Below are 115,343 nucleotides of genomic sequence, written 5' to 3'. Positions count from 1 at the left end.
TTGCGCTCGATCAATCAATCACCCATGCGGCTTATGTGTATATTGATGATCTTTGGCAGAAGAAAGAGCAGCTGCGAGTTATTCACCCATGGTTAAGAGAGGCGCATGAACAATTAAAGGCTCAATTGAATAGGTAGGATGAGAACCCACATGGCTCGGGTGTAATCGAGCGCAGGCTTTTAATTTTTCACATCTTTCATTTACATAGAGAATGGAATGGCGCAGAAGACTTTCTTTTGAAAGTCTTCTTTTTTCATAATCGAGTTTATAAATGCTGTCATAACCGGAACAAGCTTGCTATGCGGCGATACAACCTATCTTAAGATACAGTTGCTCATCTTAGAAGGGACTCGGTAGAGTTTTTTATGAGAAGCACATGACAAAGATCACAAACAAATGAGGTAACTTATGGTTGACAACTCCGTTGAAAATGATTATCATTCTAAATGCAATCAACAATGAGAACCATTATCAATAAAAGGTTGATGAGCGATATGACATTCATGTGAGAGGGAGAATCATGATGATGCACAAGTTTCACCGGTCAAAAATAGTCGTAATGCTGGTCCTGCTTCTTGTACTGGCAGCTTGCAGTCAGCAAGGAGCAAGCAGCAACGGAGAAGCCAAATCCAACGATGCACCTGCAGCTTCACAAACGGATTCTGCTTCTCAAGAAGTGCGCAAAATCAAGCACGTGCTAGGCGAGACAGAACTTAAAGGGACTCCGCAGAGAGTCGTTGTCTTAGAATGGACGTATGCAGAAGATGTACTTGCTCTTGGTGTTCAGCCAGTGGGCATTGCCGATATTAAAGGAATGAACCAATGGGTTCGCCTTCCTGTAGACATTAGCAAGGACGTTGTAGACGTAGGGGATCGCAGCACTCCGAATATGGAGACGATCGCAGCCCTGAAGCCCGATCTCATTATTGGGCTCAAATACAATCTGGAGAAGAACTATGAGGCATTCAGCAAGATCGCGCCTACCTTGGTTTTTGACCCGTATCCTGTCGATGAGTCCTTCGATCAGTATCAAGAGATGACCGCAACCTTCAATACGATCGCGGATGCACTAGGCAAGCAAAAAGAAGCTGAAGCTGTGCTGCAGGATCTTGATCAAGCCTACGCAAAGGCGAAAGAAAAGATCCAGGCTGCTGGCTTGGATAAAACGCCAATCGTGCTGGCGATGGGCTACAGCAACCAGAATGCGGCCGTGTTCCGTGTATCCACAGACAATGCCTTGGCGATCAAGATTCTTGAGCATATTGGCCTAACGAATAAATACAAACCGAGCAAATTCGAGCAGTATGGCTTCACGACTACTGATGTGGAGGCTTTCCCTGCACTGCAGGATGCGAACTTCCTTCACATTATTCAAGATGATGATAATGTCATCGAGAATCAGTTGAAAAATAATCCGGTTTGGAACGGCCTTAGCTTTGTAAAAGAAAATCGTGTTTATGCCCTTGGCGGCGACATGTGGCCTTACGGCGGGCCGCTATCCGCGAAGATAATGGCAGAGACAACTGCTGAGCTGTTGACGAAAAAATGAAGCTAGCCCCTGAAGGCGCTGCTTCCACCAGCATCCATCCAGCCCATACCTTGAAGAAGGGTAAGGGCTGGAGGCCGTTATGGATGCTTGTGGCCGGTCTTGTCGCCTTGGCTCTTCTTGCCTTTTTAAGCTTAACGCAAGGCCTTGCAGATATTACGGTACATACCGTCATTCAATCGCTCATCCATCCGCAGGATTTGCCGGATCATCAGATGATCCGTGCGGTGAGGCTGCCGCGAACGGTCATGGGGCTGCTCTCTGGCGCCGCACTGGCCATCTCTGGCGCACTGATGCAGACCGTCACCCGCAATCCGCTCGCATCTGAGACGACGCTTGGCGTCAACGCAGGCGCTTATCTTGCCGTCGTTGCCGGAACGATATTCTGGCCCGCGCTGTTGCATCAATTTGCGTTTCCTTTTGCGGTATTCGGCGGCACGCTGGCCGCGATTATGGTATTCGTCCTTGGAGGAGGGCGCAAGTCTTCGCCGATTCGAATTGCGTTGTCAGGAATGATTGTGACGTTGGTGCTGTCCTCGATAACCAGTGCATTCATGCTGCTGAATCAACAAGCTACAAAGGGGCTGTTCTTATGGGGCTCCGGCTCTCTGATTCAGAATGATTGGGATGGTGTCCAATTCACATGGCCGTGGATACTGGGCGGCACGCTTGTCATCATTCTGATGGCAAGACAGCTGGATCTGCTTACGTTAAGTGAAGAGACGGCCAAATCCTTGGGGCAGCGGGTCATAAGAACCCAAGCTCTGGCGATGATCGGCGCTATAATCCTTGCTTGTGTTAGTGTTAGTGTTGTGGGGCCGATTGGGTTTGTTGGCTTGATTGCACCACATCTTGTCCGTTTGTCAGGCGTGAAAAAGCATGCATGGCTGATTCCCATTTGTGCGATATGGGGCGCGGCAGTACTAGTTGGAGCAGATACGATATCACGCACCATCGTCGATGCCTATGGCGAGCTGCCAGCTGGAGCCATAACGGCTGCAATCGGGGCACCGTGGCTGATCTGGCTTGCAGTGCGTACTTCTGGCAAAGGGGGAAGCGTGCAGCGTTCTAGCGATGCCATGACGATTGGAGGGCTGTCGAAGCGGATCCCATTCAGCGTCTATGTATGGGGACTTAGCCTATTGCTCATCGTCGTATGGGGGCTCAGCTTGACAAGCGGCGCGATGCGGATTCCGCTGGCGGATGTGCTGGCTGTCATTACGGGGGGCGGCAACGAACTGAATCAGCAGATTCTGCTTGACTTCCGACTGCCGAGGCTGCTGACAGCAGGATTTGCCGGCATAGCCATCGCAGCAAGCGGCAGCCTGCTGCAAAGCGCTATTCGCAATCCGCTCGGTGATCCTCAGATCGTAGGGGTGACGAGTGGGGCTGGAGCAGGCGCCTTGCTGATCATGATCGCATTTCCAGCACTGCCGATCACTTGGATGCCTGTAGGGGCGATGGCTGGCGGATTGGCAGCTGCCGCCATCGTCTATGCCGTGTCCTGGCGGAGCGGGCTTCAGCCGACAACGCTTACGCTAGTGGGCATCGCTGTATCAGCGGCAGGCTCCGCCATGATCAATATCCTCATAGTCAAAGCAGACCTTAAAGCTGCCCCTGCCCTTGCATGGATGGCTGGAAGCATCTACGGCAGAGAATGGGGAGAAGTGCTCCAGCTGCTGGTGACGATCCTTCTCTTGCTTCCGCTTGCCTGGTGGCTTGGCCGCAAGGCCGATCTGCTTTCCTTCAGCGATGAGGTGGCAAGCGGTGTTGGCCTATCGGTGCGCCGCACCAGATTGTTCGTTGCCGTGCTGGCCGTCATCTTGTCCTCGGTGGCTGCAGCAAGCGTAGGCGTGATTGGCTTTATTGGCTTATTAGCCCCGCATGCAGCACGAATGCTTACAGGTCATGAGCATCGCAAGTCCTTTGTGATCTCCTGTCTGCTTGGAGGGCTGCTGCTGGCTATTGCGGATTGGATCGGAAGAATCGTTATCATTCCAAATGAGCTCCCAGCAGGCATCGTTGCAGCCTTAATCGGGACGCCTTATCTTGTGTTCTTAATGTATCGGACATCAAGATCCAAGGTCTCATAACAACAAAAGCCTTCTGTCTTGCCATGATGAGGTCAAGTCATCTCATCGCAAGACGGAAGGCTTTTTGCGTGCTTCGATTCACGGAAGGGAGTTATACACGCGCATACTGACGCAGGTTCATTAGCTAAGATCTCGCGCAAGCCGCTTCGCAAAAGTGGAGCGCCAGCTCTCCGACAAGGCAGGGTGCTGGATGAACGCCTCCAGTCCCTCGCGCCCGTGAAGCTTCTGATGCATCACTTCATTGGCTCGTGTGATGCTTAGCGCTGCTGGATCGGCAGTGATTCGCTTCATCAGCTGCGCAGGCTGCACCTTCCCCGGTGTGAGCACTCTCAAGTAGTAACCGGTATATCCTGTCTCCTGCATCCACAGCGGCAGCTCAGGCAGCTGATAGCGAGCAGACAGCTTGAAGCAGGGCTGCCTAGGCTGTGTCACCTGAACGATTGCTCCGCCAAGCTCGAAGATATCTCCGATGTGAATGTCCTCCTCTAGGAGGCCCTGAGTCGTAAGATTCTCTCCAAAGCCCGCTTGAGGAAGCTCACGGTTGAAGCGCTTGCTCCAATAGTCGTAATGTTCGATGCAATAGACACAGACGGCTTTGTCCGGTCCACCGTGGTGCTTCGTATCGGCTTGTCCGTCTCCTTCAAATCCTAGCGTGTCAAGCCATAATTCATGGGACACCGCTTGCTTCAGCATGCCGGAGAGGATGGGCTTGCCGTTATGAATCAGGGATTCCGCCGGTGTGCCGACGCTTAATGCAACGAGTTGAGCTTGCATGTAAGACCTCCTTTTGTTGTTCAGCGCGGGTTGCACTTTTCCCATTCGCAAAAGAATGATATAAATGAGTTAAGTATAGTGCATCATGATGCAAAAGGACAGTGAGGAGGATCAACTTGTCAGCTCCAAAAATGCCATCAAGACAACAGAAGCCATCGGAGGATGTGATCTTCTATCGTGCTGAGGACGAGATTGGCTCATCGCTGCCCTTTAAGGTGTATCGCTGGGATACCGCAGGGGGAAGCACACGCGATCATAAGCATGATTATATTCAGCTCTGGTATGTGGTAAAGGGGGAGCTGATTCATCGCATCAACGGCCAGACGTATCGGATGTTGAAGGGCAATGTGTTCGTCGCTCCTCCGCATATGGTTCATCGGGTGGATATGATGCCTGGTCAGGATATCGATATCATCGGCTGTGAGTTTCTTCCTCAGTTTGTAGACGAACAATTTGGGACGAGAAGCGAGTCGCAGAGCAGTGTAGATGACGGCTACTTGGCGCCGTTTCTTCAAGAGCAAGAGGAGTTGGGTTCGACTAAGGTTGCATTATCGGGAGAGACGGAGCTCGAAGTGCTGAAGCTCTTAGAAGAACTACTGGATGAATTTCAGCTGGGCAAGCGGCACTGTGAGCTGATTCTGAAGGCGAATCTGTTGAAGATCATGGCGGTTCTCGTTCGAGAGAAGCAAAAGCAGTCTGGGCAAACGAACGAAGAAGATGAAAGACTAGAGAAGTTCCGTGATCTGATGATGAGCGCGATCGCATTCATCAATGAGCATTATCACGAGGAGCTTCGTCTGGAGCGTCTGTGCAGGAAGTTCAGTATATCCAAAACGTACTTTTGCGCACTGTTCAAACGCTTCACAGGCAAGACCTACAATGACTATCTAATCGACCTTCGTGTTCATAAGGCGGCTACGCTTCTAATGGGAACGGACATGTCCATTACGGATATATGCTTTGCTGTCGGCTTCAACGACGTTCCTTACTTTTCGAGAGTGTTTAAGCGGCAGACCGGTGTGACCCCTTCTCATTTTAAAAAGAATGCAACAAGCATGTAACGCTGTTTCCTATGACATCCATCATAGGGAGTTGTGGGCAGGATAGGATAAGATGACCAAGTGCGCTTTTAATGATTAGAAGTCCACTTGTCTATTTGTAAAATGAAGACTCTACTCGTTCAAAGTGCTGGGTAACAGCAGGCTGAGCGACAGGGTCTTTTTTTGTGGAAAACGGTGGGAATCTTTTGAAAAAACAGAGAAAGGTATAGGAACGACATGGTCCTACACTTATAATAGGTATATGTGCATATGAACATTATTGAATCAAAATAGGAGATCAGACGTATTGAATCGATATAGATCTCGTGCATAGCAGTCATTCGAGGGGAGAGGAGAATGCGGAATGGCTATTATTGAAGTTATCAAATATGATGGGTCGCCAGACGTATTTGCTTGGAGATATCCGAATCAAGAGCTGGCCACGTGGACCCAGCTTATCGTCAATGAGTCCCAGGAGGCGATCCTGTTCAAGGGGGGACAGGCATTAGACCGCTTTGGGGCGGGAAGGCATACGCTAAGCACACAGAATATACCGCTGCTGCAATCGGTTATCAATATCCCGTTCGGGAATAAGTCGCCGTTCTCAGCTGAGGTGTGGTATATCAACAAAGTGAGCTCGCTCAATATCAAATGGGGGACGCCTTCGCCAATTACGCTGCAGGACCCCAAATACAATATTATGATTCCGGTGCGCTCTTATGGACAATTCGGCATTCAAATCGAGGATACGAGAAAATTTTTGATTAAGCTGAACGGGACGCTGCCTGTCTTTGATAAAAATACGCTTACGACGTATTTCCGCGGCGTGCTGATGATGAATATTCATGAGTTGATTACGACTTATATTACGCAGAAAAAGGTAAGCATTCTGGAGATCAACGCCTATATCGGCGAGATCTCGAAGCATATTACAGAACGGCTTGCTCCGATCTTTGCCGAGTACGGCATTCAACTGCTCAACTTTTATGTGGAGTCCGTCAATACGCCGAATGAAGATGCAGCGACCAAGCGATTGAGAGAGGCCTTGTCGAAGCGAGCTGAGATGGATATTCTCGGCTATAACTATCAGCAGGAACGCTCCTTCGACACCTTGGACAGCGCTGCCAAGAATAGGGGCGGAGGCGGCAGCGATATGATGAATGCGGGCATGGGACTTGGCATGGGTACAAGCCTTGGCGTCGGATTCGGCCAATCGATGTCGAATATGTTCCAGCATGCCTTCCCTAATACAAATACAAGGGGAGTGAGTAACGGCCACAACTATTCCCACACGAGCTCAGAGTCCTATACGAACTGTCCCAAGTGCGGTTCGATGAATAATGTGAACGTGCCCTTCTGCGCTGGCTGCGGCTTGCAACTGAAGCAGGCCCCTGTGGCGGGTGCCACGCCCGGACCGATGTCAACATGCAGCAAATGCCGCAATGCGATTCCTGCAGGAGCCAAGTTCTGCCCGCATTGTGGAGACGAATATATCCCTTGTCCGACATGTGGGGCAGATAATCCTAAGGATGCGCTGCAATGTGTAAGCTGCAGCGCTCAGCTTGCCTCCGAGGCTTCAGTCTGCCGGACCTGTCAGGCCTCGCTTGCACCTGGTGCCAAGTTCTGCATGAATTGCGGCACAAGCACACAGCTTACTTGTCCAAAGTGCTCCACAACCGTACAGCCAGGGCAGAAGTTCTGCTTTGAATGCGGCCAGTCTTTGACGACCTAAGGAGGAAGCTATGGGAAACGTCCGATTGAATCTTAAAATATCTACAATGTTGTATGGCCTGTCCTTGGTGCTTACGCTGCTTATGATGCTGTGGACAAGAGGGATATTCCCTGAGGGACATTGGCTTGTCAGTCTGCTGTTCTTAGTGGTAGGCGAGACGGGAATCTACTTGGCGACCTTATATTACAGCATGAATAAGAAGAAGGTGCTTAAGCAGCTACCAAGCCAGAGCGTATTTGCTACAGTTAGTATCCTTTACTTTATGGCCGTGGTTGGATTGATCCTCGTGGTCAGCCTGGTGTTTCGCGCATCAACAAGCAATTATCTATACAGCCATCTGGCTGTGCTGCTCCTTGCCGCCATCGTATGGACAATCGGCTATTGGTTCTCCAAATATGCGGGCCAGCAGGAAGAAGAGGCTTCCTCGCAGAGAAGAGTGCTGCAGCGCATGGACATTAAGCTGGCCGTGCTTCAGCAGCAGATGGCTAGAGCAGCAGATGAGGAAGCGGATTTGCTGGCGAGAGAGATAAGCCGCCTGCAGGAGAAGGTCAAATATAGTGATCCGATTGTAGCTGAGGATTTGTATAACACGGATTATTTGATCATGGAGCAGCTGCAAGAGCTGGAGCAATGCATAGCCAAGTTCCTTCAAGCACCTCGAGCTAGCGATGCCTCTCAGATACGGCATGTCATCGGAGCGATCGAAGATGAGCTTGAGCTGCGGAACCGCAGCAACATCCAGATCCATTAAGAGATAAGAAAGGGTTGAATCATGAATACAAGCGGACAACAGGCCGTGCTTCGCCAAGATCAGCGGCAGGCGCTGGAGGACGCAGGAATTAAGCCCGCAATCAAAGGCTGGGTGATCCTGCTTGGCATGGCTGTTTTTTTTCCTATTGGTTTTTTACTTTTGTTTATTCGATCGTTTAAGCATTGGAGCAAGCGATTCTGGCATGCGTACGACCTGCGGCTTGCAGGACATAGCTTCGTAATTATTGCCTTAGTATTAATACAGATCGCAACGATCGGATCATCTAATCATCAAGGAGATCCAGATGTTACGACGAGTTTTATTACAACGATTTCTATTGTCTTTGCCATCCCAGCACTGATTTGCTATTTTGTCGCGAGCGGGAAGAAGAAGCTTGTTCAGAAGGACTACCTTGCTTATGGCCATCTTGCTAGCGATAAGCGTGTCGTCACCTTAGCTGAGCTTGCGCTCTTCAGCCAGCGAAGAGAGAAGGAAGTCATAGAAGATATGAAGTATTTGTCGGCTATCGGCTATTTCCCTCATCACACATGGGATGCTGCAACCGGGAGGCTTGTAGGGAAGGACAGCTTCCGATCTTCATCGGACATGCGGTCCTCTTATGAGGCATCACAAGAAAGCGCAGCAGCCAAGGCTCAGAGCAGCAGTCAAGGAGCTGCCAAGTCAATGGAATGCCCAGGATGCGGGGCATCTGTCCTGCTTGCGGTTGGCGAGAAGCAGGAGTGTGAGTTCTGCGGCAGTCTTGTGACGTATTCATAGACTTGTGTCAGCAGCATGTAGTCATCGTGAATGAAGAGGAGAGAGCTTTGACTATGGATTACCAATCTAACGTTGCGTTGGATCGTTCTAATCAATGGCGAAAGGGCCAGAGCGAGTTTACAACTCCCGTGATATCGAGTGCGGCTCTGATTATATTTGCTGTTTTGTTTTTTCCAATCAGCTACATATTGTGGGTAGTTCGATTGGTGAAGCATCGGGACAGAAGCTACATGCGAGTCCGTGATGTGCGTTTGGGAGGACATATCCTGCTTATAAGCGGACTGATTTTAATTTTCGCTTATATGGGTACTACGATGGACCCCGAAAGTAATACTTCATATGGAGTGATGGGGATAATCGCGATTATTGCATCCGTAGGCATGCGCTTGCTCTCCAAGAAGATGCAGCACAAGCTTGATGCTAGCTATCAGATCATAGATGAGCAGGTCAGTCGTCAAGGAATGCGTCAGGTGGCACAATTGGCCCAGGCGACAGGAAGACCCGTTCATCAGGTCAAAGAAGACGTAAAGTATTTAACCTCACTGGGGCTCTTTTCGGGGCTTGTTCTCGATACGTCCACGTGGACGCTTACGGAGTTTTCTAGACAGAGAAGCACGGGACCTTCTGTACAATCCTCTCCTGCTGCGGCCAGCACTGCTGCTGCAAATGGAGGGAACCGTTACACGACGAGCTATACGACGACTACCTATTCGGGTCCTTTGGAATTCTCCCAAGAGGAATTGGAAGAGATCGGAGAACGAACAAAAGAGCTCGTGGACTCCATTTTCAATTCAGGAAATCAAGCAGGAGCCAAGCACGGGGCCTCTAGCAGCGGATCACAGGCCAAGGCTAAGGCTGCATCCGAACCGCCGAAGCCTGCGGTCAAATACTGCCCGGGCTGTGGGGCTGCCATTAAGATTGCCCCTGGCGAAACCAAGTCCTGTGATTTTTGCGGCAATGTCGTGAGCTACCAGTAGTATAGGCAGCACATACGCAGCTTCAAGTTAAGTACAAAAAAAGCATTCTGCAAGCTAGAGACCTAGATCTTAAGGTCCTCAAACTTGCTGAATGCTTTTTTTATTTTTTATTTTGAAAAAATACAAAGTGTGCACGGGGTTCAAAATGAACAAAAGAAACGCTTTTAATAGGAAATAATAGTAGTTCAACTCCATGATTATCCAACCGCTGGTAAATTACACTTTAGTTAATTTCATAGTGGAACTAAGTATTTAAGTTAAGAATCGCCTGTGAAAAATAATGGTTTACAAATATTTGACAGGGGCATATAATCAGAGTCATTAAATTCCAACTTATTTAATTGGAATAGTAGCAATTAAAATAGGAGGGTCATTCATGAATAAAAAATTAATCTTTTCGTTCCTAGCTTTCTCCATCACAAGCAGCCTTTTTTTAGCGGCATGCACAAACCAGAATGACGCAGTGACAACGTCCGGTGAAGCAGCATCTGCAGGCAATGGTGCTGGTGTGGCCCAAGAGACTCCATTGTCAGAGCAAGGACTGACAAAGCTTCAGCTTGCCCGTGATATTACGAAACTGCCAGAGCAAGCCAAGAAGCGCACGGATACGATCATAGTTGGGTTGACGGACCCGAGCGGAGCATTCACTCCCTATTTCCATCAAAGCGGATATGATGGCAACGTATCCTCGATTCTATATGCTTCGCTTGTTACGGTTGACGATAAAGGGATGCCGATCCCGGACCTCGCAGAGAAATGGGAAGTATCCGATGATCAACTGACGTATACCTATCATTTGCGCAAGGATCTTACATTCAGTGATGGTTCTCCATTAACAGCAGATGATGTTGCCTTTACTTGGACGCTGCTTCACGACAAGGTATACGACGGAGGCTCTTTGATTCCTGAGCTCCATATCAAGGGCGGCCAAGCTTATAAAGAAGGAAAAGCCGAAAGCATCGAAGGGATAAAGGTCATCGATCCGCAAACGGTATCTGTAACGCTTGAGAAGCCGAATGCTACCGCTTTGACAACACTCGGAGGAGAGATTTTATCCAAAGCGTACTATGGCAAGGATTATGCATTTGGCGAGCTGGACTACATAAAGAAGCTGCATGAGAATCCTGTCGGCACAGGTCCGTATAAGCTGGAGAAATTCCTGCCAGGCCAAGAGGTACGCTTTGTGGCAAACGAGTACTATTATCAAGGCAAGCCGAAGGTGGAGCATTTTATTTATAAGACGACAGAAGGCGATACGCTGCAATTCATCGAGACAGGCGAGCAAGATTTCGGAGGCTTCTCAGCTACGAAGGAGAACATTGATAAGCTAACAGGGCTCGGATTCCTAGATTTGCTTCCTTATACTGCGAATAACTACGGCTACATTCAATTCAACCTTGAGTATGCTCCTCTTAAAGATAAAGCTGTTCGACAAGCGTTAACCTATGGTCTGGATCGCAAAACAATCTATGTGGATACGAGCCAAGGGGCCGCACAGATTGCCAACATCCCAGCATCTCCTGTGTCTTGGTCATACACCGAGGAAGGAATCAACACTTATGATTATGATCCGGAAAAAGCGAACCAATTGCTTGAAGATGCAGGCTGGATAAAGGGAGCAGATGGGATCCGTGAGAAGGATGGTCAGAAGCTTACCCTACACTTTATTGGCTCAAAGAGCAAAGCGACAGACGTATTTATCGCTGTGGCAAAGGAAAACTACGCTGCCATCGGCGTGAAGCTTGAGGCCGAACAATTTGCCGATTTCAATGCGCAGATTGCGAAGTTTGAAAGTGGAGACTTTGATCTTGTGTCGTTCTCTACGCCCATCCTTACGGATCCTTCTGATGGGGTCGTGGCATTCGTGAATGGAGAGGTCAAAGGCTATGACAATCCGAAAGTAAAAGAGCTGTATGAGAAGGGGCTTGCGACGAGCGAAATCGAAGAGCGAAAAGCTATTTATAAAGAGCTGTATCAAGTCATTAATGATGATCTGCCGTATATTTTTACAAGCTATAAAAAATCGCTGTATGCCTTTAACGGCCGCATCGAGAATCTGACAGTGAGTCCATTCCGCGGCATCTCCGCGAATATTCACAATTGGGAATTAAAATAATGGAATCCCGCCCTTGGTCTGCTGCATCGTTCCTTGACGCAGGCTAGGGGCCTTATTCCTTGCAAAGGAGCCTATTATGAGTAGCTATTTACTTCGAAGATTGTTGTATATGGTTCTGATTCTTGCAGCGGCCTCCTTATTCATCTTTGCGCTGTATGCGCTGATGCCAGGCGACTTCGTGTCGGGGAATCTGCGTCTGTCTGCTGAGAGAAAGGCGGAGCTTCGCGAGATCTTTGGGCTGAATAAGCCGCTGCTTGAGCGATATGGGACGTGGATGAATCAGGCGCTGCACGGCAATTTCGGGTTCTCGCTAGCACAGCAGAAGCCGGTTGTCACGCTTTTCAATGAATATGTGTGGAACTCGTTTTTGCTTGCAATCGTATCTACCTTCTTTACCTGGCTGATTGCGGTCATTATTGGGGTGATTTCCGCGTATAAGCAGTATTCGATCTTTGACACACTGGTCATGATCTTCATCTTTGCTGCGATGTCGATCCCTTCCTTCTTTATCGGCTTATTTTTGATTAAAGTGCTGGCCGTTGATCTGAAGTGGCTGCCTCCAGGCGGAATGACCACAACAGGCAGCAATGCTACGGGGATAGCTTATATCCGTGAAGTGCTGGATCATATGATACTTCCTGTCGTCGTCATGACACTGCTTGGCGTAGACTCATTAACCCGCTACTTCCGCAGCAATATGCTTGATGTGATTCGTCAGGAATACATCCGAACAGCACGTGCCAAGGGCTTGAAGGAACGAGTTATCTTGTACCGGCACGCCCTGCGCAATGCACTCCTGCCAGCCATTACTCTTGTCGGGTTTGAGCTCCCTGGATTATTCGGCGGTTCGCTGATCATTGAGAAGATCTTCAACTGGCCGGGAATCGGCCAATTATATATGCAGTCCTTTACGGTAAGAGATTATCCGCTCTTGATGGGCTTTACGATGTTTATCGCTATCCTTACCGTCATTGGGACACTGATCTCGGATATGTTGTACCGCGTAGCGGATCCACGGATTAAGCTCTAGTTGATCCACGACATGAAGCTCTTAGTGCTGCTTCTAACGAGGAACTTATCGACTTACGATTCAAGCATTTACAATCATTGAACGGGAAAATGTGAAGGGGGATTCACCATGGCATCCATCTCTGGAGGAGCAGTAGAGCTAAAGCGCAGTCAAGCTGTCCCAGTCCGCTCCTCCTTGTGGCGGCAAGCGATGCTTCGTCTTCGTAAAAACAAGCTCGCCATGTCTGGCTTAGGATTTATTATATTTATGTTTTTGATTTGCTTTATCGGCCCGCTCTTCTCCCCATATGCAGATGGGAAGATCGATACAGCTAATATGTATAGTGCGCCTTCCTGGGAGCATTGGCTTGGCACAGATCTGTTAGGACGAGATATGATGACGAGGCTCTTGCAGGCCGGGAGAATCTCACTGACGGTTGGCTTTGCCTCCATGTGCATCTCGGTGCTGATCGGCTCAATCCTAGGAGCCATTGCAGGCTATTACCGAGGGATCGTCGACCAAGTGATCATGCGTGTTGCGGATTTGCTGCTTACGATTCCAAGCCTGCCGATCCTCTTTATTCTAGGAGCCTTGCTCTCCGAGTGGAAGGTGCCAACGGAATACCGCATGTATATCGTCATGCTGATGCTGAGCTTTGTCGGCTGGCCGGGGCTTGCGCGGCTTGTGCGAAGCCAGATGCTTAGCGTTCGTGAGCGGGAGTTCATGCAGGCTGCCACCGTGCTTGGACTTGATGATCGCCGCAAACTGTTCCATCATATGCTGCCGAATATCATTCCACTATTGATTGTAGTAGCAACCTTGAATATTGGCGGCTCCATTCTTTACGAGTCGGTGCTTAGCTTCTTTGGGCTTGGCGTCATGCCGCCAACGCCGACGTGGGGCAATATGATTGATTCTGCGAACAATCTGATCGATTTTGAGCAGCATCCGTGGCTTTGGATTCCGCCTGGTGCAGCTATCTTTACGACCGTTATAGCGATCAACATTTTTGGCGATGGATTACGAGATGTGCTCGACCCAAAACAGAAGAAGTAGGGGAATGACATCACATGAGAAATGTAATGGAAATTGAACATCTGAGCACGTATTTCTATACCCGTGAAGGAGCGGTTAAAGCCGTAAATGATATTAGCTTCCGCATCCGTGAAGGCGAGACGGTATGCATCGTTGGCGAATCGGGCAGCGGGAAGAGCGTAACGGCTCTCTCGGTTATGGGACTTATTGAAGAGCCTGCAGGCAAGATCGTGGAGGGCCAGATTCACTTTGATGGCAAGCAGCTGCTGAATCTGTCGAAGCAGGAGCTGCGAACGATTCGAGGCAACGATATTGCGATGATTTTTCAGGAGCCGATGAGCTCCTTGAATCCGGTTATCCCGATCGGCAAGCAGATCATGGAACCGCTGAAGACGCACCAGGGACTAAACAAAAAAGAGGCGAAAAGGCGCGCCATTGAGCTGATCGAGCTGGTCGGAATCTCGCGTCCAGAACAGATCGCAGAGAGCTATCCGCATCAATTAAGCGGAGGGATGCTTCAGCGCGTAATGATTGCTATGGCAATCTCCTGCGAGCCTAAGCTATTGATTGCCGATGAGCCGACAACCGCGCTTGATGTCACGATTCAAGCGCAGATTCTGGACATGCTCGACCGCATCAAGCAGAAAGCCAACATGTCGATGCTGCTGATTACTCATGATCTCGGAGTGGTGGCCGAGATTGCGGATTACGTCATCGTGATGTACTCAGGCAAGATTGTGGAGGAAGGCGAGGTTGTGGAGTTGTTCGACAATCCGAAGCATCCGTACACGCAAGGCTTGCTTCGCTCGAAGCCAATCATTGGCGATCGGCAGGATGAGCTGTATTCGATTCCAGGACAAGTGCCGAATCCGCTGGATTTGAAGGAGTCCTGTTATTTTCACGATCGCTGCGAGCATTGCCTGCCAATCTGCAAAACAAAGCTGCCTCAGCTTAAAGGAATGGAAGGCAGACAGCGGGTAGCCTGCTGGCTGTATGAGGAGGGAACCCATCATGACTGAGGCCTTGCTGGAAGTCAATCATTTGAAGACGTATTTCCCAATTACGTCGGGGTTATTCAACCGCACGGTTGGTCACGTAAAGGCTGTGGATGACATCAGCATTACACTGAAGGAAGGGGAAGCGTTCGGCTTAGTAGGTGAATCCGGCAGCGGCAAGAGCACGGTTGGGAAGACGATCGTTCGGCTAGCTGATAAGACGTCCGGAGAAGTTAAGTTCAAGGGCATCGATCTTCATCAATTGTCGGAAAAGGAACTTCGCAAGCTGCGACCGAAGCTTCAATTAATCTTCCAAGATCCATACAGCTCTTTGAATCCCAGAGTACGGGTTGGCGATGCGATTGGTGAAGCCTTGATCAACCATGGGCTTGCGACCAAGGCTGAAGCAAGGGAGCTTGTGCTGGAAGTGATGGATGCGTGTGGACTATCTACCTATCATTATGACCGTTTTCCGCATGAGTTCTCAGGAGGACAGCGTCAGCGAATCGGGATCGCGAGAGCGCTTGTGCTGAATCCGGATCTGATCATTGCGGATGAGCCCGTGTCTGCGCTCGATGTATCCATCCAAGCTCAAATTATTAATTTGTTTCGAAAATTGCAGGTCAGCCGCGGCTTGACGTATCTGTTCATATCTCATGATCTAAGCGTTGTCGAGCACTTGTGCACGCGTATTGGGGTGATGTATCTCGGGACGATGATGGAGACAGCCAGTCGAGACGAGCTGTTCCGCAATCCCCTGCATCCATATACGAAGGCGCTGCTTTCTGCGGTTCCTGTTCCGATCCCGAAGAAGAAGCGGAAGGATCAGAAGGAACGGATCGTCCTGAGCGGAGATATCCCGAATCCAGCGAATCCCCCATCTGGCTGCAAGTTCCATACGCGCTGCCCGTTCGCCACGGACATCTGCCGTGAGCAGCTGCCTGTATTCCGCCACGCAGGCGGAGATCATTATATTGCCTGCCATTTGGCGTAGACAAGGGTTTCCGTCCTAAGCCATGAACATGACTTTGAACGCCTTTTTCTTTAAATAAGGCTATTTTATAGATGGGCCAATCATAACCTTAACCTATCAAAGCAGCGAAAACATTAATTTCTAAGTTGTCTAATATGAATCTTAGATTGTTTAGCCTAACTTGGTTGCTAAGGTTGCAACGATAGAAGAAGGTCAAGTGAGGGACTCATAGCCCCCTTGCTTGACCTTCTTTGATTCAAATCGTCAACCTATTGGAAGGATGACCTTTATTAGCCATATGCTAATAAATAGCTTATGAATTCGTATCCTCGTATTCCGCCATTAAGTACGCTTGAATTTCTAAGGTACTCGCTTTTATTTCAATACCTTCTTCTTGAATCATCTTTTCGTATAGCTGTCTTGCTTCCGCCAGTGAACATCCAGTCTTCACCTGTATATATTTACAGGCTTGGAGAATATCGTTTTTTCTCAAATATTCCAATATCTCAGCAGAATCAACAACAAAGCGATTTCGTTCATCATGCATGTCAAGAACTCCTTAAATGAATGTGGTTGGAAGAGAGCATCGAGTTGTTCCTTCATTTGTTTTGATTATCGATTAGAATTCGGTTCAATTGTGCTAGGCACTCGTTCCGGATACGGTCGGTTGCCGTCTTTTTGACCGCAAGAATAAATCCATCGATACTGTGGCACAGCCGAAGGCGATGAGAAGGAACAGGATCGACCATATCAGGGCAGGCACACCTGTGACATGTGCGAGATTTGCTGCGTCGCCAGCAGCTGACGGCTGTTGAATCGACAGCGTGACGAGAATAATGGTGCTTACAAAGGAATCGACAAGGCAGATAAAGGCGAGCAGCAGGTAGTAGAATTCCTTTACTCTCTCCCAAGGAAGCAGGTAGACACAGATGTTAATAGCGATGAAGCCGAGCGTCCAAAGCACTCCATATGTATTTCGAATAAAGAAGAACAGGCTGATGATGGCTACTACCGTTAGCAGGATCAGGCCGAATTTCTGTAGAATTCGGGAATATAGTAGAAATAACAGCATCGCAACCGCAGACGAGATGATGTATCCGGCCAAGGAGATCAGGATGAATTGCCATTTGTAATGAGCGATAGACTGTGTAACGCCGCTATGATCGGCAAACAAGTAAATGAACTGGACTTTTCCAGACAAGAGAAGCGTCATCAGCGCATGGCCGAACTCGTGAATCAGCGTATCTACATTTCGAAAGAAAAATGAAAAGGGAATGAGACGGGTAAGAATCCAAGCGCCTAGAAGGAACAGGACAGTCTTTAATCCTCGATTCATGATCCACCTCCAATTTATGAACTCTGCGAACTGCAGGATCAAACGAACACAAGCAAGTGTGCATAATCGTCGATACAACTACCTGTTCACGATCATATTGTGCTTATTAACATGTAATAGACGGTTTGATTTCAATAATGCCATCATAATAGCTTTATTGTAGCGTATGTATAGAAATTGTGGAGCATCCCTTTTCAAAAAGCAAGCAGCAGCATCCTTATACCATCAATGTGATTCAGCATGCTTTCGAATGAGACAGGCATCCAATAGACAAACGCTTAACGGATTTGTGTATGAAAGTACAATTTCTTTGAACCATTTTACAAAGGATGTAACCGTTTACCTTATATAATAGGAAGGTGAATAGGATACACATACCCTTGAGCATCATGCTCTTCACAGCAAATCAAGCATGATAGACTTCAAGATTGGAGTGGATAAGATGAAGCTTGGAATAAGTACGTACTGTTTATATGGTGCAATGGCGAATGGGAAGATGGATGTGCTTCAAGCGATGGATTGGATCAAAGAGCAAGGTGCGGACCATGTTGAGATTGTTCCGATTGGATATGATTTGATCGAGACTCCTGCGCTTGTTGGAAGCATTGTGGATAAAGCGAAAGCATTGAATCTTGAAATTTCCAACTACTGCATCGGAGCTAACTTTGCCGGACTCGATGATGAGGCGTTTGAACAAGAAATCAAGCGTGTTCAAGCTCATGTGGATGTGGCGAACCAATTAGGCGTTAAGCTGATGCGCCATGATGTGGCTTCACGCCCTCATGCTGAGACAGGTACAGCTTACTTTGAAAAGGATCTTCCGAAGCTTGTGGAGGCGTGCCAGCGCATTGCTGATTATGCGCTGCCTCACGGCATTACGACAAGTGTAGAGAACCATGGCTTCTATTTGCAAAATAGCGAGCGCGTGCGCAGACTTGTCCTGCAAGTAGATCGTCCAAACTTCAAAACGACGCTTGACGTAGGGAACTTCATCTGCGTGGATGAGCCTTCACTCTATGCTGTGCAGCAGAATCTGCCGCTAGCTTCCATCGTGCATCTGAAGGACTTCTATATTCGTCCAGCAGACAGCAATATGGGCGAGGGCTGGTTCCAGACGCTTCATGGCCAATATGTGCGTGGTGCGATTGTAGGTCATGGGGATCTCCCGCTTCAAGCGATTGTGAAGCATGTGAAGCAGTCTGGCTATGACGGCTATATTTCCATCGAATTCGAAGGCATGGAAGAGTGCCTGACAGGTACTCGCGTTGCACTCGCAACATCCCGCCGTCTGTGGGAAGAAGCTTAATTTTTACGATTCTATAGATGATCTTCTATATAATGATAGTTAGTTGCTAACTGAACCTTGAGGAGGAACGAATGATGAGCAAATTAAGAGTAGGGATTATTGGGGCAGGGTCTATCTCTGAGATGCACTTTGAAGGTTATGCTAAAAATGAACAGGCAGAAATCGTGGCTGTGTGTGACTTGAATGAGGAGCGAGCTCGCGAGAAAGCAGACAAGTACGGTGCGAAGCTTGTCTATACGGACTATAACGAGCTGCTTGCCAACCCTGACATCGATGCAGTCAGCATCTGTACGTGGAACAACTCTCATGCTCCTATCAGCATTGCTGCAATCAATGCCGGCAAGCATGTATTAGTTGAGAAGCCGCTGTGCAAGACCGTTGAAGAAGCACTGGCTGTGCAAGAAGCAGTACGCAATTCGGATAAGGTGCTACAAGTTGGCTATGTGCGCCGCTTTGCGATGAATACATCGGTATTGAAAAAATTCATCGATGCAGGAGATCTTGGAGAGATCTATTATGCGAAAGCAACCTGCCTTCGCGTCTTGGGCAACCCAGGCGGATGGTTTAGTGACGTAGAGCGCTCTGGCGGCGGGCCGGTTATCGACCTTGGCGTTCACGTGATCGACGTGCTCTGGTACCTCATGGGCAAGCCAAAGGTGAAGTCTGTCTCCGGCAATGCATACAACCGTCTTGGCAACCGTAAAAATATCGAAAACTACAGCTTCTACAAAGCTGCCGATTACGATGCGGAAGTGAACACGGTGGAAGACTTGGCGAATGCCCTTATCCGCTTCGAGAATGGAGCATCCATCGCGCTTGATGTCAGCTTCTCCGTGCATGCGAAGCAAGATGAGATGAGCGTGAAGCTGTATGGGGACAAAGGCGGCGCTGAGCTTGAGCCGAAGCTTGAGATCATTGGTGAGAAGCACAATACCATTTTGAACATGACGCCAAAAATTGATTTCCCGTCCTTCGACTTTGGAGCGGCATTCCGCAATGAAGTATTCGGCTTCGTTGATGCGAGCTTAGGCAAGTCGGAGACACGCTGCCCAGTGGAAGATGGGGTAGAGATGATGAAGATTCTGTGCGGCATCTATGAGTCCAGCCGTACAGGCCGCGAAGTGGTATTTGAATAGGATTGCTGCGGGAATCCATGCGGGAATATAAGCTTGTATAGTTGAAAGGAGAATGGAAGAGGATGGTAAAACTAACGAATTCGATTGGTGTCATTACGGACAGCTTCCGGGTTCCTGTGCGTGAAGCATTGGTCAAGGCGAAGGAAGTAGGAGCAGACGGTGTACAGATCTATGCCGTAAAAGGCGAGATGGCGCCTGAGAACCTTAGCGCCGAGGCTCGTAAAGAGCTGAAAAAATACATTGACGACCTCGGTCTTCAAATCTCCGCATTGGTTGGAGATTTCGGCGGCCACGGCTTCCAGGACAGCAAGGCGAATCCTGAGATTATTGAGAAGTCCAAGCGTGTGATGGATCTTGCTTTTGATCTTGGCACGAATATCGTAACGACGCATATCGGCATTGTGCCGCATGAGGAGAATGCAATCTTTGCCGCGATGCAGACTGCTTGCGAAGAATTGAGCCAATACGCGAACGGCATGGGCGGGCATTTTGCGATCGAGACAGGCCCTGAGCCTTCTGCTCACTTGAAATCCTTCCTGGATACACTGACAGGTCATGGCGTAGCGGTGAACTTTGACCCAGCGAACATGGTAATGGTAACAGGAGATGATCCGGTTCAAGGCGTCTACACTCTGAAGGATTATATTGTTCATACTCATGTGAAGGATGGCAGACGTCTTCGTGAGGTTGATCCTCGCGATGTATACGGCATGCTTGGCTATGAGCCGATGACGCATGAGAAGATTGCAGAAATGGCGACCTCTGGTCCATTCGTTGAGCTGCCGCTTGGCGAAGGAGATGTGGACTTTGATAAGTATTTCCAAGCGCTAATTGATATTGGCTATACAGGTTACTTGACGATTGAGCGCGAGGTAGGTCAATCTCCAGAGGTTGATATTCGCAAAGCGGTTGAATTCATCAAGCGATATAAATAAGTGTGGTTAAGCCTCCATACCATCTATGAAGCTTCTTGGAAGTTGATAGAGTGGGTGGGGGCTTTTTTGTTCGATTGCAGCCTCCATGCAATAGCAGACAGACGGAAATCATTTACAAAATAAACCAATAATGATATGTTGAACGTGAACCATTCTACTGAAAAAGGAGGAGTGGCAGCAATGTCGATAAGCCCGGTAGAGCCTCATGTTTCCAGTGTGTTTATCCCGGTCAGCCAGATTGAAGCGGCAAGAGATTGGTATTGCAATCTGATGGGCATCACGACGCCATGTGAAATCATGAACGGCCATTTGTGCATCCTGCCAACGAAGGGAGTTCAGATCATCCTAGATACGATGCCGATGTGGAAAGGTTCTCAGGATATGGCTCAAGTAAGACATCGTGCTCCTGCCGTAATGCTGCGCACAGATGATATTGAAGCCTCCTATTCTTATGTGAAGGAGTGCGGAATCGAGGTTATGACAGAGATTGAGCAAGGACATTGGTTTGTCATCAAGGACGGAGATGAGAATCTCTTGATGATCTGTTCCTAAATAGAGCAAGCGATCGCTTTGTTGTTGAGAGGGCCCTGTCTTATAAGGGAGAAGTGGTTCTAGTTCGCAAAATCCAGTATAATATCTTGTGTCAATAGATTTACCATATATTTAAGATAAAAGGGGAATCAGCATGATTGTTCTGGACGCCAAGCCGCTTCAGCACCTCCTGCAGCCGTTGCTGACATCTGTTACCTATGTACCATCCTTTGCGTACGCCGTGTTGAGCTCGACTGTCGAGGGCTCAATCTGGGTGAATGATGATAAGCACCCAACGACTGCAGTGATTGGAACAGGCAGTGGTTTATATGCCGTTTTTGGCGATGCCTCCGACAAGAAAGTACTAGACTGGCTGCGCAATCTGTATCATGATCAGTACAAAAATAATGAGAAGCGCTTTTTGCTATTTGCGACAGCTTATGAATGGGAAGACAGCCTTGCAAGCATTATGGATCACGATGGTGAGCGCAGTTCCCGTATGTCTTATGAGCTTAAAGGGCATTTATATGCTTTTCCTCCAGCCTATGTAGAGGCAGGCTTTGGGCTTCAACGTATTACAATGGGAACCATAGCAGCCAGCACTACCTTCCCAGAGTCCTACTATAAAGAGAATTGGGGTTCAGTTCAGCAATTTATGCAGAAGGGCTTTGGTTATGCGGTTACTTTCGGCGGCAAGATCGTAAGTGAATGCACGGCGGTATGTCTTGGTTCTCCTTATGTTGAAATTGATATTGCAACACATCCTAATTATCGCGGTCTTGGATTAGGGAGATTCGCAGCGGCGGCCTTTATTCAGCACTGCTCGCGTCAAGGCTTGATTCCAAGATGGGAATGCGATGTATCCAATGTATCTTCGATGCGTCTCGCAGAGAAGCTTGATTTTTCACATTCAAACGGCTATACCGTATTTCGGAAAAAGTAGGCGTGGGTGGCTTGCTGGTCGATCACTCCATCCTCTTCTGATCCTTCAGCATGGTAGCTCAGCGTATAATCAGATGGGAGGGTGAGATGATACTCAAGTCCGTGCAATTTCATGCTAAGCATTCTGATCACGGGAATGAATATCCCTTTCATTTGCCGCTTGTTCAAGCGATGGACAAGTTGAAGCTGGAAGCTCCAGTGACGATATTTGTTGGGGATAACGGCTCTGGCAAATCTACGATTCTCGAAGCCGTTGCAGCAGCGATTGGCTCTATTACCGTCGGCGCAGACGCTGTGGATGAGGATCCCAGCCTGCAGCCTGCTCGTGCTCTTGGCGAGACGCTCAAGTGCACATGGTCGGTGAAGACGAAGAAAGGTTTTTTCTTGCGTGCAGAGGACTTTTTGAATTTTGCTAGGCGAATGTCCAAGACGCGGCAGGATATTGTCGAGCGCTTGGCGGAGGTGGAAGAAGAGTATAAGGATCGCTCCGTCTTTGCGCAGAATCAAGCGCGCAGCGCTTATTTGAACTCGATCGCACAGATGGACCGCTATTATGGGGATAACCTCGATGCTAGATCCCATGGGGAGAGCTTCCTCAGGCTGTTTCAATCACGCTTCGTTCCAGGCGGTTTATATCTGCTCGACGAGCCGGAGACACCGCTGTCGCCAATGAAGCAGCTGACCCTGATTTCGATGCTGAAGGATATGGTTGCACAAGGCAGCCAATTTATTATCGTCACCCATTCGCCGATTTTAATGGCTTTTCCGGATGCCGTCATTTATAACTTTGATGAGCTCCCGATTGAGAAAGTGGCCTATGATGATCTGGAGCATGTCAATCTGATGCGCTCCTTTTTGAATCAGCCCGAGCAGTATTTGCGTCACCTCTAATAGCACAGCAAGGCGGCTGTCTTACGGTTCATGAGAGCAAGCTCATGGCCTTAGGACAGCCGCCTATTCGTTGTGATGTGATGCTGTGCATACGAGATTAACCGTGGGCAAGATAACTCAAATGCCCCACTCGCGCAAATTCAGACTGCGCACACCTTCGATTACATAGGGGTCATTCTCAGCAAGCTGCTTTGCTTCCTCTAAGGTATCCGCAATATAGATGACCATACCGCCAGAACCATCCTTGAACGGTCCTTTTAAGTAAACCTTGCCTTCTGCTTTCAGCTTGTCCAAGTACGCCAAATGATGGGGGCGATAGGTTTGATTTTTGGATTCATCCACCATATCAAGAATTGCAGCATAGTAGGCCATGGTACACTGTCTCCTTTGGTATAATATTAGAGTGGTGGGAGTGTACTACTTAAGCACTGCTCTTCACCTATGTTTAGCTTACATCTATGTATCATGAACTTATTATATCGAATGAAAGGTGATATTCACAATGATTGCCAATGAGAAAATAAAAGCAGCAGAAGTACAGCTTACAGGAATTAATGGGGAGGACTTAGGAATCGTGCCTACCGCAGAAGCGCTGGCACTGGCGAAGAAGCTCAAGGTGGACCTCGTATGCACCTCTCTATACCAAAGTCCGCCGCTATGCACATTGATAGCTAAAGCCCAAGCGAAGCAGGAGAAGGCAAGCGCGAAGAAGCGGGAGAGAGCAGCTAAGGTGAAGGAGATTCGTCTTACGCCGCATATCGAGGACCATGATTATGATACGAAAAAGCAGCAATGCGAGAAGATCTTGCGCGGTGGGGATGCCGTGCAACTCGTGATTCGACTATCTAGCAGCAAGGAAGGGGATAAGGCCAAAGAACTGCTGCAAGCGCTCCTTAAGGACTTGAAGGAGGCAGGGAAGCAGGAGACAGGCATCCAACTGAGCGGCAAGCAGGCCGCCGTGAAGCTGAATCCATTGGACTGAATAAGCGGGAACGCGAATTATATTCATGACAGCGATAAGAATATGGTATAATGAAATGCTGTTTTTTGAATTCGTAGAAAAGAGGTTCAGCAGAACATGTCCGATCTCAACATAGATAAAGAGCTGACTTGGCTCATCAGCGATCATATGACAGAGTACGTCATCGCATTTGCCAAAATTATTGACAATGAGGTATCCGCCTCTCAATATTTTATCCTGCAGACCATTGAGGAATCCGGGCCGAAGACGTCTTCGGAGTTGGCGGCCTTGCTTGGCGTATCGCTGCCGGCGATCACCAACTTGACGAATAAGCTTGAGACGAAGGGTTATGTGGAGCGCCAAGTCATGCATGAAGATCGCCGCAATATTCGTGTCATGATTACCGCACAAGGCAAAGCGATTGTTGAACGGATGCAGGAGAAGCACTGCAAGCTGTCAGAAAGTCTGCTGACCACCTTCAGCCAAGAGGAGAAGGAGCGGCTAGTGCTCGCTTACCGCAAGATGATTCAGGTACTGAAGCAGGAGGCAGGCATGCAGACTGTGGACCGTGAAAAGGCCGAATAAGTTGGATCAACAAAGGGACTTTGCAGTGAGCAAAGTCCCTTTTTCACGCCTTATAAGCAGGTATGCTTGGCGATAATCATCAAGCTGAATCGTCATGCATATTAGAGGTATATGCAATGAATGATCATAATCGCTGTCATGCCTATATGGTGGCCGCGATCACGCTGCTGTCTAGATTGAACCTGCTGGAAGCAATCTTTGTTCGGCTAGATGATCGTTGTTCTGCCTTAGATTGCCCAGTTGCCTTTGCGGAATACTGGCACGACTGTTCCATCGGCCTGAATGCCGTCAATGTCCATGTCAGCAGAGCCAATCATGAAATCAACGTGGGTAATGCTGCTGTTCACGCCGTTTTCCGTCAGTTCTTCACGGGACATCTTCTTGCCGCCTTCTACGTTGAATGCATAACCGCTTCCGATAGCAAGGTGGTTAGACGCATTTTCGTCAAAGAGCGTATTATAGAATAAAATGTTGGATTCAGAGATTGGGGATTGATGCGGCACCAATGCCACCTCGCCCAAATAATGAGAGCCTTCGTCACTGTCAATCAGATGCTCCAGCACCTCTAAGCCTTCCTCAGCCTCGGCCTTGACGATGCGGCCATTCTCAAAGGTAAGCTTAAAGTTGTCAATCAGATTGCCGCCATAGCTAAGCGGCTTGGTGCTGGATACATATCCGTCAACGCCATCACGCAGAGGCACTGTGAACACTTCCTCCGTTGGCATATTAGCCATGAACGGAATCTCCTTTTCATTCGTGCTTCCTGCGCCGACCCACAAATGCTTTTTAGGAAGAGCAATCGTAAGATCGGTACCAGGTGCTGTATAATGAAGCTTCTCAAAATGATATTGGTTCAGCACATCAACCTTCTTATGGAGTGTCTCGTTATGCTCTTTCCATGATTGGATTGGGTCCTCCGCATGCAAGCGAACGCTGCTGAAGATAGCTTCCCACAGCCTCTCAACAGCTTCTTCCGCGGAAGCGTCAGGGAACACCTTCAGTGCCCAATCCTTAGAAGCCGCAGCAACGACCGTCCAGCTTACTTTATCAGATTGAACATGCTGACGGTAATTCTCAAGCGCCTTGCCCGCAGCCTTCTGGAAGGTGGAGATCCGTTTAGGATCGATGCCCTTGAGGTTGTCTGGGTTCTGGGATACGATCGCGATAAATGCCGCACGCTTCTCAACTTGGGAATCACGCTTAAGCTTTTCCCATTCGGGGTAGTTCTCGAACACCTCGTCAGCTGCCTTTTCATACTTCATGCGAGCGAGCGCATCATCGGACCAGTCGACATGCACATTGCTTGCGCCTGCCTCATAGGCTTTGCTTGCTACGAGACGTGCAAGCGGAGCGACTTCAATGGAAGCTCCCACGACAACTTCTTGACCGGGCTGGACATTAACCCCAACCTTAACGATCAATTCTGCGTATTTCTCTAACAAAGATTCAAATGCTGCATTGGACATCTTATGTACGCCTCCTAGCTTCTTGATTATGCCTACTTTAAATATAACCAACTTTCGCTTCTCATACTAATCTTTACTATACAACGTCAGATGTTCAAAATCTATGCATCCGACGGGAGAATGTCTAAAATATAACACTTCTACAAAGCGAAAGAGGAGCGAGAAAGGCATGTTTTGGCCTTTCTTGCTCCTCTATATAGGGGGAGGGTGTTTCTGAATTTGTTGCTGCAATAGATGGGTAAAGGTTCTAGCTGTATCTGTATTTATTTGAAGATGGGGTAGTGTTGTAGCGTCAGCCTTTTACCGAGCCTGCAAGCATCCCTTTCATAATCTGCTCTTGGAAGATTAGATAGATAATGATCGTTGGTATAACCGATATTGTCAGGGCAGCTAGAGTCAGGCTGTAGTCGGTTCCATAACCATCGGCGAAGATGGACAAGCTAAGCGGCAATGTCTTCAAAGACGGCTTGTTGATCAGCACCAATGGGAAGGCAAAGTCATTCCAGAATCTTAAGAAGCCAAGCACGGCAACGGTTGAGATGGCGGGCATGGACAGCGGCAGCATAATGCGGCAGAAGATGCTCCAGTATCCTGCGCCATCAATCGTGGCGGCTTCCTCCAGCTCCTTCGGAAAGGTTGTCATGTAAGCTGAGATGATAAAGATGGCAATCGGCAGCTCAAAGGCGATATAAGGCAGTACAAGAGCTGCATAGGTGTCTAGCAGCGACATTTCCTTCATCATGATGAATAAAGGAACCAAGGTGCTGTGCACCGGAATGAGCATTCCGATGAGAAATAGTCCCATCACAGCCCCTTTGAGCCGAAAGTGAAAGCGAGACAGGATAAAGGCTGCTAGTGATCCGATCAACACGGTCAGTACAAGGGAGACAGAGGTCACAATGGCCGAGTTCAGCAGTGCGATATCCATGCCGGCTACCTTCCATGCCCGGCTGAAGTTGTCGAAATGCCAGCTTGATGGCAGGCCAAATGGCCGTGAAAAGAAATCTTGATTGTCCTTAAAGGCGCTCACGAACAGCCAGATTAAGGGATACAGCGTCAAGAGCGCGTAAAATGTCAGCATGCACCAAGTTGCTCCGCGCCCCATCTTGCGAATGACGATGCTCCCTCCGCGAGCGGAGGAGGACATAGGAATCGGTTTTGTGTGCAAGGGGTCTCCTCCTTCTCGTAAGAAAGACTAAGTCTAGGCTACATTTTTATTGCGGTTCATTAGGAACTGGCTTCCTGCTATGAGCAGCAGGCTAATGATGACGATAGATGTGGATACCGCGCTTCCATAGCCATATCGGAAAATGTTGAAGGTGTTGTTGTACATATAGGTGGCAAGCAGCTCCGTGGAGTTAGCCGGGCCTCCTCTAGTCATAATGAAGATCAAGTCGAACGCCTTCAAGCTTCCGGAGATACACAGAATGATTGCGACCTTGATCGTGCCCCAGATCATAGGGAGGGTAATCTGGAAGAGCTTGCGCAGCCCGGTCGCTCCATCAATCTGTGCGGCATCATCCATCTCGCCCGGGATATTTTGCAGGGCAGCGATAAATAGAATCAGGTATGGTCCGATATTCGCCCATATAATTGGCGGCCCTATCGAATACATGGCTACTTTAGGGTCGGACAGCCAGCCAAGCTTCCAGGAGGACAACCCGAGCGAGTCCAATAGGAAGTTCAATATTCCGATCTGGGGATGGTAGATGTATCCCCAGATCAGGCCAATGACGACAGATGAGAGCACCATCGGCATAAAGATGGATGCGCGCAAGAATCGCTGATACCATGAATTGCGGGCAAGCACGATGGCTAAGAGCAGAGCGATAGGCACTTGGCCGAATACCGAGTAGGCTACAATATACAGATTGTTGACAAAGGACTTCCAGAAGATCTCATCCTTTAGGACCTCTGTATAATTGTCGAGGCCAATGAACTTCATCTCGCCGATCCCTTTCCAGCTGAAGAAGCCATAATACGATGACCAAAATACAGGGACGACAACAAACAAGAGGTACAGGATAAGGGCAGGAAGCAGACCTGCGATGATAAATGCCCTAGTGCGAGCAGCTGTTGTCATATCAAAGATTCCCTTCCTAGATTAGTATCTATTATTCCTTCAAGCCTTGCTCTTGCGCATCTTGAATCTTCTTCGCGACGTCCTCAGGCTTAGCGCCCAAGAGCAGCTCTTGCAAACCGTTGTTGACCGCCTCCGTTGCTTGGGAAGTGAGTCTCGCATCATATACTGGCGTGCGGCCTACCTTATTTACAAGCTCATAGAGGTCAGCAAATAATGGGTTAACTTTGCTCTTATCGAGCTCCGCCTTGAAGCTGATCAATTGATTGGCTTCGAGCGTGATCTTTTGCGCTTCTGGTCCTGCCAAGGCAAGCACCAATTGCTCTGCCGCCTCCTTCTTCGCTCCTTCTACCTTGCTGCTCATTGCTGGACCTACGCCAATGGCGCCAGATACGGTATTCGGATCTCCTTTTCCGTTAGGGATGGAAGGGAGGATGGCAACGCCTGTATTGGCAAGAATGTCTTCAGAAGCGGAAGCGACGAGATTCGTAACGGCCCAGCCGCCTTCAATCATCATAGCTGCTTTGCCTTGTGCGTACAGCTGTTCCATCTGGGTGGTGTCAATAGCATTGAAGCCTTCTTGGAAGGCACCAACCATCGCAAGCTCCTGCATATAGGAGAGCGCTTCCACAAATTCAGGATCTGTAAATTTGGCCCCGTCTTGTAGAACGGCCTTATTAAACCATTCCGTACCCGTTACCCGGTCCGCAAGCGAGCTTAGGATGCTGGATTGTGCGAGCCACGGCGCTTTGTTGCCGAGTGCAATCGGAATGATATTCTTGCTGTTTAAGACTTCAACCGCATGGAGCAGCTCCTCCCAGGTGGTAGGGACGCTAAGCCCATTATCCGCTAGAATCTTCTTGTTGTAGTACAAGATGGAGGTTGGAGACAAGCTCATCGGCGCACTGTAGATTTTGCCGTCGAAGGTAAAGTCATCAAAGGAGTTAGGCAGGTAGCCATCTTTCCAATCCGCATGCTTGTTCAGCAAATCATCAAGCGGCTGAATGACACCCGCTGAGGAGAACTCCTTTGCGATCGTGCCTGGATGCATAATGAACACATCTGGCAGTTCGTTTGCTGCCGCCACAGTCTTCAAACGCTGGCGATAGCCGTCTGGCGGGATCGCTTGAATCTCAAGCTGGATATTCTCGTGATCGTTTTGAAATTGCTCAATGATGCCTCTCATAGCCTTGGCTCTAAGATCCTCGCCGGTAAAGTTATGCCACAGGGACAGCTTTACCTTCTCCGCAGGCTGCTCCTTTCCTGAAGAAGCATTGTCTGTGTTTTCCTTCGGAGTGCTTCCGCCGCCGCAGCCAGCGAGAACGGTTGTCAGGATCATCAAAAAGACGAGCGCTTGAATCCATTTTCTTGACATGATCATTAACCCCTCCAATATCTTTTCTTTGTTCTCCTTCAGTATAGAGTGACGTGCGAAGCCCTGACAGGGGACATCATTCAGAAGAAGGGTAGACAGAATTCAGTTTGATTGAGATTCGCTGCGGAACTCGGATGGCGTCATGCATGTGAATTTCTTGAACAGCTGACTAAAATACTTCATATCTTCGTAGCCAACCGCCCGTGCGACCTGACTAATCTTCATCTCTGAATTTTTGAGTATCTCTGCCGCCCGCTCGATTCGTTCCCGTGTGACAAAGTCGATGTAATTCTGGCCAGTCTCCCGCTTAAACACCTCGCTGAAATGGTTGGGATTAAGATGAACCTCACGCGCGACCTGCTGCAGCGTGATGCCTGTATGCAGATGATTGCGTATGAACACTATGGCTTGCTCGACATAAGAATTGCCGCGATGCTCCGAGGACTGCTGCCGATAGCTGTCCATCAGCAAGCTGCAGGCTTCGTACAATAGCTGCTCCGGTGAAGCATTCAGGCTTTGCTGAAGGTCTCGCAGCGGTGGCAAAGCTCCATGCTGCCCTAGAAGCTGAGAGTTTCCCATACGCTCAATAAAGCGATAGCCTGAGATGATGATCGATTGTATGTAGGCTTGCAGCGATTCAGTGGTAACCTGATCATCAGCAAGCTGGGCACCGATCTTCTGATGCACCCATCCATGCAGTTCGGCGCGATTGCCCTTTACCAGAATAGAGCTGAGTTCTGCTTCCTCTTCGAGTGAACAAACGGTTCTCCCTCCCGTTCGGTTTTGTACGGCATGAAACGCAATAAGTCCGCGATTGCCTGTGATCATACGATACATAAAGGCTTCCTTCGCAGCCGAATAAGACTTAGGCCACTCTGAATAATGGCTGGCATTCGTGCCTAGTGCAGCAAAAATCGTGCATTTGAGCATGCCTTCCAAGCGTTCCAGCAGCTGTTGAATCCGTCCTTGCTGGTCCATTGCGCTCGGAGATCGAAGCAGGATGACCATATGATCGGCATACACCAGTGTATGGCAAGAGAGGGTCTCCTCTAATATGTTATGAATCGCAAAGAGCAGAAGGGATAGATCCTCCCAGCCGTCAGCATTCAAGATCATAATCTGATCATACCCAGAGGGCATCTCAAGCTGGAAGGAATCCACCGCCTGTGCCAGCAGGGAGGATTCACTGATGCCTTCTTTTATCAGCTGCTCGAGAAGCTGAGTGCGAAGCGCGGAGTCGCCGAGACTGCCTCGTTTATGCTTTTCAATGCGATCTGTAATGCGCTGTTTGGCCTTCAGCATCGTTTTTATGATTTCCTCTGGCCGGCTTGTCTTCAGAAGATAGTCGCTGACTCCTTCGCGCATCGCTTGTTGGACATAGCTGAATTCATCGTATCCCGACAAAATAATGATCTCCATCTCTGGATACTGCTGATGAAGAATGGAGGCAAGCTCCAGCCCATCCATGCCGGACATGCGAATATCGGTTAAGACGATATGTGGCAGCTCATCAGGAATTCGCTCAAGCGCTTCCTCGGCGGATGCCGCGGGTAGGAGCGCTTCAATTCCGAGGGCCGGCCAATCGATCACTTGCTGGATGCCTGTGCGTATGATCATTTCATCGTCAATAATAAGCAATCTCATCGTGAGTCCTCCTTGTAGGGAATGATGAATGATACCTTGGTGCCGCGACCTTCCACACTTTCAATCGTAAGTCCAGTGCTAGAGCCATAATGAAGCTTCAGCCGCTGATGGACATTGCGAAGCCCATAGCTTTCTTTTCTTCTCTCGGTATCGTCCTTTAACGGTTCGGCAAGCTCTGCTCTTAGCAGTTGAAGCCGCTCAGTTGAGATACCTAACCCGGAATCCTCAACGACAAACTGGATATGCGCATCATCAAGCGCTTCTACGGTTACGGAGATGTAGCCGGGCTCCTGCTTCTTCATGACACCATGCATAATGGCATTCTCGATCAGAGGCTGTACAAGCAGCTTGACCATCCATTGCTGCTCTAGTTGCGATGGGACTTGAAACTCCAATTCAAATTGGTTTGGATATCGAAGCTTCTGAATCGAGCTGTAATGCTTGGCGTGCTCCATTTCCTGCTTGATCGTACAGTACTCGCTGCCTTTATTCAGGCTGAATCGCAGAAAGTCGCTTAAGGAACCGACCATCTCGGCAATGCGCGCGTCTTTATTCATGAGTGCGAGCCAATGGATGCTTGCAAGCGTGTTGTATAAAAAGTGAGGATTGATCTGCGCCTGCAGGGCATTCATATCCGCTTCCTTCTTCAGTCCTTCATTGCGCTGGACCTCTATCATTAGTCGCTGGATGCGTTCATTCAATTTGTTGTAGCTGTGGATCAAGAGCCCCACCTCATCTGAAGACGTGACCGGGAGTGTGACGACCTGATCATCAGGCTGGAATTCCTTTAAGGATTGGGTGAGTGAATGGAGCGGCTTGGTCACATGCTGCACAAGAAAGAGAACGAAGCCCGCGATAATGATTATCGCAAGTCCTACGGCTACAGCCGTCAGAGTGAGCACATAGCGGCTTTGTGCATGAAACTGCTCATAAGGAATAACCGTCAGCAATGTCCAATTCACCTCAGGAATTCGCTGATAGACAATCGTTGATTTGTCGCTGCCATGACCAGCATTGATAAAGCCTTGATTCTTCTCCATAACAGGCAGATCCGAGAAGATGTCTGTGATCGGCTCAAGCAGCCTATCCCGCTTCCCGCCGGAGATGATCATTCCATTGTCATCAAGCAGCAGGACATAACCGCTGGCGGTACCTCCCGAGTGCGTCATGAATTGAGAGAGGGAGCGTTCATTGATGCTGATCGATAACGTGCCTTTGGACTTGTAGGTCGTCATGCTGCCGATCGGTCGAAGCAAGGAGAGCACATGCTCTTGTCCATTCGTCGTGACGTTCGTGTACAGTGTAGTCCATCGCTTTTGGTTTTGGTCCTGCTCTAGTTTATTTTCTGATGGTGTAATAAGACCGTTATTGAAAATCGTAGTGTTCGATAACGAATGGTTCCCATTGTTCGGATAAATCGAAATATTAGATATGTATTTTTTTGAAAAAACGAGATTGGACAGAAAACCCATAATTTTAATTTGCAGGTAGCCGTCCTTTTGCGGCTTGGCAAGGTAACGCTGAATATCCTCTTGTCCAATCAGAAAGATGGACATATCTTCCACATCCTGTAGTATAAATTCAAGATTGGTTCGAATCTGCTCCAAAATGCTGGTGCTCGCTTGCTTGGCCTTAGCCTCCGCTTCGAGCGCGGCAACATTGTAGAGAACATAGCCAAGGGACAGCAGTGGAACGAGTATTGCGCCTAACAGAATGACTGACAGCTTGCGCTTTAAGGATTTGCCTAGCCAACGCTGCACATCATGATCCCCCTTTATGAGCATTGATGATCTATTCGACATGACTTGCTAAAATTATACAGTATTCTACAACGAACGGGGAGGGTTGTTTGTCAATTTGGTAAGCCTTTTCATTTTCGGGATCCATTTATTGAAAATAAGATCGCTGCAAGGAACGGATGTTTGACGCTGCCGTACATGCATGTGCTTTCCAATCATCCACATCTGCGGAAAATTGCCTCGTGCCTGTTCCTTCCGTGCAAAATTGAATACCATAGCAATAGTTATAGATGCTATGAGGAGGGGGATGAATGTGGCCGCTGTGCGTAAACGCCGCAAGCTGCGAGCTCGCATAAAAAAAGGCAAACGTCGAGTGCAAAGAGGCGCTTCTCTCTCTCGGAAGAAGAGACGGCTTATCCGAACAAGAAAATGGAGGAAAAAACGGAATCGGCGGCTTTCATCCGCGCGTCGCTTGAGAGGCTTTCCACCTGCTGTAAGGCCTGCAAGAAAGAATCATTCATCTGCAGCGCTTGCAGAGCATCCATTGTCTTCAGTTATAACAGCTCCGAATGCTTTACAAGAGCATTCGAACGAGCACAATATCAACGCTTCGTCATGCGAGCACAGTGAGGATGATCGCTTCTCATCCAATCCTGCACCTATCAACTCCACGGAGAAGGTTAACACCAAGCTGATTGCTTTTTATTTGCCTCAATTCCACAGCATTCCAGAAAATGATGAGTGGTGGGGAGAAGGGTTTACCGAATGGACCAATACGAAGAAGGCTCGCCCGCTATACCGTGGACATTATCAGCCTCGCGAGCCGTTTCAATTCAATTATTACGATTTGCGGAAAAGCAAGGTGCAGAATTGGCAGGCACGTCTGGCGCGGGATTACGGGATATATGGCTTTTGCTATTACCACTATTGGTTCAAGGGCAAGCTGCTCTTGGAAACCCCGCTGCACAATATGCTTGCTTCCGGAGAACCTGACTTCCCCTTCTGCTTGTCCTGGGCCAATGAGCCGTGGACACGCAATTGGGATGGGCGCAGTGACCAGGTGCTAATACCGCAGGAATACGGCAGCCGCAGGATATGGAAGGAGCACTTTCATTATTTGTTGAATATCTTTAACGATCCCCGCTACATTCGGGTGAATAATAAGCCGCTCTTTATCATTTACCGCGCGGAGCTGATAGAGGAGTGCAAGGAAATGCTGGAATACTGGCAGCGCCTTGCTAGGCGCAATGGGCTGGAGGGTATCTATTTTGTCGAGACCATGGGCGGCTTCCCGCTCGCCTCGCTGGACATATTTGATGCAAGACTGCAATTTGAGCCTATGTATACGACTTCTCACGATGTTCCAGCGCATGGATTCCATCAGATGTACCATGCTGTTCAGTTGATGGAGGAACGCAGCCGTGACCTTACGCTTGTCAATTATGATGCGGTATGGACGCGTATCTTGGAGCGTACCTTCAATGGATCGGAGAAGAAGATATATCTCGGCGGCTTTGTCGATTGGGACAATACGGCTAGGCGTGGAAAGGACGCCTTCGTCTTTCAAGGGGCCTCGCCTGAAAAGTTCGGGCATTATCTGCGTCAGCTCGTCCATAAGGCCAATCAGCTGGGGAATGAGTTTACCTTTATTAATGCGTGGAACGAATGGGCGGAAGGCACGTATCTGGAGCCGGATCAAAAGTATGGATATGCTTATCTGGATAAGGTTAAGCAGGTCATGAAGCCTATATCCGAGAGCGATTCTTGAAATAAAGCACGACTGAGGCATACAAAAAGCAGCTTGAAGGCATGCAAGGAACGGGACATCATCCTTGTTTGCTTCGAAGCTGCTTTTGGTGCTTGGCGAATGGAGTGCTTAGCATAAATGTAGATTGGCTGCCGAAATCTTGCTAATTGTGTTTCATGTTCCTACAGATTATATGCAGGCGCGTCTTTAATAACAGAAGAGTCTATCTCGTATAAAACATGAGGATACAAGGGACTGTCGGGCTCTACTCTAGGATGGTTGAAATGCTTCACATAACGCATGCCAAGCTTATTCATCACCCGCTGTGAAGGCTGATTGATAGCTGCTGTGAAGCTGTGCACGCTTTGGAAGCCTAATTGGCTAAAGCCATAGTGAAGACAGGCCTTGGCTCCTTCTGTGGCGTAGCCCTCTCCCCATGCCTCTTTCTTCAATCGCCAGCCGATCTCGATGCACGGCGTGAAGTCAGCTTCAAAGGCTGCTTGATGAAAGCCAATAAAGCCTATGAAGTCATTCGTTTCTTTTTGCTCTACGGCATATAAGCCAAATCCACACTGCTTAAACTCCGATATAATGGAGGTATAGAATTGCATCGTCTCTTCATCGCTTAAGGGCTTGGGAAAATATCGCATGACGTCTTCATCTGCATTCATGTGACAAAAGGGTGTTAGATCTGCTGCTTTCCAGTCGCGAAGCAGCAGTCTGGATGTTTCGATCACGATCATAGTGCGCCTCCTGCTGATTCGTTGTGCTGTGCGTGTAAGTCAACGCGTTGTTGGTTATGTTTATCATAGAGCAATAGCATAAGATCGTGCAAATAGATTAGCAAAGCATGAAGGTACGCCGCTTGTAGAATAGGAAGAAGGGATACGAACATATGGAAGCTGAACGTGGGAATTTAACCAGACATGCCATTCAGTTTGGCATTTATACATTAGGCGATCTTGCTAGAAATCCGCGCACCGGGGAGTGGATGGCTCCGCGGCAGCGCCTGCAAGAGCTAATCGAAGCGGCCAAGCTTGCGGATGAGGCTGGTATTGAACTGTTCGGGGTAGGGGAGCATCATCGTCTGGATTTTGCTGTATCCTCTCCACCAGTAGTGCTGGCAGCTATTGCCCAGGCAACGAAGCGGATTCGTTTGACGAGTGCAACGACTGTACTGAGTACAGCTGATCCAGTTCGCGTATTCGAGGATTTTGCTACTCTCGATTTACTGTCTGACGGTCGAGCGGAGATTATTTCTAGCCGAGGGGCTTTTTTGGAGCCGTTTCCGCTGTTTGGCTATAAGCTCGAGCAGCACGAGGAAGTATTTGCTGAGCACATTCGCCTGCTTCAGCTTCTAAATGAGAAAGAGCGGGTCACATGGGAAGGGCGGCATCGTACCGCTATTAAGCAGGCAGAGATTGCTCCGCGACCGCTGCAGGAGCGGCTTCCGTTGTGGATAGGTGTAGGAGGAACGGAGGCGACAGCGGCGTTGGCAGGCTCCTGTGGGACAGGCCTAGTCATGGCGATCCTAAAGGGTGACTCTGCTGCATATAAGCCTTTGGTTGAAGCATATCGAACAGCGGGACAGCAGGCAGGATATAAGAATGAGTCGCTTCCTGTCGGTGTCACAGGCCATGGCTATATTGCGAAGAGTGCAGAGCAAGCGATAGATGAATTCTATCCTTACTATGCCCATTATAAGGAACAATTTAAGCGCGGGGATCGGGTATTTGAACCGCTGACGAAAGACGCATTTATGGAGCTCGCTGCGCCCCATACAGCGTTCATGGTTGGCAGTCCAGAGCAGGTTGCGGAGAAGATTGTCAGGATGCACGAACAATACGGGTTGACGCGCTATATGCTGCAGATGGATGTGGGCGGCGTCCCCTTAAGCAAGCTGGCTCAAGCGATTGAACTGCTCGCATTGAAGGTGCGGCCGCTCGTCGATCGGGCAATAGTCGGACAGTAGCGAAGAAAGCGAGGCCTGTCCACTGCTGAGATCTGCCATGCAAATAATAAAGAGGAGTGAGGAACGGGGCTTCAAGCGGTTTCCTTACTCCTCTTTGATGTTTAGGGTTCACATTATTCACATGTAAGCTAGGCTTCTGAAGCGAGCGCATCGGCTCTAGTCCTGTGAACAGTGCCAAACGGGTGTTCAGGCGGGGCATATATGACGTAAACTTTAAGCGGCTTATTGCCTTTATTGGTTAGATTATGCCATTTGCCTGCAGGGATCATGATGGCATAATCCTCGTAGGCCATTTTCTGATAGTCTAATTTATCTTTGCTATCTCCCATTTGCACAAGCCCTTGGCCTTCTTCGATGCGTATGAATTGGTCTGTCGTCGGATGCACTTCCAATCCAATATCCTCGCCGACACCGATGCTCATTAAGGTAACTTGCATATGATCTCCTGTCCAGAGCGCGGTGCGGTACGTATTGTTTTGCTTGGCGGCTTCTTCAATGTCAACGATAAATGGCTGTGAGCCGTAGTCTTGCAGGGTGATTCGCTTAAGAGAACGCAATAGGCTTATATGCTGCAGTTCATCCGCAGCTGCATGGAGCCAAGTGTGTTGAACCATGGGGTGTGGAATCTTATTGCTGTTAGAGTGATAGGCTTCAGCATTTCGCATTCCCTCTTCATAGGCCTTGATCAGGCCATCATTGTAACCGCGGTAAGGAATGATCTCCAAGGGGTACGAGGGCTGCCTTCCTGTAAATGAGGTATATAGGCCAGTCAGGTGATGGAAAAGAGTCTGCTTGTAGTTAATCGCATGAATCATGCTGTTCCTAAGGGGAGGAGTAGGGGCTTCATCCGCTAGCCGATGATAGAGATCAATGAAGGAAGCTTCTTTTTTGATCCGTTCAAGAATCGCTTCGCTTGTCAGCCAATTCTGTTCATAAGGATAGCTGTTCATCCACCAAGAATGAGGCATGGCTGAGCCAGCATGTGGTTCGTATGGACTGGCATAGCGCTCAGGCATATCCGGCATTAATATTCATTCCTTTCCTAAATCATATACCCCATCATATGCCTATATCACGATTAGGTGTTTCTTCTGCATAAGGAGCAGCACTACCAGCCATCTGTTTGGAAAGGCTTATAAAGGAAACGCAGCATGCTTGAAGAAGTATAGGGAAGCAGCATGATCAACAGCACATGGTTTTGTTGGTTCCGATGATCGCAGGTGTAAAAGAGAGTTTCTTGCCATGATCAAGCCTGTTTCAGTTCATACGGGATACGACAATTCGAGCCATTTGTGGCAGATATATCGCAGACGAGCACACGTGGAGGTTGATGAGAGATGACAATGGGGATTAACATCTCGCTTTGTATCGGGGCTTATCCTGGTAAAGATGCGCTGTATCATTTGGAGAAAATCAAGGAGCACGGTTTTCATGGATTGGAGTATTATTCGTGGTGGCAGCTTGGTGATCTAAGGGCATTTGCTAAAGAACAGGAGCGCATTGGGGTTGGTCTCATTGGGACATGCACGAAGCATTTTAACCTTGTAGATCCGAATGAGCGTGAATTATATCTTACTGGCCTTCAAGAGACAATTGAAGCCTGTCACGTGCTGAACATTCCAAGCATTATCAGTCAGACAGGAAATGACAGAGCGGGCGTGCCTCGCGAAGTGCAGCGGCAAGCGATGATAGAGACGCTCAAGCAGTGCGCTCCCCTGCTTGAGAAGGCGGGGGTGGTGCTTGAACTTGAGCCTCTGAATGGTCTTGTTGATCATCAAGGGCACTTTTTGCAGCGTTCTGATGAAGCGGCATCCATTATTGATGAAGTGGGAAGCCCCTGCGTTAAAATCGTATTTGATGTCTATCATCAACAAATTACGGAAGGCAATGTCATCCGCAATCTTAGATCCTATATCGATCGCATCCATCATTTTCATATCGCAGACAATCCCGGCCGCACGGAGCCTGGGACAGGCGAGCTGAATTATGTGAACATCCTTAAGGCCATTAAGGACACAGGCTATGATGGCTATATAGGGCTTGAATGCGGCTATACGATTGACACGGATGCAGCCATCGAGAGGTTCAAGGCTGATATTCTCTCGAAGCTGTGACCGTAAACTTAACGCTTCTTATCGCGTGCAGCAGTGATACTAATGCTATAATAGAAGGACCGTGAAATAAAGGAGTACGTAAGCTATGGCAATAACGATGCAAGACGCACGTCAGGTGCTAGAACGAGTATATGGATATGAGCAGTTCCGCGATGGACAGAAGCTGATTATAGAACATCTGATTGAGCGAAAAGATACAGTGGGGATCATGCCGACTGGCGGAGGGAAGTCGATATGCTATCAAGTGCCTGCACTGCTGCAGCATGGGCTGACTCTTGTCATCTCTCCTTTGATCTCGTTGATGAAGGATCAGGTGGATGCGCTCACGAGCTTAGGCGTTGAGGCTGCCTACATTAACAGCTCGCAGGATACGGCCGAGGTGAATCGCATTCTAAGAAGAGCTCAGGCTGGTGAGATCAAGCTCTTGTATGTAGCTCCCGAGCGGCTCGAAAGCGATTGGTTCTTGGAGAGAGCCGTATCGCTGCGTATCGCCTTCCTAGCGGTGGATGAGGCGCACTGCGTCTCCCAGTGGGGACATGATTTTCGAACAAGTTATCGAGCTATTGCGCCGTTTGTAAGAAAGCTCGCTGCGCATGAATTCGGCGAGCGTCCCCTGATAGCAGCCTTTACCGCTACAGCAACGCCTGAGGTCACGGAGGATATTATCCGCCTCTTGGAGCTTCAGTCTCCGGAGAAGGTCATCACAGGCTTTAAGCGAGATAATCTAGCTTTTACGGTGCTAAGGGGCGAAGACCGGAGTGCCTTTACCTTGCAGTATGTGAAGGATCGTGCTCATCAATCGGGCATCATCTACGCCTCCACTCGCAGGGAGGTAGAAAATATTCATGAGCAGCTAGTTAAATCGGGAATCAAGGCGGGACGGTACCATGCTGGACTGAGCGATGAAGAGCGGGAAGCGATGCAAGAGGCGTTCATCTATGATGACGTTCGTGTCATTGTAGCGACCAATGCCTTCGGCATGGGAATCGACAAATCGAACGTAAGATATGTACTGCATTACAACATGCCGAAGCATATGGAGGCTTATGTGCAAGAAGCGGGGCGTGCCGGCCGAGACGGGGAGCCAAGTGAGTGCGTGCTGCTGTTCCATCCGCAGGATATCGTGACACAGAAGTTCTTTATAGAGCAGAATGAGACGACCCCAGAGCGTAAAGCGCATGAATACAAGAAAGTCCAGCTTATGATCGACTACTGCTATACTCCTGAATGCTTGCAGACTTATATGCTGCGTTATTTTGGCGAGCATGATGATACGCCTTGCATGATGTGCGGCAATTGCAAGGATGAGCGGGAGCAGGTGGATATTACGATTGAGGCTCAGAAGATCTTCTCATGCATATACCGCATGAATCAGCGCTTTGGCGTCTCGATGATCGCTTCTGTGCTGAAAGGATCGAAGAACAAGAAGGTCATCCAATACGGCTTTGACCGCCTTTCGACGCATGGCGAGCTTCGACATATGACGGAGAAAGCAATCTCTGATCTCATCTATGTGCTGATTGCGGATGGATTCTTGGGCTTAAGCGAGGGGCAATATCCGACTGTGCGCCTATTGGCACCTGCCGTAGAGGTTATCAAAGGCGAGCGGAAGGTGCAGCAGAAAGTCGCGCAATCCTTGAAGCCGAAGACATTGGCGGCAGTGGATGAGACCTTGTTCGAGCAGTTGCGGGTTCTTCGCCGTGAGCTTGCTGCGAAGGAGGGGGTACCTCCTTATATCGTATTTAACGACAGCACGTTAAGAGAGCTGACCGAGAAGCGTCCGACGACAGAAGCGGAATTCCTTAAAGTTAAGGGCGTGGGGGAAGCCAAGGTGCGCAAGTTTGGCGAGCCGTTTCTTCGCTTATTCCAGCAGCTGGAGCAGGTGGAGGCGGAGCAGGATGAGCGGGAGGCATGGTACTAGCATTGCTAACTTGCAGCCTATTGCTCGCTTTAGAGTCCTAGTGACTTTTATTGCTTTTAATCAAGAGTGTAGCGCTAGTTTTGAAAAAGGTGAAAGTAATTTCGATTATTTGCACTTTTCGTTTCATTTCTTTCAGAAAAATGATTGTCAATGTGATAAATTTGTCGTATAATGGTGAAAAATAAAACTTAACTTTGCCAAGAAGCCGGGCGCTGACAATGAAGTCAACGCTTGGCTTTTTTTAATTTTGATAGGAAGTGCGCTTTGTGTCATGCATAAAATGATCGCTAAGTGATGCAACAGTGCATCAAGCCTTTGTTGCCTAGAACGTACGATGCGGGATTCGAATGCGGTTTGCTGTTATCAATCTGAGGAAGAAAAACGGCACGACCCTCGGGCCGCGCCGTGCTTGATTTTGTTTAAGGGTTATATCTTTGCTAGTGCTTAAGGAGGAATAGTCAGCTTGATTCCATCATTTAAGATTAAGGCTGTCCCATGCTTTTTGCAGGTCTTCCAGCAGCTGAGCTTTATCTGATTTGCCTGCAATATAGGCCTGCATTTGGTTGGCGAATTCATTCATTCCGCCATCTGGGAACTTGTTGAAGTTCCAGCTCAACGCCTTGCCGGCTTGGCTGTAATTCATTACTTCTGTGCCAAGATCGCCAAGCTGCTCGCTTGTTGCATCAATGCTCTTGAAGGCAGGAATGAACTTGAATTCCTCGGTGATGTATCGCTTGCCTTCATCGGATGTAACGAGCCAATTCAGAAATTCCTTCGCTTCATCCTTCACCTGCGAGTTTTTATTCACGACCCAGTTGTTCGGCACGCCTACGAATAATTTGTCATTGCCCTCCTGATCATGGATTGGCATCGGAAGAATGCCGATATTCAAGTTAGGATTAATGCCGTCAATTTGCACTTGCGTCCAGTTGCCTTGCTGCGTCATGGCAGCCTCGCCGTTCGCAAACAGAGTCATTTCTGTATTATAGTCCGTGGTTAGCGGGTTCTTATTGCCATACTTAAGAGTCAGATCGAGCAGATTCACCCATTGCTCAAAGACGGGGTTGCCTGGAATTTTCGCAGTGCCCTCATCTAGCCCTTTAATAAATGCATCAGGGTTGTCTTGATTCCCAAAGGCAACGTTCAGATTATGCAGGCCAAGCACCCACAGCTCTTGATAGCCGTTGGCAAATGGCGTCACGCCGATGCCTTCAAGCTTCTTGGCTGCTGCTTCAAGCTCGCTTAGCGTAGTCGGAATCTCTGTAATGCCTGCCTTTTCAAACAAATCCTTATTGTAAATGAAGCCATAACCCTCAAGGTTCATCGGCTGCCCATAGATCTTGCCGTCCTTCGTCATTGGTTCCTTGGCTACCTCGACGGCATCAGATACCCATGGCTGGTCAGAGAGGTCCTCTAGATTGCCGATCCATGTCTCAAGCTCGCGGTAGCCGCCATTGTTGAAGATATCCGGCTCATCGCCAGAAGCGAACTTCGCTTTCAACGCTGCTCCATAGTCAGCTCCACCGCCAACAGTCTGAATGTCCAGCTTGATCCCGGGGTGAGAGCTCTCATATTCACCTTTCAGTCGATTAAGAGCTTCAGCAATTTCAACTTTAAATTGAAAGATTTTAATCGTTTTTGTCTCAGATGAGCCTTTATCTGCGGTGCTGCCTGCTCCTTGCTCCGAAGTCTTGCCCCCGCAAGCGGACAATACCATGGATAAGGCCAATATCATAACGAGCGACCATTTGGATAGCTTTTTCATGAAGCATACCTCCCACGTTTGATGAATCTGTTTATAGTTGTGCTTTCGTCTGCTTACTCTTATTCTAGAATCCTCTAAGCGCTTACATCAGGTAGAATATTGATCGTTTAGGTCGACGATTGTGACTACCTCAACCTTTTACCGCACCTTGCGTGATCCCTTCAATGATATATTTTTGCATGAAGAGGAAAAAGATAATGACGGGCATGATGCCCATGACAAGCGCCGGCAAAGCCAGATCCCACTGCTTCGTATACTGCCCAAAGAATGCGAAGGTCGCAATGGGGATTGTTCTAAGCTCCTGAGACTGCAGAATCAAGGAAGGCAGCAGGTAGTCGTTCCATATCCATAGCGTATTTAGTATGAATACGGTTACAAGCATCGGCTTCATTAACGGAAGCACGACTCTGAAGAATACACCGTAAGCATTCGAGCCGTCAACGGTGGCTGCTTCCTCAATCTCCGCTGGAATGGACTTGATGAATCCGTGCAGCAAGAAGACAGACATCGGAACGCCAAAGCCGAGATAGCAGATAATCAAGCCAGGGATGCTGTTCATCAGGCCAAGTGTGCTTGTCACCTTGACGAGCGGAATCATGATCGATTGAAATGGAACGACCATCGCCGCGACAAAGAGTAAAAATAATACGCGATTAAAGCGTGTGTTGCGCCGCACCATGCGATAGGCGGCCATAGAGCTGATAAGGACCAGCAGCAGATTGCTAACAATCGTGATGATTGCTGAATTGAAGAACGCGGATGGGAAGTTCGTCGTTTGGAAAGCACGAACATAGTTCCCCCATTCCAGGCTAGCTGGAAGGCTTGCTGCATTGGTCAATAAGTCGCCGAAGGTCTTTACAGAATTAACGAACAAGAAGTAAAACGGTACTAAGAAGACGAGTCCGATCAAGAGCATGACGAGCTCTGTTGCCATCGTACCTGCCTGATATCGTTTGGATGTGTCCATTAGGCTTCAACCTCCTTGCTCTTCGTTAACTTCACCTGTAGACTCGTGATGATGGCGACAATCAGGAAGAAGATGATCGCTTTGGCCGTACCTAATCCATATCGGTTCTTCGAAAATGCTTCGTTATAGATGTTCATCGCTACCGATTCCGTTGATCCAAAAGGTCCGCCCTTGGTCAAGCTGAGATTCAAATCAAACATTTTGAAAGACCATGAGATAGCCAGGAACAAGCAGATGGTAGCTGCAGGCATGATGAGCGGAATAATAATGGAGCGCAGCATCTGGAAGCGATTCGCTCCGTCAATCTCCGCTGCCTCGATCATATCCTTAGGCACATTGTTTAGCGACGAGATATAAATAACCATGAGATAGCCGGCAGTCTGCCAGACGAATACGATGACAATCGCCCAGAAGGCGGTGTTCTCTGTACCGAGCCATGGCAGGGTGAAGAAGGAGCAGCCTGTAGAGTCGCCAATCGCGGTAAAGCCTCTCACAAAGATAAATTGCCAGATGAACCCAAGCAGCAGTCCGCCGATGACATTTGGCATAAAGAAGATCGTGCGCAGAATGTTTCTTGTCTTGAGCGGCTTCGTTAAAAGGTAAGCCAAAAAGAATCCTAATACATTGGTCAGAAGAACGCCTAGCACCGTAAATTTGGCAGTGAACCAGAAGGAGGTGCGAAAGGCATCGTCTGATGTGAAGATTTGCTGGTAGTTGCTTAGACCTACCCAAGATACTTCACCAGATACCCCATTCCAATTGGTGAAGGAATAGTATAGTCCGAGCAAAAACGGTATGACGATGATAAGGATGAAAAAGAGTGTAGCTGGACCAGCGAATACAAGCTGCTGGATGATCTGAGAGGATTTTTTGCCGTTCATCCTGATCTCCCCTTTGCATTTCTTTATTTATTTATCCTAAGTATGCTAGAATGACAGCATCAAAAAAACGGAGAATCGTGAACCGATAGGTGGACAATATTGATCTTCGACCACGATGCCGTTCATGTAAGTTGAGAAGAAGGGGGCAGCTCATGAGAACCCACAGCATTAGAACCCGGCTGATTAAGTTCATGCTGGCAGCAACAATTATTCCGCTTGTCCTGTCCTTAGTCATTACCATGCTGTATACACGTGAATCCATTAAGGCGCAATCCATCAACGAGAACACTAGACTTATTTTTCAAGGGAAAACGAATTTGACGAATTATCTAAGCAATATTAATCGGGCTAGCATCCTCGTGTATTCCGACCCGAATTTCTTGTACAACTTAACGAAGAGCATAGATGACTATCAAGCAATGGCGGAGATGTACTCCACGCTCCAGAATTTGCAAGGATCACTGCCCGATATCAAGCAGGTGTATCTGCATAATGAACAAACGAAGCAGTCCACACTGATTACCGATAATGTTCCAAAAAGGAATCTTCGTGAGAAAGCTTATGAAAGCGCAATCAATAATTCGGAGAAAAGCATGTTGGAGCCTCCGCATGCTCTGCACAGCTATGGGTTTACTCCATCGCCAAATGACAATCCGAATGAAAAGGTATTTACCTTTCATCGGCCTATTCTTCGCATTCCTTCGACCGTTAAGCTGGCCTCACTTGCGATTGACATTCGGCTTGACGGAATTCAAGCCATCTGCAATCAGCTGTATAATGCTCAGGATGAGGAGCTTTATTTGCTGAATGAGCAAGGAGAGATCATGTTCAGCAGTGAGCAGGACAAGATTGGCAAGCCGCTGGCAGGGGAAGATGCATCATTAGCCTCCCTTGAAGGCGATTCTGGTTATGTAGATCGCGATCGTGCGATTCAAGTGTATGAGAAGCTGGAGCTCTCTTATGCGAATTGGACCTTGGTAAAGCGAATCCCATACGAAGTGCTGTATCGTACCTCGACTGGGCTTATTACCATTAATGCTGTCATTGCGGTGTTGGCATTACTGGTGGTCATTATCGGAACCTTGTTTATTTCTATTCGCATCACGAGACCGATTAAACAGCTCGCCAGCTATATGAATGAAATTCAGACAGGCAAGCTGCATGTTGCCATTGAGGATGGAGGACAAGATGAGATTGGCATGCTGTCTCGAAGATTCCGGCAGATGATGGAGACGATCAACAATTTGATTTTGAGAAAATACAAGCTGGAGCTCGCGAATCAAACGAACCAAATCAAGGCGCTGCAGGCACAGATTGACCCTCATTTTTTATACAACTCGCTGCAATCGATTGGTACGCTTGCGCTGCAGAATCAAGGTCAGCGAGTATATTCGCTCTTAACCTCACTGGCTGAGATTATGCGCTATAAGATGCGCAGCAATGAAGATATGGTAACCCTAAAAGAAGAGATCACTTACTTAAAGATGTACTTGGATTTACAGAAGGAGCGCTTTGATGAACAGTTTGAGGTGATATGGGAGCTCGATGAGGAATGCCTCAACGCGAGCATTCCGAAGATGACGCTTCAGCCGCTTGTTGAAAATTACTTCAAGCATGGCATGGAGCCTCAGCTAGGGAAGGGGCATCTAGCTGTTCGCGCCTATCGAGGATCATTGTCGCGGCTAGTCATCGAGATCGAAAATGATGGATGTTCCATACCTGATGTGCGGCTTAGAGCGCTGCAGCACCATTTAGGGACCTTAACCAGCGAGTGGGAGGATGCGGAGCACGAGCAAGAGCATGTGCCACAATCTCAGGAGCCGGAATCGATTGGGCTAGAGAATGTGCTGCTGCGTCTCAAGCTGTACACAGATGATTCAGCAGCATTACAGATCGAGAATGTGAAGCCTCACGGCGTTAAAATCACCTTAGATTATGCATGGGAGAGTGAGAGACATGAGAGTTCTAATCGTGGATGACGAGAAGCATGTGCGACAAGCAATTCAATTGCTGGCGAATTGGAAGGAGTATGGCGTGACGGAGGTGCTGCAGGCATCGGATGGCGAAGAAGCGGTGTCTCTCATCCAGAAGCATTCTCCTCAGATCGTGATGACCGATATGCGAATGCCAAGGAAGGATGGTGCCGCGCTGCTGACATGGCTGTACGAGCATGCTCCAGAGATCAAGGTGATCGTCATCAGCGGCTACGATGATTTTGAGCTGGTGCGGCATGTCATCCGTCATGGAGGAATGGATTACATGCTGAAGCCTGTTCAGCCTGATGCGCTGAATGAGGTGCTGGAGAAGGCCGTATCCTGCTGGAACAAGGAGGAGGAAGGACGCCGCAGAATGACGAAGCAGCGTATCCAGGTGAATGAGATGAGGCCTTATTATGCCGACAGGCTGTTCTCGGACTATCTGGGAGGACAGGGGCGCAAAGAGCAGGTGCTAAAGCAGCTTGAGGCGGAAGGCCTGCTGCCAGCGGCTAACCCTCTGTGCACGGTAGCGGTTCTAGCGATCGGGCAGATGGACATGCGCCTTTACCTGAAGTTTAAGCATCAACAGGAGCTCCTGTACTTTACGGTTATGAATATTGCGAAGGAACTGCTTCGGGGAAGAGGGATAGTATTTCGGCAATTGAATCATCATGCAGGAGAAATGGTCCTCTTGTACAACGGGGAGCCAAAGGCATTGCAGGCGCTGCTTCAGGATCTGAACGAAGGCGTATACCTTACGTTAAATCGCAGGTTTCATGCAGGAATAAGCGTTCCGCACGCGTTTCCAGATGAATGGGCAGATGCCTATGAGGAAGCTTCAAACGCGGTATGGCAGCGCAATGTGCTTGATCCTGCCTATATTCATCTGAAGCAGCAGGAGCGGTTCGGAAGCGAGCGTTCTTCCAAGCTAAGCAGCCTCGATGAGCAGCTGCGGCTTGCGGCACTAAGCGGCAGCGAGGAACAGATCGGTTCAGCGGCAGCGTTATGGATCAACAAGCTGCGGGAGCGCCAGTCGATCACCCCAATTGAGCTTGATCAGTGGCAGGCAGAGCTGGAGTGGATAATCAAGCAATGGATGGAAGAGGGGCAAGATGGCGGTGCGAACGCTTCAGAAGCAGCCGCAGCGAGAGAGGAAGACGCTATTCTCTCCTTGAACCATGAGGGTGGGATGGACTGGGAGCTGTATGAGGAGCAGATCGTTCAGAAGCTGCAGGGTATTTCCACACAGCTTATCCGCAAGCACTCCAAAGACAGCTTCTTCGTACAGGATATTGCTGCGTACATTGAACGTCATTATCAGGAGGAAATCTCGCTTCAAGACATCGCTGCAAAATTTTACTTAAGTCGTGAATATATTGCCCGCAAGTTCAAGCAGGCTTATGGTGTAACGGTGCTTGATTATGTAAGCCGATATCGTATTGAGAAAGCAAAGCTGCTGCTGCATAACCCGCATTTGCGGATTGCTCAAATTGCAGAGATGGTTGGCTATCAGGATGAAAAATACTTTTCGAAAGTATTTAAGAAGGTGGAAGGGATGAACCCAGGCGAATATCGCAAGGAACACACGCTTGGAATATAACCAGAGTGTTTCCTTTGCCAATTGGCTGCTGACTTGAATAAGTGATAGACAAATACGCAGTCATCATGTATGATCTTCGTGATACAAGGATTTCATGGAAGATCCTTCCTTCCGTTGTAGGGAGCAAGACTGAAGGCAGCAATCGTATACTTGGATGTGTTCAAAGCATGGACATTAGCGGAATAGGGCTAATGCTGTGCTTTTTTTATTGCTGCAAGGGAAGGTGTTGGATTCCAATGCAGTTCCTCTGTTGACAGGAGAATAAGTGCGTATGGACTATTTGTCGTCATGCCAAGGTAGGAGGAAAGGCCTCCCTTATTTAACAGAAACGTTCAAGTATGTGTCAGTATATGGTATATTTTAGGAGGTGAGACTTTTTGCTTATTAAAATTGCAGAGAGGGGTTCGTACACGTGAATAAGAGATTAGGTTATAGTCTAGCAGCTGCTTTGTTGGCAGTTACGTTGCTGGGAAATGAAGCTAGTGCGTTATCTTATAAGTCTACGCAGCGTCCAATTGAGATTATATTAGATGGTCAAAAGATTAAGTTCCACGATTCACGTCCTGTTGTATCAACGTCAGGCACGACTTATGTGCCGATTCGGGTTGTTAGCGAGCAGTTGGGCGCAAAGGTGACTTGGGACGCTCGGCAAGGCAAAGCGGTTATTGCCAAAGGAGACAGCCGTATTGAGCTGACAGAGAGCAGCAAGCAGGCAATGGTTAATGGGACGATTGTCGCATTGGATGCTCCGATGGTTGTTCAGAATGGCCGGACTTTGGTCCCTTTGCGCTTTGTGAGCGAGGCGCTGCAAGTAGAGGTGAAGTTCGATGACAAGTCCTATTATATCTTTATGAAGTCTGATCAATACGACGAGTCTGCCAAGTACGATCCTTACGGCCGCAAAATCCGCACCACGAATCTCCCCAAGAACGCGCAGGACTTCCCTTACATCCTAGAGGATATTCCAAATGAGATGTATGAGATGGAACTGTTCTATGACCCTTTTTTTAAAAATTCGTTTAAAGATGTTCTTAAAACACAAAAACATTATATGTTGCGTCTTGATAATGTGAATGCATGGAAAGCAAAAATCGAGAAGTATTACAGTTTAATCCTTAATGCAAATTATGAAAATATAGATTTTAACTGGGCCAAAGAAGCACATAGTTTTCTAAATATTTTAGGGACAGATGAAGATCTTCGCAGTTACGTCAATTGGGTAAAATCAAACAAAATTCAACTAGAAGGAAGTCTTGTAGCCGAACCAAGCATTTTTTATCATGGTGGAGATACATTCCGTATGAGGACAAAATTTAAATTCAAAATAAAGAATTTTAACAAGTATGAAAACTTAATATATGACAGCAGTTTCCATCTAACTAAAAATGACAATGGTAACTTACCGGAGTATCAAAAAGATGTTTGGTACGAAGGAATCGCAGACATAAGGCTTAGCTCTACAATTGGTGGGGCTGTATACACCCCTAAATTGCAAGTTTCAGGGACTACTTCTTTATTCAGAGGTAACGCCCTTATACGTAAAAGTGAGTGATTAAAGGAGAGCGAAGATGGTTGAATAGAAACTGTAAATATGTCATCGCACTCATTTTAATAAGTACATGCTTTTTTTATGACTTCACGCTTCCAGCTAAAGCATTAGGTGATGATGTTGAGGTTGTTTTAGATGACGGTGCAATTAAATTTATTACTCAAAATACTAAAGCAACTACAGGGATAAGGTATAAGACAACAGGATTTATGGTTTACAGAGAACCTAGATGCGAACCACTAAAAGTTCAATGTGATCCCTCGTTGAAGGGCAAATTAGCTAAATTACCGCATCTAACTCAAGTCGGTGATGACATTGACATAGGTAATGGAAGAGTAGAGACTAGGTTTATGATTCCAGAGATAGAGGTATCCACTGCTCTTGAAAATCTTCAACTTGAAACCATTTCCGAAGGAGATGTTTTGTATTTAAGTGCAATATTTAATATCTATATAAATGGAAATGACACCGGGATAAGATATTATGATCTTCAATCTATACGTAATGCTCAACCTTGGGCTAATCCAAATGAATTTAGACAGTATTACGATATCGAGGTTAAATATCAAAAAGATACCTACGTTCGTTACGTTATGCGGAAAGAAGATGGAAGTGCGATTAGCAGTGGTCAGATTGAGTATCCTTATCCAGATATCATTGGTGAAGATGATAAGGAATGGCCCGTTGGCAGTGAGATTACGTTTACCTTGAAGAAGAGTGTAACGGCTAATGATGGCACCGTATATACGATCTTCAAATCGTATCTGCAAGAAGAGGGCGGCGAGCCCAAATTCGTGGTAGAAGGAGATCCTGATCTCAATCCAAAGGTGACAACTCGCAATTTTACTGTCGGCTTGAAGAAGCTTGATGTGGTGGGCATTTATCGCTCCGATAAGGATGAACCCGGATGTAAGCCGGGAGACCCTGACTGTACCCCGCCTCCTCCACCGCCCCCACAGTGTGAGATTCCGAGAGAAACAGGAGCAGCACGTTCAGGAAAGGCGATGGACCCAATAGTCTCTGCTTCTGTGCTTGCCGACCATCCGAGCAATGCCCCCTATTCGTTCGATGTTCTTCAGGGCATCCCGACCTCCGAGCACCTCTTTACGAATGCGATGGCGAGGCAATACTTGTTCCAGCATCGTTTTGTCGAACGGGGCGGCATCTGCACTTTTGATGTTGCCGTCTCCCAGACCTATATTTTGACATGGACAGAGATGGGTCCTCCTGCTGTCGAAGGGGGACCGCCAACGCCTATGCCGATGACCGCGACAGAGACAAGGCAGGAGACCATGAAGGTGAAGCGGGAGTATCGTTATTGGAAGATTGAGAACTTAGAGATCTATCAGCTTCTGCGTGCGGATGTGACTAACTATGCGCTTCCCAGCGGAGGGGTGAAGATGGCCCCGCAGGGCTACACGCCGCCTTATTATGCGGTTGCGACCAATGGCGGCATTGTGCAGGTTCCTAAGCCGCAGACGATTGCCCTTCCGAGCGAGACGGTGCCCGGAACGAATGCAAGGCCATCGCTTCCGAATCGGCTCTCGCAGTTTCAGACAGAAGCGGAGCAGAGCATACGGGAGGTACAGGTCCGCAACGATACGCTGTCCTTCAATGGAACCTCCGTCATGAATGGAGGAACAGTGGAGAAAGCGGGTCCATCCCCAGGAAGCATCCCTGAGCCTTCGATGACCGCCAATCGGATGCTGTATGCGGATCGCCTTATGATTGAAAGGCATAAGACCAATCGGAGGAGTGCTTCAAGCCAAGGCACCATCTACTATGGGCTGATGCCTAATGCGGTCAACGGTGGTGACGATGCCTCCTTTCCAATCCATGGCATCAATCCGGTGACTGTCCATACGCCTACCGTTATGTACGCTGCCGTGTCTGACGATGAGGCTCATAATCAGAAGACTCAGCCGAATGCGAGCCGAGCGGCGCTTATCTTGGAGCGCCCCTTCACAGTAGCCTTGCCGACACGTGGTGCGCATGTGAACCGCCCCGGCTACGGAGATCGGGACTATGCGAAGTACATGCAGGCCAAGCAGGTGCAGTTTCCGTTTGACGTGTACCGCTCAGATGGCACCTTTGTGCCGAAGTCCACATGGATCAGCATCCCGATCCCGGAAGCGATGAGTAACTTCTATCTTCCAGTATGGGTAGACGAAGGGGAGTATACGGTGCTGTTCCGCTCCTTTGCGGAGAACGCGCCATCAGGTGCGACGACAGAAGGCTATGCCAACTTTGATCTTGCCCATCATGCCGCAACGGATGCGATCGCGGTAGAGGTCATTGGCAGGATATATGATTTTCATGTGACCGACGTTCTGGATCCGAGCTGGGAGCTGGTCTTCCGCAGGCAGCTTGGCAGCAAGGAGCCGACAGGCGCGAGCTATTGGACGGGTCTGAATGGACTCGATGGCGCGCCAAGAGGGAACCACGCCCCCTATCGGTTGCCAGTCGCACCCGGCAGCCATCCAAGTAAAGGCTATCAGCACTTTGCGGTGAAGACGGGCTATGCTTTCAAGTTTGATTTGAAGACGAAGGGCAATCTATTCGGGCCAGCGGACAGCGTGCATATCAAGCCGAGCTTCTACTTCGTCGACAAGGGCGGCAAGCGGCGCCAAGAAGTAGATCTGTATACGCATACGCCAGAGAAGCTGTTTTTGAAGATCGGTTCGAAGGAGGATAAGCTGCAGCGCGAGGTGGTTCTCCATGCGAGGCTCAGGAATATTGCCGAATCTCGAATCCGCAGCACGGCAGACGTGTTCTATGAGCTGTTCGAGCCCCAGCTGTCCTTGTCGAAGAGCCAGTATGTAGAGCAGTGGAGGCGACTGGCAGAGGAGAAGACCGCTATCGGGAGTTATACCGATCTCATGCTGCCAGAGCGCTTGCGGCTCTTTATTGGACCGGCCGCGAGTCAGATTCCACCGAGTGTCCATGCTGCGCGTGCAGAGGCCTCGGTTCAGCAGTGGTACGGTGAATTCAACGTACCTGCGCAGGTGTACATTGTTCCAAAGGGCTTTGATTTAAGCCGCCAGTTCAACTTCAATGACAAGGCGCCTTTTTTCCTAAAGGACGGCTACCTCATTGTGAACTTCGATATTAAGACGATCCGAAACGGGCGAAAGGAAGCCCCGCATTTGCAGTACATTCATGCGCCGCTTACGAATCAGTGGCAGCGTGAAGGCGGCAGAAGCGAGGTGAATCTGCCAAGTGGAGCATTGATCCCGCTGCGAGATGGGGACATCATCTTCTACTACGGCAACCGCTCTTCGCTGGAAGATTATCAGGTTGGTGGAACACATTGATATAACGTGCGCTAGCCGCCATTACAAGGGAGGACTCATAGATTTCGCTGTTATTTCAATTCCTGTTCAGGCAGCAATCCGTTCCCTAAAGCGGACATCAAAGAAAAAAGAGCCTTAGCATTAATGCTAAGGCTCATTTCACGTTTGGGGACACCTATAGGCATCCCCTTAAATTCTTATGTTCTTCAATGATAATCATGTTTTAATGATTATCATGAAAGGTATGTTCTCTTTCCACCATTGTGTCAGGTGAACGAATAATTGGAAGAGGAGTATGCTTAGCTAGCGGTATTCGCTAATTTAGATGCTTGGACTGCTGAACGTTCATTCATTTTAAATTATCGCATTCCACAAATACAGCTCTCTATCTTCTATTCAGAGCATGCCCAATATTTCAGTATGCCCTTGTACAGTGTGCTAATTTAGCCACTTGAAAATATCATCCTTTGCCATGGTTGTCACACTGTATAGCATTAAAATGTCGTCAGCAGGATGCTCTGCCAGATAACGATCCAGCTGAAACCGGAAGTAGCGCAGGTCAATCATCTGGATGTGAGTGTAATGCTGCGCAAGATAAGGAATGAAGGCATTGGCGTAAGAATCCTTGAATACGATAATGCTCCGCTGCTTCTCCTTGTCTTGATGATCCACCCGGATGTTCACAATAGGGAAGTTGCCGTTGAAGAAGACCTTGTATTGATCGCGTTCCTGTAAAGCTTCCATGTGATAAAAGGATGGGGAACATCCCTTGCTGCCTTTGATACATACCTCGTATTTGGGCAGTGAAGGGTCCAGCAGCTCCAGCCTGTCTGGCTTGGTGCTGCGCTGGTTGGCTTTCGTATAATACGTACCGTAAAAAGCCTCGCTTAGCAGATGCTGCTGCATGCCTTCAAGCGGCACAGGCGAGATTCCTATGGATTCAGCGAAGGCCGTGTAGCCATAATATGCGCCTCGCATCGTCCAGTGATGATCGGTACGGAAGTATAGCTGCTGCTCATTTTTATGTTCCGTAAGCATTTGAAGCAGAGAGACAATGTTTACTGTGCCGCCTAATTGCTTCGTAATGAATGCCATTAGTGGAGGCTGCGCCTGATCTGTGGCGATAGCATGCGGCGGCAGATACTCGGGGTAAATGCTTTGAGCATTCGGCACCATAAGCAGTGAAATCGAATCAAAGTGGGCTTGCTGGCGTTCTGCAAAGCGCAGGATCTGATTCATATTTTTATCGAGCATGTCCATCGGGGCTTCAAAGCGCTCAAATAAATAATCTTGTTTGCCAAAAAAGACGTTATTATTCTCAGCCTTGCCAGATAAGCGCTCAAGATCAGACTTCACCCCTACCCACATATCCCGGTTAACGAACTGATCGACCACATAATCCTCTAACTGCTCAGTGTACTTTCCCGTCCACAGCTTCTCAAGCGTAAAGGAAGGAAAGGAGGCGAGCACGCGATTCTCAAATTCAGACATGGTCCGATCGGGCTTTATCGCGCTCCACAGTCCAAGTACGCTAATAAATCCTACAAAGCAGATCACCAGCAGCCGCGCTCTTGTCTTGGTCATTCTTCCTCACCTCCTAGAAGCGGAAATACAAAAAGGGATTGTACGTATCGTCTATAATATAGGCAGTTGCACCATATAGGATTAGCGCCAGCGTAAGCAGCTCTATAATGGCGTATAAAGTCTGGTGGCGTGTGGACCGCATCCAATAGTTGGCTAGTCTAGCCGCAAGAGGTGTCGATCCAACCATCAGCATGAAGAAGAGCATCCTATTATTGCTCAGGACATATACATTGGCTTCATTGATCCACCCTTCGCCACCCAGACCGATCATGACACGCAAATAGTGTACAAGCGAAGGCAAATCTTCAATCGCAAACAAGGTCCATCCGAATAGGACAGCAGCAAGCAGATACAGATGCCGCAGCGGCTTCCACATACGGCGCAGCACAGGCTCCAGCCACAGCTTCTCAAGACCAATCAACAGTCCGAAGTACAGTCCCCACAACACAAAATTCCAGCTGGCTCCGTGCCAGAGGCCTGTCAGAAACCAAACGATAAACAGATTAAGCAGAAGCTTTCCTCGACCGACTCGGCTTCCTCCTAAAGGGAAGTAGACATAATCACGGAACCAAAATCCGAGCGTGATATGCCATCTGCGCCAGAATTCCGATGCACTGGCAGCTATATAGGGATAACGGAAATTCTCCGGGAAGCTGAAGCCAAGCATCTTGCCAAGGCCAATCGCCATATCCGAATATCCGCTAAAGTCAAAGTATATTTGAAAAGCGAAAGCAGCGATGCCCATCCAAGCGCCAAAGGTGGTGAGATGGGACATATCGGATTGGGTCATATCCCATACCAGACCAATATTGTTCGCGAGCAATACCTTTTTCCCAAGTCCGATAATAAATCGTCTAATGCCCTCCGCAAACATCTCAAGGGTGATTCTACGATGTTGGAGCTGCTGAGCGATGTCGTCATAACGCACAATGGGTCCCGCTACGAGTTGAGGGAACATCGATACAAAGGCGCCAAAATCAATAAAACGGCGCTGTGCCGCAACCTTTCTTCGATACACATCTATCATATAGGACATCGTTTGAAAGGTGTAAAAGGATATCCCGATTGGCAACGGAAGCTCCATTAATGGTAGATTCGTCCCGAAGCTTTGGTTCATGGTCAGCACAAGGAAACCAGCGTATTTGAAAAAGCCCAGCACGCCAATATTTACGATCAGAGAGCCAATAAGAATGAGCCGCCGCAGCTTCTCTTGCTGATCGTAGCGCTCCATCAAGCGTCCATTGAGATAATCGACGATCGTAGAAAAGAGGAGCAAAAGGATGTAGATCGGTTCTCCCCAAGCATAGAAGACTAAGCTAATGAGAAAGAGCGCCGCATTTTTCCATTGGCGCGGCGCTGCATAATAAAGCAATAGGCTGATCGGGAAGAAGTAAAACAAAAAGGCAACGGAACTAAATACCACTCCATGTTCCTCCAGTCATGTCTAACCAGCTTCTTCTTACTTGCTGTCTGGTGCCAGCTTATCCATGAAGATTTTTTCCAGCGTCTCAGGATTATCGGCAACGATCAAAATCAAATAATTGCCCTGCTGCTTTATGATGTGATGTTGTACTTTTTCATACTCCTGCGGGAGGTAAGTGCTCCAGATTTGATCTAGATTAGCGATTTCATCGTCCAGCGCTTTCTTCAAATCTTCGATCTTGCTCGCATCCTGTGCTTTAAGAATGATGATCTCATCTGCGCGAATGTTAATCATCGAGCGGAGCAGCATGCCTTCCTCTATCGAAGCAGGGTCAATATTCAATTTGCCAGCCGTGTCCGTGTCTTGCTTCAGGTTGATTTCTTCAAAGCCCATCACGTATTCGCCTTTTTCTTTTATCGCATTCATAATCTCTGATACGGGAACATTTACGGCTTCTTCCTTTTTCGCTCCACAGCCTACTAAGAGCAGCGTAACTGCCATCATGGTAAAAATGAGTTTTTTCATCAGACCCTCATCCTTTCATTTTTCTCTCTATTTGTGCATTTTTGAGCTTTCTTCTAGACGCATAGGTTGTAAAAAAGGTTTCTTGAAACGTTATTGTAATAATTACCATGCCCTGCTTGTACTGCTATCAATCGCACTTGATGAAATAGATGCTTGCATTTTAAAATAAATCAGTCTATCTTGCTCCCTCCAGTCGAAAAAGGGGATGCATATGGGTATAATGAGTAGTGTTTGGAGAAAGGAGCGGCTATGAAGGTAGTATTAACGACATTGAATGCCAAGTATATTCATACTTGCTTGGCGATTCGATACTTAAAATCTTTTTGTGAGCATGAATTCGACATCGAGCTGACAGAGTACACGATTAAGGACCCTGTCATGAATATCGTATCGGACTTGTATCAGCGAAAGGCAGATGTGATCGGCTTCTCCTGTTATATATGGAATATCGAAGAGACGATCAAGGTTATATCGATGCTTCGCAAAGTGCAGCCTGATGTCAAGATCATTCTGGGGGGACCAGAGGTATCCTATGATACGAAGGAATGGCTGGAGCGCTTAAGCGATGTCGACTTTATTGTGATGGGTGAAGGCGAAGAGACTTTTCTACATTTGCTGCAGCAGATTCGAGATGACGAGAAGTATCATTTTGTATTTGGCATGGCTTATCGGAATGCAGCAGGGGAGGTTGTGATCAATCCTGGGCGGCCGAAGCTTGATTTGAATGATATACCATCCCCGCACCGCTTCGAAGCGGATATTGCTGAATTAGGCAAGCGAGTGGTTTATTTTGAAACGAGTCGCGGTTGTCCATTCAGCTGCCAATTCTGCTTGTCGAGCATTGAAGTGGGGGTCCGTTATTTTGATATTGAACGCACCAAGGCGGATCTGTTGTATTTGATCGCGAACGGAGCGAAGCTGATCAAATTTGTGGATCGAACGTTCAATATTAAGCGGGATTATGCGATGGAGATGTTCCAGTTCTTGATCGACAATCATCAAGGATGTGTTTTCCAATTTGAGATTACGGCGGATATTATGCGTCCTGAGGTGCTTGATTTTCTCGCCGAGAAGGCGCCCCCAGGCATCTTCCGCTTTGAGATTGGCGTACAGTCGACCAACGATCACACCAATGAGCTGGTGAAGCGAAGACAGAACTTTGCGAAGCTGACGCGCACGGTGAAGATGGTGAAGGACAGCGGCAAGATCGATCAGCACTTAGATTTGATTGCAGGATTGCCTCATGAGGACTATCAGACATTCCGAAAGACCTTCAATGATGTGTTCGCGCTTAGCCCTGAAGAGCTTCAGCTTGGCTTTTTAAAGATGCTAAGAGGGACAGGCTTGCGGCTTGATGCTGAAAAATACGGGTATGTATACATGGACCATGCGCCATATGAGATGTTAAGCAATGACGTCATGCCCTTCTCGGACGTCGTTCGTTTAAAACGACTTGAGGACGTGCTGGAGAAATATTGGAATTCCCATCGAATGGATTATACGATGCATTACCTGATGGAGCATGAATTCGATTCGCCGTTTGACTTCTTTCAGGCGTTCGGGGACTACTGGGAATCCAAGGGCTGGCAGAAGATTGGCCATCAGCTCGAAGATCTCTTTATCCGCTTGGAAGCCTTCTTGTGCCAGCATGGAATGAAGCGCATGGATGTGGTGCTGGGACTGATGAAGCTTGATTACTTCATGAACCATAAGTACAAGCCGCGCAAGATCTGGTGGCAAGCTGAGCTTGATAAGCAGGAGGCCTCGTTTGTTCTTCGCGAGGCGGCGAGCCGTCCAGAGCGAATCTCTCAAGCCTTTAAGGAACTGGAGCTGTCGGAGAAGGAGCTGCATAAGCATGCGGTCGTGGAGCGTATTCCGTTCCTAGCTTCGAGCTCGTTGCTGCCGAAAGAGCAGGCTTGGCATGATGGCCAAGAGATGGGGGCGATGATTGCGATCGTCGTATACCAGCAGCAGGCTAGCGAGAAGCCGCTCGTGTTCCTCGTACCGGAGTCGGAGCTGAAGCTTCAGGCTGTGTAGCAGCGGCAAGCTAAGTGGCTTGAGAAGGGCATCGACGATTATTATGGTCGAGCGGCAATGCTGACCTGAAGTTTAGCCGCGAAGCTAGACTGACCATGATCGCATGGACTTGAAAATAGGTGTAATAAAGGGGATCGCCTGTCTATTGAGACATGGCGATCCCCTTTTGCTGTACATCTATGATGTGCTTATAAATGAATGGGCTTAAGGCGCAACGGAGCGCAGCACGGTGCAACTGCCATCTAATGTATATTCGCCTAGGTTGGCAGGAAGCAAGAAGCACTCGCCAGAACGGAAGTCAATGGACCCGTCTGCCCACTTCAAGGAGCCCGCTCCTTCACATACAACGAGAATGACAAAGCTCTCGTTTGATGTTGCAAGGCTCCATGGAGCGTTTACAACGCCTTTTTCAACGATGAAGTAAGGAGATTCTGCAAGCTTCAGCCATTCATTAGGCTGTGCATTGTCTGTCTTCATGCGGGAAGCGCCAGCACCCTCATAAGCGATAACATTCAAGGAATCCTCGATATGAAGCTCACGCGGCTTGCCGTCTAGGCCTGGACGATCGTAGTCGTAGATGCGGTACGTAGTATCAGAGTTCTGCTGAATCTCAGCGACAACAACACCTGCACAGAGAGCATGCACGGTTCCTGCTGGAATATAGAAGGTATCGCCAGCTTGAACAGGCACCTCTTGCAGCTCATCCATAATGCGGTTTTCTTCAATCGCTTTAGCAAGAGCAGCGCGATCTACGCCTTCTTTTAGACCATAAATAATCTTCGCGTCTGGCTTAGCATCAAGCACGTACCACATTTCCGTCTTGCCAAGCTCTCCTTTTGGAAGGCCTTCGTATTCGTCGGTAGGATGTACTTGAACAGACAAATCATCGTTGCAGTCCAGTAGCTTGATCAAGAGCGGGAAGCGGCCGTTTTTCTCAGAGAAGCCCTTTGTGCCGAACCATTCTTTGCCTAGTGCTTCGCGAACTTCGTCAAGGCCTTTGCCAGCCAATTCGCCGTTCACTACTTTTGTCGTTCCGTTTGGATGATCGCCAATCATCCAGCCTTCGCCGATATGGCCTTCAGGAATCTCAAGGCCGAATTGCTCAAGAGCACGGCCTCCCCAAACGCGTTCTTTAAATTCAGGTTGGAATTTCAGTGGGTATGGTTTTGTCATGACTACTCACTCCCATGTGTTATTTGTCTAGGTTGTTGCTTGCAATCTGACAGCTCTATTATAGTATAGGCTTCGTCAAATTGCTGTCTATGATACACTTCCACTCAAGCCAACTGGCTGAGAAGGAAAGGAATCACCAATTGTATGGTCTAGGTAGTAGGGTCAAGCGTTTTTCACAACAAGGAGACTAATGCTGCATGCTCATAGACGAACTAGAGCAGCGTGATGTGCTAAGCCGGTTTGTCAGGATTATTCACAGGCCAAATGGATTACCTTTTTTCGATACCGATAACATATGGCGCGTGTGGGCGCTGGATCATGCGATAGATCACGACCTGCGCCTTGGCAGCAGGCAGCGATTGGGCCCATGCTTCTACTGCAGCAGCTTCTTGATCGCCGCCCTCATGGCCGGGGTACAGCACAATGGACAGCACCCCGCGGGGGCGAAGCAGCTGCAAGGCTTGCTCCAAGGCTTGAATTGTAGCCGAGGTCTCTGTAATAATGCTCTTGTCAGCTTCAGCAGCCGGTAGAAAACCGAGATTGAACATGATGGCCGCGATATGGCCATGCCAAGTCTCGGGCAGACAGGATGCCATGTCGGCATGGCTGTGCAGATAGAGGTGGCAGCGATCCATCTGTCCGGCATCAAGATGATCGTGCAGCCGCAGCGTTGTCATCTGCAGCGCAGCCTCTTGGATATCGAAGGCAGCCACCTCGCCTTTCTTGCCAATCAGTCCAGCCAAGAACAAGGTGTCGACGCCTGTTCCCATTGTGGCATCGATCACTTTGTCTCCTGGCTGTACACGATCTTTTACGATTTGCTGCGCAAAACCAAGCACAGAGAGAAAGCCCATATTAGTTCCCCCTCCACAGCTTGCCCTGCCATGTATCGCGTATGGCAAGCTCCTTGTCGATAGCGTTTAGCACTTCCCACTTCTTCAAGCTCCATGTTGGGCCAATCAAGAGATCTCTAGGGGCATCCCCAGTCAAGCGATGGACAATCATCTCAGGTGGAAGAAGCTCAAGGGAATCAACCACCAGCTTCACGTATTCATCTTGCTCCAAGAAGCGCAGCAGGCCTGCGTTATATTGCTTAACCATTGGAGTTTTGCGCATCAGATGAAGCAGATGAATCTTGATGCCCTGCACATCCATGTTCGCAACTTCTCGAACGGTATCAAGCATCATCTCATGCGTTTCCTGTGGGAGTCCATGGATGATATGGGTGCAGATCCGTATATTGTGCTTGCTAAGCTTCTCCACAGCCTCAAGATAGCAAGCCGTATCATGTGCGCGGTTAATAAGATTGGAGGTTGACTCGTGAATAGTCTGCAGTCCCATCTCAATCCACAGGTATGTGCGCTCATTCAACTCGGCGAGATACTCTACGACATCATCAGGCAGGCAATCTGGCCGTGTGGCAATGGACAAGCCAACGACACCCGGCTGCTCCAGAATGACCTCGAAGCACTCGCGCAGGGTCTCTACTGAGGCATACGTGTTTGTGTACGCTTGAAAGTAGCCGATGTACTTGGCATCTGGCCACTTCTGGTGCTGCTTGTCGCGGATCGTATTGAATTGGGTTACGAGATCATCCCTTCTAGAGCCGGCGAAGTCGCCTGAGCCGCGCGAGCTGCAGAAGGTACAGCCCCCAATCGCGATGCTGCCATCCCGGTTAGGACATGTAAATCCGGCGTCGAGCATGACCTTAAATACTTTTTCTCCGAATTGCTCTTTCATTTCGGTATTCCAAGTGTGGAACCGCTTGTCTCCCCATTGTAACGGCTTTTCGTGGTTAGGGGATGGATTTGTAATGATTTTGGTATTCATTCTTTATCACCATAATAGATTCCCTCTATAGTCTTATAGAGAGAACTTCAATTTGTCGTACATAAAATCGCTCGTTCTAGCGTATCATGCCACTAGATCTGACAACCTAACCATTGTATCAGAAAGTGAATAAAATGCGAAGTTAGGCTTGAAATACCTTACATAATGTGTTATATTAAAAAGGCGTAACAGCAATGCATTAAACGCTTTCAGGAACTTTTTTTCACAGCATATCCCATACCGAACATGGCCATACTGGTAAGTGCAGGCTTAGCGAAGTTATGACAATTGGTGAGGTGATGGAAGATGAGTAATGCAAGCATCATGGTTCCACACGGGGAAGACAAGATTATGGTAGAGTTGACCGTGAAGGAAGCGATGGCGTTATCCGGTCAGCGGTTTCATTCGAATCCGCAGGTGAAGAACGAGGCGACGAAGAAGCTGATGACGGCGATTGACCGCAAGCTCGAATTGAACGAATAGCGTAACATAAGTCATTCATATACAAGGAATGCTGTTTCTCTTGCAGAAGCGGACATTCCTTTTTTTCATGCTTTACAATTTCTCGTTCATTAGGCACAATGTATGCAGCATGTGAAAACCTCCTCTTCAGCCAATCTACTAGAGGATCGGGCAGGGAATGGAGGTGGGGCGAATTGCCTATTCAAATGCTGGGTTTATGTCTATTTAGAACATATACATGTAGTTTCATTCAAGGTAAGAAAGAATAAGTTGGAGGCAATGACATGCGTTTACGTGGGAAGAAGAACGCTCCTGAGCTGCTGGCTAACCTGCCGAATCTTGTTATTACAGAGCCTACTGCACATAAAGGCAAGTGGTCTCAAGTCTTTGGCAATGATCGGCCGATTTATGTAGAGCTTGGCATGGGCAAGGGGCAGTTTGTGACAGAGATGAGTGTTAAGTATCCTAATATCAACTTCATTGGGATCGATATGTATGATGAGCTGATCGCTCGCGCTAGTGAAAAAGCGATGGCGGTATCAGAGCGGGCAGGCGGTGCCGAGCAGCATCCAAGCAACCTTCGCTTGATGCGGGCCAATATTGAATTTATGGAGACCTTTTTTGAGGAAAATGAGCTTAGCCGCATTTATTTGAATTTTAGTGATCCATGGCCGAAGAAAAAGCATGCGCGTCGTCGCCTGACGCATCCAAGATTTCTTGAAAAGTATGCTTTGGTAATGAACGAGTGGGGAGAAATCCACCAAAAAACAGATTCAGAGACGCTGTTCGAGTTCTCCTTGAACGCGTATGCCCATATGGAATATCTGATGAAGGATATCTCGCTTAATCTGCATCGTGATGGCATTCATGAAGAGCATGTGATGACCGAATATGAGCAGAAGTTTTTTGAAAAAGGGATGAATATTCATCGCGTAGAGGTGCTGATTGGCGAAGCAGCTGTGAAGCAGCATCGCGAAGCCAAGCTTAAGGGAATGAAGTAGGGGGAATAAGTCTGCTGTGAACTGAATCATGCGGCAGTCATCCAGCTTGAAGCGCCTTCGCCAAGTCGTGCAGCTGGTAGTGGAGCACTATGCTGTCTGATCCAAAGGGCATGCATGCTTAACTAATTGTTGTGCCGCATTGCGCGAATAGAAAAGGCTTTGTCCGATCGGACAAAGCCTTTTTAGCATGCTATCTGTCGTGATGCCGCTTGTCTGGTATCATTCTTAGCTGCGTTGCAGCTGTATTGATAATCCGCATCACATGCGCATCACATGTTCTCCATCTCCATCATCACACCTATGGATGGATTGGCTTCTTCTTGAGCTATTGCTTGCGGAGCGTTCAAAAGACTCAGCTCCGTCAGAATCGTCTTGGCACAGGCCTGCGGATGATAGCGCGAGGCGTTCTGTTCATACTCGCGGCGGCGACTTAATACTTCTTCGCGACTATGCACCAGCATGTTCATCCATTTTGTCACGCTTTTTGGCGACTCAATGGGCTCCCCGTAGCCTTTTTGCGTAAAGTACAGGCAGTTCTCCTCTTCTTGGCCCGGAAGCGGCTTGTAGAAGAGCATCGGGATGCCCTTGGCAAGCGCCTCTGTACATGTCATTCCCCCCGGCTTCGTCACAAGCAGATCCGATACATCCATCAACTGATCCACCTCGTTCGTATAGCCGATAACATGCACATGAGCGTGCTGGAAGCGAGGACTTTGCAATAGCTTCTTGCGAAGCTTCTCATTGTCGCCTGTACAAAATACGAATTGGATCTCATTGCTCCAACGCGTGAGCAGCTCATTGCTTTGATCAGGGTCCATCATACCCCAGCCTCCGCCCATAACAAGGACGGTGGGCATGTCTTTTAGATTGAACTTGGCGCGAATGCTGAGCTTTGCTTCCCGGTCCTGCTGTTCCCAGAACTTTGGGTGAACCGGAATCCCCGTTACATGGATGTGATCAGCCTGTACCCCATGTCCAAGCAGCTTCTGCTTCACCTCAGGCGTAGACACGAGGTATTTGGATACATCAGGGCTGATCCAAGCTGCGTGCGCATCGTAATCTGTAATCAGGGTGTATAAAGGAACCCGAAGCCCCTTTTTTCTAAGCCGCGAGATGACCGCACTCGGAATAGGATGGGTGCATACAATCATATCGGGCTTCAGCTGGCGAATAACACTCATGGCATGCGTATAAAATACACGATGCAATGCAAGCGTTGTGAGACGGTTTAGCGAGCGACGATATTGAGACTTATACATAAAGCCGACCAGCTTCGGTCGGACAGTAACGGTTCTTCTATACGCTTCAATGATCACGGGAGCGACCTTAGGATTAAGGAAGCTGCCGAGCTCGATAACACGTGTTTGGACATGCGGCGACAGCTTGCGTAAGCTGACAGCAAGCGCATGAGCTGCTTGAGAGTGACCTGCGCCAAAGCGTTCTGATAACAATAATACTCGTTTTTTGCCGGCCCATTGCTCTAGAGGCACATGCTCCGAACCTGGCGGCAAAGTTATCCCGTGTTGCATGGCGTCACCTTTCTTCGTAACAATTTCGAATGGGCCTTGCCCACTCCTATTCTATATGTCTAAGCATACTTCTTATCCTTATAAACATAAAGATGGAACGAAAAAAATGCAACAATCTTGGTAATTTGCTTAGATTTTGGAGCTGCATGATCATGTTCTGCTAGGGGTCAATAATTCCAAAACATCACGGTTCCAACTGCTGCTGATGTGCCGATAACCGCGCCAACCAAACAATCGGAGGGGTAATGAAGCCCCAAGTACATTCTAGATAGAGCAACAATGCCCGCGATCGGCAGCAAAATCCATGCCAGCATGCTAAAGTGCATGATGATGGGAACAACAAGAGAGAATATTGCCGTCGTATGGCCGGACGGGAAAGAATGGTCCACTAGCGGCTTGCGATAGGTTCTTGTATTTGGTATTGCCAGATGCGGCCGAATCCGCGGGTACACCTTTTTAATAATGGCGACAGGAATATGGCTTATCGCAAGGGCGACAAGGCACTGCCAGCCAATCGTATCCCAAGGCGCGGGCAGCAGCAAAGCTAGCGCGAGCGAGAAGGTGATGGTGAACGTAGCCCCTCCAAGGTGGGTCAGCGTATACAAAACGATGCTTACGAATCTGTGATGCAGCTTATGGTTGATCCAAAAAAACAGCTGTCGTTCGCGTTTGCCAAGCCAATGAATCATACGTGTCATAGCTGGTGCTCCTCCCTTCCGTTGAGGGAATTTTCTCTGTATCTTATCAATTAAATGTGTGCAGAAGATATGCTGAATATAAACGTCATGTAAACCATTATACGTATATTCTCCGTTTGACCCCTTCATCATTTAAAGCGCAACCAACAGGTTGGACACTCCTGCTTCATACCGATATTTTACCTTACTTCGCATCGATGTGAAAATGATATTATTGGACCTGCCTATAAGGACCTCCATAAATGGATAGGAAAGACAAGCTCATGGACCATCCAAAAAAATAAGCCGAGAGGTTCTATATTACAGGAGGATTGGACATGATGGTAGGGTGAAAAAGGTATCTCGATGGATAATTTATGTTTGCTTGAGGAATGATTCAAACAGAAAGAAAAGGGTTACAGGGAAAATAAGGATGCAACCTTTTGTAGTTTCATTACGTCTTTAAGGTAATTCATAGGCAAATCATGCCTTGCCTTCTTTCGACATTGTGATCAAAAGAAGGACTAAAGCCATAAAAAGAGTGGAAATGGATGCAAACGGATGTGCGCCTACGTATCGCTTTACTTTTTCATTGTTTCGCTTGGCTTTTTCGCTAATTTCAATCAGAAGACGCTGATGAAAGCCTATAATTGGTTTTGACAAAAACGTCTAAACGTTAGAAAATCTTCTTCGACCGTCAAAATGAAGGTCTTGTAAAGCTGATCTATAAAATATAAAGAAATCAGACAGCTGGACCTGATTATCCATACCACCACTGTGTGGCTTTAAAGAAACGTAGAGAGATACAAAGAAAAGCAATGTTTTCAGGGGTATAGAAAAGGGGGACCAACATATGTTGGACAAATGGTTAGTGGCCGTGCAGTTTTTGCTGGCTGCTGTTGGGGTATATCAATTTGCCTTGTCTTTAGCAGGCATTTACAAAAAAAAGAATCATAAACAATATAAACCAGAAAAAACATTCGCCGTACTTGTCGCTGCTCATAACGAGGAAGCGGTTATTGGCGCTTTGATGGAGAATTTGAAAGAGCTTGAGTATCCGAAGGAGATGTACGATGTATTTGTCATCTGTGACAACTGCTCGGATGGCACTGCCGATATCGTAAGATCACATGGGTGGAACGCTTGCGAGCGCCACAACCTGAACCAGCGAGGCAAGGGCTTTGCGATCGAGTGGATGCTGAAGAAGCTGTGGGAGATGCCACGCCAATACGATGCAGTTATCATGCTGGATGCGGATAATCTGACAAGCCCGGATTTCTTGAGTGAGATGAACAATGACCTTTGTTCTGGGGCTCGTGTTATTCAAGGTTATATCGACACCAAGAACCCAGAGGATTCTTGGATCACTTCGGCGTATGGCGTTACTTACTGGTACTGCAACCGCCTGTGGCAGAATTCTCGCTCAAATATGAACATGGCGAACTTCCTTGGCGGTACAGGCATGTGCTTCGAGTCCAAGCTGCTTAAAGAAATGGGCTGGGGCGCAACAAGCCTTGTGGAAGACTTGGAGTTTACAGCACGTTGTGTGAAAAATGGCGTTTATCCAGCGTTCAATTACAGAGCGCGTGTATTTGATGAGAAGCCGCTGACGTTTAAGGCATCTGCCCGCCAACGTCTTCGTTGGATGCAGGGGCACTTTACGGTAGCTCGCCGCTATTTCTTCCCGCTGCTGTGGCAGTCGATCAAGGAGCGTAACTTAATCAAGTTTGACATGGCGTTGTATTCCGTAACGGTATACACGGTGCTGTTGACACTCCTGCTTACGGTGTTTATGTGGGTGGATACGGTGATGTTCAACGGACCGAACTTCCCTACGTTGTTTGAGTACTTGCCGATGTGGGTGCCAATTGTATCGGTTGCAGCTACATGCGTGGCGTTCGTTCTTGCCCTTGTGCTTGAAGGTGTTCGTTCCTGGAAGGTATACTTGTCCTTGGTTACGTTCCCGATCTATTTGCTGTCTTGGTATCCGATTACGTTCTGGGCGTTCTTCACGCAGAACAACAAGGTATGGAGCCATACGAAGCACACGCGTGTCGTGCGGCTTGATGAAGTTCAAGGCAAGCAAGCTTCATAAGGGGTTGACGAGTGTTGGCTCCTGTGATATATTATTCGAGTACGCTAATTAACAAGTAGAAGCGCCCGCTTCTCACCTGACCAACATGCTGTTGGCTGGTTAACATGTTATCCTGATTGCAGGATGTACTCACTGATGATGTCATTGTGAGGGATGTGGGCTCTTTTGCGAGAAGAGTTCACATCCCTTTTTTGATTTTAGAATAAGCAAATGTATTTTGGAGGTGTTGGATCATTAGCAAGGAACATATGATCAACGAAGAAATTCGTGCGAGAGAAGTACGTCTGGTTGGACCAAATGGCGAGCAGATCGGCATTAAGCCTTTCCGCGAGGCGTTGCAGATGGCGGTTGATGCGAACTTGGACTTGGTTAACGTTGCGCCGCAGGCGAAGCCGCCAGTGTGCCGCATTATGGACTATGGCAAGTTCCGTTATGAGCAGCAGAAGAAAGAAAAAGAAGCACGCAAGAATCAAAAGGTTGTTGATGTGAAGGAAGTATGGTTCCGCGCGAACATCGAGGAACACGACTTCCAAACAAAGCTTCGCAATGTTGTTAAGTTCTTGAAAGATGGCGACAAAGTAAAATGCTCCGTTCGTTTCCGCGGACGTGAGATTACACATGCTGCTATTGGTCAACGCGTGCTTGAGCGCGTAAAGACAGAAGTTCAAGAGCTAAGCGTTGTTGAACGTCAGCCAAAGCTTGAAGGTCGCAGCATGATTATGATTCTGGGACCGAAGACGGGACAATAAGAATCGGTCATTATCGACTATAGATGTTTCATGAATGGACGCCCGCCACGCTGTCTAGGTGGCGGCAAAGGATTTTCGATTATTTGAGGAGGAAAATGATTATGCCTAAAATGAAAACGCACAGCAGCTTGAAGGGCCGCTTCAAAATTACTGGTACAGGTAAAGTTCGTCGTTACAAAGCTTACCGTAACCACTTGCTTTCCCATAAGTCCAACCGCACGAAGCGCGTTTTGGCTTCCAGCCCAGTAATGGCTGCTGGTGATGTTCGTCGCATCAAACAACAATTGTCCAACTTGAAATAAGTTTTATTTCGGATTTTGAACGATATTGGGAGGTTAAATAGACATGGCTCGAGTTAAAGGCGGATTTACTACACGTCGTCGTCATAAGAAAGTATTGAAACTAGCAAAAGGTTACTTCGGTTCCAAACACCGTTTATTTAAAACTGCAAATGAGCAAGTGATGAAATCCTTGCTTTACGCATACCGCGATCGTCGTCAAAAGAAACGCGATTTCCGCAAATTGTGGATCGCTCGTATCAATGCGGCTGCTCGCATGAACGGCTTGTCCTACAGCAAATTCATGCATGGCTTGAAGCTTGCTGAAGTGAACATTAACCGCAAAATGCTTGCTGACTTGGCAGTGAACGATATCGAAGCGTTCAACTCCTTGGCAACTGTTGCAAAAGAAAAAGTAAACGCGTAATGATTACGCTTTTTCGGAAGACCTCGTTTCTGCTTGCAGAGATGAGGTCTTCTTTTTGCATGTGGAGTTAGGAGATTGAACGGCAGCAGAAGCGGCTGCAATTGATGGCACATCCATATCATCTTAATACATAGCATTGATTAGGATTACCTTCCTTCGCATATCTGATGCCCAAGGTGTGGGTGACAGCTTCACTCTGCTCTTGGAGGCAGCGTAGGCGATTGCGCTGCTGCTTGCTGTGCTGCGAATGAAATTACCATTGACCCGCCTAAGGCTGGAATCGTACAATGCATTTACGTGACTTTTTTAGAAAAGTGAGGAACAGATATCGTGCTGGATATTTCTCAGATTCAAATTGAACGAATAGTACTTCACCGAGTAGGCAATGCGGCAAAAGATGAAGGTGTGTGGATATCGGAGCAGCCGATGAATATCGAAGACGAGGAGCTTCGCCAGATCCTAACACAATATTTCGTGCGTCATTTTAAGTTCGAATGGTTTTACCGCTTCCATCATGATGCCGATTTGAACATGAATGAAATCTATACGTTTACTTCAAAAATATTTGATGATCCAAGAACAATTCATGAGCAATCCGTACACATCTTGAATCATTTATATGCACAATCCACACATCCGCAGATCAAGGCGGGGGAGCTGTATGTCGTTTATTTTCAAAATGTGCTGTACGGCAACTTCAATGTTGATGCAGTCGGCATCTTCAAGTCCGAGAATAAGGATACCTTCCTCCAAGTGCAGGAGCGCTCTCAGACAGAGCTTGGCGTCTATGCTTATGAGGGCGTTAACGTGAAGAAGCTGGACAAGGGCTGCCTGATCTTCAATCTGTATGCGGATTCTGGCTATCGAGTAAGTGTGGTAGACACAGGAAGCCGCGGCAATGAGGAGGCCCATTATTGGATGGATGACTTCTTGCAGCTCGGTTTTGTCGAAGATGAGCATTATTACACTGACGCAGCACTTCAAATGTGCAATGAATTCTATGATCAAGTCATTGCGCCAAGTCAGGAGGTTCCAGAGAAGAAGGAGAAGCTGGAGTTCATTAACAGCACGATGGAATATTTTGCGAAAAATGATGCCTTCAACGAGGATCAATTTATTGAGACCGTGCTGTATGAGCGCCCTGCGCAAGCGGAGGTCTTCAAGACGTATCGCGAGAATTATGAGCAGGTCAATGAGCTGCCGCCGCTAGAGGAAATGCCGATCTCTCATGTAGCGCTGAAGAAAGCAAAGCGCAATGTTAGAAACAATATTCGTACGGATACCGGCATTGAGCTGAAGCTTAAAAATGAAAGCTTCCCTTATCTGGAGCGCGGGTACGATGAGGAAAAGCAGATGCATTTCTATAAAGTATACTTTAACGAAGAAGAGTAGAATATGGTTAGCTTAACGGCTTGAGCAGAAGCAGCCCTCTCATTATCAAAAATGAGAAAGGGCTGTTTTTTTGTTCATTTTATGGAGAGGGCGTTATCCAACCTTTAATTGACCATAGGTGTATAAATGCTATTGATTATCCCAAAAGTCACCTTAGCATGCAGCTGCTTCATACAAGGATGAGAAGGTGCTTGGATTTATTATAAGCAGGTCATTCATGAGTGTCTATACGCCGTAAGCCGTAAGACGGGAGGGATGACACAATGAAGGATCAAGATTATCATGCGAAAGTTGAATGATAGATTCAATGATCTGAGAAATATAATTTAACTTTATTATCCATTTAAATAGCAAAAGTTATACCAAAAAACACAAGAGTAAAGCTTGGAAATGATTATTCAACTTTAAGGGTGATACAGGGTTATTAGGGAGAATGAAGACTTCAGCACAAATCTAGCGTTGATAGGGATATATACAATCCGCAAGTAGGAAAACACATATGTTGTAAGTGTAGCGTAGAGAGGAGGCGTGCAAATGCCGAGAGTAACGAAAGCAGAAGCAAGAAAATGGCTGGGCAGGCACATCTATGCCGTTCATAAAAATCGCAAGGTGGTAAAGGGGAAGCTTGTTCGAATGGAAGGCAACCGCTTGTATGTAGAGACTCCTAAGAGCAAAAAAGCGAAAACGAGAGCGATCCTGCCGCTTGTGCTGTTTGATCTATTGGCGATTGGGGCGCTGGCCGCTTATCCACCTGGCGGCGGGTATGGAGGTTATGGCGGCGGCTATGGAGGTTATGGTGCTCCGTATGGAGGAGGCTATTATGGGGGCGCGGGCGGCTATGGCTGCGGCGGTCCCTACGGCTGCGGCTATCGCGAAGGAGAGAACTAGCTGCCGTGTGAGGAGACAAGAAGCGAGAAGGCGGCTCAGTGGAGAGGCTGAGCCGCATATTCCTGAGAATAGCGGTACAAGCTAGATCTATAGTTTTTTCGTCATCTCATAGCAGATGACAGAAGGCAAAAAGCGAGCGATATGGTAGCCGTGACGCAGGTAGAACCGCTTTGCCTGCTCGTTCCCATAATCACTCAAAAGAACGGACTGACGGCATTTTTTCAGCAGACCATAGTGTTCCGCTTTTTCTAGAAGCTTCGACCCAATACCCGTTCCTTGATAGCGGGAATCAACCGCCAGCATGTCGATGACCAGATTCTCTTGATGCTTGAATACATGGATGAAGCCCATGAAGCGGCCTCTTGTGGTTTCTACATAGGTAACCCCTTCACCTAACCGGTCGGGCAGGTCATCAAGAATCTGTTGCTGATCCCATTGGAGATGGGATTGAGGAATGAGTTCCTTTACGATAAGCTTGTAGATGAGAGGGTCATCACGCTTTGGTTTGCGGAGCCTGAGCATGTGCATTCCCCCGTAATTTCCGTCGATTTGGGATAGCCTCTGAGCTTTGATAAATGGAGGTTGCAGGAGGGATTGACGGGGTTTTACACAGTGTATTCGGCAGTGCGCTTTCCGGTGAGCATTCCAAATTATTTACAAAAAGCTATTGACGCCTCTATATCGGAGGAATATAATGTTTCTAAACATTCGATCAAAACGTGTTAAATACTTGTAACAGCAATGAAGAGGACGAAGACTTAGGGCACTTACTGAACAGAGAGCGTGCGGACCCTGCTGAAACCGGCGCCAGAATCCCTACTGTCGAGCTCACCTTGGAGCTGTTCTTCTGAACCGCAGAAGCTTATGCTTCACGCTTATTAGGAAGAATCGTTAGACGCGCGTTAAGCGTCAGAGTAAGTGACGAATCATCACTTACTTATAGAGGCTCTCTATCGTGAGATAGATGGCGAATCTGGGTGGTACCACGGAAGATAATCCTTTCGTCCCTGTGCACAGTCTTCGGACTATGAACAGAGGCGGAAGGTTTTTTTATTTTTACCAACCTAACAAAATGAAGTAAGGAGGATGTCGAATGAGCGCACATCACACGACCATGCGATCCAAAGAAGAATTAAGAGAGAAATGGATGAAGCCTGAAGTCATTACAGGCTCAGAAATTCTGCTGCGCAGCCTACTGTTGGAAGGTGTAGAGTGCGTCTTCGGTTATCCGGGCGGCGCTGTGCTGTATATCTACGATGCGATGCATGGATTTGACGATTTCAACCATTTGCTCACACGTCACGAGCAAGGTGCCATTCATGCCGCAGATGGATATGCAAGAGCAAGCGGCAAGGTAGGCGTTTGTATCGCAACATCTGGACCAGGAGCAACGAACTTGGTGACAGGTATTGCTACAGCTTACATGGATTCGATTCCACTCGTTGTCATTACAGGGAATGTAGCAACAAGTCTCATTGGCACGGATGCGTTCCAAGAAGCTGATATTACGGGCATTACGATGCCGGTTACAAAGCACAGCTATCTCGTAAGGGACGTTGAGGATCTGCCGAGAGTCATTCATGAGGCATTCCATATTGCTTCGACTGGACGCAAAGGCCCTGTGCTCATTGATATACCGAAGGATGTATCCGCAGAGAAGACACTGTTCAAGCCTGTTGATACGGTAAATATTCGAGGCTACAATCCTACGGTGCAGCCGAACAAGTACCAGGTCGATAAGCTGGCTAAAGCGATTCAAGAATCAGAGCGTCCTGTAATTCTGGCAGGAGCGGGTGTCGTACACTCCGGAGCGCATGAAGAACTGCTTGAGTTCGTTAATAAGACTGGTATCCCGGTAACGACGACGCTGCTCGGACTTGGCGGATTCCCAAGCGGTCACGAATTGTGGATGGGAATGCCAGGAATGCATGGTACGTATACGGCAAACAACGCGATTCAGCAAAGCGATCTATTGATCAATATCGGCGCAAGATTCGATGATCGAGTAACGATGAAGCTGGAAGGCTTTGCCCCACATGCCAAAATCGTTCATATCGATATCGATCCAGCAGAGATCGGCAAGAACGTTCCGACGGACATTCCGATCGTAGGCGACATTTTGACGACATTGTTGGAAACCAACGCTGTAGTGAATTACACGACTAAAGCGGATGCGTGGCGCGATCAAATAAAGCAGATGAAAGCCGAGAAGCCGCTGCGCTATGTTGACAGCAGCGATGAGCTGAAGCCGCAATGGGTCATTGAGATGATTCACGAGACGACAAATGGCGATGCGATCGTAACGACAGATGTCGGCCAGCATCAGATGTGGTCAGCGCAGTATTACCGCTTCAACCAGCCTCGCTCGTTCATTACGTCAGGCGGGCTTGGCACGATGGGCTTCGGCTTCCCATCTGCGATCGGAGCACAGCTTGCTCATCCGGATCGCGTTGTCGTCTCCATCAATGGCGATGGCGGCATGCAGATGTGTGCGCAGGAGCTTGCAATCTGTGCGATTAACAACATCCCGGTCAAGGTAGCGATCATTAACAACCAAGTGCTCGGCATGGTTCGCCAGTGGCAGGAGATCATCTACGACAATCGCTACAGCCATATTGACTTGGCTGGAAGCCCTGACTTTGTGAAGCTTGCTGAAGCTTATGGCGTTCGCGGCTTCCGCGCAACAAGCAAGGAAGAAGCTCTTGCGGCATGGGAAGAGGCATTGAACACACCGGGACCAGCCGTTGTTGAATTCGTCGTTCGCAAGCACGAAAATGTATTTCCGATGGTTACGCAAGGCTCGACGATCGATCAAATGATAATGGGGGATAGCGAATGAACAGAACAACACACACCATAGCGGTTATTGTCAATGACCAGCCAGGCGTACTTCAGCGTGTGAGCGGACTGTTCGGACGCCGTGGCTTCAATATCGAAAGCATTACGGTTGGCGCGTCAGAAGAGGAAGGATTGTCTCGCATGGTCATCGTCACAACGGGTGACGATCACATGCTAGAACAGATTGAGAAGCAGCTGTACAAGATTATCGACGTTATCAAGGTGATTAACTTGAGCTCCCAAGCGATGGTGGATCGTGAGCTTGCCCTTATCAAGGTGAAGGCCGAGCCAAAGGAAAGACCTGAGGTGCTGGGTGTTGTGGAAACCTTCCGCGCATCGATAGTCGACATCGGACCAGCGACGCTAGTTGTGCAGGTCGTAGGGGATTCGAAGAAGATTGAAGCAATGGTTGAGCTGTTGAAGCCTTACGGCATTCGGGAGATCAGCCGCACGGGAGTAACCGCGATGATTCGCGGCTCCATCACGGATTCAAAGTAATCCACGAAGCAGAAGGAATTAACGTAGAAGAAGCTTCATCCAGAAGCTATGCGATTCATGATGATAAGCAAATGGCAAGAGATCCTCGGATGGAGAGGGTTGCCGAGGGGACAAATCGAACACGCCATTGTCCCTTCCGTAACCCGCATTCATCCGGGGACAGTCATCACACATACAATAACATGGGAACGTAAATGAGGAGGAACATCGATTATGGCAGTTACAATGTACTACGAAAAAGACGCAGATTTTGGAGTGTTGCAGGGAAAAACAATCGCGGTTATCGGATACGGAAGCCAAGGACACGCTCAAGCACAGAACTTGCGTGACAGCGGATTGCAAGTCATTATCGGTCTTCGTGAAGGAAAGTCCGCAGAGAAGGCTCGCCAAGACGGCTTTGAAGTCGTCTCTGTAGCAGAAGCAACAAGCCGCGCGGATGTTGTACAAATTCTGATGCCAGATGAAACGCAAGCAAAAGTATACAAAGAAGAAATTGCACCGAACTTGAAAAAAGGCGCTGCACTGATGTTCTCTCACGGCTTCAACGTTCACTTCGGTCAAATCGTAGCTCCAAAAGACAATGACGTATTGCTTGTTGCGCCTAAGTCCCCAGGACATTTGGTACGCCGCACATACGTTGAAGGCTTCGGCGTTCCTGGATTGATCGCAATTGAGCAAGATGCGACAGGCCAAGCCCAAGCAATCGGTCTTGCTTATGCAAAAGGCATTGGCTGTACACGTGCAGGTGTTATCGAGACTTCCTTCAAGGAAGAAACGGAAACGGATTTGTTCGGTGAGCAAGCTGTTCTTTGCGGTGGGGTATCCGCACTTGTAAAAGCCGGCTTTGAAACATTGACAGAAGCAGGCTACGCGCCTGAAATGGCATACTTCGAGTGCTTGCATGAGCTTAAGCTCATCGTTGACTTGATGTATGAAGGCGGTCTTGCGACAATGCGCGACTCCATCAGCAACACGGCGGAGTACGGCGACTATGTTACAGGCCCTCGCGTTGTAACAGAGGACACGAAGAAAGCAATGAAGGAAGTATTGTCCGACATCCAGCAAGGCAAGTTCGCACGCGACTTTATCTTGGAAAACCAAGCGAATGGCGCATTCTTGACAGCTACTCGCCGCAATGAAGCAAACCACCCAATTGAAGTGGTTGGCGCGCAATTGCGTGAGATGATGCACTGGATCAAGAAATAATAACGCTTCACTGAAGCAAGGCGATAACGCGAAGCGTCCGCCCGTCTGTACGGCGGGTGGGCGCTTTTTCTATAGGACAACGAGGAGGGCGAACAATGCGCAAAATCTATTTATTTGATACGACCTTGCGTGACGGGGAGCAGTCTCCTGGCGTGAATCTGAATACGAAGGAAAAGCTCGAAATCGCTTATCAGCTGGAGCGCCTTGGCATGGATCGGATCGAAGCAGGCTTTCCCGCTGCTTCGCCTGGAGATCTAAAGGCTGTAAATGCTGTGGCGAGAGCGCTGAAGCATTCCAGCGTCATTGGCCTGTCTCGTGCAAGAACACAGGATATCGATGCTGCTTATGAAGCGCTGAAGGATGCAGAAGATCCTTGTATACACATCTTCTTGGCATCTTCGCCGATACATCGCAAATACAAGCTGAACATGTCAAAAGAGCAGGTGCTGGAAACCGCAGAAGCTGCCATTAAGTATGCTGCGAAGTACTTCAGCAAGATCGAGTTCTCTCCGGAGGATGCTGGGCGCACGGAGCTCGATTATTTGTGCCAAGTCACAGAGACTGCCATCAAGGCCGGCGCAACGGTAGTGAATATTCCAGATACGGTAGGCTACTTGACTCCTTATGAATACGGGAACATCTTCAAGACCTTGAAGGATACGGTTCCAGGCATTGAGAACATTCAGCTCAGCGCGCATTGCCATGATGATCTTGGCATGGCAACAGCCAATGCTCTTGCTGCCATCCTGAACGGTGCCGATCAGATCGAAGGTACGATCAACGGAATTGGTGAGCGCGCAGGCAACACCTCGCTCGAAGAGGTCGCCATGGCGCTTGAGACGCGCCAAGACTTCTTCCAAGCGAAGACGACGCTGGTGCTGTCGGAGATTGCGCGTACCAGCCGCTTGGTAAGCAAGCTGACAGGGATGGCTGTGCCTGGCAACAAAGCGATCGTGGGTGCGAATGCCTTCGCCCATCAGTCAGGCATTCATCAAGATGGCATGCTGAAGGAGAAGACTACGTACGAGATTATGTCGCCTGAGGTGATTGGTCTAAAAGAGAGCACGCTTGTGCTCGGCAAGCTGTCGGGCCGCCATGCCTTCCGCGAGAAGCTGCTCGACCTTGGCTATGAGCTTGGCGAGGAGCAGTTGAACTTGGCATTCGCGAAGTTCAAGGAACTAGCGGATAAGAAGAAGGAAGTGACAGACGAGGATATTATGGCGTTCCTGGAGGAGCGCATCGTCGACACGCCCGAGGTCTTTGCGCTTGAGACGATCTTCGTGGCTTACGGCAATCAAGCCATACCATCTGCGAAGGTCAGCCTTATTACCCAGGAGGGCAAGGTGCTGGAGGAAGAAGCGGAAGGGAACGGCTCTGTGGATGCGATCTATAATGCCATTGATAAAGCAACCGGCGAAGCCGTGGAATTAAGCGACTACTCCATCAAGTCTGTCTCTCACGGCAAGGATGCTCAAGGCGAGGTTCATGTTGTGATGAAGCAAGGCGACTTCGAGGCATCCGGCCGCGGTGTCAGCACTGATATTCTAGAAGCGAGTGCGCGTGCTTATGTGGATGCTGTCAATCGCTTGCTTGATAAGCGCAGTCAAGGCAGCTCCACTCGCCGAGACCGTATCGGTTTGGTATAAAGCTTGCAAGCTGAACCGAGACGATCTAATCAGGAAGCTTAACATGTTTGATTTGAGCCTGTTCTAAGTTGGATTACGATCCGCTTTGAGCAGGCTTTACTTTTTTTGTATCTGTCATTGGCTTTTTGTGATGGCAAACGCTGTGCACTGGGCTTGCTACACCATTTCAGTGAACAGTGATAGTGAAATGGAGTAAGCATGGTCACGGTATAAGTGCTTTTCGCAAGAGGTGAAGTCAACAAGCAAGCTGTACAACATCTGCAGCATCTTTTACTATGGAACATAGAGCTTATCCGAACGGCCATTGGTTGCATAAAGAGTTTGAGGCCTATGCTTAATGGGGAATAACAGGGGTAATGCTCATTTGCCAGAACCAGATGAAGGTGAAGGGAAAAGCCGGATTGAAGTTCTTGACATGCTAGGGAATGGGATTAGTATCACCTATACTAGCTGGACATAACGACGACACAGAATTGCCAAAGGAGAGGAATAACATGACAGAGCAAATTCGATTAACAAGCTTGTCGCATAAAGGAGGCTGCGGTTGTAAGATTGGTCCTCAGGATCTCATGCAGGTGCTGCGAGAGCTTCCTCAAGGTGCGAAGCATCCTGATCTGCTCGTAGGGCTTGAGACAAGCGATGATGCGGGCGTTTATCGGATGACCGATGACATTGCGCTCGTGCAAACAGTAGATTTTTTTACGCCGATTGTGGATGATCCCTATGCTTTTGGCCAAGTTGCTGCTGCCAATGCGCTTAGCGATGTCTATGCAATGGGCGGCAAGCCGCTTACGGTGCTGAACATCGTGGCCTTCCCTATTTCGACGCTGGAGAAGAAGGTGCTGGCTGACATTCTGCGCGGGGCAGCAGACAAGGTAGAGGAGGCGGGAGCTACGCTCGTCGGCGGTCACTCTATTGATGATCCGGAGCCTAAGTTCGGTCTAGCGGTTACGGGGATTGTGCACCCAGAGCGAGTTCGCAGGAACGCTGGAGCGAAGCCTGGAGATAAATTGATCCTAACGAAGCCGATCGGCGTAGGCATTACAACGACGGCATTGAAGCGGGGGCTGCTTAGCGAGGCGGAGATTGAGCGCGTGACAGCGGTTATGACGACCTTGAACAAGCAGGCTGCAGAGATCATGAGCAAGTATGATGTGCATGGCTGTACGGATGTGACAGGCTTTGGCTTGCTTGGACACGCTTCAGAAATGGCTAAAGGCAGTGAGGTCGGGTTAACGATATATGCGGAGCAGGTGCCATTCTTGGGACGGGTTAGAGACTTGGCCGAACAAGGGGCTGTTCCTGGCGGTACCAAAAACAACTTTGCTCACTTGGAAGGCTCCGTTTCCTTTGATGCGCGGCTGGATCAGGTATCTCAGTGGATGCTTTGCGATGCGGTTACCTCAGGGGGACTGTTGATTGCGGTTGATTCTAATGCCGCAGAAGCGTTGCTGCAGGATCTGAAGGAGCACGGTGTTGAAGCGTCTATGATTGGCGAGGCGAATACCGAACAAGCAGGCGCAGGCCATATTCAAGTCGTTGGCGGCCGAGTAGGCTGAACGATTGGCAGCATGCTGCCTTTTGAGCAAGGCAAGTAGGAAATTAGGATACACATGATGATTACGGATAAAGAAAAGCAGGCAGGCTGAGGTGACAGCATGAGAGATATAAGCTTAGAAGACGTTCTCACGCTTCGTGAGCAAGGGGCAACGCTTGTTGATGTGAGGTCGCCAGGGGAGTATGAGGAGTTTACCATTCCTGGTAGCATAAACATTCCGTTGTTCACAAATGAGGAGCGCAGTGAGATCGGAACGATATATAAGCAAGTAAGCGTGGATCACGCCAAAGAAAGAGGGCTGACGATTGCTTCACAGAAGCTTCCCGATCTATACCGCGAATTCAAGGCGCTGAAAGGCCCGATTATTCTATATTGCTGGCGTGGTGGGATGCGAAGCCGCACTATGGCCACGGTCATGAGCTTAATGGGGATGACCATCTATCGGCTGCAAGGCGGAATCCGAAGCTATCGCCGATTTATTCAGGAGCGGGTCGAACAGGAATGGAGCACGCCTGTCGTTGTGCTCTCAGGTTATACGGGCACAGGGAAGACGGCAATCCTCCAGCATCTTGAAGAACAAGGGTATCCCGTAATGGATTTAGAGCGCTTGGCGGGGCATAGGGGCTCTATTTTTGGACATATTGGACTTCTCCCCACCTCTCAAAAGATGTTCGATGCACAATATGTGGAGCAAAAGCATCGTATTGAGCAGCAGCAAAAGCCATTTGTTCTGATGGAGGCGGAGAGCCGCAGAATTGGGAAGGTTGTGCTCCCTGAGGCACTTATGAACGCTAAAGCAAAGGGTGATCTCGTCCATATTCATCTCCCGATCAGCGAACGAGTCAAGGTCATCATGGAGGATTACTCGCCTGATGAGCATGAGGAAGCGATTGTCCAAGCCTTTGAACGGATTCGCAGACGTCTGCACACGCCTATTGCTCACGAGCTTGCACAGCTTCTAGAGCACAAGCACTATGAGAAGGCTGTACAGCTGATGATGGAATATTATTATGATCCTCGGTATGAGCATGCAGCATTGTCCTATGAGGGAGCATGTACTTTGATTGAAGCGGATACGCTTGAGGAGGCCAAGACGCAAGTGGCATGTCTGCTGCAGCAAAGATCAGTTACAGCAGCGAGCAATCCATCAAGACAATAGCAAGCAATCAACACAATAGCAAGCAATCAAGAACGATGAGGTACTTTGAGCGAGCGATTCCTCTATTACCATCGGCTGAAAGAGCCGTACAGGGAATAAGAGCAAGTAGCATGAATGATCGACCAATAAGAAGTCTGCCTGATGTATAGCATAGGCAGGCTTCTTTGTTCGTTCAACGGGTGAACAGTAGACGAGATGAGAGCTTTGTACTACACGATAGGAGTGATTATAGGTAATACCTATGAAGATGATAGATTTTATATCTTGGTCAAAGGCAACGCTCATATGGTACAACTGTATTATCTATTACGTTTGATCGAAATGTGAGAATTACTTGTGATGAGAACTGAGAAGGATACGAAGGCTTGAGGCCCGTTTGGAGGAGTGAATAGAGATGGCAGATGTGAAGAAGATTGCTGTAATTGCAGGGGACGGAATCGGACCAGAAGTGGTTGCTGAAGCAATTAAGGTAATGAAGAGTACAGAGGAGCTGTTCGGACTTCAGTTTGAATTCGAGCATGGCTTGTTCGGCGGCATTGCTATTGATGAAAAAGGGACGCCGCTTCCAGAGGATACGCTTGACATGTGCCAGCGAGCAGATGCTGTACTGCTTGGCGCGGTTGGCGGTCCGAAATGGGACAACAATACGAAGGAGCTTCGTCCTGAGACTGGACTTCTAGGCATCCGCAAAGCTTTAGGGCTATTCTCCAACATTCGTCCTGCGGTCGTATTCGACTGCTTGAAGGAAGCTTCTACATTGAAGCCGGAAGTACTCGAAGGCACCGATCTGATCGTTGTGCGTGAGCTGACTGGCGGCATTTACTTCGGCGAGAAGTTCCGCAGAGAAGGCGAGCAAGGCGAGGAAGCCGTTGATACATGCGTATACAATGTACACGAAGTAGAACGAATCGTTCGCCAAGCCTTTGATGTGGCGATGAAGCGCTCCAAGCGTCTTGCTTCTGTAGACAAAGCCAATGTATTGGAGACCTCCCGCTTATGGCGTGAAACGGTCAATCGCATTGCACCGGAATATCCTGAGGTTGAACTTGAGCATGTATTGGTTGACAACTGCGCTATGCAGCTTCTGCGCCGTCCGGCAAGCTTCGATGTCATTGTGACGGAAAATATGTTTGGCGATATTCTTAGCGACGAAGCGGCAATGCTGACTGGCTCGATCGGTATGCTGGCATCTGCTTCCCTTGGCGAAGGCAGCTATGGCTTGTATGAGCCGGTTCACGGCTCCGCGCCGGATATTGCGGGTCAAGGCATTGCAAATCCAATTGCTACAATTCTCTCTGTTGCCCTTATGTACCGCTTGACTTTCGGTTATGAGGAAGCAGCGAACGCCATTGAAGCAGCAGTGAAGCAGGTGCTGGATGAAGGCCATCGTACAAGCGATATTGCAGCAGATCGTGCTCAGGCCATCAGTACGACCAAGATGGGTGACTTGATCGTTGACGCTCTGACGAAGCTGCAGGTGAAGGCTTAAGCAGCGGGAAGACCCACACGGTTTCAGTTCAATGGAAATGGCCGGATAGAAGAACTTTTTATTCGTTGAGATACGCTTAACTGTATAAATAAGTAGAACATTATATAAGGAAGTAGAAGATTATATAAATAAGTAGAAAAAAGCTGTGCGGCTTATGGAAGGAACGAGCTTGTTCCCCTAGGTTCGCACAGTTTTTTATGTATTTGGTGCTTGTGAAGTTGTGAACTCACTTGATCTTTAGGTATGATAAGGAGGAAGGAAGGAGAGTACAAGCATGATGTTGAAGATAGCCGGTGTGCTGCTTTGCTTCGTATTCATCGGCATTGTGGCAGCTACGAGTATAAAGAGGAAGAGATCAGCAGGCAGCAAGGTTGTATCGCTGTCACAGGTCAAGAAGATGAGATCTACTGCGGCTCATGAAGGGAAATCCAAGGGTCAGAAGTGCTCAAGCTGCAAAGAACCTGGTAAGAAGCTCACCTTCTATGCAACAAATGACGGCAGAGTTATAGGAGTGTGCAGCACTTGCAAGCCGGCAGTTGAGCGTCAGGGCCTGCTGCCCCTTTAAGCGAAGCAAGCAGAAAGTGGTTCATGAAGAAGCAGTTGAAGTTGATGCGAAGCCTTGTTCATGTTATCGATTTTAGGAAATGTGGAAGAATAATTCATAGAACATAACGGATCAGCAACGCAATGATGATGGCAAAGTGATAATCCGGCCTTTCGTTTCACGATTCACCTTGTTCTCTTGTTACCTTTGCAATTGTGTACATAATGAAGGAGGCCAATATAATGGCAGAACGATTAGTTGGAAGACCGGCTCCAGACTTTAATATGGAGACCGCATCTGGAGATGGACAAAGCTTTGGCGCTGCTCAGCTGTCCGATTATCGTGGTAAATGGCTCGTGCTGTTCTTTTACCCGCTAGACTTTACTTTTGTATGCCCAACAGAGATCACAGCCTTGAGTATGGCTTATGATGAATTCAAGAAGCTTGATACAGAAGTATTAGGGGTGTCCGTGGATTCTATTCACAGTCACAAGGCATGGATCAATACGCCGATTGAGAATAATGGACTAGGCAAGCTGAGCTTCCCTCTGGCTTCAGATATCACGAAGAATGTGGCACGCGATTACGGTGTATTAATTGAAGAAGAGGGAGTAGCCCTTCGCGGATTGTTCATTATTGACCCAGAGGGGGAGCTGAAGTATCAGGTTGTCAATCATAATAATGTTGGCCGATCTGTAGAAGAGACGCTGCGCGTGCTGCAGGCGCTGCAGTCAGGCGGACTATGCCCAATCAACTGGAAGCCTGGCGATAAGAACTTGAATGCATAAACCCAATATCCATAGCCTGGATGAAACAGACAGATTGTGTCTTTAATCAGGTAATTCGTGAACAGACAAAACACCTTCAAGCGATTGTTCTCCCCTATCGATGGATAGGAAGATAAGCTTGAAGGTGTTTTATTGTAAGGCTGCAAGCTGCCTGATCTTGATTGGCGTGTCGAGCTGATCTAGGGGCAAGATGCGTTGGCAGCCTTCTCCAGCTCCCGATACTTCGCGATATACTTAAGCACGGTATCCACATAGGTAGCATGGGACCATGTGAGAGGAGCGACCGATACGGGTGCTCCTGTATAGGGATCAAGCTGCTCAGAGAGTACTCCGCCAGGCAGGCTGTGGCGCTCGACCCAGCGCAGTGTCTCCAGTGGAGAAGCGAGCTCGGTCAGCGTGCTGGCTACTTCGATCTCATGAGAGGCGAACCATAAGGTGCAGATGATCCATGGATTCCCAGGCGCTGTATCAATCTCTTGACAGCGCTGGAAGTAATAATCCTGCGTGTAGCGTGCAATGCCGCCGACGCTCATCTTATTCTTCAGCCTTGCACGCAGGCGCTGCATCGTGGAGCTGACACGAGCATCGGAAGCGGGAAGGACACCGAAGGCATAGATGCCGAAGATGCTGCTTTCCTCCGTCATATCCTGCAGCCATTGTCCATCCTTGCGATACAATCCTCTAGCAAAAGATTGCTGCTCCGCATTCCACAGATGGGTGAGAATGCCATGCTTGATGCGCTCCGCGCCGTGAAGATATCGTTCAGCACGAACGTCGTCGCCAAAGAGAGCAGCGAAGCGCGAAGCGGCCAGCAAGCCGCCATAGACCGCAGAGGCGGTAAAGGTGAAGATGCCGTAGCGCTCCTCCCACAGATCATAGCTAGGCAGCGGAAGATGGAGCCGATCCTCCTGATAGTGGAGGAGAAAGCGGGCTGCCTTGCGAATGAACGAGGGATATAAGGACTGCGCCAGCTCGATATCGCCGTGGCAGCTGTAGTCGTGCCAGAGCGCATGCAGCACGAGTGCGGTCTCATCCTCTTGAATCGGAAGCTGGGGCTTGCCGTCATGAAGATAAGGATGCCAGCTTGAGCCGACCGTTCCGTCCGGATTATATTTGTGCTTCAAATATCCTTCATCCGTCAGCGCTCTTTCGCAGAAGCGAAAGAAGGGGGCGATCATGCCATGATAGCCGGCAGAGGACATCGCCATCGCGACTAAAGCGCCGTCCCGCGGCCACATGTAGCTGTAATGATCCCGATTGAACTGCATAATATCGGTGTCATTGGCTGCAATGATAGCCCCGTTCGCATCCGTTTGGGTACGCACCATCAGCAGACTGTGCTTGTAAAGTCGAATGAGTGCAGGATCAAGATCAGCAAAGTCAGGGTTCTTCTTGTTGACCCATCTTCTCCAGTACGTTTCCACCCGATCGATTAAGCGTCCCGGATGACTATCGCGTACGTATTGATCCAGTCGTTTGACTTCATATAAGTGGTGCCCTGCCGCAAACCAGTAATAATGCGTCGAGCTCGCTTGTGCTGGGCACCATGCGCGAATGCTGATCGTGCTGTCCACAGAGCCTTGGGCGATAGGGTTCATCATGAGGCTCCCATCCTCGGCGTCTCTAAAGGTGCCCTCAGCATGGTGAAAACGCTTGATGCCCGTTGTAAACTCAAAAATGCCTTCCAAAGCAGGCAGTTCATCCCCTAATGGATCGAGCATATGAGAAGCGAGGGGCTGATCCGTGCATGCATTGAACATAAAGTAGCAATCCTTCTTATAGTGGTACACGGTGTGGTTCTCAGGGTAGTAGACAGCGGTATCGCCTACCTCGGTCTCATTGATAGCCAGATCTTGGTGGAAAAATAGACGAATTTCCCTTTCGTGATCAGCATGGTTCGTCACGGAGACTCGCTTCATATAGATTGGCTCTCGCTGATGGACGGCGTCATTCATCGTCAGTGTAATCTGAAGCTCTGGATGGTAAGCAATAACCTCCGTCACGAGCGACTCCTGAACATAACCAAGCGTTCGCTCCCATTTGGAATCGTCAAGCCAGCGAAAGGAGCCCTCCACCCATACGCCTAATCGGCAAGAATAACCGCCGACGTGATTCAGTTGTCCGACGTAGGGAAAATACAGATCACGAATGTAGGCGTGCTGATCCAAGTTCACTAGACATTTTCCGTTGCCTACGACAAGGTAACGCGGCACCTTATCACTTCCTTAGCTGTTGGTGGGATTGATTGATCAGTGAAGCATAGCTGTGGGCCAGAAGCTTAGCTTGCGCAGTGCTGTCGGATTGAGCAAACACCTGGAACAGCGGCTCATCTTGATCTGGCAGAATCAGTACAGAGCCTTCGGCAGTTTGAATGCGAATGCCATCCATCAGTTCCGCTTCTTGACCCGAAGAACGGACCCAAGTCATCAGTTCTCTCATCAATGCCCCTTTTTCATTCCAACTGCAAATGACTTCTTCCTTAGCGGTGTAGCCATAGGGATGCATCTCGGCAATGGTATCCAGCCCTATTCTCGCATTGGCCATATAGTAGAGAATCAGGCTTAATGCATATAATCGGTATGCAAAAGGGGAGAATGGCAGTCCGGTGGTGTCCTCCATTATGCTGCGCAAGGACTCCTTCGTCCGCCTTACCTGCACGGTATTGGCTTGTAATGAAGAAGGGATGCTTCCAAGCATGCTGGATGGCACGCCAAGCACCGCGTTAGGCGCAGAGGAAGCAATGGCTGTCATGATTAGGGCAATCATTTGATCATCATTCAGTATATGGCCAGATGGGGTAATGAGCGACAACTGGCTATCCTCTTCAAGAAAGATTCCTAGGTCCGCATGGGTGTGGTGCACAATTTCCAAAATGTTAAGCTCGGGCTCATGGGTATGCTGAGTCAGGAGTCCTGTACCGCCCACAAGCTCTGTCCACCGCTTAATCAATGGATGCTCTTGCCGCGAGCTAAGATGCAGCACATAACGGAGATTGGCTTCACGGATCTTGGCAAAGTCCACATGCGCCTCAAGCGCCTTCAGATAATCTTCATCGGCATGCTGATAGGCTCGGTAAGCGCCGATTCGATTCCAAGGCATCCGCGGATAGTCCTCTTGGTAATAGGCGTTCTCTAGCTTTCGTTCCATGGACTTCGCTATCGGCTTGCCCTGCTCATCCATCCATTGAATAAGCACCTCAGGCGAAGTGGCGGATTCGGTCAGCGAGATGTGGATCGCGCCTTGGCCTTGATGATGCTGCACGGCATAACGAGTGACCTCCTCTGAGGCGCAGCCCAGATCGAGCACATGAATGCCCACCGTACGAAGACCGCTGCCAGCCGCATGCTTCAATAGCTCGCAATAAGGATGGGGCGAAGCGGCAATCAGTACAGGCGCTGCTGCTCTGAGCGTTGAACCATATGCCTCTGCCAAACGGCTGACACGTTCAGGATGAAGCTCCATATTGGGGATGCCAATTACGCCTTTGCTTTGAAAGAAGGACTTATTCGTCGGCTCTGTCCAGATCATTGAAGTATGAACAATGCCTTTGGCGGGTACAGTCTTGTTCGGCCACAGCCTTACGCTGGATTTGATCGAAGCATTGGAGCCAATCGTGCAAGAGCTGCCAATGACTGCTCCCTCTTGGAGCTGGGCACAGCTTCCGACCACAGTACGGTCCATCAGCAGCGTCTCTTGCAGCTCGGCTCCTTCTCCGATATAGTTGCCGTTCCAAGCGATCGTGCGCTCAAGGCCAGCAGAAGCAAGCACGGAGTTGCCTTTTCCTAAGACGGTATAAGGGCCAATCTTGCTCATCGGATGCAGGCTTGAGCCAGCGCCAATGTATGCTGGACCTTGTACATGAAGGGTGGAAGGCAGCAAGACATCAGGTTCAATGAAGACTTTGGGCATAATCTCATTGGCTTGGATAGGCACATGCACATGACCATCAAGCATATCGAATTGTGACTTGCGATACTGCTGAAGATTGCCAATATCCGACCAATAGCCTTCTGCTACATATCCGTAAAGCGCCTTGTTGTTTGATAGCAGCTCGGGGAACAGATTCAGGCTGAAATCATAAGAGCAATTTGCTGGAATCCAATCTAGAATCTCGGGTTCCAGCACATAGATGCCCGTATTGACGGTATCGCTGAATACTTCACTCCAGCTCGGCTTCTCTAGAAAACGAGTGACTCTGCCGCTCTCATCTGTCATGACGACGCCATATTCAAGTGGAGAATCAACCTGCGTCAGAACCATGGTCGCAAGCGCATCCTTGTCCTTGTGATAATCAATTGCCTGTCTTAGATTAAAGTCGGTTAGTGCATCGCCGCTAATCACAATGAACGTCTCATCAAGGAATTCAGCGGCGTTCTTGATGCTGCCGGCGGTTCCTAGGGGAGTATCTTCCTCCGCATAATACAGCTCTACGCCGTAAGCAGATCCATCGCCGAAGTGGTTGCGAATCACTTCAGGCAAGTATTGAACGGTGACCGCGATCTGATGAATGTCGTGCCGCTTCAACAGCTCAATGATGTATTCCATGCAAGGTCGATTCAAGAGGGGTACCATTGGCTTTGGCGTATTCAGCGTAAGGGGGCGAAGGCGAGTACCTTTCCCACCAGCCATAATGACGGCTTTCATTGAGCGATCACCCTTTCATAAACATATCTAGTCGTTAATGCGATCGTGTTCCAGTCGTACTTTGTTCTCACTTTGTGCAGCGCTTGACTGGCAAATTGCTGACCAAGCTCACGGTTGCTGAGCAGCTCTGCCATATGCCAAGACAATGATTCCGTGTGTCCAGGAAGCGCCTTGAATCCGTCTACCCCATGGTCGATAATCTCAGCAAGCCCCCCCGTATCGGATACAACGACTGGAATGCCCGCCCCCATGGCTTCTAAGGCCACGATGCCAAATGGCTCGTATAAGCTTGGAAAGACACAAACATCGGCAATGAAAAATAGATTCTCTCTGACCTCATCGTCAACGAATCCGGTTAGGTGGACAGCTCCATCTAGTTGGAGAGATGCGATGATCGACTTCAGTTCATTCATCATGGGCCCTGTTCCGGCGATAATAAGCTTCACCTTCGGTATCGTTTGTTGAACGAGAGGGAGTGCGTGAAGCAGAACATGGATGCCTTTCTCATATACCAAGCGCCCGATAAAAAAGAGAATGGGCTCATCAGGAGCAGCGTATTGTGCGCGAAAGTGCTGAAGCTCCTGTGTAGGCATACGGCTTATGTTATAGATAGAGCTTTCCTGCAAGCGGCATTCCACCCCGTTTGGAATCAAATGGATATGCTGCTCGGGCACGTGGAAAAGCTTCTCGATCTCTTCGACCATGGCTTGGCTGCAAACGATGACTTCTTCAGATTCATTGGCTAAAGACCATTCCAGCTCATGAATGCGCTGCTGAAGCTCGTTCGTAATCGTGCCGTGATTGCGGCCGTGCTCGGTTGCGTGGATGGTAGAGATCAGAGGAAGCTGATACAGCTCCTTGATGCTCTTGGCTGCGCCATACACAAGCCAGTCATGGGCATGGACGAAATCAAACACATATCCCGCTTGAATCAACTCATCACAAGCTTCCGCAAGAGCGATATTCATCTGAAGCACCCAATCCATGAATTGAATGGAGCTGACGCTAGTCGGAAGCGGAACACGATAGACATGGACCCCTTCCATGCATTCATAAGCAGCACAATCAGGAACAGAGCGGGTAAGCACATGAACCTCGCACTGCTGATGAACCAGATGCCGTGACAGATCATACACAGCACGAGATAGTCCCCCAACAACAAGCGGCGGATATTCCCAAGCAAGCATCAGCACTCGCTTGAATGGCGGATAGGCTTCGTGCTGCGGGCACGGTGGCTTTCGCTGCCGCTGCTGAAGCGAGATCCCCTGCTGCTCGATGTCCCGCAAGACATATCGTTCTCCATCGCGATCATCTTGCGGATGGCCTAACCCAGCATGATATAGATTTTGAAGCGATTGTTGAAGGGCAGGGAAGCATGGGACTTCTGCTTCCATGGCGTGAAGGATGACCTCGTCATATACGCCAGAATCAAGCATATCCAGCAAGGAGTTGCAGCGTAAGAGATGCTGCTTGGTTCGTTCGGTTGCATAGGAAGGTACCGTATCGGCATCAATGATAAACGCCCAATCGCTGCTCTGTGCTAAGAAAAGCTCACGGAGAGCTTGAGCGCGAATTCGGTCCTGCAGCAAGGAGAACCCCCATTCAGACTGCTTCTCCATTCGTCTGAAGTGTTGTAGCAGGCGTTCTTCGGTCTGATGAAGATGCTTGTAGATCCAATCATTTTGTTCTTGAAGCCAGACCTCTCCATAACCTCCGCGGCCCCAGCTGCTGGTAGGAATCACGGATCGCTCAATGGGATGCTGCTCTTGAAGGTAATCGATGGGCGCGATCAAGGAAAAGGACGTCTTGTCACTCTGCTGCCGGCGATGCATCTCGCGGAACAAAGCTTCGATCCAGAGAGGGCCTTCATACCACCAATGACCGAATAGCTCAGCATCATAAGGACATACGATGATCGGCGGGGCAGGTGAATCTGAAGCTGAGCTGCTCAACTGAACAGCACGGCTATCCAAAAAATGCTTCGCATGCGAGGCTGCTTTTGCTTGAGCCCACGCCTCGACGTAAGGCTGCTTGTGCTGTCCGGCAGCACTTACTCGGTAGTACTTGATCCCTGTATTTATCCTTGTGCCGTCAGAGAGCAAAAATGGCTTAATATACGACCATTCGTCCTCATCGTGCCAGCCAAGATCATATCCAATATCCCGGTAGTATTCCCGGTAGTCAGGATCTCCGGGGTATCCCTCATGGCTGCTCCATACTTGTTCTGAAGAATACGGGTCTCTGGCAAAGGCCGTTACAGGCGAAGCTTGGGCTTGGACAGGCGTGTATGCCGCTGCAGCCTTGGAACTTGACAACCGAAGTGCATGGTGGTCGATAACTATGTATTGAATGCCGCATGCAGTGAGCATGGAGGCGAGCTCCTCTGAGTACGCGCATTCGGGAAGCCACATTCCGCGAGGCCTTATGCCAAAGTGCCGTTCATACTCTTGGCAGCCGACCTCAATCTGGGCGTGGGCGAGTGTTGGATGTTTGATAAAAGGCAAAAAGGCATGAGTAGCCGAGCAGGTCATAATCTCGATGAAGCCATCCTCCTGCAGCCGCCTGAACGCTGGAATAAGATTGCACTCAAGCCCCTGGTATCTCTCCAGCCATAAGGACCACCGTCGATGATACATCTTGGCCGTCTCGTGAAATACAGTCTCATGAGCAGTTCGCCGCAGCTCTTGCTCCGCAAGTGCTAAGCCTTTGGTCAAATGTGCAGCATAACGTTCCTGCATTAACGGATCTTCCATAAGCGCTAACAAGGTTGGACTCATGCTGATGGTCATGCGAAAGGGGATCTGCTCTTGCTTAAGCCGCCAAAAGACATCAAGCAACGGCAGATAAGTCTCTGTCATGGCCTCGAAAAACCAGCGCTCCTCCATCAAATCATCTGGCTTAAGATGACGCACATAGGGCAGATGAGCATGAAGAATGAGCGCAACATACCCTTTTTGCTGATGAGATTGAAGAACCCTGCCAAGGTCGTATTCCGTCATGACTTCGCTCCTTCTTGATTGGAATAAAGGGTATAAGTGGAAAAGAGATCGAAAGGTGAGTACGTATCGGATAAGGTGGAAGAAGCGAGCTTTAGCTGCTCATCCTGCGGTCTAGCTGCTTGCAAGGAAGCCTCAGGGACATTTGCCTCTGGAGCGAACTTGCTCAGTGGAGTGCATGCCCTGTTGGAGCGAAGCAAAGGTACAAATTGGCCTTCTCGATTCGTGATGCCATAATCTGCGGCATACATCATCTGCGGATGAGCCTCTTTGTAGTACCATGACGATGCTTCATGAACTTCTACATCCATCATCATCGCAGGACGATGGAAGGCGGTCGTTTCTTCTTCATATGCATAAAAGCGGACGAATTTGGGTAATGAAGACCAAGGCATGCGATAATGGGCAGCAATCATATTCCGCTTCCGCTCATGTACTTCCCAATAAACAAACAGCACATAAGGAGACTGGACCATCAGATGAATGAAAGAGTGCCGATAGGTTGGCGGCCAGACAGCGGTTAGCGGCGAATGAAACATAGGTTCCTCCTTTCAGATCTTGCTTCAGTGATTCAAGCTGCATCATGTTTTGCTGTGCATGCGGGGAAAAAAGGCTGCAGAGTTGAGCCTTACTGATTATGGATATTAGCGCTTGATTATGTTTATGAAACAAAATGAGAATCTTTGAAAGAATGGAACAAGAGGCCGTTAGAGGGCCGACAGGTGAATCAGCCTAGAATGGGGAGGCTGAGTTCATCAGGTGGAGGATTTGACTTCCTGCAGCTGCTGTGTCATTTTGACAAAGTCATCATACAGGTTGTCGGATTGAAGCAGCAGCGTATAAGACTGCTTGGAGAATGGACGAAACATCTCTGTTCGCCCAGAGGCATACTGTGCAACCAATTCTTGCTTGTGTTCGTCGTATACAAGATAGTTGATCTGCTTGGAGACAAGATACAAAGGGATGATCCCCATTTTTTATCCCTCCGTTCAAATGGAATGTTCCACATGTATATGCGACAATGAAGCATAATAGACGATGGAGAGTGGGAGCAATCAGACGCAAGCGATTACTTTTTAGGCATTCATTTTCATACTCAAACAGGAATTAGGAGCATAAATAGCGAATATGCTACACAACATCCCTATAGTTCATCTCTAAAAGTGAGTTGTGTTCATGAGTCAGGTGAGGAGGGAGAATATATGAGTTTCTGTTGCGGAGCAAGCATGATTGGGACGTTAGGATCACTCAAGCATTATCGGACAAGGATTCATAATGTTCCTCTGCTGTTATGCCCTGTCTGCAAGCGTATTGAGGTTCATTACTCGGTAGAGAATGAATATGAGATTCTTGCCGAATTCGCGGAATCCGACGGGCTTCTTGATGTAGACTTTAAAGACTATGTTACGAAAGAAGAGCAGACCTTATTTGAAAACTGTATCAATCATGAAGGGGAGGATCCCCTTGAGATTGTACGCAGACAAATCGATTCAGCGCTTGATCTGCTGCAGCTTGCGAAGCAGTGGGGAGACACGTCTTGGGAAATGCAGCTGAAGCGAAGATTGGCCCTGATGAGCAGACGCAAGTCACAGCTCTTAAAGCACAAATAACGTGAACGATCCTATGTATATTGATGCTGTCCCCTAAACGGCTCCTTTACGACCTTGACTCTGTTGGCATCAGGAATCAGAGCTAGGCGGGAGGGAGCTGTTCTTTTGTATATCAATCAGCGCAACGAATCCTTAAAAAAATTTTAGGTAGCTTTTAGTGGATTCTTCGTTATCTGCTCAGATTCGACAATATCTCGCGTTGATTTTGATGGTGGACATCACTATGATGGACATGAACTCGAAAAGTCAGGGGAACTTCACTGCTTGTTGCTTGAATGAGGTGAATGCAAGCCTGAATACAGTCGATGACCTGAGGCAGCAGCAGACCGCGTGGATCAGAGCTTATGGCAGGCGACTGTGCGCTAATATGCTAAGCGGACTGAACGCAGATCGAGATTGGATGATTTAGCATGAGATGCGATGAAGATAGCTTACGCAGAGGCTCGGCTGCTTTATAAGGAACGGCTCCTCATTATACCTGCCTCATGTGGATGCGGAACAATTCATGATAATGTGTCGACGCTCTTTTGCCTATGTAATGGAGAGCCTGTGTATGGATAAGGCGGAACGTGAATACAAGGAGGAGGACGTATTGTCATTGAACCACATGCGTGAACCTTGGAAAGAGATTGCTCACGATGTATTTTTAGAGCACACACATAAAACGCCCAGCAAGTATGAAAATATCCTACAGCAGATGGACAGCGCCGTTGTATTGTTTGATGAGAGCGGAGTGCTCAGCTTTATTAATGTAGAAGCTGCGAAGCTGCTCCAAATTCCCCGCAAGCGGCTGGCGGGATGCACGATCCTCGAACTGTTTAGACACCCGATGATTGCTAGAGACAAGCGAAAATTATTGATTCGAACCTATAGAGAAACCATTCAAAGACGTAAGCGCTACCATGAAATAACAGATCGTCATGGACGAACCTATATGGTTACGTTGACATATGGCGAGCAGATGGATGGGGACTATTTGTTTACGATCAAGGATGTGTCCGACTTCAAACGCATCGAGCAGACAGCCGTACAAAACGATAAGCTTGCGATATTAGGCAAGATCGCAGCCGCAATCGCACATGAGATTCGCAACCCTCTAACTTCAATCCGAGGCTTTATTCAACTGCTAAGACCGCATCTTGTTCAGCTCGGCAAGGAAGAGTACGCCCGCATCATTCTTGCAGAGATTGACCGAGCCAATGATATTATTTTTGAATTTTTGAATTCATCGAAGCCAACAGCTCCCCTTACTTCACAAGTCCCGATATCCTCGCTTCTCCGGGAAGTTGTACTCCTTATTGAAAGTGATGCCTTGATGAGAGGCTGTACGATAGATTTAGAAGATGAGCATGAATCTGCAACAAAGGTTGTCGCCATCGATGCCAAGCAGATCAAGCAGGTCATCTTGAATATGATGCGCAATGCACTAGAAGCCATCCGAGAGATTGATCATTTGCGCAAAGGCAGAATAGCCATTTCTTCACGCGTCGAAGGACGTTATGTCGCCATCTGCATCCAGGATAATGGCGCTGGTATGGACGAGCGCACGCTAGAGCGTCTGTTTGATCCCTTTTTTACAACAAAAGATGAAGGCACAGGGCTAGGGCTGTCGGTCAGTTACCGCATTATTCGCAATCATGGCGGCTCGATTGAGGTCGACAGCGTGAAGGGAGAATGGACGGAATTCATCATTCGTCTTCCTCTTGTCTCCCGTGACAGCATTGCACCTCAACCCTATCAGGTATAATATATGAAGAGACAGCAACATGATAATCATTTCGAAAAGGGTGGGTTTTCATGAAGATGACAAATGCAACACAACTAGAGCAATTACAGATTGAAGCCGTTTCCACCGCTGTTCAAGCGCAAGAGGCGGATGCTCTTGTTGTACTTGGAACCAAAGCAGCTTGGGAAGCAGGGCTTACGGAGATCCCTGGTGTACAAGCAGTAAAGGATGCAGTAGCAACGGGATTGTTCGAAGCGAAGCATGGCAGCGTGCATGTATTTCCGGTACGCGAAGGCAAGGCGCGTTTCTTGATCGCTGTTGGCTGCAAGGAAGAACCTCTTACAGCTAATGACATTCGTATAATGCTTGCTGATGCTGCGCGTGAAGCGATGAAGCTCCAAGCTTCCAAGGTAGCCGTACATATTGCAGCAGAGCTTGTTACTGCTACGGTTGAGAAGAACGCAAAGATTGTATCTCATGCAATCGTAGAGGGCTTTATGCTCGGCGCGTATTCTCGTGTGACCTATAAGAAAGGGGCGAAGCCTATTCATGCCTTTGCTTCGCTTACCCTGAATGTTGAAGGCGCATCCCTTGAGGAATGGCAACAAGGAGCAGCATCTGGTAAAGCGTACGCGCTTGGCACCACTATTGCTCGCGACTTGGTTAACCTGCCGGGGAACACGCTCGTTCCAAGCACGCTCGCGGACTATGCGCTGGAGCTTGCTGAGACATACGGCTTCGAAGCACATGTGCTTGATGAGAATCAGATCCAAGAGAAGGGAATGGGCGGCCTGTACGGCGTAGGCAAAGGCAGCGTGAACCCTCCTCGCATGATCGTCTTGAAGTATCAAGGAACCTCGGAGTGGAAAGATGTTACCGGTCTCGTTGGCAAAGGCATTACGTTTGACACTGGCGGCATCTCCTTGAAGCGCGCTGGCAATATGGACGAGATGATTTGCGACATGGGCGGCGCAGCAGCTATGCTCGGCACCATGGCTGTCATCGGTCAGCTGAAGCCGGAAGCTAACGTTCTTTGTGTGATTGCTTCCGCAGAGAATATGCCAGATGGCAAGGCGTTGAAGCCAGGCGATATTATTACTTCTTATAGCGGACGCACGATCGAAGTGCTGAACACTGATGCCGAAGGCCGCCTTGTGCTGGCTGATGGCATGACCTATGCCAAAGAGCTTGGTGCAGACCGCATCATTGATGCAGCGACTCTTACAGGCGCAGTAGGCGTGGCTTTGGCGAATCTGACGACTGGTGTCGTTACGAATGATGAGGTATTCTTCCAGCAGTTCGCGGCAGCATCGAAGCGTACAGGCGAATATGTGTGGGCATTCCCTAATCACCCAGAGTACTGGGACATGATTAAGAGTGATGTTGCTGACGTGAAGAATAGCGTTCCTGGCGGTGCTGGCTCGATTACTGCAGGCATGTTCGTAGGCACATTCGCCGACGAGCTGCCTTGGATTCACTTGGATATTGCCGGAACGGCCTTTATCCCTGGCAAGCGCGGCGTGAACCCTAAGGGTGGAACAGGCGCTATGGTTCGCACCATTGCGGAGTACATTGTTTCGAACTAGTTCGCGAACTTATCATTCATATTTGAGTTTCATGATCGTCCATTTAGGCTTTCCTCAGGCTAACCGCCTGCAGGGAAGCCTTTTTGTCTTGTTTTTCCTTGCTGCGTCAGGATCAATTTCAGCATGGTTCTTCTATTCATCTTCTTCGGTTGCGATATAATGGCTAATATATAGATGCTTCGGGGGTGCCTTCATATGAAGAGGATTGACCTGCAAGTCTACCAGAAAGTCATTATCGTATTCGCAGCATTAGTGATACCGATCACAGCCATTAACATTGCGATCAATCTGAACGCCGTCTCCTATCTTCGCTCGAAGCTGTTGGAGTCGACGCAGGATAAAGTGTATTACTTTCGCAATCAGCTGAATAATCAGATTGCCTTTATCCGCAATCAGCATCTGAATCTGCTTACCGACAGCAATCTCGTTGAACTGAACTTCCGTGCAGGAGAGATACCAAAGTACGAGGAATTGCTGCTGACGACGCGGCTGCAGAGCAATATGCTCAGCATTCGCAATTCCAATGAGCTGGTGGAGGATGTTGCGGTTCACATCGAGTCGCTTAATCGCATGGTATCGCTTAGCAAGGGAAAGAGGACGTATGATGCTTCAAGCAAGTGGGAAGCGCTTCGATTGCTGCATATGAAGAACAAGCAGCCCTATTATTTGGTAGACAATCAGATTTATTTTATTGAGAGCACAAGCAATGGCACGATCACGACTTACGTCCAGCTTCCGCTTGAGCGTTTATTGCAGCAGATCGACAACATTATTCCGAAGAGCGGCGAGAACGGGTATTTTATTGCTGATCATCGCCTGCAGAGCGCCGCTAACTTCTCTGGACAGGCTTCCATTCAAAGCGACATTATGGCGGAGATGCGGCAATTGGATGAGAAGCGATGGCAGGAGGGGAGGTTCGACCTGCGAATTGGCGATCAGCATTATTTGGTGATCTACAGCAAGATCAATGCGCTTGGCGGCATTCTGTTTACCTACATGGACGGAAAGGCCATTACGGGAGTCATCAGCAAATACAACGGGCTTGTTGTGGTATTGGCTGCTGCCGCCTTGATTATTATTGTTGTGTTCTCGCTATCCGTGAATCAGATGATTCATAAACCGCTGCACCATCTAATCCGAGCCTTTCGCAAGATTGAGCTTGATCCGAATCAGATTGCGACGAGATCTTCAATTCCAAGCAATGAGTTCAATTATTTGAATAAGAGCTTTGAACGGATGAAGCAAGAGCTCAATGCCTCCATCAAGCAAAATTATGAGCACAAGCTTGCACTGCAGCAATCTGAGCTGAAGCAGCTTCAATCGCAGATCAATCCGCATTTTCTATATAACGGCTTCTATAATTTGTACCGCATGTGCCGTGCTGAGGATATGGAAGGAGCTGCAGAGCTGTCGATGCGGCTTGCGAATTACTATGAATTCATTACCCGAAGCGGGAGCGATGAGGTGCCGCTGCGCCTTGAATACCAGCATGCGGTTGATTATGGCGAGATTCAGCAGATTCGGTTCTCGCGTTATATCCGGATGGACATTCAAGCAATCCCAGAGGCACTGGCTGAACTGGCTGTGCCGCGCTTGGTTATACAGCCGATTATTGAAAATGCTTTCAAGCATGCGTTCGAGCGCGGCAAGACGATGGAAACCTGTTTGCTGCGCTTTGAGCAGAAGGGCGATACGTTGGATATCTTTGTGGAGGACAGCGGAAAGACACTGGCTGATGAGACGATTGAGCAATTGAATCAGAAGCTTCAAGATCCTGCTGCAGTAACCGAGAAGACAGGCCTTATTAATGTGTGCAATCGCCTCAAGCTTCGCTACGGCGAAGACAGTGGTTTGAAGGTGTCACGAAGCAAGCTTGGCGGTTTATGTGTCTGCATGAGCCTGCCAGTAAATAGGGCAATCAAGCAATTGGGGGGAGAAGAGAATGTACCGAATCCTTATCGTAGATGATGATGCGATTGTCGTGGAAGGCTTATATCAGCTGCTCGCTGCGCATTATGAGAACGAGCTCGATCTATGCAAGGCGTACGGTCCTGAGGAAGCACTGGATATTATTATGAAGACGAAGCTCGATATCGTCATTAGCGATATTGATATGCCTGGCCGCTCCGGGCTTGAGCTGGCGGATGATCTTATCCGGTATTGGCCGAAATGCCGCTTGCTGTTTTTGACCGGATTCAGCGATTTTAATTATATTTACAGCGCCATGAAAAAGCGTGCCGCCCACTTCATCTTGAAGACGGAGAAGGATGAGCATCTGCTGGCCGTTATTCAAAGCGTCATCGATGAGCTGGAGATGGAGCGCAGCAATCGTGATGTTCTAAAGCAGGTTAGCACTGAGCTTCATTATTTACGGCCGCTTCTGACAAGTGAATGGCTGAAGGCGTTATTGGATCAGTCGGAAAAAGGAGCTCAGGTGTCCACTATACGAGGACATGAATGGGAGATACGCGAGAATGAACCTTTCATGCTTCTCATTGGCTATACTTCATGGGACCAGCAGCAATCGTGGGAAGCGAAGGTGCAGAGCTATGGTTATGTACTCAACTTATTTAAAGAGTATGTACCGCCTATGCTTTGTTCAAGCGGCTTTGTAACCCATGACTCTCTGTTTGTGTGGCTTATTCAGCCTAGTACAGAAGAGGCTCTTTTTCATAATGCAGCAGGGAGTGACAATTGGGAGCAAATTGCAAACTACGTCAAGGGCTTTCTTGAGGATATTCAAAATCGGATGGAGCATCTGCTTGGACTTGAGGTATCGTTTGTGTTCAAGCGAGAACCGCTCTGCTTCGACTCTTGGAAGCGCGAGTTTGAACTGCTTCAGCAGAAGGCTTATCAGTGTATGGCCAATAGCTCGCATCTAACTATCCTTGATATTGGAGCCTCCCGTCAGGATCAACAAACGGAGCGCTGGGTTCAAGAGGTTCATGACTTTATTGAGGAACATCTGGGAGATGATCTGTCCTTGGTTCGCATTGCTGAAAAGGTGCATATGAATCCAAGCTATTTGTCGCGCTATTACAAGCAGGTGACAGGGCAGAATGTATCTGAGTATATCACGGAAACAAGGCTTCAGGCTGCAAAACGCTGGATTGTGGATGAGGGCATGAAATTTAATGAGATCGCCTATCGGCTGGGCTTTAATTCTCCATCCTACTTTACAACATTCTTCAAGAAGCAGACCGGTCAGACGCCGCAGGAGTACCGCGACCATTATGGCAAGTAGTAAATAAAACAATATCAAAGTAAAAAATGTGAAATTGAAAGCGTATACAAGGAGGTTTACCCTAAAGATGTAGACATTGATTCGTTAGAGGGAGGTCATTATGAATAAACGTACATTCAAACAACTTATCGTTGGTACCCTGCTTCTATCCCTTGCCTTGTCCGTCATCGCAGGGTGTGCCAGCAAGCCGGATGCGTCTTCTGATACAGGAAGCAAAAGTATTGCTTCTGATATCGGAACAGATCCGATGTGGAAGTATCCTGAGACCGTAAAAGTGACTCAGGTCATCGGTCATGGCAAGGCTGAGGACCCTAAGACACCTTCAGACATTACACCTGCAACGAATGCGTACTACCAAAAGCTTAAAGAGATGCTCAATATCGAAGTTGAGTATTTATGGATGGTTCCATCCGACCAATATGAGCAGAAGTTCTCTTTGGCCGTTGCATCAGGCGATCTTCCGGACTTAATGACCATTGGGTTCGAGCAGTATGAAAAGTTTAAAGACGAAGATCAGTTGGAGGACCTTTCAGAGGCGTATGAGAAGTATGCATCGCCAGATCTGAAGGCTTATGTCGAAGCGGACGGTGGAAAAACGCTCGATATGTTCCGTGAAGACGGCAAGCTCCTTGCACTGCCAAGCTTCGAGGACCCGTTCATGTCTGCTCAGATTATGTGGCTTCGCAAAGACTGGCTTGAAAAGTTGAATCTAGAAGTACCGAAGACGCTGGAGGACTTGGAAAAGGTAGCAGAAGCCTTTACTACACAAGACCCAGATGGCAATGGCAAGGCTGATACGTACGGACTTGCGCTGCATAAGGACCTCATCTCTTGGGGCTTTGATGCACGCGGCTTCTTCTATACGATGGGCGCTTATCCGAAGGCATGGATCAAGGATAAGGACGGCAATCTGGTTGCAGGGGAAACCAAGCCGGAGACAAAGGCTGCATTGGAGCGTTTGAATCAATGGTACAGCAAAGGCCTGCTTGACAAGGAATTTGCGTTTAAAGACATGGATAAAGTGGTTGAGGATATCGTCGCGGGCAAAGTGGGAATAGCCTTTGGCGAGTGGTGGTATCCAGGCTGGCCGCTCAATATGAATCGGGATCAGGATCCTAATGCCGATTGGGTTGCAGCAGTACTGCCTTCATTCAACGGCAAAGAAGGAGAAACCTTGGTTCCTAGCCAGCGGATGAGCCGCATTTATGTGGTTCGCAAGGGCTATGAGCATCCTGAAGCGGTTATCAAGATGGCGAACTTCTACACGGAGATGCAAAAGAAGGAATATGCCGAAGACGTCAAAGCGGAGAACGGCTATGTGTACAACTGGTATGATCCGCGCGTATACAACCCTTATGACTTTGAGCAGGCCTTTACCGAGGTGAACGCAGCTCTTGATAATAAGCAAGAGGAGATTGATTCTGTGAACCCTACCTCAGTGCAGGCGTTTAAGTCATCGAAAAAATATTTATCCGGCGAAGGGGACAATTCCGACTGGGGCATCTACATGCGCAGCATTGCCAAAGACGGAGGTTGGGGCATCACGCGTACGCTAAGAGACAAAGCGTATGTTGTTGATGAGTTCTATGGAACGGCAACAGAGACCATGACCGAGAAGAAGACGTCCTTGAACAAAATGACAGATGAGCTGTTCACGAAGATCATTATGGGCTCTACGCCAAGCAGCGAGTTCGATAAGTACGTGGAGAGCTGGAAGAAGCTCGGCGGTCAGGATATTACAGATGAAGTCAATGAATGGTATAAGAATAAATAAAAAATTCGGATAGGATGAGGAAGAGCAGGCTCGCTTGGTCAAGGCTGCTCTCCTTCCAAATAACGACCAAGGGAGGGGAACTTGAATGTCGAATACTGCACAGACACAGCCAGCGACGGTCGTTAAGCCCCGATCGAGCAAGCGAGTAAGCACTTTTCCGCTTCATCTCATGCTTATTCCAGGTGTCATTGTGACACTCATTTATGCTTATGGGCCAATGTTCGGATTAGTGATGGCGTTTCAAAAATATGTACCAACGAAAGGGTTTCTAGGCTCCAAGTGGGTAGGCTTTAAAAACTTTGAGTACATTTTTCATATGCCGGACTTCTATCAAGTCCTATGGAATACGTTGATTATCGCTGTCCTGAAGATCATCTTTGGACTGCTTGTGCCATTGATTCTAGCACTGCTGCTGCAGGAAGTAGCGAAGAACTGGATTGTAAGAACGATTCAGACAAGCGTGTTCTTGCCTTATTTTCTCTCGTGGACGATTCTTGCGGGTGTTATCTTTGAAATTTTCTCCTTGAACGGGCCTGTTAACTCCTTGATTGCTAGTATGGGATCTGATCCGATCATGTTCATGGGGGATAAGAATTGGTTCAGAGGGATTCTGATTGGCTCTGATGTGTGGAAGGGCATGGGCTACAATATGATCTTGTACTTGGCCGCGATTATTGGGATCAATCCGAATCTTTATGAGGCTGCCGAAATTGATGGAGCGGGAAGATGGAAGCAGGTTATCCATATTACCTTGCCAGGCATCGCACCAATTATTGTCCTGCTGGCTACCCTCAGCTTGGGTTCTGTCTTGAACGCTGGTTTTGAGCAGATTCTGCTGCTTTACAATCCGTTAGTCTATGAAAGTGCGGATGTTATCGATACGCTAGTATACCGAATGGGCTTGATCGATCAGCAATTCTCGCCAGCCGCTGCCTTTGGGTTGTTCAAGTCAGTCGTGTCTGTCGTCTTGGTCTCCATCTCGTATTACATGGCTTATCGATTCACCAACTATCGCATATTCTAACGAAAGGTGGCGGCGAACATGCATATCAAGCCCTCTCCCTCAAGGGTTGTCTTTAACATCATCAACGGAATTCTGCTGACGATCGTCACGCTGCTTGGTGTCATTCCGTTCATTCATTTGCTGGCTGTGTCGTTGAGCTCGAATTCAGCAGCGGTGGCGGGACAGGTCTCTTTGTGGCCGGTGGAATTTACATGGGATGCTTATATTTATTTGAGCCAAAAAGTAGAGTTCTTCCGCTCGCTGTGGGTATCCGTCCAGCGGGTGTTCATCGGTACCATTTTATCAATGCTGCTCGTTATTCTAACGGCTTACCCGCTCTCCAGGGAGACAACGGTGTTCAAGCAGAGAACAGCATATGTCTGGTTCTTTGTCATCACGATGTTCTTTGGGGGCGGATTGATTCCGACCTACATGGTGATTCGCAGCACGGGCCTTCTGGATACGATCTGGGCGCTTGTTATTCCAGGAGCGCTAAATGTGTGGAATATGGTAATGCTGCTTAACTTCTTCCGCAATACGCCTAAAGACTTGGATGAGGCGGCCTTAATGGACGGGGCGGGACATCTGTCGCTATTGTTCCGAATCTATCTGCCGATCTCCTTGCCTGCGATTGCAACGATCCTGCTGTTCACGATCATCGGACATTGGAACGCATGGTTCGATGGCATTCTGTATATGAACTCGCCGGATAATTATCCGCTGCAAACGTATCTTTCTACGCTGATCTCTACCTCGAATCGGGAGAGCATCTCGGTGGATGAACTGGCTTCAATGGCAAGCTACGGCGAGAAGACGCTGCGAACGGCTCAGATCTTTATGGGGGCCTTGCCGATTATGGCTGTGTATCCTTTCTTGCAGCAGTACTTTGTTAAAGGGATTACAGTCGGCAGTGTGAAGGGATAATATAGCGGTTGTCAATCGGTCTAAAAAGAGGCGAGACCAATCTCATTAATTGGCTAATATTGCTGTATAGCACTCAGCTAATACTCTAGAATAGTCAGGCCCTAGCGAGGAGATGCTCTACCGCTAGGGCCTGTTGGGCATGGATACGATTCAATGAGGAATGGATTATAGCACAGATGTGCGCACAGATGACACGGTAACCATCACAGGGCAGCTGAAGGCTATTCGATCAGCCCGGCATAACGCAAGCCGTTGGCAATGCCGCCTTCGTTGACATGAGTCGTAATGTAGTCGGCATAGGGCTTTAAGTCCTCATGGGAATTGCCCATGGCGATCCCGAGGCCGACAGCGTTCAGCATCTCCATATCATTCAGTCCATCGCCAAAGGCAATCGCTTCCTCTGGAGTGAGCTTCAAGATATCGAGCATGGCATGAATGCCCTCGGCCTTAGAGGAGCCCTTCGGCAGCACGTCGAGCGCTGTATGGTGCCAGCGAATCATGCGAAGCCCAGGCACATGCCCCTCATAGAGCGGCTCGTCTTCTTCCTTGCAATGGAGGAAGATCTGATAGATATCCTCTTCCTGCCAGAACGCTTCATGCAGAAGCGGGAGCTCTACCTTTAAGGATGAGACTGCATCAATCATGAATGGGTCCTGATCATTATTCGTGCTGAACGTATGATGCCCCTCAAATACAAGCGAGTGAGCATGCTCGGCTGCTCGCTTCACAAAGCACTCTACATCGCTGCGCTCAATCGGGCGCTTGTATATAACCTCGCCTTGATACACTACATAGCCTCCGTTCAGGCTGACATAGGAGTTGATATGCAGCTGTTCGGCCAGATGATGAAAAAAGTAGGGTGCGCGTCCAGTTGCGATAACGGGCTCAACCCCTTTTTCCTTCAGCTCAAAAATAGCCTCCAAGGCATCTTGCGGGATCTGCTTGTCTTCATTGACCAAGGTCCCGTCAATATCAAAAAATGCAATTTTATAGGACATTTTCATTAGACTCCAATCTATCCATCTACTCGTTCTACCATCACTTGATCTTGGACGTACTATACCATTGAAGCTTGACTTTATGCAATACATGTCACGGGTTGCGTACAGCTTGCTGCAGTCGGAGAGGAGGATATAACAAAATGACAGGAGCCCAAGTCTTGTGCTCCTGTCATAAGTATGAATAAAGTAGATGTATTTCTGAAAGCTTATCATTCTATAAGCTTATAGAAGCCACATCCTGCATGCTTATGAGATAAATAGCTTCTAAACTGCGTGAAGTTTGCCCTGCAACTGGTTATACGTATCCGCACTAAGAACCGTTATTGATGCTTCGGGTTCGTATCGCTGGAGTGCGGCATGGAAGCTTGGTTCATAAGCTCGCAGGCTTTGCATTTGCTTTTAACGGCACAGGAAGCGCAAGCGCCCTGTTTGCTTTTTTTGAAATGGCGTACAAGCATCCATGCGGAATAACTGAAGATGACTGCGATGATGACAATTTCAATCCATGACATTGATATTTGCTCCCTTCTTAGACGTATCCAAGGCTAAGGCCGATAAGGCGAACGATCAGCGCAACGGTGTAAGCAATGACTAAGGCATAGCCGATCGAGAACAGCGTCCACTTCCAAGAGTTCGTTTCCTTGCGAAGCACACCTACGGTTGCCAAGCATGGAACATACAAGAGTACGAACACACAGAAGGTATAAGCGGAGACAGGAGTAAAGGCCTTCCCGATCTCCAGACTAAGCAGACTCATATCTGGCGCGTGATAGATGATGTTCATCGTGGACACGACGATTTCTTTGGCCAAGAAGCCGGTAACCAAGGATGCGCCTGCCTGCCAAGTGCCAAAGCCAAGCGGAGCCAGAACAGGGGCCAATATGCCGCCAAGCTTCGCAAGGAAGCTGTGATCCATATCTACATTAAATCCGCCTGGTCCCATATAGGAGAGAAGCCAGATGAGGACTGATCCGCCTAGAATCAAGGTGCCTGCCTTGCGCACAAAGCCTTTTCCTTTTTCCCAAGTGCTGCGGAACAGTGTTCTCCATTGCGGCATTCGGTAAGGAGGGAGCTCCACAACAAAGATGGATTGCTCATCCTTCATCAGCATCTTGGTAAAGAGCTTCGCTAAGATAAGCGTAAGCACGATGCCGAGCGCATACAGTGACAGGACAATCAAGGCTTGATTGCTGCTGAAGAATACGCCGGCAAACAGGGCATAGACAGGAAGTCTTGCCGAACAAGACATAAAGGGAACGAGGAGACTCGTGACAAGCCTCTCTCGCGGTTGTTCCATCGATCTTGCCGCCATGATGCCCGGCACGTTGCAGCCAAATCCGATAATGAACGGGATAAAGGCTTTGCCGTTCAGGCCTACACTCTCCATGAGCCTGTCCATTACGAGTGTAACCCGCGCCATATAGCCCGAATCTTCCACAAAGGATATAAATAAGAACAAGATGAGAATTTGCGGAACAAACACAAGCACGCCGCCTACACCAGCCAAGATGCCGTCTACCAGCAGCGCTCTAGTGAATTCGGAGGCCCCTGCCCAGGCAAGTCCATCGTTTAGCCAATCTGTTAGCGCTCCCCCGAAGAACGAATCGAGTAGATCGGATACAGGCGAGCCTATCCACTCAAAGGTCAGCTTGAACATCAAATACATGACAAGCATAAAGATCGGAATACCAAGCCAGCGGTTCGTTACAACAGCATCAATGCGGTCGGTTAACGTAGCCGATGTCCGCTGTGCTCGGGATACAGAGACGTCTTGAAGCTCGCGTATGAACGCCATGCGCACGGCCCGAATATGCTGTGCCAGATGCAGCGCCTTGCCAGCGGCTTGAAGCTTCTTCTCCGTGTTATTCCGAATGTTCATCATGGCAAGTGCATGTGCAGGCGCATGCTCTTGGAGCCATTGCTGCACCACTTTATTATTCTCCAAATATTGTAGAGCGAGCCATCTTGGCGCAAGATGCTGCACAGCAGGAAGCAGGCGGACAAGCTCTGTAATGGCTTGTTCGATCTCCTTGCCATAATCGAGCTTGAAGCGGCTCGTGCTGTCTTGCATGCTTCGACCTTCCGTGCTCAAGCTGCTGAGAAGGTTCGGGATGCCTTGGTTGCGGCGTGCATTTACACGAATGACGGATACATGCAGCAGCTCCGCAAGCTTATGCTCTTGAATCTTCATCCCTCGTCCCTCAGCTACATCATTCATGTTCATAGCAATAAGCATTGGGGCCTCGTATTCTAAGAGCTGGATGGTAAGATAGAGATTGCGTTCCAGCTGAGAGGCGTCAATTACATTTAAGATCGCATGAGGCTGCTCCTCGATTAAGTACTGAACAGCTACGCCTTCATCCTTGGAGAGCGGCTGAAGCGAGTAGATGCCAGGCAGGTCAATCAGCTCGCCGCCATGAGCACGGAGCTGGCCTACTTTTTTCTCTACCGTCACGCCTGTCCAGTTCCCAACATATTCATAGGAGCGCGTGAGGGCATTGAAGAGAGAGGTCTTTCCAGTATTGGGATTGCCGACTAAGGCTGCTGACCAGTTGCTCATAAAGGCTTCACTCCTATTAGAGAGGCGTCCACACGGCGAAGTCCAAACAATTGTCCGTTGGCTTCCAGCATTAACGGTCCGCCAAACAGGCTTCGGCGAATCAGCTTGATCATGGTGCCTTCTGTCACTCCAAGATCAAGCAACCGTTGTTGCACCGTTTCGTGGATGGATGACATATCGGAGATATGTGCCTGTTTGCCTTTTTTTAATCGATGCAAAGTTGCTTTATGGCTGCTTGGTGCAGCAGACGTTGGTTTCATTGTAGATCCTTCTTTCTTATATAGCTTCAACTTCAATGGCTTAAAAGATCGTGATCGTCATCTTGCGCGATCATCTAGAATGATAATCTTTATCAATTACAAATAAAAATAGCATAGGTACATGTGAAATATAGTGACAAATTTCACAAAACTAGTGCTTAATTTCGGCAAGAATAGCGTTTAATTACCATTTTTTTAGAAAGATTGCTTTGCTTTATGGGAGGAATTCCATTAGAATATAGAAAATTATAGGTATAGAGGAGACTTCGGAATGAAAACGAATCATTGCAAGATCATTGACTGCACTATTCGCGATGGGGGCCTCGTGAATCAATGGGACTTCAGTATTGAATTTGTTCAGGACTTGTATGCTGCTCTAAATGATGCAGGCGTTGATTATATGGAAGTCGGTTATAAAAATTCTCCGAAGCTTCTTGGCGGCGCGGATCAAGCAGGTCCATGGCGCTTCCTGAATGATGATTTCCTTAGAAAGGTTATCCCGCAAAAAGGCACGACGAAGCTGTCCGCCCTCGTAGATATCGGTCGTGTAGATGAAGCGGATATTCTTCCGCGCAGTGAGAGCATGCTGGACCTCATCCGTGTAGCCTGCTACATCAAAGATGTGGATAAAGCGATAGAATTAATTGAGATGTTCAATGAGCGCGGCTATGAGACAACGCTGAATATTATGGCATTGTCCAATGTGCTGGAGACCGATTTGAATGAAGCATTTGAGATGATTAAGGCGAGCCCGGTTGATATCGTGTATATTGTAGATTCATACGGCAGTCTTGACCATAATGATATGCTGTACTTGGTAAACAAATTCAAGGAAGCTTTGCCAAACAAGCGGCTTGGTGTGCATACTCACAATAATATGCAGCTTGCTTTCTCGAATACTCTCATTGCGGCTGAGAATGGCGTTGAGGTGCTTGATTCCTCTGTATACGGCATGGGCCGCGGTGCAGGCAACTGCCCGACAGAAGCATTGCTAACGCACCTGAAGAACAGCAAGTACAGCCTTCGCCATGTGCTTCCATTCCTGACGAAGCATATGATTCCGATGAGAGACAAGTGGGAGTGGGGCTACTTGATTCCTTACCTGATCACAGGTACATTGGATGAACATCCTCGCTCGGCTATGGCTTTGCTCGCTTCTTCCGAACGTGATGAATTCTCTGCGTTCTATGATCGCATGATGACACCTGAAGCCGGCTTTGCTCAAAAAAAGCCTGAATAATAAAGATACAACCAAAAAGCAGCACGGCCTTCCTCTTAAAGGAATTGCCGTGCTGCTTTTATTTATGCCGATAGAAGCTGGGGTCTTAGCCATAAACCGCTCAGGCTGGCTCAATCGTTCTTGCCTACATGCGAATGTACTGGCGATCGCCTGTTCTTGGATTAAAGTAGACTTGATATTTAAAGCCATCCTTTGGATCAATGAAGATTTCCTTGGTGGGCACATAGTCCGCGCCAAGCCCCAGTACATCACGTGGATGCTCCACTTGCTTGTAGCGCTTGTCGAAGTACTTTTTGCCTAAGATAATCAAAATGATAAGTCCTACGAGCGGCAATCCGTAAAAGACCAAGATGGTTCCGATGAAGAACAAGCTCATGAGGAGCTCACTCTCTTAAGGCGTACAACCGTACCGTAAGCTACGATCTCACTCATATTTTGGCCTACATCTCCACTGTCGAAGCGCATCATAATAATGGCATCTCCTCCCATGGCATGAGCGTTCGCAGTCATGCGATCCATGGCTTGGCGACGCGCATCCTCAATCATTTGTGTATATTGTGTAACCTCTCCGCCTACAAGACCCTTTAGCGAAGCCATAATGTCCCCGCCAATTCCGCGCGCGCGCACAACGACGCCAAAGGCGGTACCTAGTGTTTCTACAATTTCATGGTGAGCAATGCGTTCTGTAGTCGTGACGATCATATTCAATTCCTCCATCTATGCATCATTATTAAGTCTTACTCGTAATATCCTCATTTCATAATACGATTATGTCTGACCAATCGTTTCATTTCAAAAACAAATCCTTGCAGGCATTTTTGTAAGTTTACATTTGCATCATTGAATATGGTCTCGATACACGCTGTAACGATAGGATAGGCGGCACAATTCGTATAAAATGGATGATGATGGGAAAGATTGGACAAATGTATATTCCAAATGGACTTTTTAAGAAATAAATGTTGCGATAATGCTGTACCAATGTGAAAAATTGTTTATTATGGAGAATAGGGATTGATGCTGAACAATGATCTTATTGAGGAGTGTAGGCGGATTATGAAAGTCAGTATATTTGATGTAGCCAAAAAATCTGGCTTATCCGTTGTGACGGTATCCCGTGTACTAAACAACGCGACTACCGTTCGTGAGAAGAACAGGCAGAAGGTGCTGCAGGCGATGAAGGAGCTAGATTATCATCCGAATGCCGCGGCCAGAAGTTTGGCGAAGGGAAAGACAGGCGTAATTGGTTTGATTTTAACTACACTGCAAGATTCTTTTTTGGATGATGTTGTACAGCACGTATCAAGTCAGCTTAAGGATTATGGATATTATTTAACGCTAACGGTTGTGAATTATCCGGCAGAAGAAGGTCATGGTATGGACCTCATCCAAGAAGAACGGGTGGATGGTCTTCTCATCTTGTCAGCCGTGAATGACGAGCAATACGTAGCAGAGCTTCAAAAACGCAATATTCCAAGTGTATTAATTGACAATCAGATGGAACAGTCTCAAGTCCCAAGTGTTCAAGTGGATAACTTCAAAGGCGGATACGAAGCAACAAGACATCTTGTAGATCTTGGGCATAAGCGTATTGCTCATATCCAAGGTCCGTCTTACTTCTTGAGCGCGGTGAATCGTGAACGTGGATTTATGAAGGCGCTTAACGAAGCCGGATTGATGCCGTTTGCTGTGGAACCAGGAGAATTCTCAATCTCCTCTGGTTATGCGGCTGCGCGAAGGTGGATTGAAGCGGGTGAGCTGCCGGATGCTGTATTTGCATCAGATGATTATACGGCTATCGGTGCAATTAATGCGCTTATCGAAGCGGGTTATAAGGTACCAGAGGATGTATCTGTAATCGGGTATGATGATCAATTGATCTCATCTCAGCTTCGCCCAAGATTGTCGACGGTAAGGCAGCCGTCTGAGCAATTGGCGCGTACAGCTGTAGATATCTTGATGAAACAGGTCAATGGAGACGGCTCTTATAAGCCAGAGCCTGTGGTGTTTACATTCCAGCCGCAGATTCTGCTTCGGGAGTCCACGATTCCAAGGCATACCTCACTATCACACTAGAAACGAATAAGGTAAAAGCAGCACATTCCTTCAATAGGGATGTGCTGCTTTTTTCTATGCTGCGAACGGAGCGTATGGGCCATAACGAGGTGTACAATCTGCATTCACAACATAGACAAGAGGGGGAAGGATCGATACAATCAGGTTGAAGCAGGGAATTGTTTCCTGCACGATAGATACCTTCAACGCTCATAAAAAGGGGGAACTGGCATGAGCAGTAAAATGATGAAGCGCTTAATTCTTTGGACTCCAGCTCTTACCATTGGGTTGTGGGAATATGTACGGCATGCTTTTTTGCTTCCCTATCTATCGATGGACATGGGAAATCTTCTAGCGCCGATCATTGTCTTCGTAATCTCGATGACGCTGCTCGCGAAGCTCTTTAAAATGATGGAGGATACTGAACAGAAGCTGCATGAAGAAAAGCGCTCCAAAGCCCTCTTGGAGGAAAGAGAACGTCTTGCCCAAGAGCTTCATGATGGCATCTCTCAGTCGCTATTCATGCTTGCGGTTAAGGTGGATCGTCTCCAGCAGGCTCCGAGCGAGGAGCGAGATGAGCAGATGACTAGGCTTCAGGGGGCGGTTCATCATGTGCATGATAATGTGAGGCAAGCGATCGCCAATCTTCATATGAAGCAAGAGGAGACCGATGCAACGTGGTCGGAGCTCTTTATGAGAATGATCGAGGAGATTAAGGCTGATGCAACGTGGGAGCCGGCCGTGGACTGGCAGCTCGATGATGAAGAGATGACAATGAAGGAGAAGCTGACCTTGTTCTCCTGCGTTAGAGAAGCCTTGACCAACATATCGAAGCATGCACATGCGACGGAGGTGCAGGTGTGTGCGGCTACAACGGATAAAGGATTTGAATGCAAGATTGTCGATAATGGTGTAGGCATGCTGGAGGACCCCTTTCATGTGCCCGGCAAGTATGGTCTGCGCATGATGAGAGACCGCGTGCACAATATGGGGTGGTCACTTTCCTTATACAGAGACAACCAACATACGGTTCTAGCCATAAAGGGAGGGTGAGAGATGAATCAACCGATTGAAGCGTGTTTTCGGGTGCTAATTGTAGATGACAATGCCCATGCCAGAGAAGGCATGATGGATATATTGGCGATGCAGCCAGATTTCTGTGTTGTCGGAGAGGCGGTGAACGGCGAAGAAGCCATACAGCTCACAGAGCAGTTGATGCCTGACTTGATTCTCATGGATATCTCGATGCCGATGCTTGGAGGGCTGGAGGCTGCAAAGCGGATTAAGTCCAAGTTTCCTTACGTAAAAATCGTGATGGTGACAGTCTCCGATGAGATCACGCATTTGTTTGAGGCTTTAAAGGCTGGCGCACAAGGATACTTGCTCAAGAACTTGAAGCCCTCGCAGTGGCATGAGTATCTGCGTGCCATTGCCATTGATGAGGCACCGATGTCAAAGGAATTAGCAACCAAGCTGCTGCAGGAGTTTACGACGAAGACAGCTATGCGGGAGCCGGCAAATACACCCCTTACCCTTCGAGAACGAGAGATTCTAGAACGCGTTGCGACAGGAGAATCCAATCGCGAGATCGCGCAGCGCTTGAACTTGTCTGAGCATACGGTGAAGAATCATCTCAAAAATATTTTACAGAAGCTGCATCTTGAGAATCGCGTCCAATTGACCCGCTATGCCTTCGAGAATGGTCTTGCGTAAGGGGAGTAAGGGGAAAGAAGTTATTGTCAGAATGCCGTGATTATGCTACATTAAAGTGGTCAATAGCGTAACGGGACGTAGCTCAGCTTGGTAGAGCACTTGGTTTGGGACCAAGGGGTCGCATGTTCAAATCGTGTCGTCCCGACCACGATGAATGCCGAAGGCGTATCACTTGTGATACGTCTTTTTTGACAAGAATCCATAGGGCTGTACCGCTTTCTAACTTTATTTGTGGCGAAGAGCCCTAATTGAATGATGGATAGCAAAGCAAGATTCAAGAGAGCTTGGGGGATTACTTTTGAACATTCAATATGAATTTACGAAGGAAGATTACTGGAACTTAAATCGCGATATGATCATGATGATGCCGCGAATGCGATCGATTCTGCTGCTTGTATTGATCGTATCACCTGTCCTGTTTAGTTTTCTGCTATCCTACCGATTTACGGTAGGTGTTAGCATCCTTTTATCGGTTATGCTGCTGGGATTGATCTGCCTGTATATTTATTTTAGTGTAAAAGCAAAGGTTATTCGCTACGCGAAGAGCAATCCTCATGTGATTGGACCGCGTCAGCTTGTCGTAAGCGCAGAGGGCGTGCAGGATGATTCCTCGGAGAAGACAAGCTTCCAGCAATGGTTGGATATTGAGAGAATTGAGGATCGGAAGGATCATATTCTGCTGATCATCGAATCTGCAACCGTGATCTGTATTCCGAAGCATGCTTTTAAGGATGCAGACGAAGCGAGTCAATTCTTCCAGTTAGCAAGCAAGTATCACCAAGCCGCATAAGCCTATGCTGTGCATGTATCCACAAACATAAACAACCGTCAAGCTGCAGGCTGACGGTTGTTTTTTATGCTGCTGTGTGAATCCTACACGCGTTCGCGCCAATACTGAAGCAGATCGGCTAATGTTTGATCAAAGGAAATGGTTGGCTTCCAGCCCGTTTGATGCTGGAACCGCGAAGCGTCGCCAAGCAGGATCTCCACGTCGGATGGCCGCATGCGGCTTGGATCCTGCACAACCTCAATCGATACAGTGCTCAGCGCGAGCAGACGATCAAGCAGCTCTTGGATCGTAATGCAAGAGCCTGATGCAATATTATAGGCTTCGCCTGGCTCCGCATGATGCAGTGCAAGCCAGTAGGCATTCACCACATCACGGACATCGGTGAAGTCGCGTTTTGCCTGGAGGTTGCCGACAGACACGACTGGCGGGCGTAAGCCCTTTTCAATCTCAGCAATCTGCTTCGCGAAGTTGGAGGTTACAAACTGCTCTCCTCGGCGCGGACCGGTGTGATTGAATGTTCTCGTACGGATGACATGGAGCCCATAGCTCTTATAGTACTGATAGCCGAGATAGTCCTGAGCAGCCTTGCTTACAGCATATGGACTTAAGGGCCGCAGCGGATTGTCCTCGGTAATGGGGGTCTCGTGAGGCTCAACGTGGCCATACTCCTCGCTGGAGCATGCAATCTGGATGCGGGCAGGGAGCTGAAGCCTGCGGACAGCCTCGAAGATGTTCAATTGACCGGCTACATTGTTGTGAATCGTATCGACAGGAGAATTCCAAGAGGTAGGCACGAAGCTCTGTGCCGCAAGATGAAAGATCAGATCAGGGCGTTCTTCTGCAATAAGGCTCTCAACAGAGAATGGATCGCGGAGCTCGCATTCAACCAGCTTCACCTTATGCTGGATATCTATAATATGATCCATCCGGCTGCGGTTGCGGATCGTACCTACAACCTCAACATTTTTATCCAGCAGATATTCTGCCATGTGGCTGCCGACGAATCCGGCAATACCTGTAACTAAGGCCTTCATGGGTTAGGCTTCACCTCTCGAAGTTGATAGGGCTTGAATTCTATGCTTCTCTCGTTAAGCATTTCTTTAATTCTTTGTTCCTCAGAACGATGGCAGACCAAGAGACCTTCCTCTGTAGAGACGACAATCAGGTCATCGACTCCAATGACGATCGCTTGCTTATCGGTGAATATAATGTTGCCGTGCGAGTCAAGGGAGCGCACATGTCCATTCAATAGATTGCCATGCTCATCAGAGCCATAATGGCGCCGGACCGCATTCCAGGTGCCGACATCATCCCAATCGAAGGTTGCGGGGATTACATACAGGTCCTTTGCTTTCTCAATGACGGCATAATCAATCGAGAGCTTGGGAAGCTGGCTATAGATGGTGCTCACTTCAGGATAGTGCTTTTTGAGCGGCTGCCAGATGGACGGACAGTGCTTTGTCATCAAGTATTCGATCGTCGAAGGCCGCCACACAAAGATGCCGCTGTTCCAATAGGTGCCAAGCTTGATCAGCTTCTCCGCATAATCCTGATTCGGCTTTTCGATAAAGGCTTCAACTTCACGCAAAGATGAATACCCATGATTGTCATAGGTGCGAATATAGCCATATCCGGTCTCAGCACGAGTTGGCACGATGCCGAGCATAACGGTTATTCTTCTTGTGCGCGCTTCGTTGGCTGCGGTGTGCAAGGTACGGGAGAGCTCGATATTATCAGAAATGTATTGATCGGAAGGAACCATGACGATCACGTCATCATCGTCTTGATGGAGGAAGGTGAGGGCGGTCAAGGCTGTGCTTGGGCCAGTGTCTCTTGAATCTGGCTCTATTATGATATGCTTCAATGTCAATTCGGGAAGTTGTTCCATCACAAGGGAGACATAGCTTTTTGAGGTGGCGACATAAATATTGGATGCGGGAAGCCATTGCTTAAAGCGGTCATACGTATCTTGAAGCATCGTTCTTTTTGTCAGAAGGGGGAGGAATTGCTTTGGCTTTGATTCTGTGCTGCTCGGCCAAAAGCGTGTACCACGACCGCCTGCCATGATTACGATATTCAATCCAGTTCACCCCCAATACGGCTTATGGTGATGAATGCATAATACCCTATAGTATGATGGGACAAATTAACAGGGAACCGATATTGGGCCAAGGGAATAAAAAGGCTTGCACCTAGGGTAATTCGCTTGCATTATTTGAATGGATTTGGTTATAATAAAGGGTAATATTATGAGGTCTATGTCAAACAATGGCATATTGCACTTTAAAGGCCATGATGGAGACAAGTAGAGAATAACCACTTCACAGGGAGAGAATGCCATGGATTGCGAGCATTCTTGAAGCAGGATTCTGCGAAATTCACTCCGAAGCCGGCACTTGAATTCAAGCAAGTGAGAAGAGTCTCTTTCTCGCTTAAGATAGTAGAGCAGCCCGGTTGCGAACCGTTATATTCGCATTAAGTGAGATGCTGGCACGCAAGCTGAATAATTCGCTTGTTGGAGCTGGATCTAATTAGGGTGGTACCACGGTCTTCTCGTCCCTTAGCGGACGAAGAAGGCCTTTTTTTGTTGCAGGTTAACATCACAGAGACGGACTTGGCAGTTATGCCGAGCTCTGGCTTATACGATGAGAAGATAACCGATAGTTGCTTTGCCGCAGATGAATTTATAATGTGGCGGCTTAAAGAAAGAAGCTATAGTCCAAGTAGCTAGCTGAAGGAGGAACAGAGAATGAAGGAACGTTTGCATGCACTGCGTGAACATGCGCTGGAGCTCTTGAAGGAAGTAGGCAATGAGCAGCAGTTGAATGACCTGAGAGTTCGTTTTCTTGGTAAAAAAGGAGAGCTGACAGAGATTCTCCGTGGAATGGGTGGCCTTAGTGCAGAGGAACGTCCAGTTATCGGCCAGGTGGCAAACGTCGTTCGCGAAGCGATCGAAACAAGCATTAACGAGAAGGTAGAGGCGTTTAAGCGTGCTGAACTGGATCGACGCCTGCAGTCCGAGACGATTGACGTTACCCTGCCTGGACGTCCAATGCCTCATGGCGCGGTTCATCCATTGATGAAGGTTATTCAAGAGATGGAAGACATCTTCGTTGGCATGGGGTACCAAATTGCAGAAGGTCCAGAAGTTGAGACGGACTATTACAACTTTGAAGCATTGAATTTACCCAAAAATCATCCTGCTCGCGACATGCAGGATTCGTTCTATATTACCGAAGAGCTGTTGATGCGCACGCATACCTCTCCGGTTCAGGTTCGCGCGATGGAGCTTATGAAGGGGGATGTTCCGCTTAAGGTCATTTGCCCAGGGCGCGTATATCGCCGAGATGACGACGACGCCACGCATTCCTTCATGTTCCATCAGATTGAAGGACTTGTCATTGACAAGAACATTCGCATGAGCGACTTGAAAGGCACGCTTCTTCAATTTGTTCGTGAGATGTTTGGCTCTCACATGCAGATTCGTCTTCGTCCGAGCTTCTTCCCGTTCACGGAGCCAAGTGCTGAGGTGGATGTGACTTGCGTACAATGTGCGGGCGATGGCTGCCGCATGTGCAAGCAGACGGGCTGGATTGAGATTCTGGGCTGTGGCATGGTGCATCCGAAAGTGCTTGAGATGGGTGGCTATGACCCAGAAGTCTATTCTGGTTTCGCATTCGGTACAGGGGTGGAGCGGATCGCCATCTTGAAGTACGGCATTGATGATATTCGCCATTTCTATACGAATGATATTCGTTTCTTGAAGCAATTCAATCGCATGTAAGGGAAGGAGATTAAGTCTGAAATCCTTAGTCAACGCGCGTAGTAGAGGAAATGAGCAGGCCAAATAAGCCGTTTACACGACCAATAAATGGTAAAATATGGGTGTAT

At 48.4% G+C, this 115,343-nt stretch carries 99 protein-coding genes, 1 tRNA gene and 1 other annotated feature (1 of these 101 running past the window's edge); of the genes, 63 read left to right on the top strand and 37 right to left on the bottom strand.

Translation table 11 applies throughout. The annotated features are described in order from the left end of the window. The 3 genes from yqeK to fhuB form a co-directional block, all read left to right on the top strand. A protein-coding gene (gene yqeK, locus B9Y93_RS09185) for a bis(5'-nucleosyl)-tetraphosphatase (symmetrical) YqeK (protein WP_085494128.1) crosses the window boundary here: on the top strand, nt 1-137 show its 3' end. The gene continues 481 nt to the left of window position 1, outside the view; 137 of the gene's 618 nt are visible here — the last part of the coding sequence; its start codon lies off the left edge, out of view; its stop codon occupies nt 135-137. Between the two features lie 383 nt (nt 138-520). Continuing rightward, nucleotides 521-1,549, top strand: coding sequence for an ABC transporter substrate-binding protein (locus B9Y93_RS09180; RefSeq protein ID WP_244903346.1), 1,029 nt, complete (start codon nt 521-523; stop codon nt 1,547-1,549). Continuing rightward, nucleotides 1,546-3,639: a Fe(3+)-hydroxamate ABC transporter permease FhuB gene (fhuB, locus tag B9Y93_RS09175; protein WP_085494127.1), complete on the top strand. Its 2,094-nt coding sequence runs from the start codon at nt 1,546-1,548 to the stop codon at nt 3,637-3,639. The genes B9Y93_RS09180 and fhuB overlap by 4 nt, the downstream gene beginning before the upstream one ends. A gap of 120 nt (nt 3,640-3,759) precedes the next feature. On the opposite strand, the gene B9Y93_RS09170 is transcribed toward fhuB, so the two are convergent. Continuing rightward, complete coding sequence (locus tag B9Y93_RS09170) at nt 3,760-4,413, bottom strand: MOSC domain-containing protein (RefSeq protein ID WP_085494126.1); 654 nt, start codon at nt 4,411-4,413, stop codon at nt 3,760-3,762. A 116-nt stretch (nt 4,414-4,529) separates the two neighbouring features. On the opposite strand from B9Y93_RS09170, the gene B9Y93_RS09165 reads away from it, so the two are divergent. The 10 genes from B9Y93_RS09165 (at nt 4,530) to B9Y93_RS09120 (ending at nt 15,839) form a co-directional block, all read left to right on the top strand. After that, complete coding sequence (locus B9Y93_RS09165; RefSeq protein ID WP_244903344.1) at nt 4,530-5,474, top strand: AraC family transcriptional regulator; 945 nt, start codon at nt 4,530-4,532, stop codon at nt 5,472-5,474. 343 nt (nt 5,475-5,817) lie between these two features. Continuing rightward, entirely contained in the window at nt 5,818-7,185 is a 1,368-nt protein-coding gene (locus B9Y93_RS09160; RefSeq protein ID WP_085494125.1) for an SPFH domain-containing protein, read from the top strand. A gap of 10 nt (nt 7,186-7,195) precedes the next feature. Continuing rightward, on the top strand, nt 7,196-7,936 hold the full coding sequence (locus B9Y93_RS09155; protein WP_085494124.1) for a hypothetical protein: 741 nt from the start codon (nt 7,196-7,198) through the stop codon (nt 7,934-7,936). A 21-nt stretch (nt 7,937-7,957) separates the two neighbouring features. Then, nucleotides 7,958-8,713, top strand: coding sequence for a hypothetical protein (locus B9Y93_RS09150; protein WP_085494123.1), 756 nt, complete (start codon nt 7,958-7,960; stop codon nt 8,711-8,713). A gap of 53 nt (nt 8,714-8,766) precedes the next feature. After that, the gene (locus B9Y93_RS09145; protein WP_085494122.1) at nt 8,767-9,690 is read left to right on the top strand and encodes a hypothetical protein; all 924 of its coding nucleotides are present in this window, start codon (nt 8,767-8,769) and stop codon (nt 9,688-9,690) included. A gap of 376 nt (nt 9,691-10,066) precedes the next feature. Continuing rightward, entirely contained in the window at nt 10,067-11,806 is a 1,740-nt protein-coding gene (locus B9Y93_RS09140) for an ABC transporter substrate-binding protein (protein WP_085494121.1), read from the top strand. A gap of 76 nt (nt 11,807-11,882) precedes the next feature. Continuing rightward, a complete protein-coding gene (locus B9Y93_RS09135; protein WP_085494120.1) occupies nt 11,883-12,836 on the top strand; it encodes an ABC transporter permease in 954 nt (317 codons plus the stop codon). 108 nt (nt 12,837-12,944) lie between these two features. Beyond that, nucleotides 12,945-13,871: an oligopeptide ABC transporter permease gene (gene opp4C / locus B9Y93_RS09130; protein ID WP_085494119.1), complete on the top strand. Its 927-nt coding sequence runs from the start codon at nt 12,945-12,947 to the stop codon at nt 13,869-13,871. A 14-nt stretch (nt 13,872-13,885) separates the two neighbouring features. Next, the gene (locus B9Y93_RS09125; RefSeq protein ID WP_085494118.1) at nt 13,886-14,869 is read left to right on the top strand and encodes an ABC transporter ATP-binding protein; all 984 of its coding nucleotides are present in this window, start codon (nt 13,886-13,888) and stop codon (nt 14,867-14,869) included. Next, nucleotides 14,862-15,839, top strand: coding sequence for an ABC transporter ATP-binding protein (locus tag B9Y93_RS09120; RefSeq protein WP_085494117.1), 978 nt, complete (start codon nt 14,862-14,864; stop codon nt 15,837-15,839). Before B9Y93_RS09125 ends, B9Y93_RS09120 begins: the two co-directional genes overlap by 8 nt. Nucleotides 15,840-16,131: 292 nt before the next feature. Here the strand turns inward: B9Y93_RS09120 and B9Y93_RS09115 are convergent, their stop codons facing one another. Together B9Y93_RS09115 and B9Y93_RS09110 are read right to left on the bottom strand one after the other, a co-directional pair. Continuing rightward, nucleotides 16,132-16,365, bottom strand: a complete 234-nt coding sequence (locus B9Y93_RS09115) for a hypothetical protein (RefSeq protein ID WP_085494116.1) — start codon at nt 16,363-16,365, stop codon at nt 16,132-16,134. A 93-nt stretch (nt 16,366-16,458) separates the two neighbouring features. Further along, nucleotides 16,459-17,154 carry a M50 family metallopeptidase gene (locus B9Y93_RS09110; protein ID WP_085494115.1) on the bottom strand — a complete coding sequence of 232 codons (696 nt, stop codon included), beginning with the start codon at nt 17,152-17,154 and terminating at the stop codon, nt 16,459-16,461. A gap of 442 nt (nt 17,155-17,596) precedes the next feature. On the opposite strand from B9Y93_RS09110, the gene B9Y93_RS09105 reads away from it, so the two are divergent. The 6 genes from B9Y93_RS09105 (at nt 17,597) to B9Y93_RS09080 (ending at nt 22,895) form a co-directional block, all read left to right on the top strand. Further along, entirely contained in the window at nt 17,597-18,460 is an 864-nt protein-coding gene (locus B9Y93_RS09105; RefSeq protein ID WP_085494114.1) for a sugar phosphate isomerase/epimerase family protein, read from the top strand. A 74-nt stretch (nt 18,461-18,534) separates the two neighbouring features. After that, nucleotides 18,535-19,596, top strand: coding sequence for a Gfo/Idh/MocA family protein (locus tag B9Y93_RS09100; RefSeq protein WP_085494113.1), 1,062 nt, complete (start codon nt 18,535-18,537; stop codon nt 19,594-19,596). Between the two features lie 62 nt (nt 19,597-19,658). Next, nucleotides 19,659-20,531 carry a sugar phosphate isomerase/epimerase family protein gene (locus B9Y93_RS09095; RefSeq protein WP_085494112.1) on the top strand — a complete coding sequence of 291 codons (873 nt, stop codon included), beginning with the start codon at nt 19,659-19,661 and terminating at the stop codon, nt 20,529-20,531. A gap of 180 nt (nt 20,532-20,711) precedes the next feature. Beyond that, nucleotides 20,712-21,083 (top strand): VOC family protein, encoded by a 372-nt coding sequence (locus B9Y93_RS09090; RefSeq protein ID WP_244903343.1) that lies wholly within the window; start codon nt 20,712-20,714, stop codon nt 21,081-21,083. Nucleotides 21,084-21,216: 133 nt separating this feature from the next. Continuing rightward, entirely contained in the window at nt 21,217-22,005 is a 789-nt protein-coding gene (locus B9Y93_RS09085) for a GNAT family N-acetyltransferase (protein WP_085494110.1), read from the top strand. 86 nt (nt 22,006-22,091) lie between these two features. Beyond that, the gene (locus B9Y93_RS09080; protein WP_170936451.1) at nt 22,092-22,895 is read left to right on the top strand and encodes an AAA family ATPase; all 804 of its coding nucleotides are present in this window, start codon (nt 22,092-22,094) and stop codon (nt 22,893-22,895) included. A gap of 117 nt (nt 22,896-23,012) precedes the next feature. Here the strand turns inward: B9Y93_RS09080 and B9Y93_RS09075 are convergent, their stop codons facing one another. Continuing rightward, entirely contained in the window at nt 23,013-23,267 is a 255-nt protein-coding gene (locus tag B9Y93_RS09075) for a YciI family protein (protein ID WP_085494108.1), read from the bottom strand. 130 nt (nt 23,268-23,397) lie between these two features. Between B9Y93_RS09075 and infC (B9Y93_RS09070) the strand changes: the two genes are divergently transcribed. Both infC (B9Y93_RS09070) and B9Y93_RS09065 read left to right on the top strand, forming a co-directional pair. Continuing rightward, nucleotides 23,398-23,877 (top strand): translation initiation factor IF-3, encoded by a 480-nt coding sequence (gene infC, locus B9Y93_RS09070; RefSeq protein ID WP_085494107.1) that lies wholly within the window; start codon nt 23,398-23,400, stop codon nt 23,875-23,877. A 96-nt stretch (nt 23,878-23,973) separates the two neighbouring features. Then, nucleotides 23,974-24,441: a MarR family transcriptional regulator gene (locus B9Y93_RS09065; protein ID WP_085494106.1), complete on the top strand. Its 468-nt coding sequence runs from the start codon at nt 23,974-23,976 to the stop codon at nt 24,439-24,441. Nucleotides 24,442-24,668: 227 nt separating this feature from the next. On the opposite strand, the gene B9Y93_RS09060 is transcribed toward B9Y93_RS09065, so the two are convergent. The 6 genes from B9Y93_RS09060 to B9Y93_RS09035 form a co-directional block, all read right to left on the bottom strand. Continuing rightward, nucleotides 24,669-25,907: an aminopeptidase gene (locus tag B9Y93_RS09060; RefSeq protein ID WP_085494105.1), complete on the bottom strand. Its 1,239-nt coding sequence runs from the start codon at nt 25,905-25,907 to the stop codon at nt 24,669-24,671. A gap of 292 nt (nt 25,908-26,199) precedes the next feature. Continuing rightward, nucleotides 26,200-27,012: a carbohydrate ABC transporter permease gene (locus B9Y93_RS09055; protein WP_240968241.1), complete on the bottom strand. Its 813-nt coding sequence runs from the start codon at nt 27,010-27,012 to the stop codon at nt 26,200-26,202. A 96-nt stretch (nt 27,013-27,108) separates the two neighbouring features. Continuing rightward, a complete protein-coding gene (locus B9Y93_RS09050; protein ID WP_085494104.1) occupies nt 27,109-27,990 on the bottom strand; it encodes a carbohydrate ABC transporter permease in 882 nt (293 codons plus the stop codon). Nucleotides 27,991-28,021: 31 nt separating this feature from the next. Next, nucleotides 28,022-29,362: an extracellular solute-binding protein gene (locus B9Y93_RS09045; protein WP_085494535.1), complete on the bottom strand. Its 1,341-nt coding sequence runs from the start codon at nt 29,360-29,362 to the stop codon at nt 28,022-28,024. Nucleotides 29,363-29,464: 102 nt separating this feature from the next. Beyond that, entirely contained in the window at nt 29,465-31,006 is a 1,542-nt protein-coding gene (locus tag B9Y93_RS09040) for a response regulator (protein WP_085494103.1), read from the bottom strand. Beyond that, nucleotides 31,003-32,766, bottom strand: coding sequence for a sensor histidine kinase (locus B9Y93_RS09035; protein WP_085494102.1), 1,764 nt, complete (start codon nt 32,764-32,766; stop codon nt 31,003-31,005). The genes B9Y93_RS09040 and B9Y93_RS09035 overlap by 4 nt, the downstream gene beginning before the upstream one ends. A 640-nt stretch (nt 32,767-33,406) precedes the next feature. Between B9Y93_RS09035 and B9Y93_RS09030 the strand changes: the two genes are divergently transcribed. After that, the gene (locus B9Y93_RS09030; RefSeq protein ID WP_244903376.1) at nt 33,407-34,513 is read left to right on the top strand and encodes a glycosyltransferase WbsX family protein; all 1,107 of its coding nucleotides are present in this window, start codon (nt 33,407-33,409) and stop codon (nt 34,511-34,513) included. Nucleotides 34,514-34,674: 161 nt separating this feature from the next. Here B9Y93_RS09030 and B9Y93_RS09025 read toward each other — a convergent pair whose 3' ends face one another. Further along, complete coding sequence (locus B9Y93_RS09025; protein ID WP_085494100.1) at nt 34,675-35,235, bottom strand: GNAT family N-acetyltransferase; 561 nt, start codon at nt 35,233-35,235, stop codon at nt 34,675-34,677. A 152-nt stretch (nt 35,236-35,387) separates the two neighbouring features. Here B9Y93_RS09025 and B9Y93_RS09020 point away from each other — a divergent pair, with 152 nt between their 5' ends. Continuing rightward, nucleotides 35,388-36,464: an LLM class flavin-dependent oxidoreductase gene (locus B9Y93_RS09020; protein WP_085494099.1), complete on the top strand. Its 1,077-nt coding sequence runs from the start codon at nt 35,388-35,390 to the stop codon at nt 36,462-36,464. 128 nt (nt 36,465-36,592) lie between these two features. Here B9Y93_RS09020 and B9Y93_RS09015 read toward each other — a convergent pair whose 3' ends face one another. Continuing rightward, nucleotides 36,593-37,489, bottom strand: a complete 897-nt coding sequence (locus tag B9Y93_RS09015; protein WP_085494098.1) for a cupin domain-containing protein — start codon at nt 37,487-37,489, stop codon at nt 36,593-36,595. A 312-nt stretch (nt 37,490-37,801) separates the two neighbouring features. Here B9Y93_RS09015 and B9Y93_RS09010 point away from each other — a divergent pair, with 312 nt between their 5' ends. Both B9Y93_RS09010 and recQ read left to right on the top strand, forming a co-directional pair. Continuing rightward, entirely contained in the window at nt 37,802-38,578 is a 777-nt protein-coding gene (locus tag B9Y93_RS09010; protein WP_244903342.1) for a TIM barrel protein, read from the top strand. Between the two features lie 85 nt (nt 38,579-38,663). Next, the gene (gene recQ / locus B9Y93_RS09005; RefSeq protein ID WP_085494097.1) at nt 38,664-40,499 is read left to right on the top strand and encodes a DNA helicase RecQ; all 1,836 of its coding nucleotides are present in this window, start codon (nt 38,664-38,666) and stop codon (nt 40,497-40,499) included. Between the two features lie 472 nt (nt 40,500-40,971). On the opposite strand, the gene B9Y93_RS08995 is transcribed toward recQ, so the two are convergent. The 3 genes from B9Y93_RS08995 to B9Y93_RS08985 form a co-directional block, all read right to left on the bottom strand. Further along, the gene (locus B9Y93_RS08995) at nt 40,972-42,264 is read right to left on the bottom strand and encodes an ABC transporter substrate-binding protein (RefSeq protein WP_085494095.1); all 1,293 of its coding nucleotides are present in this window, start codon (nt 42,262-42,264) and stop codon (nt 40,972-40,974) included. A 130-nt stretch (nt 42,265-42,394) separates the two neighbouring features. Continuing rightward, nucleotides 42,395-43,231 carry a carbohydrate ABC transporter permease gene (locus B9Y93_RS08990; protein ID WP_085494094.1) on the bottom strand — a complete coding sequence of 279 codons (837 nt, stop codon included), beginning with the start codon at nt 43,229-43,231 and terminating at the stop codon, nt 42,395-42,397. Further along, nucleotides 43,231-44,112: a carbohydrate ABC transporter permease gene (locus B9Y93_RS08985; RefSeq protein ID WP_085494093.1), complete on the bottom strand. Its 882-nt coding sequence runs from the start codon at nt 44,110-44,112 to the stop codon at nt 43,231-43,233. Before B9Y93_RS08985 ends, B9Y93_RS08990 begins: the two co-directional genes overlap by 1 nt. A gap of 152 nt (nt 44,113-44,264) precedes the next feature. Here B9Y93_RS08985 and B9Y93_RS08980 point away from each other — a divergent pair, with 152 nt between their 5' ends. The 4 genes from B9Y93_RS08980 to B9Y93_RS08965 all read left to right on the top strand — a co-directional run bounded on the left by B9Y93_RS08980 (nt 44,265) and on the right by B9Y93_RS08965 (nt 52,551). After that, on the top strand, nt 44,265-46,091 hold the full coding sequence (locus B9Y93_RS08980; RefSeq protein ID WP_085494092.1) for a cache domain-containing sensor histidine kinase: 1,827 nt from the start codon (nt 44,265-44,267) through the stop codon (nt 46,089-46,091). After that, the gene (locus B9Y93_RS08975) at nt 46,069-47,688 is read left to right on the top strand and encodes a response regulator transcription factor (RefSeq protein ID WP_085494091.1); all 1,620 of its coding nucleotides are present in this window, start codon (nt 46,069-46,071) and stop codon (nt 47,686-47,688) included. Before B9Y93_RS08980 ends, B9Y93_RS08975 begins: the two co-directional genes overlap by 23 nt. A 412-nt stretch (nt 47,689-48,100) precedes the next feature. Continuing rightward, nucleotides 48,101-49,240, top strand: a complete 1,140-nt coding sequence (locus B9Y93_RS08970; RefSeq protein ID WP_085494090.1) for a copper amine oxidase N-terminal domain-containing protein — start codon at nt 48,101-48,103, stop codon at nt 49,238-49,240. Nucleotides 49,241-49,830: 590 nt separating this feature from the next. Beyond that, on the top strand, nt 49,831-52,551 hold the full coding sequence (locus tag B9Y93_RS08965) for a DUF5704 domain-containing protein (RefSeq protein ID WP_139829151.1): 2,721 nt from the start codon (nt 49,831-49,833) through the stop codon (nt 52,549-52,551). Nucleotides 52,552-52,968: 417 nt separating this feature from the next. Here B9Y93_RS08965 and B9Y93_RS08960 read toward each other — a convergent pair whose 3' ends face one another. The 3 genes from B9Y93_RS08960 to B9Y93_RS08950 are packed head-to-tail and all read right to left on the bottom strand — an operon-like array spanning nt 52,969 to nt 56,062. Next, nucleotides 52,969-54,114, bottom strand: coding sequence for a DHHW family protein (locus B9Y93_RS08960; protein WP_085494088.1), 1,146 nt, complete (start codon nt 54,112-54,114; stop codon nt 52,969-52,971). Between the two features lie 13 nt (nt 54,115-54,127). Beyond that, on the bottom strand, nt 54,128-55,537 hold the full coding sequence (locus B9Y93_RS08955; RefSeq protein WP_085494087.1) for an MBOAT family O-acyltransferase: 1,410 nt from the start codon (nt 55,535-55,537) through the stop codon (nt 54,128-54,130). Nucleotides 55,538-55,573: 36 nt separating this feature from the next. Beyond that, the gene (locus tag B9Y93_RS08950; RefSeq protein WP_085494086.1) at nt 55,574-56,062 is read right to left on the bottom strand and encodes a DUF4358 domain-containing protein; all 489 of its coding nucleotides are present in this window, start codon (nt 56,060-56,062) and stop codon (nt 55,574-55,576) included. Between the two features lie 249 nt (nt 56,063-56,311). On the opposite strand from B9Y93_RS08950, the gene B9Y93_RS08945 reads away from it, so the two are divergent. Continuing rightward, the gene (locus B9Y93_RS08945) at nt 56,312-58,099 is read left to right on the top strand and encodes a B12-binding domain-containing radical SAM protein (protein WP_085494085.1); all 1,788 of its coding nucleotides are present in this window, start codon (nt 56,312-56,314) and stop codon (nt 58,097-58,099) included. Between the two features lie 204 nt (nt 58,100-58,303). On the opposite strand, the gene B9Y93_RS08940 is transcribed toward B9Y93_RS08945, so the two are convergent. From B9Y93_RS08940 to mnmL, 3 genes are all read right to left on the bottom strand, one after another. Further along, complete coding sequence (locus B9Y93_RS08940) at nt 58,304-59,272, bottom strand: type I phosphomannose isomerase catalytic subunit (RefSeq protein ID WP_085494084.1); 969 nt, start codon at nt 59,270-59,272, stop codon at nt 58,304-58,306. Nucleotides 59,273-59,541: 269 nt separating this feature from the next. Further along, on the bottom strand, nt 59,542-60,126 hold the full coding sequence (gene mnmM, locus B9Y93_RS08935) for a tRNA 5-(aminomethyl)-2-thiouridylate-methyltransferase MnmM (RefSeq protein WP_085494083.1): 585 nt from the start codon (nt 60,124-60,126) through the stop codon (nt 59,542-59,544). A 1-nt stretch (nt 60,127) separates the two neighbouring features. Next, nucleotides 60,128-61,102 carry a tRNA modification radical SAM protein MnmL/YtqA gene (mnmL, locus tag B9Y93_RS08930; RefSeq protein WP_085494082.1) on the bottom strand — a complete coding sequence of 325 codons (975 nt, stop codon included), beginning with the start codon at nt 61,100-61,102 and terminating at the stop codon, nt 60,128-60,130. A gap of 306 nt (nt 61,103-61,408) precedes the next feature. Here mnmL and B9Y93_RS24550 point away from each other — a divergent pair, with 306 nt between their 5' ends. Both B9Y93_RS24550 and trmB read left to right on the top strand, forming a co-directional pair. Continuing rightward, entirely contained in the window at nt 61,409-61,585 is a 177-nt protein-coding gene (locus B9Y93_RS24550) for a hypothetical protein (RefSeq protein ID WP_169028554.1), read from the top strand. Between the two features lie 263 nt (nt 61,586-61,848). Further along, nucleotides 61,849-62,565 carry a tRNA (guanosine(46)-N7)-methyltransferase TrmB gene (gene trmB / locus B9Y93_RS08925; RefSeq protein ID WP_085494081.1) on the top strand — a complete coding sequence of 239 codons (717 nt, stop codon included), beginning with the start codon at nt 61,849-61,851 and terminating at the stop codon, nt 62,563-62,565. 269 nt (nt 62,566-62,834) lie between these two features. Here trmB and B9Y93_RS08920 read toward each other — a convergent pair whose 3' ends face one another. Together B9Y93_RS08920 and B9Y93_RS08915 are read right to left on the bottom strand one after the other, a co-directional pair. Next, complete coding sequence (locus B9Y93_RS08920) at nt 62,835-64,094, bottom strand: MGDG synthase family glycosyltransferase (RefSeq protein WP_085494080.1); 1,260 nt, start codon at nt 64,092-64,094, stop codon at nt 62,835-62,837. 167 nt (nt 64,095-64,261) lie between these two features. After that, nucleotides 64,262-64,792 (bottom strand): phosphatase PAP2 family protein, encoded by a 531-nt coding sequence (locus B9Y93_RS08915; RefSeq protein WP_085494079.1) that lies wholly within the window; start codon nt 64,790-64,792, stop codon nt 64,262-64,264. Nucleotides 64,793-65,624: 832 nt separating this feature from the next. Here B9Y93_RS08915 and B9Y93_RS08910 point away from each other — a divergent pair. The 6 genes from B9Y93_RS08910 (at nt 65,625) to B9Y93_RS08885 (ending at nt 70,600) form a co-directional block, all read left to right on the top strand. Then, the gene (locus tag B9Y93_RS08910; RefSeq protein WP_085494078.1) at nt 65,625-66,866 is read left to right on the top strand and encodes a glycosyltransferase family 2 protein; all 1,242 of its coding nucleotides are present in this window, start codon (nt 65,625-65,627) and stop codon (nt 66,864-66,866) included. Nucleotides 66,867-67,114: 248 nt separating this feature from the next. Continuing rightward, complete coding sequence (infC, locus tag B9Y93_RS08905; protein WP_085494077.1) at nt 67,115-67,615, top strand: translation initiation factor IF-3; 501 nt, start codon at nt 67,115-67,117, stop codon at nt 67,613-67,615. A 101-nt stretch (nt 67,616-67,716) separates the two neighbouring features. After that, the gene (gene rpmI / locus B9Y93_RS08900; RefSeq protein ID WP_085494076.1) at nt 67,717-67,917 is read left to right on the top strand and encodes a 50S ribosomal protein L35; all 201 of its coding nucleotides are present in this window, start codon (nt 67,717-67,719) and stop codon (nt 67,915-67,917) included. A gap of 43 nt (nt 67,918-67,960) precedes the next feature. Continuing rightward, nucleotides 67,961-68,320 carry a 50S ribosomal protein L20 gene (rplT, locus tag B9Y93_RS08895; RefSeq protein WP_085494075.1) on the top strand — a complete coding sequence of 120 codons (360 nt, stop codon included), beginning with the start codon at nt 67,961-67,963 and terminating at the stop codon, nt 68,318-68,320. A 330-nt stretch (nt 68,321-68,650) separates the two neighbouring features. Continuing rightward, a complete protein-coding gene (locus B9Y93_RS08890; protein WP_085494074.1) occupies nt 68,651-69,712 on the top strand; it encodes a nucleoid-associated protein in 1,062 nt (353 codons plus the stop codon). A 534-nt stretch (nt 69,713-70,246) separates the two neighbouring features. Beyond that, nucleotides 70,247-70,600, top strand: a complete 354-nt coding sequence (locus B9Y93_RS08885; protein ID WP_085494073.1) for a hypothetical protein — start codon at nt 70,247-70,249, stop codon at nt 70,598-70,600. 87 nt (nt 70,601-70,687) lie between these two features. Here B9Y93_RS08885 and B9Y93_RS08880 read toward each other — a convergent pair whose 3' ends face one another. Further along, complete coding sequence (locus B9Y93_RS08880; protein ID WP_085494072.1) at nt 70,688-71,122, bottom strand: GNAT family N-acetyltransferase; 435 nt, start codon at nt 71,120-71,122, stop codon at nt 70,688-70,690. A 571-nt stretch (nt 71,123-71,693) separates the two neighbouring features. Here B9Y93_RS08880 and ilvB point away from each other — a divergent pair. The 9 genes from ilvB to B9Y93_RS08835 all read left to right on the top strand — a co-directional run bounded on the left by ilvB (nt 71,694) and on the right by B9Y93_RS08835 (nt 82,326). Continuing rightward, nucleotides 71,694-73,439, top strand: coding sequence for a biosynthetic-type acetolactate synthase large subunit (gene ilvB, locus B9Y93_RS08875; protein ID WP_085494071.1), 1,746 nt, complete (start codon nt 71,694-71,696; stop codon nt 73,437-73,439). Continuing rightward, nucleotides 73,436-73,936 carry an acetolactate synthase small subunit gene (gene ilvN / locus B9Y93_RS08870; protein WP_085494070.1) on the top strand — a complete coding sequence of 167 codons (501 nt, stop codon included), beginning with the start codon at nt 73,436-73,438 and terminating at the stop codon, nt 73,934-73,936. The genes ilvB and ilvN overlap by 4 nt, the downstream gene beginning before the upstream one ends. A gap of 213 nt (nt 73,937-74,149) precedes the next feature. Beyond that, nucleotides 74,150-75,142 carry a ketol-acid reductoisomerase gene (gene ilvC / locus B9Y93_RS08865; RefSeq protein WP_085494069.1) on the top strand — a complete coding sequence of 331 codons (993 nt, stop codon included), beginning with the start codon at nt 74,150-74,152 and terminating at the stop codon, nt 75,140-75,142. A gap of 95 nt (nt 75,143-75,237) precedes the next feature. Continuing rightward, entirely contained in the window at nt 75,238-76,788 is a 1,551-nt protein-coding gene (locus tag B9Y93_RS08860; protein ID WP_085494068.1) for a 2-isopropylmalate synthase, read from the top strand. 494 nt (nt 76,789-77,282) lie between these two features. Next, on the top strand, nt 77,283-78,347 hold the full coding sequence (gene selD, locus B9Y93_RS08855) for a selenide, water dikinase SelD (RefSeq protein WP_085494067.1): 1,065 nt from the start codon (nt 77,283-77,285) through the stop codon (nt 78,345-78,347). A gap of 99 nt (nt 78,348-78,446) precedes the next feature. Further along, the gene (mnmH, locus tag B9Y93_RS08850) at nt 78,447-79,505 is read left to right on the top strand and encodes a tRNA 2-selenouridine(34) synthase MnmH (RefSeq protein ID WP_085494066.1); all 1,059 of its coding nucleotides are present in this window, start codon (nt 78,447-78,449) and stop codon (nt 79,503-79,505) included. A 394-nt stretch (nt 79,506-79,899) separates the two neighbouring features. After that, nucleotides 79,900-80,994: a 3-isopropylmalate dehydrogenase gene (gene leuB / locus B9Y93_RS08845; RefSeq protein WP_085494065.1), complete on the top strand. Its 1,095-nt coding sequence runs from the start codon at nt 79,900-79,902 to the stop codon at nt 80,992-80,994. A gap of 274 nt (nt 80,995-81,268) precedes the next feature. Further along, nucleotides 81,269-81,559: a hypothetical protein gene (locus B9Y93_RS08840; RefSeq protein WP_085494064.1), complete on the top strand. Its 291-nt coding sequence runs from the start codon at nt 81,269-81,271 to the stop codon at nt 81,557-81,559. A 221-nt stretch (nt 81,560-81,780) separates the two neighbouring features. Then, the gene (locus B9Y93_RS08835; RefSeq protein WP_085494063.1) at nt 81,781-82,326 is read left to right on the top strand and encodes a peroxiredoxin; all 546 of its coding nucleotides are present in this window, start codon (nt 81,781-81,783) and stop codon (nt 82,324-82,326) included. A gap of 179 nt (nt 82,327-82,505) precedes the next feature. Here the strand turns inward: B9Y93_RS08835 and B9Y93_RS08830 are convergent, their stop codons facing one another. From B9Y93_RS08830 to B9Y93_RS08810, 5 genes are all read right to left on the bottom strand, one after another. Beyond that, nucleotides 82,506-84,539 carry a glycoside hydrolase family 15 protein gene (locus B9Y93_RS08830; protein WP_085494062.1) on the bottom strand — a complete coding sequence of 678 codons (2,034 nt, stop codon included), beginning with the start codon at nt 84,537-84,539 and terminating at the stop codon, nt 82,506-82,508. A 4-nt stretch (nt 84,540-84,543) separates the two neighbouring features. After that, nucleotides 84,544-86,970 carry a sugar phosphate nucleotidyltransferase gene (locus B9Y93_RS08825; protein WP_085494061.1) on the bottom strand — a complete coding sequence of 809 codons (2,427 nt, stop codon included), beginning with the start codon at nt 86,968-86,970 and terminating at the stop codon, nt 84,544-84,546. Beyond that, on the bottom strand, nt 86,967-89,969 hold the full coding sequence (locus B9Y93_RS08820; protein WP_085494060.1) for a 1,4-alpha-glucan branching protein domain-containing protein: 3,003 nt from the start codon (nt 89,967-89,969) through the stop codon (nt 86,967-86,969). Before B9Y93_RS08820 ends, B9Y93_RS08825 begins: the two co-directional genes overlap by 4 nt. After that, nucleotides 89,966-90,505, bottom strand: coding sequence for a DUF4912 domain-containing protein (locus B9Y93_RS08815; protein ID WP_085494059.1), 540 nt, complete (start codon nt 90,503-90,505; stop codon nt 89,966-89,968). Before B9Y93_RS08815 ends, B9Y93_RS08820 begins: the two co-directional genes overlap by 4 nt. A gap of 216 nt (nt 90,506-90,721) precedes the next feature. Further along, a complete protein-coding gene (locus tag B9Y93_RS08810; protein WP_085494058.1) occupies nt 90,722-90,940 on the bottom strand; it encodes a hypothetical protein in 219 nt (72 codons plus the stop codon). A gap of 228 nt (nt 90,941-91,168) precedes the next feature. Here B9Y93_RS08810 and B9Y93_RS08805 point away from each other — a divergent pair, with 228 nt between their 5' ends. From B9Y93_RS08805 to B9Y93_RS08765, 9 genes are all read left to right on the top strand, one after another. Continuing rightward, nucleotides 91,169-91,576, top strand: coding sequence for a hypothetical protein (locus B9Y93_RS08805; RefSeq protein WP_085494057.1), 408 nt, complete (start codon nt 91,169-91,171; stop codon nt 91,574-91,576). A 223-nt stretch (nt 91,577-91,799) separates the two neighbouring features. Next, a complete protein-coding gene (locus B9Y93_RS08800) occupies nt 91,800-91,985 on the top strand; it encodes a hypothetical protein (protein WP_085494056.1) in 186 nt (61 codons plus the stop codon). Between the two features lie 96 nt (nt 91,986-92,081). After that, nucleotides 92,082-93,323 (top strand): two-component system sensor histidine kinase NtrB, encoded by a 1,242-nt coding sequence (locus B9Y93_RS08795; RefSeq protein ID WP_370738962.1) that lies wholly within the window; start codon nt 92,082-92,084, stop codon nt 93,321-93,323. 50 nt (nt 93,324-93,373) lie between these two features. Further along, nucleotides 93,374-94,888 carry a leucyl aminopeptidase gene (locus B9Y93_RS08790; protein WP_085494054.1) on the top strand — a complete coding sequence of 505 codons (1,515 nt, stop codon included), beginning with the start codon at nt 93,374-93,376 and terminating at the stop codon, nt 94,886-94,888. Between the two features lie 195 nt (nt 94,889-95,083). Beyond that, nucleotides 95,084-96,856: a sensor histidine kinase gene (locus B9Y93_RS08785; RefSeq protein ID WP_170936449.1), complete on the top strand. Its 1,773-nt coding sequence runs from the start codon at nt 95,084-95,086 to the stop codon at nt 96,854-96,856. Beyond that, entirely contained in the window at nt 96,831-98,132 is a 1,302-nt protein-coding gene (locus tag B9Y93_RS08780) for a response regulator transcription factor (protein ID WP_085494052.1), read from the top strand. Before B9Y93_RS08785 ends, B9Y93_RS08780 begins: the two co-directional genes overlap by 26 nt. 100 nt (nt 98,133-98,232) lie before the next feature. Further along, on the top strand, nt 98,233-99,906 hold the full coding sequence (locus tag B9Y93_RS08775) for an extracellular solute-binding protein (protein ID WP_085494051.1): 1,674 nt from the start codon (nt 98,233-98,235) through the stop codon (nt 99,904-99,906). 169 nt (nt 99,907-100,075) lie between these two features. Continuing rightward, a complete protein-coding gene (locus tag B9Y93_RS08770) occupies nt 100,076-100,930 on the top strand; it encodes an ABC transporter permease (RefSeq protein WP_370738966.1) in 855 nt (284 codons plus the stop codon). Between the two features lie 18 nt (nt 100,931-100,948). After that, the gene (locus B9Y93_RS08765) at nt 100,949-101,833 is read left to right on the top strand and encodes a carbohydrate ABC transporter permease (RefSeq protein ID WP_085494049.1); all 885 of its coding nucleotides are present in this window, start codon (nt 100,949-100,951) and stop codon (nt 101,831-101,833) included. Between the two features lie 221 nt (nt 101,834-102,054). Here the strand turns inward: B9Y93_RS08765 and B9Y93_RS08760 are convergent, their stop codons facing one another. The 4 genes from B9Y93_RS08760 to B9Y93_RS08745 form a co-directional block, all read right to left on the bottom strand. Next, entirely contained in the window at nt 102,055-102,831 is a 777-nt protein-coding gene (locus tag B9Y93_RS08760) for a Cof-type HAD-IIB family hydrolase (protein ID WP_085494048.1), read from the bottom strand. A 323-nt stretch (nt 102,832-103,154) separates the two neighbouring features. Next, nucleotides 103,155-103,346, bottom strand: coding sequence for a FeoB-associated Cys-rich membrane protein (locus B9Y93_RS08755; RefSeq protein ID WP_085494047.1), 192 nt, complete (start codon nt 103,344-103,346; stop codon nt 103,155-103,157). Between the two features lie 17 nt (nt 103,347-103,363). Beyond that, on the bottom strand, nt 103,364-105,394 hold the full coding sequence (gene feoB, locus B9Y93_RS08750; RefSeq protein ID WP_085494046.1) for a ferrous iron transport protein B: 2,031 nt from the start codon (nt 105,392-105,394) through the stop codon (nt 103,364-103,366). Next, nucleotides 105,391-105,654 carry a FeoA family protein gene (locus B9Y93_RS08745; RefSeq protein WP_085494045.1) on the bottom strand — a complete coding sequence of 88 codons (264 nt, stop codon included), beginning with the start codon at nt 105,652-105,654 and terminating at the stop codon, nt 105,391-105,393. The genes feoB and B9Y93_RS08745 overlap by 4 nt, the downstream gene beginning before the upstream one ends. A 271-nt stretch (nt 105,655-105,925) precedes the next feature. On the opposite strand from B9Y93_RS08745, the gene B9Y93_RS08740 reads away from it, so the two are divergent. After that, on the top strand, nt 105,926-106,894 hold the full coding sequence (locus tag B9Y93_RS08740; RefSeq protein WP_085494044.1) for an aldolase catalytic domain-containing protein: 969 nt from the start codon (nt 105,926-105,928) through the stop codon (nt 106,892-106,894). Between the two features lie 124 nt (nt 106,895-107,018). Here B9Y93_RS08740 and B9Y93_RS08735 read toward each other — a convergent pair whose 3' ends face one another. Together B9Y93_RS08735 and B9Y93_RS08730 are read right to left on the bottom strand one after the other, a co-directional pair. Next, nucleotides 107,019-107,270 carry an HD family phosphohydrolase gene (locus B9Y93_RS08735; protein WP_085494043.1) on the bottom strand — a complete coding sequence of 84 codons (252 nt, stop codon included), beginning with the start codon at nt 107,268-107,270 and terminating at the stop codon, nt 107,019-107,021. Beyond that, on the bottom strand, nt 107,267-107,596 hold the full coding sequence (locus B9Y93_RS08730; RefSeq protein WP_085494042.1) for a YbjQ family protein: 330 nt from the start codon (nt 107,594-107,596) through the stop codon (nt 107,267-107,269). The genes B9Y93_RS08735 and B9Y93_RS08730 overlap by 4 nt, the downstream gene beginning before the upstream one ends. A 354-nt stretch (nt 107,597-107,950) precedes the next feature. Here B9Y93_RS08730 and B9Y93_RS08725 point away from each other — a divergent pair, with 354 nt between their 5' ends. The 5 genes from B9Y93_RS08725 (at nt 107,951) to B9Y93_RS08705 (ending at nt 111,452) form a co-directional block, all read left to right on the top strand. Next, nucleotides 107,951-108,970 (top strand): LacI family DNA-binding transcriptional regulator, encoded by a 1,020-nt coding sequence (locus B9Y93_RS08725; protein ID WP_085494533.1) that lies wholly within the window; start codon nt 107,951-107,953, stop codon nt 108,968-108,970. 210 nt (nt 108,971-109,180) lie between these two features. Next, nucleotides 109,181-110,002 carry a sensor histidine kinase gene (locus B9Y93_RS08720; RefSeq protein WP_085494041.1) on the top strand — a complete coding sequence of 274 codons (822 nt, stop codon included), beginning with the start codon at nt 109,181-109,183 and terminating at the stop codon, nt 110,000-110,002. A 3-nt stretch (nt 110,003-110,005) separates the two neighbouring features. Continuing rightward, the gene (locus tag B9Y93_RS08715; RefSeq protein WP_085494040.1) at nt 110,006-110,662 is read left to right on the top strand and encodes a response regulator; all 657 of its coding nucleotides are present in this window, start codon (nt 110,006-110,008) and stop codon (nt 110,660-110,662) included. A 71-nt stretch (nt 110,663-110,733) separates the two neighbouring features. Continuing rightward, nucleotides 110,734-110,810, top strand: a tRNA-Pro gene (locus B9Y93_RS08710). A 150-nt stretch (nt 110,811-110,960) separates the two neighbouring features. Further along, nucleotides 110,961-111,452 carry a YcxB family protein gene (locus tag B9Y93_RS08705; protein WP_085494039.1) on the top strand — a complete coding sequence of 164 codons (492 nt, stop codon included), beginning with the start codon at nt 110,961-110,963 and terminating at the stop codon, nt 111,450-111,452. A gap of 83 nt (nt 111,453-111,535) precedes the next feature. On the opposite strand, the gene B9Y93_RS08700 is transcribed toward B9Y93_RS08705, so the two are convergent. Continuing rightward, nucleotides 111,536-112,486, bottom strand: a complete 951-nt coding sequence (locus B9Y93_RS08700) for a GDP-mannose 4,6-dehydratase (RefSeq protein ID WP_085494038.1) — start codon at nt 112,484-112,486, stop codon at nt 111,536-111,538. Then, nucleotides 112,483-113,532 (bottom strand): mannose-1-phosphate guanylyltransferase, encoded by a 1,050-nt coding sequence (locus B9Y93_RS08695; RefSeq protein WP_085494037.1) that lies wholly within the window; start codon nt 113,530-113,532, stop codon nt 112,483-112,485. The genes B9Y93_RS08700 and B9Y93_RS08695 overlap by 4 nt, the downstream gene beginning before the upstream one ends. Nucleotides 113,533-113,735: 203 nt before the next feature. After that, nucleotides 113,736-114,016, top strand: a binding site (T-box leader). Nucleotides 114,017-114,201: 185 nt separating this feature from the next. On the opposite strand from B9Y93_RS08695, the gene pheS reads away from it, so the two are divergent. After that, entirely contained in the window at nt 114,202-115,236 is a 1,035-nt protein-coding gene (pheS, locus tag B9Y93_RS08690; RefSeq protein WP_085494036.1) for a phenylalanine--tRNA ligase subunit alpha, read from the top strand. The last annotated feature ends 107 nt before the right edge of the window (nt 115,237-115,343 follow it).

Source organism: Paenibacillus aquistagni (assembly GCF_900177815.1).
Classification (GTDB): domain Bacteria; phylum Bacillota; class Bacilli; order Paenibacillales; family Paenibacillaceae; genus Paenibacillus_B; species Paenibacillus_B aquistagni.
The sequence above is the reverse complement of the archived record's forward strand: the minus strand, read 5'-3'. Positions and strand labels throughout refer to the sequence as shown.

Bases quoted from the DNA above. Each gene is read 5' to 3' on its own strand.
- B9Y93_RS08885 (WP_085494073.1), top strand. From the start codon at position 70,247: ATGCCGAGAGTAACGAAAGCAGAAGCAAGAAAATGGCTGGGCAGGCAC.
- B9Y93_RS08975 (WP_085494091.1), top strand. From the start codon at position 46,069: ATGAGAGTTCTAATCGTGGATGACGAGAAGCATGTGCGACAAGCAATT.
- leuB (WP_085494065.1), top strand. From the start codon at position 79,900: ATGGCAGATGTGAAGAAGATTGCTGTAATTGCAGGGGACGGAATCGGA.
- rplT (WP_085494075.1), top strand. From the start codon at position 67,961: ATGGCTCGAGTTAAAGGCGGATTTACTACACGTCGTCGTCATAAGAAA.
- B9Y93_RS08725 (WP_085494533.1), top strand. From the start codon at position 107,951: ATGAAAGTCAGTATATTTGATGTAGCCAAAAAATCTGGCTTATCCGTT.
- B9Y93_RS09050 (WP_085494104.1), bottom strand. From the start codon at position 27,990: ATGACAACAGCTGCTCGCACTAGGGCATTTATCATCGCAGGTCTGCTT.
- B9Y93_RS09045 (WP_085494535.1), bottom strand. From the start codon at position 29,362: ATGTCAAGAAAATGGATTCAAGCGCTCGTCTTTTTGATGATCCTGACA.
- B9Y93_RS09095 (WP_085494112.1), top strand. From the start codon at position 19,659: ATGGTAAAACTAACGAATTCGATTGGTGTCATTACGGACAGCTTCCGG.
- B9Y93_RS09145 (WP_085494122.1), top strand. From the start codon at position 8,767: ATGGATTACCAATCTAACGTTGCGTTGGATCGTTCTAATCAATGGCGA.
- B9Y93_RS08835 (WP_085494063.1), top strand. From the start codon at position 81,781: ATGGCAGAACGATTAGTTGGAAGACCGGCTCCAGACTTTAATATGGAG.
- B9Y93_RS08810 (WP_085494058.1), bottom strand. From the start codon at position 90,940: ATGGGGATCATCCCTTTGTATCTTGTCTCCAAGCAGATCAACTATCTT.
- B9Y93_RS08940 (WP_085494084.1), bottom strand. From the start codon at position 59,272: ATGACAAAACCATACCCACTGAAATTCCAACCTGAATTTAAAGAACGC.
- B9Y93_RS08880 (WP_085494072.1), bottom strand. From the start codon at position 71,122: ATGCTCAGGCTCCGCAAACCAAAGCGTGATGACCCTCTCATCTACAAG.
- B9Y93_RS08800 (WP_085494056.1), top strand. From the start codon at position 91,800: ATGATGGACATGAACTCGAAAAGTCAGGGGAACTTCACTGCTTGTTGC.
- B9Y93_RS09080 (WP_170936451.1), top strand. From the start codon at position 22,092: ATGATACTCAAGTCCGTGCAATTTCATGCTAAGCATTCTGATCACGGG.
- B9Y93_RS08980 (WP_085494092.1), top strand. From the start codon at position 44,265: ATGAGAACCCACAGCATTAGAACCCGGCTGATTAAGTTCATGCTGGCA.
- B9Y93_RS08755 (WP_085494047.1), bottom strand. From the start codon at position 103,346: ATGTCATGGATTGAAATTGTCATCATCGCAGTCATCTTCAGTTATTCC.
- rpmI (WP_085494076.1), top strand. From the start codon at position 67,717: ATGCCTAAAATGAAAACGCACAGCAGCTTGAAGGGCCGCTTCAAAATT.
- B9Y93_RS08730 (WP_085494042.1), bottom strand. From the start codon at position 107,596: ATGATCGTCACGACTACAGAACGCATTGCTCACCATGAAATTGTAGAA.
- B9Y93_RS09060 (WP_085494105.1), bottom strand. From the start codon at position 25,907: ATGTCCAATGCAGCATTTGAATCTTTGTTAGAGAAATACGCAGAATTG.
- selD (WP_085494067.1), top strand. From the start codon at position 77,283: ATGACAGAGCAAATTCGATTAACAAGCTTGTCGCATAAAGGAGGCTGC.
- B9Y93_RS09025 (WP_085494100.1), bottom strand. From the start codon at position 35,235: ATGATCGTGATCGAAACATCCAGACTGCTGCTTCGCGACTGGAAAGCA.
- B9Y93_RS09085 (WP_085494110.1), top strand. From the start codon at position 21,217: ATGATTGTTCTGGACGCCAAGCCGCTTCAGCACCTCCTGCAGCCGTTG.
- B9Y93_RS08960 (WP_085494088.1), bottom strand. From the start codon at position 54,114: ATGACCAAGACAAGAGCGCGGCTGCTGGTGATCTGCTTTGTAGGATTT.
- mnmL (WP_085494082.1), bottom strand. From the start codon at position 61,102: ATGAATACCAAAATCATTACAAATCCATCCCCTAACCACGAAAAGCCG.
- B9Y93_RS08790 (WP_085494054.1), top strand. From the start codon at position 93,374: ATGAAGATGACAAATGCAACACAACTAGAGCAATTACAGATTGAAGCC.
- infC (WP_085494077.1), top strand. From the start codon at position 67,115: ATGATCAACGAAGAAATTCGTGCGAGAGAAGTACGTCTGGTTGGACCA.
- B9Y93_RS09125 (WP_085494118.1), top strand. From the start codon at position 13,886: ATGAGAAATGTAATGGAAATTGAACATCTGAGCACGTATTTCTATACC.
- B9Y93_RS08775 (WP_085494051.1), top strand. From the start codon at position 98,233: ATGAATAAACGTACATTCAAACAACTTATCGTTGGTACCCTGCTTCTA.
- B9Y93_RS08785 (WP_170936449.1), top strand. From the start codon at position 95,084: ATGAAGAGGATTGACCTGCAAGTCTACCAGAAAGTCATTATCGTATTC.
- B9Y93_RS08915 (WP_085494079.1), bottom strand. From the start codon at position 64,792: ATGACACGTATGATTCATTGGCTTGGCAAACGCGAACGACAGCTGTTT.
- B9Y93_RS08820 (WP_085494060.1), bottom strand. From the start codon at position 89,969: ATGACGGAATACGACCTTGGCAGGGTTCTTCAATCTCATCAGCAAAAA.
- B9Y93_RS09090 (WP_244903343.1), top strand. From the start codon at position 20,712: ATGTCGATAAGCCCGGTAGAGCCTCATGTTTCCAGTGTGTTTATCCCG.
- B9Y93_RS08715 (WP_085494040.1), top strand. From the start codon at position 110,006: ATGAATCAACCGATTGAAGCGTGTTTTCGGGTGCTAATTGTAGATGAC.
- recQ (WP_085494097.1), top strand. From the start codon at position 38,664: ATGGCAATAACGATGCAAGACGCACGTCAGGTGCTAGAACGAGTATAT.
- B9Y93_RS09170 (WP_085494126.1), bottom strand. From the start codon at position 4,413: ATGCAAGCTCAACTCGTTGCATTAAGCGTCGGCACACCGGCGGAATCC.
- B9Y93_RS08945 (WP_085494085.1), top strand. From the start codon at position 56,312: ATGAAGGTAGTATTAACGACATTGAATGCCAAGTATATTCATACTTGC.
- B9Y93_RS08840 (WP_085494064.1), top strand. From the start codon at position 81,269: ATGATGTTGAAGATAGCCGGTGTGCTGCTTTGCTTCGTATTCATCGGC.
- feoB (WP_085494046.1), bottom strand. From the start codon at position 105,394: ATGAGCAACTGGTCAGCAGCCTTAGTCGGCAATCCCAATACTGGAAAG.
- B9Y93_RS09120 (WP_085494117.1), top strand. From the start codon at position 14,862: ATGACTGAGGCCTTGCTGGAAGTCAATCATTTGAAGACGTATTTCCCA.
- B9Y93_RS08745 (WP_085494045.1), bottom strand. From the start codon at position 105,654: ATGAAACCAACGTCTGCTGCACCAAGCAGCCATAAAGCAACTTTGCAT.
- mnmM (WP_085494083.1), bottom strand. From the start codon at position 60,126: ATGGGCTTTCTCTCTGTGCTTGGTTTTGCGCAGCAAATCGTAAAAGAT.
- ilvC (WP_085494069.1), top strand. From the start codon at position 74,150: ATGGCAGTTACAATGTACTACGAAAAAGACGCAGATTTTGGAGTGTTG.
- opp4C (WP_085494119.1), top strand. From the start codon at position 12,945: ATGGCATCCATCTCTGGAGGAGCAGTAGAGCTAAAGCGCAGTCAAGCT.
- B9Y93_RS08910 (WP_085494078.1), top strand. From the start codon at position 65,625: ATGTTGGACAAATGGTTAGTGGCCGTGCAGTTTTTGCTGGCTGCTGTT.
- B9Y93_RS09020 (WP_085494099.1), top strand. From the start codon at position 35,388: ATGGAAGCTGAACGTGGGAATTTAACCAGACATGCCATTCAGTTTGGC.
- B9Y93_RS09010 (WP_244903342.1), top strand. From the start codon at position 37,802: ATGACAATGGGGATTAACATCTCGCTTTGTATCGGGGCTTATCCTGGT.
- B9Y93_RS08765 (WP_085494049.1), top strand. From the start codon at position 100,949: ATGCATATCAAGCCCTCTCCCTCAAGGGTTGTCTTTAACATCATCAAC.
- B9Y93_RS09015 (WP_085494098.1), bottom strand. From the start codon at position 37,489: ATGCCGGATATGCCTGAGCGCTATGCCAGTCCATACGAACCACATGCT.
- B9Y93_RS08700 (WP_085494038.1), bottom strand. From the start codon at position 112,486: ATGAAGGCCTTAGTTACAGGTATTGCCGGATTCGTCGGCAGCCACATG.
- B9Y93_RS08950 (WP_085494086.1), bottom strand. From the start codon at position 56,062: ATGAAAAAACTCATTTTTACCATGATGGCAGTTACGCTGCTCTTAGTA.
- trmB (WP_085494081.1), top strand. From the start codon at position 61,849: ATGCGTTTACGTGGGAAGAAGAACGCTCCTGAGCTGCTGGCTAACCTG.
- mnmH (WP_085494066.1), top strand. From the start codon at position 78,447: ATGAGAGATATAAGCTTAGAAGACGTTCTCACGCTTCGTGAGCAAGGG.
- infC (WP_085494107.1), top strand. From the start codon at position 23,398: ATGATTGCCAATGAGAAAATAAAAGCAGCAGAAGTACAGCTTACAGGA.
- pheS (WP_085494036.1), top strand. From the start codon at position 114,202: ATGAAGGAACGTTTGCATGCACTGCGTGAACATGCGCTGGAGCTCTTG.
- B9Y93_RS09140 (WP_085494121.1), top strand. From the start codon at position 10,067: ATGAATAAAAAATTAATCTTTTCGTTCCTAGCTTTCTCCATCACAAGC.
- B9Y93_RS08735 (WP_085494043.1), bottom strand. From the start codon at position 107,270: ATGAGCTTGTTCTTCATCGGAACCATCTTGGTCTTTTACGGATTGCCG.
- B9Y93_RS09105 (WP_085494114.1), top strand. From the start codon at position 17,597: ATGAAGCTTGGAATAAGTACGTACTGTTTATATGGTGCAATGGCGAAT.
- B9Y93_RS08825 (WP_085494061.1), bottom strand. From the start codon at position 86,970: ATGAAAGCCGTCATTATGGCTGGTGGGAAAGGTACTCGCCTTCGCCCC.
- B9Y93_RS08770 (WP_370738966.1), top strand. From the start codon at position 100,076: ATGCTTATTCCAGGTGTCATTGTGACACTCATTTATGCTTATGGGCCA.
- B9Y93_RS08795 (WP_370738962.1), top strand. From the start codon at position 92,082: ATGATAATGTGTCGACGCTCTTTTGCCTATGTAATGGAGAGCCTGTGT.
- B9Y93_RS09040 (WP_085494103.1), bottom strand. From the start codon at position 31,006: ATGAGATTGCTTATTATTGACGATGAAATGATCATACGCACAGGCATC.
- ilvN (WP_085494070.1), top strand. From the start codon at position 73,436: ATGAACAGAACAACACACACCATAGCGGTTATTGTCAATGACCAGCCA.
- B9Y93_RS08995 (WP_085494095.1), bottom strand. From the start codon at position 42,264: ATGAAAAAGCTATCCAAATGGTCGCTCGTTATGATATTGGCCTTATCC.
- B9Y93_RS24550 (WP_169028554.1), top strand. From the start codon at position 61,409: ATGAGTAATGCAAGCATCATGGTTCCACACGGGGAAGACAAGATTATG.
- B9Y93_RS08805 (WP_085494057.1), top strand. From the start codon at position 91,169: ATGAGTTTCTGTTGCGGAGCAAGCATGATTGGGACGTTAGGATCACTC.
- B9Y93_RS08720 (WP_085494041.1), top strand. From the start codon at position 109,181: ATGAGCAGTAAAATGATGAAGCGCTTAATTCTTTGGACTCCAGCTCTT.
- B9Y93_RS08780 (WP_085494052.1), top strand. From the start codon at position 96,831: ATGTACCGAATCCTTATCGTAGATGATGATGCGATTGTCGTGGAAGGC.
- B9Y93_RS09075 (WP_085494108.1), bottom strand. From the start codon at position 23,267: ATGGCCTACTATGCTGCAATTCTTGATATGGTGGATGAATCCAAAAAT.
- B9Y93_RS09055 (WP_240968241.1), bottom strand. From the start codon at position 27,012: ATGGGGCGCGGAGCAACTTGGTGCATGCTGACATTTTACGCGCTCTTG.
- B9Y93_RS08985 (WP_085494093.1), bottom strand. From the start codon at position 44,112: ATGAACGGCAAAAAATCCTCTCAGATCATCCAGCAGCTTGTATTCGCT.
- fhuB (WP_085494127.1), top strand. From the start codon at position 1,546: ATGAAGCTAGCCCCTGAAGGCGCTGCTTCCACCAGCATCCATCCAGCC.
- B9Y93_RS09100 (WP_085494113.1), top strand. From the start codon at position 18,535: ATGAGCAAATTAAGAGTAGGGATTATTGGGGCAGGGTCTATCTCTGAG.
- B9Y93_RS08740 (WP_085494044.1), top strand. From the start codon at position 105,926: ATGAAAACGAATCATTGCAAGATCATTGACTGCACTATTCGCGATGGG.
- B9Y93_RS08920 (WP_085494080.1), bottom strand. From the start codon at position 64,094: ATGCAACACGGGATAACTTTGCCGCCAGGTTCGGAGCATGTGCCTCTA.
- B9Y93_RS09155 (WP_085494124.1), top strand. From the start codon at position 7,196: ATGGGAAACGTCCGATTGAATCTTAAAATATCTACAATGTTGTATGGC.
- B9Y93_RS09065 (WP_085494106.1), top strand. From the start codon at position 23,974: ATGTCCGATCTCAACATAGATAAAGAGCTGACTTGGCTCATCAGCGAT.
- B9Y93_RS08990 (WP_085494094.1), bottom strand. From the start codon at position 43,231: ATGGACACATCCAAACGATATCAGGCAGGTACGATGGCAACAGAGCTC.
- B9Y93_RS09180 (WP_244903346.1), top strand. From the start codon at position 521: ATGATGATGCACAAGTTTCACCGGTCAAAAATAGTCGTAATGCTGGTC.
- B9Y93_RS08815 (WP_085494059.1), bottom strand. From the start codon at position 90,505: ATGTTTCATTCGCCGCTAACCGCTGTCTGGCCGCCAACCTATCGGCAC.
- B9Y93_RS08860 (WP_085494068.1), top strand. From the start codon at position 75,238: ATGCGCAAAATCTATTTATTTGATACGACCTTGCGTGACGGGGAGCAG.
- B9Y93_RS09115 (WP_085494116.1), bottom strand. From the start codon at position 16,365: ATGCATGATGAACGAAATCGCTTTGTTGTTGATTCTGCTGAGATATTG.
- B9Y93_RS09160 (WP_085494125.1), top strand. From the start codon at position 5,818: ATGGCTATTATTGAAGTTATCAAATATGATGGGTCGCCAGACGTATTT.
- B9Y93_RS08760 (WP_085494048.1), bottom strand. From the start codon at position 102,831: ATGTCCTATAAAATTGCATTTTTTGATATTGACGGGACCTTGGTCAAT.
- ilvB (WP_085494071.1), top strand. From the start codon at position 71,694: ATGAGCGCACATCACACGACCATGCGATCCAAAGAAGAATTAAGAGAG.
- B9Y93_RS09110 (WP_085494115.1), bottom strand. From the start codon at position 17,154: ATGAATCGAGGATTAAAGACTGTCCTGTTCCTTCTAGGCGCTTGGATT.
- B9Y93_RS08965 (WP_139829151.1), top strand. From the start codon at position 49,831: ATGCGGAAAGAAGATGGAAGTGCGATTAGCAGTGGTCAGATTGAGTAT.
- B9Y93_RS09135 (WP_085494120.1), top strand. From the start codon at position 11,883: ATGAGTAGCTATTTACTTCGAAGATTGTTGTATATGGTTCTGATTCTT.
- B9Y93_RS09150 (WP_085494123.1), top strand. From the start codon at position 7,958: ATGAATACAAGCGGACAACAGGCCGTGCTTCGCCAAGATCAGCGGCAG.